At 72.6% G+C, this 113,338-nt stretch carries 101 protein-coding genes, 1 tRNA gene and 3 pseudogenes; 50 read left to right on the top strand and 55 right to left on the bottom strand.

The window, feature by feature from the left end:
• Positions 1-2,378: 2,378 nt before the first annotated feature.
• From DS079_RS06765 to DS079_RS06740, 6 genes are all read right to left on the bottom strand, one after another.
• Positions 2,379-2,870, bottom strand: coding sequence for a hypothetical protein (locus DS079_RS06765; protein WP_126985990.1), 492 nt, complete (start codon positions 2,868-2,870; stop codon positions 2,379-2,381).
• Between the two features lie 11 nt (positions 2,871-2,881).
• Positions 2,882-3,955 (bottom strand): thioredoxin-disulfide reductase, encoded by a 1,074-nt coding sequence (trxB, locus tag DS079_RS06760; RefSeq protein WP_126985988.1) that lies wholly within the window; start codon positions 3,953-3,955, stop codon positions 2,882-2,884.
• Between the two features lie 85 nt (positions 3,956-4,040).
• On the bottom strand, positions 4,041-4,607 hold the full coding sequence (locus tag DS079_RS06755; protein WP_126985986.1) for a hypothetical protein: 567 nt from the start codon (positions 4,605-4,607) through the stop codon (positions 4,041-4,043).
• Complete coding sequence (locus DS079_RS06750) at positions 4,604-7,474, bottom strand: protein kinase family protein (protein ID WP_126985984.1); 2,871 nt, start codon at positions 7,472-7,474, stop codon at positions 4,604-4,606. The genes DS079_RS06755 and DS079_RS06750 overlap by 4 nt, the downstream gene beginning before the upstream one ends.
• A 55-nt stretch (positions 7,475-7,529) precedes the next feature.
• Entirely contained in the window at positions 7,530-9,278 is a 1,749-nt protein-coding gene (gene murJ, locus DS079_RS06745; RefSeq protein ID WP_126985982.1) for a murein biosynthesis integral membrane protein MurJ, read from the bottom strand.
• A complete protein-coding gene (locus DS079_RS06740; protein WP_241237575.1) occupies positions 9,275-11,689 on the bottom strand; it encodes a DUF6049 family protein in 2,415 nt (804 codons plus the stop codon). The genes murJ and DS079_RS06740 overlap by 4 nt, the downstream gene beginning before the upstream one ends.
• 96 nt (positions 11,690-11,785) lie before the next feature.
• Between DS079_RS06740 and DS079_RS06735 the strand changes: the two genes are divergently transcribed.
• From DS079_RS06735 to DS079_RS06720, 4 genes are all read left to right on the top strand, one after another.
• Positions 11,786-13,264 carry a CCA tRNA nucleotidyltransferase gene (locus tag DS079_RS06735; RefSeq protein WP_164736137.1) on the top strand — a complete coding sequence of 493 codons (1,479 nt, stop codon included), beginning with the start codon at positions 11,786-11,788 and terminating at the stop codon, positions 13,262-13,264.
• A gap of 172 nt (positions 13,265-13,436) precedes the next feature.
• Entirely contained in the window at positions 13,437-16,058 is a 2,622-nt protein-coding gene (locus DS079_RS06730) for a transglycosylase domain-containing protein (protein WP_126985980.1), read from the top strand.
• 2 nt (positions 16,059-16,060) lie between these two features.
• Positions 16,061-16,273, top strand: a complete 213-nt coding sequence (locus tag DS079_RS06725; RefSeq protein ID WP_126985978.1) for a hypothetical protein — start codon at positions 16,061-16,063, stop codon at positions 16,271-16,273.
• Positions 16,274-16,454: 181 nt separating this feature from the next.
• Entirely contained in the window at positions 16,455-18,671 is a 2,217-nt protein-coding gene (locus DS079_RS06720; RefSeq protein ID WP_126985976.1) for a catalase, read from the top strand.
• Positions 18,672-18,674: 3 nt separating this feature from the next.
• Here the strand turns inward: DS079_RS06720 and DS079_RS06715 are convergent, their stop codons facing one another.
• Positions 18,675-20,003 (bottom strand): APC family permease, encoded by a 1,329-nt coding sequence (locus DS079_RS06715; RefSeq protein WP_126985974.1) that lies wholly within the window; start codon positions 20,001-20,003, stop codon positions 18,675-18,677.
• 246 nt (positions 20,004-20,249) lie between these two features.
• Between DS079_RS06715 and rpsF the strand changes: the two genes are divergently transcribed.
• The 8 genes from rpsF to DS079_RS06675 all read left to right on the top strand — a co-directional run bounded on the left by rpsF (position 20,250) and on the right by DS079_RS06675 (position 24,389).
• Complete coding sequence (gene rpsF, locus DS079_RS06710; protein WP_010552048.1) at positions 20,250-20,540, top strand: 30S ribosomal protein S6; 291 nt, start codon at positions 20,250-20,252, stop codon at positions 20,538-20,540.
• Between the two features lie 56 nt (positions 20,541-20,596).
• A complete protein-coding gene (locus tag DS079_RS06705; RefSeq protein ID WP_010552049.1) occupies positions 20,597-21,154 on the top strand; it encodes a single-stranded DNA-binding protein in 558 nt (185 codons plus the stop codon).
• Positions 21,155-21,253: 99 nt separating this feature from the next.
• Positions 21,254-21,490: a 30S ribosomal protein S18 gene (gene rpsR / locus DS079_RS06700; RefSeq protein ID WP_010533203.1), complete on the top strand. Its 237-nt coding sequence runs from the start codon at positions 21,254-21,256 to the stop codon at positions 21,488-21,490.
• 17 nt (positions 21,491-21,507) lie between these two features.
• Complete coding sequence (gene rplI / locus DS079_RS06695) at positions 21,508-21,978, top strand: 50S ribosomal protein L9 (RefSeq protein ID WP_010552050.1); 471 nt, start codon at positions 21,508-21,510, stop codon at positions 21,976-21,978.
• A gap of 112 nt (positions 21,979-22,090) precedes the next feature.
• Entirely contained in the window at positions 22,091-22,375 is a 285-nt protein-coding gene (locus tag DS079_RS06690) for a ribosomal L7/L12 family protein (protein ID WP_126985972.1), read from the top strand.
• 100 nt (positions 22,376-22,475) lie between these two features.
• Positions 22,476-22,700, top strand: a complete 225-nt coding sequence (locus DS079_RS06685; RefSeq protein ID WP_126985970.1) for a hypothetical protein — start codon at positions 22,476-22,478, stop codon at positions 22,698-22,700.
• Between the two features lie 42 nt (positions 22,701-22,742).
• A complete protein-coding gene (locus DS079_RS06680) occupies positions 22,743-24,173 on the top strand; it encodes an amino acid permease (protein WP_126985968.1) in 1,431 nt (476 codons plus the stop codon).
• 132 nt (positions 24,174-24,305) lie between these two features.
• A tRNA-Leu gene (locus DS079_RS06675) sits at positions 24,306-24,389 on the top strand.
• 99 nt (positions 24,390-24,488) lie between these two features.
• Here DS079_RS06675 and DS079_RS06670 read toward each other — a convergent pair.
• From DS079_RS06670 to DS079_RS06660, 3 genes are all read right to left on the bottom strand, one after another.
• Complete coding sequence (locus DS079_RS06670; RefSeq protein ID WP_126985966.1) at positions 24,489-26,258, bottom strand: TIGR03767 family metallophosphoesterase; 1,770 nt, start codon at positions 26,256-26,258, stop codon at positions 24,489-24,491.
• Between the two features lie 95 nt (positions 26,259-26,353).
• Positions 26,354-27,730: an NAD-dependent succinate-semialdehyde dehydrogenase gene (locus tag DS079_RS06665; RefSeq protein WP_126985964.1), complete on the bottom strand. Its 1,377-nt coding sequence runs from the start codon at positions 27,728-27,730 to the stop codon at positions 26,354-26,356.
• A gap of 65 nt (positions 27,731-27,795) precedes the next feature.
• Positions 27,796-28,347 (bottom strand): NYN domain-containing protein, encoded by a 552-nt coding sequence (locus DS079_RS06660; RefSeq protein ID WP_126985962.1) that lies wholly within the window; start codon positions 28,345-28,347, stop codon positions 27,796-27,798.
• Between the two features lie 651 nt (positions 28,348-28,998).
• Here DS079_RS06660 and DS079_RS06655 point away from each other — a divergent pair.
• Positions 28,999-30,723, top strand: coding sequence for an HNH endonuclease signature motif containing protein (locus DS079_RS06655; protein ID WP_126985960.1), 1,725 nt, complete (start codon positions 28,999-29,001; stop codon positions 30,721-30,723).
• Between the two features lies 1 nt (position 30,724).
• Here DS079_RS06655 and DS079_RS06650 read toward each other — a convergent pair whose 3' ends face one another.
• Positions 30,725-34,117 carry a phosphodiester glycosidase family protein gene (locus DS079_RS06650; RefSeq protein ID WP_126985958.1) on the bottom strand — a complete coding sequence of 1,131 codons (3,393 nt, stop codon included), beginning with the start codon at positions 34,115-34,117 and terminating at the stop codon, positions 30,725-30,727.
• A gap of 146 nt (positions 34,118-34,263) precedes the next feature.
• Positions 34,264-35,490 (bottom strand): formaldehyde dehydrogenase, glutathione-independent, encoded by a 1,227-nt coding sequence (gene fdhA / locus DS079_RS06645; RefSeq protein ID WP_126985956.1) that lies wholly within the window; start codon positions 35,488-35,490, stop codon positions 34,264-34,266.
• Between the two features lie 116 nt (positions 35,491-35,606).
• Between fdhA and DS079_RS06640 the strand changes: the two genes are divergently transcribed.
• The 10 genes from DS079_RS06640 (at position 35,607) to ppsA (ending at position 45,922) form a co-directional block, all read left to right on the top strand.
• Positions 35,607-37,028, top strand: a complete 1,422-nt coding sequence (locus tag DS079_RS06640) for a protein adenylyltransferase SelO (RefSeq protein ID WP_126985954.1) — start codon at positions 35,607-35,609, stop codon at positions 37,026-37,028.
• An 89-nt stretch (positions 37,029-37,117) separates the two neighbouring features.
• The gene (locus DS079_RS06635) at positions 37,118-37,672 is read left to right on the top strand and encodes a type 1 glutamine amidotransferase domain-containing protein (RefSeq protein WP_126985952.1); all 555 of its coding nucleotides are present in this window, start codon (positions 37,118-37,120) and stop codon (positions 37,670-37,672) included.
• A 10-nt stretch (positions 37,673-37,682) separates the two neighbouring features.
• A complete protein-coding gene (locus DS079_RS06630) occupies positions 37,683-37,973 on the top strand; it encodes a hypothetical protein (protein ID WP_126985949.1) in 291 nt (96 codons plus the stop codon).
• Between the two features lie 273 nt (positions 37,974-38,246).
• Positions 38,247-38,909: an alpha/beta hydrolase gene (locus tag DS079_RS06625; RefSeq protein WP_126985947.1), complete on the top strand. Its 663-nt coding sequence runs from the start codon at positions 38,247-38,249 to the stop codon at positions 38,907-38,909.
• A 183-nt stretch (positions 38,910-39,092) separates the two neighbouring features.
• The gene (locus DS079_RS06620; protein WP_126985945.1) at positions 39,093-40,469 is read left to right on the top strand and encodes a hemolysin family protein; all 1,377 of its coding nucleotides are present in this window, start codon (positions 39,093-39,095) and stop codon (positions 40,467-40,469) included.
• Positions 40,466-41,506 (top strand): hemolysin family protein, encoded by a 1,041-nt coding sequence (locus tag DS079_RS06615; RefSeq protein WP_126985943.1) that lies wholly within the window; start codon positions 40,466-40,468, stop codon positions 41,504-41,506. Before DS079_RS06620 ends, DS079_RS06615 begins: the two co-directional genes overlap by 4 nt.
• Before the next feature lie 22 nt (positions 41,507-41,528).
• Positions 41,529-42,149 carry a class I SAM-dependent methyltransferase gene (locus tag DS079_RS06610; RefSeq protein WP_126985942.1) on the top strand — a complete coding sequence of 207 codons (621 nt, stop codon included), beginning with the start codon at positions 41,529-41,531 and terminating at the stop codon, positions 42,147-42,149.
• On the top strand, positions 42,142-42,393 hold the full coding sequence (locus tag DS079_RS06605) for a hypothetical protein (protein WP_126985940.1): 252 nt from the start codon (positions 42,142-42,144) through the stop codon (positions 42,391-42,393). The genes DS079_RS06610 and DS079_RS06605 overlap by 8 nt, the downstream gene beginning before the upstream one ends.
• A gap of 183 nt (positions 42,394-42,576) precedes the next feature.
• Positions 42,577-43,494, top strand: coding sequence for a pyruvate, water dikinase regulatory protein (locus DS079_RS06600; protein ID WP_126985938.1), 918 nt, complete (start codon positions 42,577-42,579; stop codon positions 43,492-43,494).
• A 25-nt stretch (positions 43,495-43,519) separates the two neighbouring features.
• Positions 43,520-45,922 (top strand): phosphoenolpyruvate synthase, encoded by a 2,403-nt coding sequence (ppsA, locus tag DS079_RS06595; protein WP_126985936.1) that lies wholly within the window; start codon positions 43,520-43,522, stop codon positions 45,920-45,922.
• A gap of 112 nt (positions 45,923-46,034) precedes the next feature.
• Here the strand turns inward: ppsA and DS079_RS06590 are convergent, their stop codons facing one another.
• Together DS079_RS06590 and larC are read right to left on the bottom strand one after the other, a co-directional pair.
• Complete coding sequence (locus DS079_RS06590) at positions 46,035-46,418, bottom strand: cupin domain-containing protein (RefSeq protein ID WP_062946962.1); 384 nt, start codon at positions 46,416-46,418, stop codon at positions 46,035-46,037.
• Positions 46,419-46,722: 304 nt separating this feature from the next.
• Positions 46,723-48,366, bottom strand: a complete 1,644-nt coding sequence (gene larC / locus DS079_RS17600) for a nickel pincer cofactor biosynthesis protein LarC (protein ID WP_126985934.1) — start codon at positions 48,364-48,366, stop codon at positions 46,723-46,725.
• 71 nt (positions 48,367-48,437) lie between these two features.
• Between larC and pabB the strand changes: the two genes are divergently transcribed.
• The 4 genes from pabB (at position 48,438) to DS079_RS06565 (ending at position 53,023) form a co-directional block, all read left to right on the top strand.
• Positions 48,438-50,207, top strand: a complete 1,770-nt coding sequence (gene pabB / locus DS079_RS06580; RefSeq protein WP_126985932.1) for an aminodeoxychorismate synthase component I — start codon at positions 48,438-48,440, stop codon at positions 50,205-50,207.
• 109 nt (positions 50,208-50,316) lie between these two features.
• A complete protein-coding gene (locus DS079_RS06575; protein ID WP_241237574.1) occupies positions 50,317-51,105 on the top strand; it encodes a hypothetical protein in 789 nt (262 codons plus the stop codon).
• Entirely contained in the window at positions 51,105-52,559 is a 1,455-nt protein-coding gene (locus DS079_RS06570) for an alpha/beta hydrolase family protein (RefSeq protein ID WP_126985928.1), read from the top strand. Before DS079_RS06575 ends, DS079_RS06570 begins: the two co-directional genes overlap by 1 nt.
• 65 nt (positions 52,560-52,624) lie before the next feature.
• Entirely contained in the window at positions 52,625-53,023 is a 399-nt protein-coding gene (locus tag DS079_RS06565; RefSeq protein WP_126985926.1) for a hypothetical protein, read from the top strand.
• Positions 53,024-53,032: 9 nt separating this feature from the next.
• On the opposite strand, the gene DS079_RS06560 is transcribed toward DS079_RS06565, so the two are convergent.
• The 4 genes from DS079_RS06560 to DS079_RS06545 all read right to left on the bottom strand — a co-directional run bounded on the left by DS079_RS06560 (position 53,033) and on the right by DS079_RS06545 (position 55,555).
• A complete protein-coding gene (locus tag DS079_RS06560; protein WP_126985924.1) occupies positions 53,033-53,695 on the bottom strand; it encodes a carbonic anhydrase in 663 nt (220 codons plus the stop codon).
• 137 nt (positions 53,696-53,832) lie between these two features.
• Positions 53,833-54,774, bottom strand: a complete 942-nt coding sequence (locus tag DS079_RS06555) for a ribokinase (protein WP_126985922.1) — start codon at positions 54,772-54,774, stop codon at positions 53,833-53,835.
• A 16-nt stretch (positions 54,775-54,790) separates the two neighbouring features.
• Entirely contained in the window at positions 54,791-55,030 is a 240-nt protein-coding gene (locus tag DS079_RS06550; RefSeq protein ID WP_309298676.1) for a TraR/DksA family transcriptional regulator, read from the bottom strand.
• 102 nt (positions 55,031-55,132) lie between these two features.
• Positions 55,133-55,555 carry a VOC family protein gene (locus tag DS079_RS06545; RefSeq protein ID WP_126985918.1) on the bottom strand — a complete coding sequence of 141 codons (423 nt, stop codon included), beginning with the start codon at positions 55,553-55,555 and terminating at the stop codon, positions 55,133-55,135.
• Positions 55,556-55,696: 141 nt separating this feature from the next.
• On the opposite strand from DS079_RS06545, the gene DS079_RS06540 reads away from it, so the two are divergent.
• Positions 55,697-56,941, top strand: a complete 1,245-nt coding sequence (locus DS079_RS06540; protein WP_126985916.1) for an MFS transporter — start codon at positions 55,697-55,699, stop codon at positions 56,939-56,941.
• Positions 56,942-56,975: 34 nt separating this feature from the next.
• On the opposite strand, the gene DS079_RS06535 is transcribed toward DS079_RS06540, so the two are convergent.
• Both DS079_RS06535 and DS079_RS06530 read right to left on the bottom strand, forming a co-directional pair.
• Positions 56,976-57,914, bottom strand: coding sequence for a cation diffusion facilitator family transporter (locus DS079_RS06535; protein ID WP_126985914.1), 939 nt, complete (start codon positions 57,912-57,914; stop codon positions 56,976-56,978).
• Positions 57,911-58,357 (bottom strand): ArsR/SmtB family transcription factor, encoded by a 447-nt coding sequence (locus DS079_RS06530; RefSeq protein ID WP_126985912.1) that lies wholly within the window; start codon positions 58,355-58,357, stop codon positions 57,911-57,913. Before DS079_RS06530 ends, DS079_RS06535 begins: the two co-directional genes overlap by 4 nt.
• A gap of 219 nt (positions 58,358-58,576) precedes the next feature.
• Here DS079_RS06530 and DS079_RS06525 point away from each other — a divergent pair, with 219 nt between their 5' ends.
• Positions 58,577-60,667, top strand: a complete 2,091-nt coding sequence (locus DS079_RS06525; protein ID WP_373877731.1) for a heavy metal translocating P-type ATPase — start codon at positions 58,577-58,579, stop codon at positions 60,665-60,667.
• 13 nt (positions 60,668-60,680) lie between these two features.
• On the opposite strand, the gene DS079_RS06520 is transcribed toward DS079_RS06525, so the two are convergent.
• Both DS079_RS06520 and DS079_RS06515 read right to left on the bottom strand, forming a co-directional pair.
• On the bottom strand, positions 60,681-61,253 hold the full coding sequence (locus tag DS079_RS06520) for a CueP family metal-binding protein (protein ID WP_126985910.1): 573 nt from the start codon (positions 61,251-61,253) through the stop codon (positions 60,681-60,683).
• A gap of 85 nt (positions 61,254-61,338) precedes the next feature.
• The gene (locus DS079_RS06515; RefSeq protein ID WP_126985908.1) at positions 61,339-62,172 is read right to left on the bottom strand and encodes a phosphotransferase; all 834 of its coding nucleotides are present in this window, start codon (positions 62,170-62,172) and stop codon (positions 61,339-61,341) included.
• A gap of 76 nt (positions 62,173-62,248) precedes the next feature.
• On the opposite strand from DS079_RS06515, the gene DS079_RS06510 reads away from it, so the two are divergent.
• The gene (locus DS079_RS06510; protein WP_126985906.1) at positions 62,249-62,782 is read left to right on the top strand and encodes a GNAT family N-acetyltransferase; all 534 of its coding nucleotides are present in this window, start codon (positions 62,249-62,251) and stop codon (positions 62,780-62,782) included.
• On the opposite strand, the gene DS079_RS06505 is transcribed toward DS079_RS06510, so the two are convergent.
• Entirely contained in the window at positions 62,740-62,949 is a 210-nt protein-coding gene (locus DS079_RS06505) for a hypothetical protein (RefSeq protein ID WP_126985903.1), read from the bottom strand. The two genes, DS079_RS06510 and DS079_RS06505, sit on opposite strands and share 43 nt — an antisense overlap.
• Before the next feature lie 490 nt (positions 62,950-63,439).
• The gene (locus DS079_RS06500; protein WP_126985901.1) at positions 63,440-64,612 is read right to left on the bottom strand and encodes an acetyl-CoA C-acetyltransferase; all 1,173 of its coding nucleotides are present in this window, start codon (positions 64,610-64,612) and stop codon (positions 63,440-63,442) included.
• A gap of 104 nt (positions 64,613-64,716) precedes the next feature.
• Here DS079_RS06500 and DS079_RS17700 point away from each other — a divergent pair, with 104 nt between their 5' ends.
• Positions 64,717-65,055, top strand: a complete 339-nt coding sequence (locus DS079_RS17700; RefSeq protein ID WP_338027652.1) for an LCP family glycopolymer transferase — start codon at positions 64,717-64,719, stop codon at positions 65,053-65,055.
• On the opposite strand, the gene DS079_RS06490 is transcribed toward DS079_RS17700, so the two are convergent.
• Positions 65,013-66,404 carry an amino acid permease gene (locus tag DS079_RS06490; protein WP_126985899.1) on the bottom strand — a complete coding sequence of 464 codons (1,392 nt, stop codon included), beginning with the start codon at positions 66,402-66,404 and terminating at the stop codon, positions 65,013-65,015. The two genes, DS079_RS17700 and DS079_RS06490, sit on opposite strands and share 43 nt — an antisense overlap.
• Positions 66,405-66,503: 99 nt before the next feature.
• Between DS079_RS06490 and DS079_RS06485 the strand changes: the two genes are divergently transcribed.
• Entirely contained in the window at positions 66,504-66,887 is a 384-nt protein-coding gene (locus tag DS079_RS06485) for a GNAT family N-acetyltransferase (RefSeq protein WP_126985897.1), read from the top strand.
• Between the two features lie 7 nt (positions 66,888-66,894).
• Here the strand turns inward: DS079_RS06485 and DS079_RS06480 are convergent, their stop codons facing one another.
• Together DS079_RS06480 and DS079_RS06475 are read right to left on the bottom strand one after the other, a co-directional pair.
• On the bottom strand, positions 66,895-68,157 hold the full coding sequence (locus tag DS079_RS06480; RefSeq protein WP_126985895.1) for an MFS transporter: 1,263 nt from the start codon (positions 68,155-68,157) through the stop codon (positions 66,895-66,897).
• Positions 68,157-68,831 carry a GntR family transcriptional regulator gene (locus tag DS079_RS06475; protein WP_126985893.1) on the bottom strand — a complete coding sequence of 225 codons (675 nt, stop codon included), beginning with the start codon at positions 68,829-68,831 and terminating at the stop codon, positions 68,157-68,159. Before DS079_RS06475 ends, DS079_RS06480 begins: the two co-directional genes overlap by 1 nt.
• A 139-nt stretch (positions 68,832-68,970) precedes the next feature.
• Between DS079_RS06475 and DS079_RS06470 the strand changes: the two genes are divergently transcribed.
• From DS079_RS06470 to DS079_RS17595, 3 genes are all read left to right on the top strand, one after another.
• A complete protein-coding gene (locus DS079_RS06470) occupies positions 68,971-69,756 on the top strand; it encodes a class I SAM-dependent methyltransferase (protein ID WP_126985882.1) in 786 nt (261 codons plus the stop codon).
• 3 nt (positions 69,757-69,759) lie between these two features.
• Entirely contained in the window at positions 69,760-70,293 is a 534-nt protein-coding gene (locus DS079_RS06465) for a P-loop nucleotide/nucleoside kinase family protein (protein WP_126985880.1), read from the top strand.
• Positions 70,294-70,510: 217 nt separating this feature from the next.
• Positions 70,511-70,636, top strand: coding sequence for a hypothetical protein (locus DS079_RS17595; protein ID WP_259813519.1), 126 nt, complete (start codon positions 70,511-70,513; stop codon positions 70,634-70,636).
• Positions 70,637-70,765: 129 nt separating this feature from the next.
• Here the strand turns inward: DS079_RS17595 and DS079_RS06460 are convergent, their stop codons facing one another.
• From DS079_RS06460 to DS079_RS06450, 3 genes and pseudogenes are all read right to left on the bottom strand, one after another.
• Positions 70,766-70,945, bottom strand: a complete 180-nt coding sequence (locus DS079_RS06460; protein WP_126985878.1) for a hypothetical protein — start codon at positions 70,943-70,945, stop codon at positions 70,766-70,768.
• Between the two features lie 2 nt (positions 70,946-70,947).
• Positions 70,948-71,310 (bottom strand): annotated as a pseudogene (locus DS079_RS17230) (hypothetical protein); the annotation flags it as partial.
• A 107-nt stretch (positions 71,311-71,417) separates the two neighbouring features.
• Positions 71,418-71,996 carry a GNAT family N-acetyltransferase gene (locus DS079_RS06450; protein WP_126985876.1) on the bottom strand — a complete coding sequence of 193 codons (579 nt, stop codon included), beginning with the start codon at positions 71,994-71,996 and terminating at the stop codon, positions 71,418-71,420.
• A 190-nt stretch (positions 71,997-72,186) separates the two neighbouring features.
• On the opposite strand from DS079_RS06450, the gene DS079_RS06445 reads away from it, so the two are divergent.
• The 3 genes from DS079_RS06445 (at position 72,187) to larB (ending at position 75,282) form a co-directional block, all read left to right on the top strand.
• Positions 72,187-73,539 (top strand): lactate racemase domain-containing protein, encoded by a 1,353-nt coding sequence (locus DS079_RS06445; RefSeq protein ID WP_126985874.1) that lies wholly within the window; start codon positions 72,187-72,189, stop codon positions 73,537-73,539.
• Entirely contained in the window at positions 73,536-74,492 is a 957-nt protein-coding gene (gene larE, locus DS079_RS06440) for an ATP-dependent sacrificial sulfur transferase LarE (protein WP_164736136.1), read from the top strand. Before DS079_RS06445 ends, larE begins: the two co-directional genes overlap by 4 nt.
• Before the next feature lie 106 nt (positions 74,493-74,598).
• On the top strand, positions 74,599-75,282 hold the full coding sequence (gene larB / locus DS079_RS06435; RefSeq protein ID WP_126986221.1) for a nickel pincer cofactor biosynthesis protein LarB: 684 nt from the start codon (positions 74,599-74,601) through the stop codon (positions 75,280-75,282).
• A gap of 27 nt (positions 75,283-75,309) precedes the next feature.
• Here the strand turns inward: larB and DS079_RS06430 are convergent, their stop codons facing one another.
• Positions 75,310-75,678, bottom strand: coding sequence for a type II toxin-antitoxin system death-on-curing family toxin (locus DS079_RS06430; protein WP_126985870.1), 369 nt, complete (start codon positions 75,676-75,678; stop codon positions 75,310-75,312).
• The gene (locus DS079_RS06425; RefSeq protein WP_010552105.1) at positions 75,675-75,878 is read right to left on the bottom strand and encodes a CopG family transcriptional regulator; all 204 of its coding nucleotides are present in this window, start codon (positions 75,876-75,878) and stop codon (positions 75,675-75,677) included. Before DS079_RS06425 ends, DS079_RS06430 begins: the two co-directional genes overlap by 4 nt.
• Before the next feature lie 284 nt (positions 75,879-76,162).
• Between DS079_RS06425 and DS079_RS06420 the strand changes: the two genes are divergently transcribed.
• The 6 genes from DS079_RS06420 (at position 76,163) to DS079_RS06390 (ending at position 81,852) form a co-directional block, all read left to right on the top strand.
• Positions 76,163-76,798, top strand: coding sequence for a TetR/AcrR family transcriptional regulator (locus DS079_RS06420; protein ID WP_126985868.1), 636 nt, complete (start codon positions 76,163-76,165; stop codon positions 76,796-76,798).
• Complete coding sequence (locus DS079_RS17695; RefSeq protein WP_126985866.1) at positions 76,795-77,361, top strand: DMT family transporter; 567 nt, start codon at positions 76,795-76,797, stop codon at positions 77,359-77,361. The genes DS079_RS06420 and DS079_RS17695 overlap by 4 nt, the downstream gene beginning before the upstream one ends.
• Positions 77,358-77,678 carry a DMT family transporter gene (locus tag DS079_RS06410; RefSeq protein WP_126985864.1) on the top strand — a complete coding sequence of 107 codons (321 nt, stop codon included), beginning with the start codon at positions 77,358-77,360 and terminating at the stop codon, positions 77,676-77,678. Before DS079_RS17695 ends, DS079_RS06410 begins: the two co-directional genes overlap by 4 nt.
• 348 nt (positions 77,679-78,026) lie before the next feature.
• Positions 78,027-79,013: a LacI family DNA-binding transcriptional regulator gene (locus DS079_RS06400; protein ID WP_239639386.1), complete on the top strand. Its 987-nt coding sequence runs from the start codon at positions 78,027-78,029 to the stop codon at positions 79,011-79,013.
• Positions 79,014-79,138: 125 nt separating this feature from the next.
• The gene (gene uxaC / locus DS079_RS06395; protein ID WP_126985862.1) at positions 79,139-80,566 is read left to right on the top strand and encodes a glucuronate isomerase; all 1,428 of its coding nucleotides are present in this window, start codon (positions 79,139-79,141) and stop codon (positions 80,564-80,566) included.
• A 14-nt stretch (positions 80,567-80,580) separates the two neighbouring features.
• Complete coding sequence (locus tag DS079_RS06390) at positions 80,581-81,852, top strand: mannitol dehydrogenase family protein (protein WP_126985860.1); 1,272 nt, start codon at positions 80,581-80,583, stop codon at positions 81,850-81,852.
• Positions 81,853-82,062: 210 nt separating this feature from the next.
• On the opposite strand, the gene DS079_RS06385 is transcribed toward DS079_RS06390, so the two are convergent.
• From DS079_RS06385 to DS079_RS06375, 4 genes and pseudogenes are all read right to left on the bottom strand, one after another.
• Positions 82,063-82,881: an AAA family ATPase gene (locus tag DS079_RS06385; protein WP_126985858.1), complete on the bottom strand. Its 819-nt coding sequence runs from the start codon at positions 82,879-82,881 to the stop codon at positions 82,063-82,065.
• Positions 82,878-83,372, bottom strand: a complete 495-nt coding sequence (locus DS079_RS17795; RefSeq protein ID WP_309298675.1) for a Mu transposase C-terminal domain-containing protein — start codon at positions 83,370-83,372, stop codon at positions 82,878-82,880. The genes DS079_RS06385 and DS079_RS17795 overlap by 4 nt, the downstream gene beginning before the upstream one ends.
• Before the next feature lie 208 nt (positions 83,373-83,580).
• Positions 83,581-84,387: a helix-turn-helix domain-containing protein gene (locus DS079_RS17790; RefSeq protein WP_309298674.1), complete on the bottom strand. Its 807-nt coding sequence runs from the start codon at positions 84,385-84,387 to the stop codon at positions 83,581-83,583.
• A pseudogene (locus tag DS079_RS06375) lies at positions 84,272-84,870 on the bottom strand (recombinase family protein). The gene DS079_RS17790 and the pseudogene DS079_RS06375 overlap by 116 nt, the downstream one beginning before the upstream one ends.
• Positions 84,871-85,063: 193 nt before the next feature.
• Here DS079_RS06375 and cmtR point away from each other — a divergent pair.
• Positions 85,064-85,423, top strand: coding sequence for a Cd(II)/Pb(II)-sensing metalloregulatory transcriptional regulator CmtR (gene cmtR, locus DS079_RS06370; RefSeq protein ID WP_006590980.1), 360 nt, complete (start codon positions 85,064-85,066; stop codon positions 85,421-85,423).
• Positions 85,420-86,022: a cadmium resistance transporter gene (locus DS079_RS06365; RefSeq protein WP_126985856.1), complete on the top strand. Its 603-nt coding sequence runs from the start codon at positions 85,420-85,422 to the stop codon at positions 86,020-86,022. The genes cmtR and DS079_RS06365 overlap by 4 nt, the downstream gene beginning before the upstream one ends.
• A gap of 298 nt (positions 86,023-86,320) precedes the next feature.
• On the opposite strand, the gene DS079_RS06360 is transcribed toward DS079_RS06365, so the two are convergent.
• The 5 genes from DS079_RS06360 to DS079_RS06340 form a co-directional block, all read right to left on the bottom strand.
• The gene (locus tag DS079_RS06360) at positions 86,321-87,811 is read right to left on the bottom strand and encodes a gluconokinase (protein ID WP_126985854.1); all 1,491 of its coding nucleotides are present in this window, start codon (positions 87,809-87,811) and stop codon (positions 86,321-86,323) included.
• 309 nt (positions 87,812-88,120) lie between these two features.
• A complete protein-coding gene (locus tag DS079_RS06355) occupies positions 88,121-89,377 on the bottom strand; it encodes a Dyp-type peroxidase (protein ID WP_126985852.1) in 1,257 nt (418 codons plus the stop codon).
• Entirely contained in the window at positions 89,374-90,060 is a 687-nt protein-coding gene (locus DS079_RS06350) for a copper chaperone PCu(A)C (RefSeq protein ID WP_126985850.1), read from the bottom strand. The genes DS079_RS06355 and DS079_RS06350 overlap by 4 nt, the downstream gene beginning before the upstream one ends.
• 135 nt (positions 90,061-90,195) lie before the next feature.
• Entirely contained in the window at positions 90,196-90,783 is a 588-nt protein-coding gene (locus DS079_RS06345; RefSeq protein WP_241237573.1) for a hypothetical protein, read from the bottom strand.
• Positions 90,784-90,960: 177 nt separating this feature from the next.
• Positions 90,961-91,995, bottom strand: coding sequence for a universal stress protein (locus DS079_RS06340; RefSeq protein ID WP_126985846.1), 1,035 nt, complete (start codon positions 91,993-91,995; stop codon positions 90,961-90,963).
• 286 nt (positions 91,996-92,281) lie between these two features.
• Between DS079_RS06340 and DS079_RS06335 the strand changes: the two genes are divergently transcribed.
• Together DS079_RS06335 and DS079_RS06330 are read left to right on the top strand one after the other, a co-directional pair.
• Positions 92,282-93,427: a glycerol dehydrogenase gene (locus DS079_RS06335; protein ID WP_126985844.1), complete on the top strand. Its 1,146-nt coding sequence runs from the start codon at positions 92,282-92,284 to the stop codon at positions 93,425-93,427.
• 155 nt (positions 93,428-93,582) lie between these two features.
• Positions 93,583-93,873, top strand: coding sequence for a DUF1905 domain-containing protein (locus DS079_RS06330; protein ID WP_126985842.1), 291 nt, complete (start codon positions 93,583-93,585; stop codon positions 93,871-93,873).
• 94 nt (positions 93,874-93,967) lie between these two features.
• Here the strand turns inward: DS079_RS06330 and DS079_RS06325 are convergent, their stop codons facing one another.
• Positions 93,968-94,561, bottom strand: a complete 594-nt coding sequence (locus DS079_RS06325; protein ID WP_241237572.1) for an SRPBCC domain-containing protein — start codon at positions 94,559-94,561, stop codon at positions 93,968-93,970.
• A 95-nt stretch (positions 94,562-94,656) separates the two neighbouring features.
• Positions 94,657-95,736, bottom strand: a complete 1,080-nt coding sequence (locus tag DS079_RS06315; RefSeq protein WP_126985840.1) for a LysR family transcriptional regulator — start codon at positions 95,734-95,736, stop codon at positions 94,657-94,659.
• 89 nt (positions 95,737-95,825) lie between these two features.
• On the opposite strand from DS079_RS06315, the gene DS079_RS06310 reads away from it, so the two are divergent.
• The gene (locus DS079_RS06310) at positions 95,826-96,134 is read left to right on the top strand and encodes a hypothetical protein (protein ID WP_126985838.1); all 309 of its coding nucleotides are present in this window, start codon (positions 95,826-95,828) and stop codon (positions 96,132-96,134) included.
• 41 nt (positions 96,135-96,175) lie between these two features.
• On the opposite strand, the gene DS079_RS06305 is transcribed toward DS079_RS06310, so the two are convergent.
• The 8 genes from DS079_RS06305 to DS079_RS06270 form a co-directional block, all read right to left on the bottom strand.
• Positions 96,176-97,171, bottom strand: coding sequence for a universal stress protein (locus tag DS079_RS06305; protein WP_010552121.1), 996 nt, complete (start codon positions 97,169-97,171; stop codon positions 96,176-96,178).
• 222 nt (positions 97,172-97,393) lie between these two features.
• On the bottom strand, positions 97,394-100,957 hold the full coding sequence (locus DS079_RS06300; RefSeq protein WP_126985836.1) for a S41 family peptidase: 3,564 nt from the start codon (positions 100,955-100,957) through the stop codon (positions 97,394-97,396).
• A 64-nt stretch (positions 100,958-101,021) separates the two neighbouring features.
• Entirely contained in the window at positions 101,022-101,966 is a 945-nt protein-coding gene (locus tag DS079_RS06295; RefSeq protein WP_126985834.1) for an S-layer homology domain-containing protein, read from the bottom strand.
• Positions 101,957-102,904 (bottom strand): hypothetical protein, encoded by a 948-nt coding sequence (locus tag DS079_RS06290; protein WP_126985832.1) that lies wholly within the window; start codon positions 102,902-102,904, stop codon positions 101,957-101,959. The genes DS079_RS06295 and DS079_RS06290 overlap by 10 nt, the downstream gene beginning before the upstream one ends.
• 146 nt (positions 102,905-103,050) lie before the next feature.
• Positions 103,051-104,700 (bottom strand): alkaline phosphatase D family protein, encoded by a 1,650-nt coding sequence (locus tag DS079_RS06285; RefSeq protein ID WP_241237571.1) that lies wholly within the window; start codon positions 104,698-104,700, stop codon positions 103,051-103,053.
• Between the two features lie 220 nt (positions 104,701-104,920).
• Positions 104,921-105,928: an exodeoxyribonuclease III gene (locus DS079_RS06280; RefSeq protein WP_126985830.1), complete on the bottom strand. Its 1,008-nt coding sequence runs from the start codon at positions 105,926-105,928 to the stop codon at positions 104,921-104,923.
• Between the two features lie 207 nt (positions 105,929-106,135).
• On the bottom strand, positions 106,136-106,963 hold the full coding sequence (locus tag DS079_RS06275) for an LLM class flavin-dependent oxidoreductase (protein WP_126985828.1): 828 nt from the start codon (positions 106,961-106,963) through the stop codon (positions 106,136-106,138).
• A 37-nt stretch (positions 106,964-107,000) separates the two neighbouring features.
• Entirely contained in the window at positions 107,001-107,390 is a 390-nt protein-coding gene (locus DS079_RS06270) for a heavy metal-responsive transcriptional regulator (RefSeq protein ID WP_010079214.1), read from the bottom strand.
• Positions 107,391-107,497: 107 nt separating this feature from the next.
• Here DS079_RS06270 and merA point away from each other — a divergent pair, with 107 nt between their 5' ends.
• Entirely contained in the window at positions 107,498-108,922 is a 1,425-nt protein-coding gene (gene merA / locus DS079_RS06265; protein WP_126985826.1) for a mercury(II) reductase, read from the top strand.
• 369 nt (positions 108,923-109,291) lie between these two features.
• On the opposite strand, the gene DS079_RS17730 is transcribed toward merA, so the two are convergent.
• From DS079_RS17730 to DS079_RS06240, 4 genes and pseudogenes are all read right to left on the bottom strand, one after another.
• A complete protein-coding gene (locus DS079_RS17730; protein WP_012750775.1) occupies positions 109,292-110,194 on the bottom strand; it encodes a hypothetical protein in 903 nt (300 codons plus the stop codon).
• Between the two features lie 412 nt (positions 110,195-110,606).
• Positions 110,607-111,068: pseudogene (locus DS079_RS17725) on the bottom strand (relaxase/mobilization nuclease domain-containing protein); the annotation flags it as partial.
• Complete coding sequence (locus tag DS079_RS06245; protein ID WP_126985822.1) at positions 111,065-111,655, bottom strand: hypothetical protein; 591 nt, start codon at positions 111,653-111,655, stop codon at positions 111,065-111,067. The gene DS079_RS06245 and the pseudogene DS079_RS17725, both read right to left, overlap by 4 nt.
• On the bottom strand, positions 111,652-113,073 hold the full coding sequence (locus DS079_RS06240; RefSeq protein WP_126985820.1) for a Rep family protein: 1,422 nt from the start codon (positions 113,071-113,073) through the stop codon (positions 111,652-111,654). Before DS079_RS06240 ends, DS079_RS06245 begins: the two co-directional genes overlap by 4 nt.
• Positions 113,074-113,338: the final 265 nt, after the last annotated feature.

The raw sequence follows: 113,338 nt of genomic DNA, 5'->3' as shown, positions 1-113,338 counted from the left end.
AGGCAGAGTTCCGGTGTCGGAAGTGTCGTCAAAACCGTGGTGCGGCGTGGTTTCACGTGAACCCTCACAGGGTCGCCCCCTCCCCGGGGTGTCAACGGTGTTCACTCCATGAACTTCGACCGACGTATGCGCAGCGAGGGAAAGCCCGTCCCTGAGGAGCACAGAACTTTCGGGCCGCCGATGTTTCCCGTGAATCGCACGTGTCCGGGCATGAGCGGTGTCGTCGCGGATTACCGAGTCGGCGGTGTGGTGATCGTGAGTGCGGGGATCCACGTGAAACGAGCCGACGCGCCCGCTCCTCCTGCGCGCGCAGCAGCATCTAGACCGGGCAGAGTAGGACGCGATCACTCTCCCGCTCACCCTGAGTGTCTGGCGGGCCACGCATCAGAAATGCACGGGTAGTGTCCCTGATCCTTGTTTCGCGTGAAACATCGGGTTGGCAGGCGCAGCCGATCGCGACGACTGTGTGGCGAGTCCGTCCGCCTGCATCCGAGCGACTGCCAGGTGCGCCGGTGGACCCCGGCCCTTGAGGTTTCGCATGGAACTGCTGTTCGTGATGGTGATGCTGTATAGCTCCGCTTCCGGCTGCATCAAGCACAAATGTAGCGCCGTGTCTTGGGCTGGAGGCTTCGCGTGCTCATCCCATGTTGCCGGTTGCATTCTTGGGAAGACGAGCTCTCAACCGCCAGTCCTACGACAGCGTTTGCCGTGAAACATGGTGCTGGAACCTCCCAGTGGCGACTCTGAGGGCCCGTCTCGGTGGATGCACGTCGGATCGCGCGAATCCAAGGAGAAGCTGACGATCTCGTGCCGCGACTCGCCTCCAGTGGGGAGTGGAAGCGTTCCCCGTGAAACGCCGATGAGTGCAGAACTCCACATCGTGAGCCCCAGTCCAGAGCTGTGCGTTGCGCTGCCCCCCGGGACTGAGCCTGGTTCACGTCAAACCGTTCTACGGCAGAGCATCGAGGCGGCCCCCCTGCACTCGCAGCAGGCCCATCGGTTTCCCGTGAAACGGCAGGTGGGCTCTGCTGGTCGTCAGTTGCGCTGCGCTGCTTCACCTTCCCCATCCCGTGCTGTCGACCATGGGGCTCCGTCTCACCAGAAGGGCTCTCCCCCTGACGTGGCGGGAGTGGCGTCACGCCGTACATGCTCTGCACGCTGCGCGCTCTCGGCCCTGTTCGTTGCACGTGGAACCGCTGTATGGATCATCCAGCCGAGCGGAGGGACCGCCGGGGCGGTGGCATCTCCAGTACCTCATGACCAACGACTAACGCGTTGCCCACGTGGCGTGGAGGCTTCCTCCGTCGGCCCTGAGCGCATGCGTATTCCGTCCAAGGGAGCGTGTCTCCGGCGAGACGCCGTTTGTCGTGAAACCCCTCTACCAGTGCACGGGCGCGCCCGGGGAATCGCTGAGGGGACAACCCCGCGGGCGGCGGAGGCCTACCTCAACAGATCAGGAGAGTTTCACAGCGAACATGGCGCTGTGATGATCGACGGGCCAGTGGAGCCTGTCCGAGCGAGCCGCACGTGACCTGCTCACTCTCCTCCCACCGCCGACCCCTGTGCTGTTCGAGCCGGCGCGGCTCCTGTGGATCGGGCACAGAGCGTCGCTTCTGGTGCACGGGGAGAGACATCGGCCTCCCGCGCGGAGCGAGTGCGGCACGGAGCCCGGAGCTGTTGTTCGGAGTCTCGATGTCTGCACGAAGGAGGCGGACGCCCACGTGGGCGGCGCGGTACGGCGCGCCTGCTCCCGCCGCTCGCCTTGTGATTCACGTGCACCTTCTATGGTCATGCACAGTGTGCAGAACCCTGTGGACAACCTCTTCGGGCCAACTGTCCAGAATGTGACCTGCGATACAGCAGCTTCCCGTAGCACATCCCCGGGCCGACGTCAGCAGGACTCGGAGATCATCTGAAGCCGCAGGTCAGGGGCACTTCTGTGACGAAGGTCGTGGTCAGAGAGGTTCCACCGTCATCCACACTCAATTGTGGACAACCTTGTGGAAAGACCAGGACAGCTCTGTGGATAACCATGTGAATACCGATGTGGACACACCGTCCATGCACGTCAGCGCGGGCGGTTGCACCTAGGTTGACACGACGTGGAGGACGCCTCGCATGACACGCTCCGTCGGGCGCAGCGCGAGTCCGTCGCGTTGGCCGCGGCGTCGACCTCGCCTGGGCGCAGCCAGATGCGGACACGGCAGCATGTGTCGGGACGTCGCCCCCCGACAGCTCGTCCCGCGCGCGGTCGCGACGACCACGACTGGATCGTGAACACGGCGTGGCTGCTGAGCTCGTCCTGCCCGCGGGCGCGACAGCCCGGTCTCGAGAGACCGGTGCGGCCGCCGGCGATCCCACGGCCGCAGAGGCTCCCCTCAACCGGCTTCGGGTCCGAGCTCCGCGTCCACGACGTGCTTGGGCAGCGCTCCGCTGCGCCGGTGCGTGAGCCGCCACGGGCCGCCCAGGACGAGCTCCTCTCCCCCGGGGGTGAGGCCGTGCAGCTCGCTCTGCTCCCCGTCTACGTCGTCGGTGACGAAGCGGAGCCAGGTGGGCAGGTGCTCGATGTCCCAGCGATCCAGGAAAGCGTCCTCAGGATCCTCGACGAGGAGGCACCGCATGGACGTCCCCCAGCGTCGTGAGAGCTCCCTGAGCAGCGTGGGGGCGGGCCGGGACGGCGCCGCCCAGTCCGCGCTCACCAGCACGAGGACCGGCACCCGCTCCGCGTCCCGCGATGCGTCAGGCGGGCCGTTGCCGTGGGCGCGCTGCTGCGCGGGCAGGACGACGTCCGCCCTCCCCGCGCTCCCCCGGGAGGGGCCGCGAGGAGGGCGGACGGGGGACTCGGGCTCGGGCACTGCCGGCTCGGGCACCGCCGGGACGGTCACTGCGAGACGGCCTCCACCACGGGCTGCTCGGCGTCGGCCGCGGCGTCGATGCCGGCGGCGCGGTCGGCGAGCCAGCGCTCGGCGTCCAGCGCGGCCTGGCAGCCCGTGCCTGCGGCGGTGATGGCCTGGCGGTAGGTGTGGTCCACGACGTCGCCGGCGGCGAAGACGCCGGGCACGGAGGTAAACGTGCTGCGGCCCTGGCAGACGATGTAGCCCTCGTCGTCCAGCTCGAGCTTGCCGCGCACGAGGTCGGTGCGGGGCAGGTGGCCGATCGCCTCGAACACGGCGGAGGTCACGAGGTCGCGCTCCTCGCCGGTGACGGTGTCGCGCAGGGTCACGGACTCGACCTTGTCGCGGCCGTTGATGCGCACGATCTCGCTGTTCCACGCGAAGGTGAGCTTCGGATCGGCCTCGGCGCGGCGCGCCATGATCTTCGAGGCGCGCAGCGCGTCGCGGCGGTGGACGAGGGTGACGGACTTGCCGAAGCGGGTGAGGAAGGTGGCCTCCTCGACGGCGCTGTCGCCGCCGCCGACCACGACGATGTCCTGGTCCTTGAAGAAGAAGCCGTCGCAGGTCGCGCACCAGCTGACGCCCTTGCCGGAGAGGTCCGCCTCTCCGTCGATGCCGAGCTTGCGATAGGCGGAGCCGGTCGTGATGATCAGCGACTTCGCGCGGTACACGGTGCCGTCCTCGAGGGTCACCTTCTTCACGTCGCCGTCGAGCTGCAGATCCACGGCGTCCTCGTAGACGACCTCGGCGCCGAAGCGCTCGGCCTGCTCCTGGAAGGAGGCCATCAGCTCGGGGCCCTGCACGCCCTCGGGGAAGCCGGGGAAGTTCTCGACGTCGGTGGTGGTCATGAGCGCGCCGCCGGCGTCGAGGGCGCCCGCGATGACGATCGGCTTCATCTCGGCGCGCGCCGTGTAGATCGCGGCGGTGTAGCCGGCCGGGCCGGAGCCGACGATGACGACCTCGTGCACGGTGCCGTCGTCGTTCGCGACGGGCTGCACGAGCGGCTGCGCGGCCGGTGCGGGGCCGCCGAGGATGTTGAGGGCCTGGATCGGCTGGGTCATGAGGGTGTCCTTCCGTGGAATGGGGCGGAGGCGGTCGGCGGGAGGACCGCTGTCCAGTATGAGGCCTGCGGAGGGGCCGACGGGGTCAGAGCGGGCCGATCATCACGTGGCCGGCCCAGAGCCGGTCCTGTCCGGGGTCCTCGTCGTTCGCGCCGGTCCCGCAGGTGGGAAGCACGACCGTCGCGGAGATGATGCCGCCGTTCGCGCGCAGGGTGTCGCGGTCCACGGGGCCGTGGACGAGCAGCCAGCCGTTGGTGTCCTCCCCGCCCCATGAGACCTCCTCCATGATCAGGATCGATTCGGTGATGCCCTGCTCCTGCTGACACTGCGCGGCGTCGAAGCTCGTCATCGGCTGGATCGTGCCGGTGTCGACGAGCCGTTGGACCTCGGTGCCGACGCTCGCCTCCGTGACAACGGTCAGACCGGCAGAATTCTTCCCGGTGCCGGAGCCGGAGTCGACGGAGGCCCCGGTCATGTGGGAGGCGCTGGTGGTGGACTGCTCCAGCGCGGTGGCGAGCTGCACGCCGAGCAGGGCCGCGATGATCAGGGCGAGGATCATCATCGGCAGCGGGATGCCGAGCACCGAGCGGATGCGCGGCCTGCCGGTGCCCGCACGTCGTGCGGGCCCCCGGCGCACATCGCGGGGGGTCATCCGACCTGGATCTCCGCGATGCGGGCGCGGTAGCGGCCCTGCTCGTTGCTGTCCGGGGGCAGCTCCGGGATCCACAGCGCGACCTCGTCGGCCTCGACGGGCTCCGGGGTCTCGAGAAGTACCTCGCCGTCGCCGGCGAGCTCGCCGCTGGCGAGCACGTCGCCGAGGGAGCCGTCGTCGTGCACGGCCCGCAGCTCGATCAGCCCGCCGCTGTTGCGCGCGGTGGTGACCTTGACGGTCCTGAGCGTGGACTGCTCGGCGAAGGTCAGGCGCACGCCCGTCCCCTCCTTGAGGCCGCCGTAGTCGGCGCTCTGGTAGTGCTTGGTCGACCAGAAGGTCCCCGGGTCACCGTCGGTCATGCGGTCCTGCTGATCGGCGTTGTCGGGCTCGAGGTCGGTGCCCTGGGTGAACACCTCGACGCCGGTGAGCTCGGGGGCGGGCAGCTCCGGCTCCTCCGTGTCCGTCGGGGTCGGCTCGGCGGGCGCCTCGCCGGTGTCCTCCTCGACGGGGGCGGTGGTCTGGGGCGTGGCGGTCGCCAGCGGGTCGGCGATGATCTCGCGGAGGTCGCGGGTGATGGCGGTGACCGCGAGGACCAGTGCGAACATCACCACGATGACGCCGCCGACGACGATCCACTGCGACTGCAGGGAGCGCTTCTCACGGTCCCGGGGGCCGAGGGCGAAGGTGTCCGGATCGTCGGCGTCGACGGCGACGCCGACCACGTCGCGCAGCAGGGAGCCGCGCGAGTGCGGGATCGTCGTCTCCTCGGGGGTCTTGTCCAGGTAGGAGTTGCGACGGCCCTGGACCACGATCGGCCCGGTCTCGTGCGCGGCGGGTCCTGCGGCGGCGCCGACGGCGGGCATCGCCGCGGTGGGCTCGTCCTCGCCCGCGGTCCCGCTCGGCCCCGCTGCGCTGGACGGCTGGGGAGCGACCGACGGGGTGGGGGCGGCATGGTCCGCCGTCGGCGCGATCGCGCCGGTCCCGGGCTGCTCGGCGCGCCCATCGCTGCCCGCGGGCGAACCGGCGGGGCTCAGCGGCCAGTGCGTCCCCGAGGTGCGCGAGGGGACCTGCTGCGTGGCCTCGGGCTCGGCCGACGGGGACTGTCCTGCCGACGGGGCCTGCTGGGTCGACGGGGACTGCTGGGTCGACGCGGACTGCGCCGCGGCGGCGCCTGCGGCTCCCGCCGCGCCGGCGGCTCCGGCGAGGCCCGCCGCGGCCACCGCACCGGTTCCCGACACGGCGGAGTCCTGCGCCGCGTCGGTCGTCCGAGCGGCCTCCGCCTGGGGCCGACGGAGCTGGGTGATGTCGAGGTGGCCCGGGAAGGGGCTGGTGCCCCGCTTCTCGTCGAGATGCAGGTCCTTCACGAGGGTCGCGGCCGCCGCGGAGTGGTCCTCCCGCGGCGCCGCAGGGGTCTCCCCGGAGGTCTCCGCAGGCGTCTCCTCGCCGGCAGGGGCGTCCTGGCTCGAGGAGGAGCCGTCCTCCGCGGACAGGTCCTCGCCGATCGTGGCTGCGCTCGCAGCGGGAACCGAAGCGGTCTCGCTCGCCGCGGCCTGCGTCTCGTCCACTCGAGCGTCTTCCGACCGCTCGTCGACGACCTGATCCTCGCCTGTGCCCACCGCGGCGTCGTCGACGGGCGGCAGCGCCGCGGTCCTCTCGGCGGCGTCGCCGGGCTCGACGTCGGCGGGCTCGGCGTCGTCAGGGCCGTTCTCGGCCCGGGCAGCATCAGCCGAGGTGGCATCGGCCGACGCGGCGCCGAAGGCGTGATCAGCAGCGTCGGAGCCGGCATCGCCGGTGCCGTCCGCATCCGGGCGGGAGCCGGCGTCGTCACCGGTCACCCCCGCGCCCGCGACCACGGCGGCACCTGTCACCGCGCCGGCCCCGACGGCCGGACCGGCGGCGCCCCGCTCCGCGTCCTCCCGCGTGTCCCGGGCACCGGACTCGCCGCCGACCGCCCCTGGGGTCTCCGCAGCGGCCTCCGAGCCATGACCATCGCTCGGCGTCGCACCGTCGCCCGGCGCAGCTCCGGCCGCCGACACTCCGCCGGCGGCGCCGCGCGGATACGCCTCGAAGGTCACCGGGATGGACTGCCACGGCTCGAGCGCCTCGATCAGCCCGCGGGTGGTCTCGGGGATGTCGTCGGCGGACTCGTTGAGCACCAGGTCGCACAGCAGGTCGAGGTCCGCGGGGATGTCGGTGTCCACCAGCGTCGAGGGCCGCGGCACGGTGCCGGTGCCGTCGTGCTGGGGGGTGCGGCCCGTGAGCGCCCGGTAGAGCAGCGCGACCAGCGCCGCGGTGTCCTGGAAGGAGGCGACCTCCCGGGAGCGGTCCAGACCGGGGTGCGAGGCGGCCTCGACGCCGATGCCGAGGATGTGCACGCCGCCGGAGCGGGCGTCGACGAAGACGCGGTTGGAGTCGAGGAACTGATGGCGCACGCCGCGGCGCCTCGCGGCCTCGAGACCGGTCGCGGCCTCGCCGATGATCGCGCGCGCCGTCTCGGGGTGCATCGGGCCATCGGTCAGCAGCGCCGCGAGCGGCGGGGCGGGAGGCATCGGGTACTCCACGACCGTCGTCGGCCCGTCCTCGGGCGCACCGGTCGAGGTGGTGTCGGACTCCTCCCGGGGGTCGTCGAGCACGACGATCTCCCGGACGGGCAGCAGACGGGGCTCCTCGACGAGATAGGCGCGGCGCACCGCATCGGCCGCCTCGAGCGCGGCCTCGCCGCGGACGATGAACAGCACCACGGACTCGCCGGTCGCGACGGAGCGGGCGCGGCGCCAGACGGCGCCGTCGGCCACACCGGACAGCGGGATCCTGCCCTCGAGGGTCCACCTCGCGTGCAGTGCATCCTGCTCGGGGTTCGTGCTCACGGACCCTCCCTCTCCTCGTCCGGCGGGTCGATGCCCGTCATCTGCGTCGACCATGCTACGAGGTCGCCCCCGCTCCGCGACGGCGCAGCCTCAGGACCAGGCGTCGCGTCGTGCCGACCAGCTGGCGCACCTCCGGCACGCGCAGCACGTGCCCCGCCGCCGTGAACACCACGATCATCACCGCGCCGATCACCATGCCGAGCACCACCGCGAGCGCGCGGTGCTGCCAGATCAGGCCGTCGAGCAGGGCCACGAGGCCCGTGCCGGCCGCCCAGCTCACCGCGCCGGCGGCGATCAGCCTCCCGAGCAGCAGCGCCTCGGCGCGCAGGCTCGGCGGCGCCACCTCGTGCCGTGCCGCGTGCCGGCGCAGCTGCCACAGACCGAACAGCCAGGCCAGCAGGTTGCCGAGGCTGGTGGCGCCGGCCGCGCTCATCGCCGCGTACTGCGGATCCACGAGCGTGAGGATCACCGGCACGGAGATCAGCGTGACCGCGGCGATCGGGATCTGCGCGAGGAACGGGGTGCGCGCGTCCTCGTAGGCGTAGAACAGCCGCTTGATCAGGTACAGGGACGCGAAGGGCATGAGCCCCAGCATGTAGGCCACCAGCACGCTGCCGTTGGCGCGGGCGCCGATCTCGCCGGTGCCGCCGCCGATCACCCACATGATCGGTCCGGACAGCGCGACGAACACCGCGGTGCACAGCACCATCGGCACCGACAGCATCCGGTTGGTGTCCGTGTAGCGGGCCAGCGCCCCGGCATGGTCCTCCGCGGCGGCGCTGCGGGAGATGGACGGGAACGCGGCGGTGACCAGGGTGACCGCGATGATGCCCTGGGGGATCATGAACGCGAGATATGCCCACTCCAGGGTCAGCAGCGCCGGATAGCGGGCCGCGAGCTCGGGCTGCCCCTGCAGCTGCTCGGTCATCCGCACCGCGCCGCCGGTCGCCCAGCGGGACGCCCAGATGCCCAGCTGCCCGAGCCCGAGCATCGCCAGCGACCACAGCCCGATCCGGGAGAGCTTGCCGAGCCCGAGGCCGCGCAGCCCCCACTTCGGGCGCAGGCGCAGGTCGAGCTTCTTGACGTACCAGAACAGGAACACGACCTGCGCCGCGGAGCCGCCGACGTTGATCAGCGCCATCGCGACGATCATCGGGATCGTCCACTGCGCGGGATCGCCGACGGTGCCCCACAGGCCCAGGAACAGCGCCGCCCCGACGATGCCGACGAGGTTGTTGAGCACCGGCGCCCACTGGTACGGGCCGAAGGAGTCGTGGGCGTTGAGCAGCTGCCCGCACATCACGTACAGGGCCGAGAAGAAGATCTGCGGCATCATCCAGTAGCCCAGCTGGACCGCGAGCGCATAGGTCGCCGGCGGCAGCACGCCGCTGGTGAGGGTGAGCAGCAGCGGCACCGCCACCATGCACACGACGGTCACGCCGAGGGACAGCACCGCGACCAGGGTCATCAGGCGCGAGATGTAGTCGCTGCCGCGATCGGGCCGTTTCACGGCGCGCACGATCGCGGGCACCAGGATCGCGTTCAGGGTGCCGCCGCCCACGAGCAGCCAGATGGTGTTGGGCAGGGTGTTCGCGGCGGAGAAGGCGTTGGCCGCCGAGGACATGGAGCCGCCGAGGATCGCGCCGAACAGGAAGTTCCGCACGAAGCCGAGCAGGCGGGAGACCATCGAGCCCGAGGCCATGAGCACGCTCGCCTGCAGCAGCCGCGAGCGGCTGGAGGGGCTGCCGTGGCGGCGGTGGCGGGGAATGTGATGAACCCTGTGGACCCGGCGGGTGGTGCTCATCGGGGGTCCTCCTCGGGGGTGTCGTCGGGGTCGTGGTCAGGGATGTCGTTCGGGTCGGGCGCGGTCCCGGGCCTCTCGTCGGGCCCGTCGGCCGCGTCCCCGTCGCGGTGCCTCCCCCGTTCGGTCCAGGTCCGCTCCGGCACCGAGGTGTCCAGCGTGGTGCGGCCCGTGCGGGCGAGCTCCTCCGGGTCCTCGGGGCCCCGGATCGCGGGGGCGCGGGTGCTGGAGCCGGTGCGGCGGGCGCGGGCGACGCCGACGACGACCAGCAGGCCCATCGCGATGACGAGCAGGAGCGTGGTCCAGTTCTCCCACGACGGGTTCACCGTCAGCGGCACGTCGACGGGGTCGGTCAGCTGCCGGTCGTCCTCGGTGGTGAGGGTGGTGGTGAGGGTGACGGAGCCGTTGGCGACCGCCTCCACGTCCACGCTCGCGTTGGTCTGGCCGTGCGCCGGGACGGTGACCACCGCGGGCTCCCCGACCTGGACCAGGGGCCGGTCGGAGGTGACCGTGACCTTCACCGTGATCGGGGTGTCCAGGCCGTTGGTGATCGTGATGGGCACGGCGGCGGTGTCGGAGACGACGTTGTAGCCGGAGGCGGGGACCACCTGGATCCGGTCCTGCAGGGCGTCGGCCCGCTCGGCGGCGTCCTGCGCCCGGGAGGCCGGGGTCCCGGGGTCCCCGCGCCAGGCGAGGGAGGTCGCGGAGAGGATCTCGCGGCGCGCGGCGTCCAGCGGGGCGTCGTCCTCCATCGCCTCGCCGAGCGCGTCGAGCCGGCGCCAGGTGCCCTCGAGGTCCTCGAGGACCGCCGGGTCCAGCAGCTGCGCCTCGGTCGTCGCCTCGAGCACCCGCCAGCTCCCGTCGGACGGGCCGGAGGGGTGCACGTCCTCGGCCTGCAGCCGGCCGAGGGCGTACGGCTCCCCGCCGTCGGCACCCGGGTCGGTGGTCCAGGCCTGCTGGTCCGCGGTGTCCAGCAGCGTCGAGGTGCGGCCCGACTCGATCCAGGGCGCCTCGGCGAAGGCGTCGAGCACCGCACCGGCGGCCGCGGGGTCCAGGTCCGCCCCGGCCGACGGGGAGATCAGCAGGTGGCGGGGCGCGCGGGAGTACTCGGAGGCGATCGTGGCGGTCTCGGCGAGCAGCCGCTGACGGGTCTGCTCCGCGTCCGAGTCCCCGGTCAGCTGCGAGAACTCCTCGGAGAGCACGGGATCGGGGGCGAGCACGGACAGCTGCGCGCCCTCGGTGCGGGAGGACTCGTACACGCCCACCGAGCTCGGTGTCACCGCGGAGCTGGGGTCGGGGCGCAGCGAGCTGGAGGGCACCACGGCGGCGGTCGCGCCGACCTCGATCGCGTCCTCGAGGGCCTCGGCGTCCGCCTCCGCGCCGGGGACGCCGAGGACCTGGGCGCGGGGCGAGATGCCGCGGGCCTCCCACACCTCGTCGGCCGCGTCCCGGGCGGCGCCCTCGAGCAGCATCGCCCCGGACTCGCGCAGGCTCACCAGGTCGGCGCCCGCGTAGGGGGTGGCGAGCACGGTGCGCTCGCCGACGGCGGTGTCGAGCTCGTCGGCGATCGCGGTGGACGCCGGGTCGGGGCGCAGGGACGGCGCGGCCGAGGAGCCCTCCGCCTCCTCGCCGCCCGCGGCCTCGGGCTCGGGCAGGGTCGGCGGATCCATCAGCGCGGGATCCAGCCACCAGTCGACGTCCTCGCGGGCGGCGAGGGCCCGCAGGGAGGCGAGCCGCCCCTGCTCGGCGGAGGCCGCGTGCTCCTCCGGGGCGAGCACCGCGGAGGCGGCGTCGGCCTCGGACACCGGCAGCAGCGTGGACTGGGTGATGGTCTCCTCGGCGCCGTCGGGCCGCCACACCGCGAAGGTGCGCAGACCCGCGAGCGGCTCGTCGTCCGCGACGGCGGTGAGGGAGACGCGGCGAGTCCCCCAGTAATAGGTCTCCTCCGAGTAACCGAGCTCCTCGGCGGTGGCCTCGACGACGAGGGTGGTGCTCTCCCCGGGCGCGAGGCTCGCGGGCGGGGTCCCGGAGGCGGTGGCCAGCGCCGGTCCCTCGACGTCGGGCCCGGCCTCCGCCTGCCAGCTCGCGAGGGCCTCCCGGTCGGTGACCCGGGAGGTGCGGGTGCGCAGCTCGAGGTCGAGGTCGGTCAGCGGCGCGGAGGAGGCGTTGGTCACCTCGACCTCGGCCCGGAGCGTGCCGCCGGGGGCGAGGGAGGTGGGGGTCAGTGAGACGAGGTCCATGGTCACCGGCGCGTCGTCGTCCGGGACGGACGGGGCCGACGGGCTCTCCACGCGCGCGGCCTGCGCGCCCGGGAGCGCGGTCGCCGGGCCGCTGACCAGCACTGATGAGGCGATGACCAGTGCCGCCAGCAGTGCCGCGAGCACCGGGCGCACGGCAGGTTGGGACGACGGCATGGGGACACTGTAAGCGGCCGCTACCGTAGAGGCGCCGAGGAGGCGCGCCCGCCTCCACGACATCTCCATCCCCTCCTCCCCTGGACAGGACCGCCCGTGACCGAACCTGCCGACGAGACCGCCGAGCGCCTCGCGACCGCCCGCACCCGTGCCGCCTCGATGTTCCGGGCCCTGCCCGAGGAGGTCCACGAGCTGGGGAGGCTGTTCGAGGCCGGCGGCCACGAGCTCGCCCTGGTGGGCGGGCCGGTGCGGGACGCGGTGCTGGGCCGCTCGAGCGCCGACCTCGACTTCACCACCTCCGCCCGGCCCGAGCAGACCGAGGCGATCCTCCGCTCCTGGACGCGGGACGGGGCGATCTGGGACATGGGGCGCGACTTCGGCACCCTCGGCGGGATGCGGGACGGGGTGAAGGTCGAGATCACGACCTATCGCACCGAGTCCTACGACCCGGCCTCGCGCAAGCCGCAGGTCGAGTACGGCGACACCCTCGAGGGCGATCTCTCCCGCCGCGACTTCACCGTCAACGCGATGGCGGTGCGCCTGCCCTCCCTCGAGCTGGTCGACCCCTTCGACGGGCTCGCCGACCTCGCCCGCACCCTGCTGCGCACCCCCGTCGCGCCCGTCCAGTCCTTCGACGACGACCCGCTGCGGATGATGCGGGCGGTCCGCTTCGTCGCCCAGCTCGGCTTCCGGATCGAGGACGCCACGGCCGACGCGATCGAGCAGCTCGCCGAGCGGATCACGATCGTCTCCGCCGAGCGGGTGCGGGAGGAGCTCGTCAAGCTCATGCTCGGCGCCCACCCCCGCGGCGGCCTCGAGCTGATGACCGAGCTGGGCCTTGCCGCGCACGTGCTGCCCGAGCTGCCGGCTCTCCAGCTCGAGATCGACGAGCACCACCACCACAAGGACGTCTACGAGCACACCCTCACCGTGCTCGACCAGGCGATCGACCTCGAGAGCCCCGCCGGCTCGGGCGGGCCGTGCGAGGGCCCCGACCTGGTGCTGCGCCTCGCCGCGCTGATGCACGACGTGGGCAAGCCCGCCACGCGCCGCTTCGAGGACGGCGGCGCGGTGACCTTCCGCTTCCACGAGACCGTCGGCGCGAAGATGACCGCGAAGCGGATGAAGGCCCTGACCTTCGACAAGGACACCACCAAGAAGGTGGCGCGCCTGGTGGAGCTGCATCTGCGCTTCCACGGCTATGTCGACTCGCCGTGGACCGACTCGGCGGTGCGCCGCTACGTCACCGACGCCGGCGACCTGCTCCAGCACCTCCATCGCCTCACCCGCGCCGACGTCACCACCCGCAACCGGCGCAAGGCCCGCACCCTCGCCCGTGCCTACGACGAGCTCGAGGCCCGCATCGACCACCTCGCCGAGCAGGAGGAGATCGGGCGTATCCGTCCCGACCTCGACGGCAACCGGATCATGGAGATCCTCGACCTGACGCCCGGACGCGAGGTGGGCGAGGCGTACAAGCATCTGCTCGAGCTGCGGATGGAGCACGGCCCGCTCGGCCAGGAGCGCGCCGAGCAGGAGCTGCGTGCCTGGTGGGAGGCCCGGACCGAGGGGTAGGGGTCCTCGGCGCGTCGCTCGGGGGCGGTGTGAGCGAGGCCGCACGGCTCGTGCACACCCTGTGTGTTTCGCCGCCGGATCGTTCCGTCGGGACCGGGGGCGTGCTCATACTGGGGAGCTGGACGCTGCGGCGCCCTCATCCGTCCATGCCCCCGAAGGACCAGGAGCAGCCATGAGCGAGTCCCGACGCCCGTCGAGCGGCGGCGGCAACCGCCGCGCCGCGGGTGTGCGCCGCACGCCCTCCGGGAAGTCCGCGAAGGGCGGCGCCGCCCAGGGCAGCAGCCGCAGAGGGTCCTCGAAGAGCACCGGCAGCGCCAAGGGCACCAGCCGCACCTCGTCGAAGGGGACCTCCGGCGCAGGGACAGGCGCCGCCGCCAGCACGTCGGCCGCCCCCGCGAGCTCCGCGAAGCGCCCCACCTCCCGCACCTCCGTGAGCGCCCGCCACGCCGGCGCCGCCCCGAAGGGCGCGGGGAATGGCCGCGGGAAGAAGGTCGCGGCCACGAACTTCCTGAACTACCCCCGCGCCGGGCGGAAGAACCCCTGGCGCTGGATTCCCTCGCTGCGCATGATCGTCGGCGCCATGGCGCTGTTCGTGCTGGCAGGGCTCGGCTTCGCGGTGTGGCTGTACAACGACACCGAGGTGCCCGAGCCCTCCGACTTCGCGCTCGCCCAGACCTCCCGCGTCTACTTCGCCGATGGCGAGACCGAGATGGGCAAGTTCAGCGAGATCAACCGCACCGAGCTCCCGGCCGACGAGATCCCCGACAACGTCAAGCAGGCCGTCGTCGCGAGCGAGGACTCGAGCTTCTACGAGAACCGCGGCGTCTCCCCGCGCGGCATCGTCCGCGCCTTCGTCAACAACCTCCAGGGCGGGGCCCGCCAGGGCGGCTCCACCATCACCATGCAGTACGTGGAGCGGTACTACACCGGCACCGAGACCTCCTACGTCGGCAAGGCGAAGGAGGCGATCATGGCGCTGAAGGCGGACCAGGAGCTCTCCAAGGACGAGATCCTCTCCCGCTACCTCAACACCATCTACTTCGGCCGCGGCGCCTACGGCGTGCAGGAGGCCTCCCAGGCCTACTTCGGCAAGAACGCCTCCGAGCTCACCGACGCGGAGGCCGCGCTGCTGGTCGCCGTGATCCCGAGCCCCTCGACCTACGACCCGGCGAACGATCCGGAGAAGTCCACGCAGCTGTGGGACCGGGTGATCACCCGTCAGGTCGCCGAGGAGCAGATGACCCCCGCCGAGGCGGACGCCCTCGAGTTCCCGACGACGGTCGAGCCGAACTCCGAGAACTCCCTCGGCGGCACCAACGGCTACCTCCTGTCGCAGGTGCGCAACGAGCTGATCTCCGAGGGCTTCACCGAGGACGAGATCAACACCGGCGGCTTCACCATCGTCTCCACGATCGACCCGGCGATCCAGGAGAACACCGTCCAGGCAGTCGAGAACCTGCCCGAGGACCGGCCCGAGAACAACCGCGTGGGCACCGTGACGATGGACCCCTCCACCGGCGCGATCCGCGGCATGTACGGCGGCGCGGACTACGTCACCCAGGCGCAGAACGACGCGACCCAGTCCCGGATGCAGGCCGGCTCGATCTTCAAGACCTTCACCCTGATCGCCGCGCTCGAGGACGGCTACCCGCTGGACTCCCGCTGGGACGGCGACTCGCCGAAGACCTTCCGCGGCGGCTGGACGGTGAAGAACTTCAACGACATCGACTACGGCCGGGTGACCCTCGAGAAGGCGACCACCAGCTCGATCAACACCGCCTACGCGGAGGCGAACCTCGAGGTCGGTCCCGAGCGCACCATGGAGACGGCGATCTCCCTGGGCCTGCCGGAGAAGACCCCGGGCCTGTTCCCCGACGCCTCGAACGTGCTCGGCTCCGCCTCCCCGACGGTCGCGGAGATGGCCGAGGTGTACGGCTCGATCGCCTCCGGCGGCGTGCACCGCGACAGCTACGTCGTGCAGTCCGTGACCCGGCCCGACGGCTCCTCGCGCTACGAGCACGAGACCACGGACACCCAGGGCATGGACGAGGAGGTCGCGATCAACGCGACCGTGGCCCTCCAGGGCCCGCCCACCCAGGGCTCCGCCCGCGACCTGCAGAACGTCATGGGCGGCCGCCCGGTCGCCGGCAAGACCGGCACCTCTGAGAGCTTCCGCTCGGCCTGGTTCGTGGGCTTCACCCCGCAGCTGGTCACCGCCGTGGGCATGTTCCAGCCCTCGGCCGACGGCACCTCCGAGGAGACCCTGACCCCCTTCGGCGGGGAGCAGAACATCACCGGCGGCACCTTCCCCACCCAGATCTGGGGCGACATCATGTCGACCTCCCTGGAGGGCGAGGAGTACCTCGAGTTCCCCGAGGAGGTGCAGCTGGACAACGAGACGCAGGAGCGCAGCTACGTCCCGCCGCCCACGCAGGAGCCCGAGCCGACCCAGGCCCCGGAGCCGACGCAGGAGGAGCCCAGCGAGGAGCCCACCACGGAGGAGCCGACCACCGAGGAGCCGACGACGGAGGAGCCGACGACGGAGGAGCCCGAGCCCACGGAGGAGCCGACGACGGAGGAGCCCGAGCCCACCGAGCAGCCCCCGTCGGAGGAGCCGCCCGCGGACGAGGAGCCTCCCGCGGACCAGCCCACCGAGGAGCCGCCGGCCGACGAGGAGGGCGGCGAGGAGGAGGCCGACGCGGGTCTCCCCGAGGTCGAGGACCTGCTGCCCGGCGAGGGCCAGGGGCTCGGCGGCGGCCGCGAGGGCCGTGACGGCGGCCGAGGAGGGGACTGACCATGGCCACCCGCTGCGAGCAGTGCCGCAACCGGATCCGCGGGACGGTGCACCGCTCGATCACGGGACGCCGGCTGTGCGAGAGCTGCCACACCCGCCTGATGGGGCAGACCGCCGGCTTCATGGCCGGCGGCGGCGTCCCGAACGCGATCTCCACCGGCGGCTGGTTCGCCCGCGCCAAGCGCGCCATGCGCGGGAACCGGTCGAAGGGCTGATCGCGAGGTCGGCCAGGCAGGCGCCTGCTGATCTCCTCGGACCGATCAGCCTGGCCGCACGGACCGATCGTTCTGCGCACTGCCCTGCACGGACGCTCGGGAGACTGTCGTTCCGCCGCGTGCACGCCTACCGTGACGTGCGTCAGCGACGACCCGCGCGAGCCCCCCGAGGAGACACGTCATGACCCCTCCGAAGAAGACCCCCACCCCCGCTCCCGGCCGGCCCGGCAGCCGCCCGCCCCAGCTCGAGGAGCCGACCACGCCGGACGGGCCCCTCCCGCCGAAGCCCGATCAGCAGGGTGCGCAGCCGCGCACGCCCACCGGCGCCGAGCCGGGCCCGGAGCACAGCACGAACGCCCAGCAGGGGGCCTTCCTGACCACCTCGCAGGGAGCGCGCCTGCGCGACACCGACCACTCGCTGAAGGCGGGCAGACGCGGCCCCGTGCTGCTGCAGGACCACCACCTGCGCGAGAAGATCACCCACTTCGACCACGAGCGGATCCCGGAACGAGTGGTCCACGCCCGCGGTGCCGCCGCCCACGGCGTCTTCGAGGGGTACGGCACCGCGGAGCCCGTGTGCCGGGCCGGATTCCTCGCCAAGGGGAAGCGCACCGAGGTTTTCACCCGCTTCTCCACCGTCGTCGGCTCGCGCGGCTCGATGGACACCGCCCGGGACACGCGCGGCTTCGCCACGAAGTTCTACACCGACGAGGGAACCTTCGACCTGGTCGCCAACAACATCCCGGTGTTCTTCATCCAGGACGGCATCAAGTTCCCCGACGTCGTCCACGCCGCCAAGCCCCATCCCGATCGGGAGATCCCCCAGGCCCAGAGCGCGCACGACACCTTCTGGGACTTCGTCTCCCTGCACACCGAGGCCCAGCACCACACCCTGTGGTTCATGGGCGACCGCGGCATCCCGCGGTCCTACCGGATGATGGAGGGCTTCGGGATCCACACCTTCCGGCTCGCGAACGCCGCCGGGGAGACCTCGCTGGTGAAGTTCCATTGGAAGCCGCAGCTCGGCGTGCACTCGCTGACCTGGGAGGAGGCGCAGCTCCTGGGCGGCAACGACCCGGATTTCCATCGCCGCGACCTCGCCGATGCGATCGAGTCCGGCGCCCACCCCAGCTGGGAGCTCGGGATCCAGGTGTTCCCCGACGACGAGGAGCAGAGCTTCGAGGGGATCGACCTGCTGGACCCCACGAAGTTCGTGCCCGAGGAGCTGGCGCCGGTGCAGCCCATCGGCCGGCTCACCCTGGACCGCAACCCCAGCAACTACTTCGCCGAGACCGAGCAGGTGGCCTTCAACCCCGGCCATCTGGTGCCGGGCATCGACGTCACCGACGACCCGCTGCTGCAGGTGCGGCTGTTCTCCTACGTCGACACCCAGCTCACCCGGCTCGGCGGGCCGAACTTCGCGCAGCTGCCGATCAACCGCGCGCACGCCCCGGTCAACGACATGCTCCGGGACGGCTACGGCCAGCAGGGCGACCACGCCGGTGTCGCGCCCTATCAGCCGAACTCCCTGGACGGGGGCTGCCCGTTCATGGCCGGCGAGATGGACGACGCCTTCGAGGACCTGCCGGTCCGCGTGCCCGAGGGCGTGAAGGAGCGGGAGCTCTCGGCCACCTTCGAGGACCACTTCAGCCAGACCCGCCTGTTCTGGCGAAGCATGACGCCGGTCGAGAAGGACCACATCGTCGACGCGTACTCCTTCGAGCTCGGCAAGTGCTACGAGAACACGATCAAGGAGCGCCAGCTGCAGAGCCTGGCGAACATCGACGGCGAGCTCTGCGCGCGGGTCGCCTCGGCCCTCGGCCTGCCCGCCCCGGAGCCGACGGTCCCGGCCGACGGGCCCGAGGAGGGGCCGGCCATCAGCGCACCGCTGTCCCAGCTCGGCGGCAGCTGGCCCGTCGACGGCAGGAAGATCGGCATCGTCGTCGACCCCGAGGCCGACAACGCGGACCTGCCGGCGCTGCACGAGGCGATCGTCGCCGCCTCGATGACCCCGTTGGTCATCGCACCGCGCGGCGGCGAGGTCGCCGGAGTGGCGGTGGCTCGCACGCTCGGCACCGCCGCCTCCGTCGAGGTGGACGCCCTGCTGCTCGCCGGCAACCCGCTCCTCGCCCCGGACTCCCGCCCCTCGGTGGACCCGAAGGCCGGCGCGCCCGGGAACGGCGAGGTCGAGCCGCGGGTGGGCAAGCTGATCGACGAATGCTGGCGCCACGCGAAGGCGATCGGCGCCTGGGGGCCGGGCCGCGAGGCGCTCGAGGCGCGCACCGCCCCCGGCGGCGCAGGGCTCGTCGTCGGCGAGGACGGCGAGAGCGTGCTCGGCGAGATCATCGCCCTGCTCGGGAGCCACCGCGTCTGGGAGCGGTTCCCCGCGGGGGCCTGAGCCTCAGGCGGCGTCGGCGCCGGTGTGCTCACCGGCTCGGCGCCGCCGCCATGCGGCGAGGCCCGCGAGCAGCGCCGCCACGACGAGGAACGGGAGCCCCAGTCGCCACACCGCCCACTCGACCTGCGTCATCAGCAGCAGGCACGAGATCAGGCCCCCGACCGGGAGCACGGCCGGGACGCGGAAGTGGCGGTGCTCCGGCCGGTCGCGGCGCAGCACCAGCACGGCCGCGTTCACGGAGAGGAAGACCACCAGCAGGAGCAGCACCATGGTGCCCGCGAGCACGTCGATGGTCCCGGTGAGGGCGAGGAGGATCGACAGCGCCGTGGTCACGAGGATCGCGACCCACGGGGTGCGGCGTCCGGGCAGGACCCGCGTGAGCACCCGCGGCAGGAGCCCGTCGGACGCCATGCCGTAGGCGAGCCGGGAGCTCATGATGCCCGTCAGCAGCGCCCCGTTCGCCACCGCGATCAGCGCGATCGCGCTGAACACGACCGGCGGCACGATGCCCGCCGCTTCGACCACGAGGGCGAGCGGTGCGGAGGAGCCCGCGAGCTCCTCGGTGGGCACGACGGCGGAGGCGACCACCCCGATCAGCGCATAGACCACACCGGTGACGATCAGCGCCCCGAACAGGGCGCGAGGGTAGGAGCGCGAGGGGTCCTTCGTCTCCTCGGCGATGTTCACGCTGGTCTCGAAGCCGACGTAGGAGTAGAACGCGAGGACGGTGCCGGCCAGCACCGCCGCGACCGGTCCGTTCTCGGGGGTCCCGAGCTCCGTGAGCCGGCCCAGGTCGCCCTCGCCCCGGCCGATCACGATCGCGCCCAGCACGATCACCAGCAGCAGGCCGCCCACCTCGATCAGGGTGGCCACGCGGTTCGCACCCAGCGACTCGGAGATGCCGCGGGTGTTCAGCGCCGCGAGCAGGGCGAGGAACACGACCACCACGAGCACGGCGGGCAGGCTGACGAAGGCGCCGAGATAGTCCCCGGCGAAGCCCAGCGCGAGCGCGCCGACGGACACGATGCCGGCCGAGAGCATGCAGAACCCGACGAGGAACCCCGCGAAGGGGCCGAACGCGCGCGTGGCGTAGTGGGAGGAGCCTCCCGCACGGGGGTACTTGGTCGCGAGCTCGGCGTAGGAGCCGGCGGTCAGCAGGGCCAGCAGCAGCGCCACCACGAGCGGCACCCACAGGGCGCCACCGGCGATGCCTGCGATCTCCCCGGCCAGCACGTACACCCCCGCTCCGAGCACGTCCCCGAGGATGAACAGGAAGAGCCCGGTGGTGGTGACGGTGCGGCGCAGCGTGGGGCGCTCATCGGTGCTGGTCATCCACCCACGGTAGGGCGGGCGCGGTGGTGCGGACGGACCGATCGGTCGTGCCGCGCCGCCCGGCTCCGCTGTCGCACGCCCTGTGATGCGCCGCGCACCGGCCGACACGCCCTGGCCGATGCTCCTGGGCACGGGTAGGCTGTTGCGGTCCGTGACGTGCATCGCCGATGCCCGCGCGGGCGGCATGAACCCTCCTGCCACGGAGAGACCGTGGCCGCAGAGACCACAGGAGGTGGGTACCAGAACATGCGCAAGTACGAAATGGTCGTGATCCTCGACCCGTCCGTCGATGAGCGGACCGTCACCGGAACCTTCGAGAAGCTCGTCCAGGTCGTCCCGACCGAGGGCGGCACCATCGACAACGTCGACGTCTGGGGCAAGCGGAAGTTCGCCTACGAGATCGACAAGAAGTCCGAGGGCATCTACATCGTCCTGCAGTTCACCGCGAAGTCGTCGACCGCGCAGGAGCTGGACCGTCAGCTCGGGCTCAACGAGTCGGTCATGCGCACCAAGCTCATGCGTCTCGACGCCGAGTGACCTGCCGTCTCTGACCCCCGCACGATCCACCACACCCCCGGAGCAGAGGAGCACCCATGGCGAATGACACCGTCATCACGGTGATCGGCAACCTCACCGCGGACCCCGAGCTGCGCTTCACGCAGTCCGGCGTCGCGGTCGCGTCGTTCACCATCGCGTCCACCCCCCGCACCTTCGACCGCCAGTCGAACGAGTGGAAGGACGGCGAGGCGCTGTTCCTCCGCTGCTCCATCTGGCGCGACGCCGCGGAGAACGTGGCCGAGTCGCTCGAGAAGGGCTCCCGCGTGGTCGCACAGGGCCGCCTCAAGCAGCGCTCCTTCACCGACCGCGAGGGCAACAACCGCACCAGCATCGAGCTGGACGTCGACGAGATCGGCCCCTCCCTCCGCTACGCGACCGCGAAGGCCACCAAGGTCCAGCGCGGCGGCGGTGGCGGCGGCCGAGGCGGTTTCGGCGGCGGCCCGCAGGGCGGCGGCCAGGGCGGCTTCGGCGGCCAGGGCGGATACGGCAACCAGGGCGGTCAGGGCGGCTACAGCGCGCCCCAGGGCGCTCCCAACGCCGACCCGTGGGCCGGCGGAGGCAACCAGGGCGGGTACGACGACCCGCCCTTCTGATCGGCGCGCCGGATCCCGGCACCCCGCGCAGAGAACCCCACAGAACAACCCCATCCCGGGTGCATGCCCGGGCTCCCCTCAGAAAGAAGGAGCACCACGATGGCCAAGCCTGTTCTTCGCAAGCCGAAGAAGAAGCAGAACCCGCTGAAGGCCGCCGGTCTCGAGACCGTCGACTACAAGGACGCCGCGCTGCTGCGCAAGTTCATCTCCGACCGCGGAAAGATCCGCGCCCGTCGGGTCACCGGCGTCTCCGTCCAGGAGCAGCGCAAGATCGCGAAGGCCGTGAAGAACGCCCGCGAGATCGCCCTGCTGCCGTACTCGACCTCCGGTCGCTGAGCGAGGAAGGGAAGCACATGACCAGCAAGCTCATCCTCACCAACGAGGTCACCGGCCTCGGTGCCGCCGGCGATGTCGTCGAGGTCAAGGACGGCTACGCCCGCAACTTCCTCCTGCCCCGCGGTCTCGCGACCCCGTGGACCAAGGGCGGTCAGCGTCAGCTCGACCAGATCCGTGCGGCCCGCGGCAAGCGCGCCATCGCGAACATCGAGGAGGCGCAGGCCCTGAAGGCGTCGCTCGAGTCGAAGCCCGTCGTCATCGCCGAGCGCGCCGGCCAGAACGGCCGTCTGTTCGGTGCGGTCTCCTCCAAGGAGGTCGCCGAGGGCGTCAAGGCGATGTTCGACAAGGACATCGACCGTCGCACCGTCGAGTTCGCCACCCCGATCCGCTCGCTCGGCGAGCACAAGGCGACCGTGCGCCTGCACGACGAGATCTTCGCGAACCTCGTCGTCCAGGTCGTCGCCGCCAAGGGTGCCGCCAAGGCCTGATCCGGCCTGATCGACCCCGCAGCGCCCCGCACCCTCACGGTGCGGGGCGCTGCTGCGTTCCCGAGACCTTCGTCGAGGGCCCCTCGGGCCGCCTGCCGGATAGGTTGTCGCCATGTTCGGACGCACCAGGCAGCAGCAGACCATGATCGAGAACCTCCAGGCGCAGAACGCACGGCTCGAGGGCCTCGTCGGCCTGTTCGCCGAGCGGGCCGGCGTCGGCGAGGCGGAGCTCGAGCGGCTCCGCGAGGAGTCGGGCGCTCCGCGCGTGCCGGAGGAGTGCCGCCGGCTCATCGCGGAGGGGAAGGTCATCGAGGCGATCAAGGTGTACCGCGAGCACACCGGCGCGGGCCTCAAGGAGGCCAAGGACGCGATCGACCGCAGCCGCGGCGTCGCCTGAGCGGACTGCGACCATCGTCGGACCGTCACCCGACCATCCCCGCCGCCGGCTCCTCCCATCGCAGGATGTGCCCGTCGCCGGGATCCGGAAGAGTCAGGACATGACGACCTTCCAGAAGCCCGCCCGCCCTCCGACCCGCCGCCCCCGCGGACCCTCCGCGATGTGGCTCGTCGCCCTCGCCGTGCTCCTGCTCTCGGCCGGCTACGGCCTCACCCTCGTCCCCGAGATCGCCGACATCGGCCTTCTCGTCCTCGTCCCGGCCGGCGTGCTGCTGCTCGTCGGACTGAACGCCACCGTGCGCGACGACCTCGACACCGAGGGCTGACAGGTCCCGACCCCGGCCGCAGGTCGGGGCTACCCTCGACGGGTGACCACCCAGACCCCCTCCTCCGACGAGCGCGCCGACGGGCAGCTCGCCCGCTCGCTCGGCCACGGCCAGATGGCGATGATCGCCATGGGCTCCGCGCTCGGCACCGGCCTGTTCCTCGGCTCCGGCGAGGCGATCGGCATCGCCGGCCCCGCCGTGATCATCTCCTTCGCGCTCGGCGCCATGATCGCCGCGACGATCGCGCTCGCGATGGGCGAGATGGCCTCCCGCCACCCCGTGCGTGGCGGCTTCGGCACCCTCGCCGCCCGCTATCTCTCCCCGTTCTGGGGCTATCTCAGCCGCTGGCTGTACTGGATCGTCACCGTCTGCGTGACCGGCGCGGAGCTGGTGGCCTGTGCCGCCTATCTCGCCTACTGGGTGCCCGCGGTGCCGATCTGGGCCGGGATCCTGCTGTTCGCGGCGCTGATCATCGCGATCAACCTCTCCAGCGTCGGCTCCTTCGGCGTGATCGAGTTCTTCCTGTCCTCGATCAAGGTGATCGCGGTGTTCGTGTTCATCCTGATCGGCGCCGTGCTGGTGCTCTTCGGGATGCCCGGCCAGGAGGCGCCCGGCTTCGTCGAGCTCACGGCCGACGGCGGCTTCGCCCCGATGGGCTGGGCCGCGGTGTGGGTCGCCCTGTCGGTGGTGATGTTCTCCTTCGGCGGCATCGAGCTGCTCTCCATCACCGCCGCGGAGGCGAAGGATCCCGCCCGCTCGATCCGCACCGCCGCCCGCACCACGATCGCGCGCCTGGCCTTCTTCTACGTGCTGTGCATCGGGATCGTCGTGTGCCTGGTCCCCTGGCAGCAGGCCGCCGGCACCGGCGAGGACGTCGCCACCTCGCCCTTCGTGATGGTCTTCGACCGGATCGGCATCCCCGGCGCCGCCCACATCACGAACCTGCTGGTGCTGGTCGCGGCGCTGTCGGCCGCGAACGCGAACCTCTACGCCGGCAGCCGGATCCTGCACTCCCTCGCCTCCGACGGGCTCGCGCCGCGCTTCGCCGCGCACGTCACGGCCCGCCGCGTCCCCGCCGTCGGCATCGCCCTGAGCTCGATCGGCCTGATCGGTGCGGCGCTGCTGGCCTTCAGCGGCGTGGGCGGGGTGTTCGGCTACATGATGAGCCTCGTGGTGTTCTCGGTGATCATGGTGTGGGCGCTGATCCTCGCGACCTACATCGCCTTCCGCCGACGCGGCGAGCGGGGCGGCACCTTCCGCATGCCGGGCGGCGTGGTCACCGCGGGGTTCGGCCTGGTGGGCCTCGCCGCCGTCTTCGCGACCGTGTTCGTGCGGCCCAGCATGCAGGTCGCCGCGATGGTCGGCATCCCCGCGGTGATCGTCGCGACCGTCCTGTACGTCGTGGTGGGCCGTCGCCGCATCGATCCGGCCGACATCGACTCCGCCTTCGAGGAGGCCGAGTCGATGCGCTGAGCGCCGAGGCGCTGAACGGTCCCGGAGTGGCGTTCGTTACTGTGCAGGATGTCGGCTTGGGCTCAGGGTTCAGCGGGGGTAATCTAAGGGAACCTTCGGCCTCGGTGCCACGAGACCCGGTGCCGGAGATACGCGCAAGTGGCGGAATTGGTAGACGCGCACGGTTCAGGTCCGTGTGCTGGCAACAGCGTGGGGGTTCAAGTCCCCCCTTGCGCACCGCGAGACATCCCCTCTGACCAGCAGGTCAGAGGGGATTCTTCATGTCCGGGTGCTGCGGCGGGCGGCGCGGCCCGCAGCGGCGGGCCGCGCCCCGTCTCAGTGCCCCGGCGCCGCCAGCAGCAGCTCGACGTTGCGGTCCCGGCCCTCGCCCTCCTGGGCCCGCTCGGCGTGGAGGTCGTTGAAGGACAGCTCCCGGTACAGGCTCGCCAGTCCCTCGCCCTGGTACGGGGCCTTCGCCTCGATCAGGGTGCTGAGCAGCGAGAGCGTCCCGTCGCGGTTGTCGACCACCTCGAGCACCCGCGCCTGCTGCGGGAAGTAGACGTGCGAGGCGGTGGTGATCTTCCAGTAGCGGCGCTCGGCGACGTCGTCGCCGTGCAGCGCGATCGTGTTGGTGTGCGTGTGGCCGTTGACCCAGGCGAGCACGTTCGGGAAGCGGCCCAGCAGGTTCTCCACGTCCCAGCCGGCATGGCGCAGTTCCCCGTTGCCCGGCTCGAGCAGCAGGTTGTTCATCGTGTCCGGGGTGTGGTGGCTGAAGACCACGAAGTACGTGTCCTCGGACTGCGTGCGCTGGAGGCGCCCGATCCCGTCGTAGTACCGGCTGGAGCCCTCCTCGAGGGTCTCCTCGAGCCAGCGGTACTGGGCGTGGCCCAGGGAGCCCTGCGTGAAGCCGGCGCGGTTGGTGGAGTCCAGCGCGATGCCGACCACCCCCGGCGCGATCTCGAAGGTGTAGTAGCCGGTCGACTCCACCGCGTTCTCCTCGGTGAAGCCGTGCCCGGGGGCGCCGACGCGCGGGGTCTGGCCCAGGTGGGCGCGGATGTACTCCTCGGGGGTGAAGGGCTCGCGGCGCTCGTCGGGGGTGATCTCGTACTTGCGCTCGGGGTCGAGGGAGCTGGAGAGCGCCTGGCGCTGCGCCTCGCCGGTGCCGCCGGCCTCCGCGGTGCGCACCTGCGCCTCGAGCTGCCGGTTCGCGGTCTCCGAGGCGAAGCCGGTGAACTTCCACGAGCCGGTGTACATCTCCCGCAGGAAGTCCCAGTCCGTGGGGAGGGTGCCGCTGATCGAGTCGTCGTGATTGCCGAAGACGCTGAACCAGGGGATGTCCAGGCCTGGGCTCGTGTGGGTGGTCATGGCACCGGCGAGCAGCTCGGGCAGCTGCGGGAACCCGGCCTCGGCGTAGCGGTCCTCGACCTCGCCGCCGGGATGCCAGTAGTGGGTCGAGCCGCCCGTCTGCACGCCCTCCCAGGTCCCGTCGGCCCCGGTGTTCGCGGTGATCTCCCCGCCGTTCATGAGGGCGAGGAACCAGTCGAGCTCCACGTGCTCGTGGTTGTCGGTGTTGTCGCCGGTGGTGACCACGCAGTCGAGGTCGCGCCCGGTGTGGGGGCCGCGGCGCAGCTCGTTGACCCGTTCGATGAGGGCGACGGCGCCCTGGGTGGTCAGCGACTCCTGCGGGCGGAACGCCGAGCCGGTGATGTCGTGGAGGAACTCGAAGCGCATCGGGGACTGCGCATCGAGCACGTGCAGGTCCGTGAACTGGACGAACGAGGCGAGCGGCACGCGGGTGTCCGCCCGGGAGGCCTGCGCGGCGTGGTCCAGCGCGTCCTCGCGCACCTCGAAGGCGTAGCCGGGGCCGGCGGTGAGACGACGGTAGGAGTCGTTCTCCCCGGCCTCGGGCACCGCGACGGCCTCGAGGGTGGTGCCGGCGGGGTCCAGGCCCGCGTCCTCTGCGAAGGCGCGCTGGGCGGGGAGGGTCGAGGCGGCGGTGCCGCCGAGCGCGAGGCCCGCCCCGATCAGGAGGGTGCGTCGGCCGAGGGGAGGGAGGGCGAGCGAGGAGTCGTGTCGGCGGGCGGGGGTCCGGGGTGCGTGGAGCATGCGCTCCACCCCAGCACCGGGAAGTGGCCAGCGGGTGACGACAGGCTGAGCACTTGCCGTCGATCGCCGCCGCGGAGTGCGTCCCCCGGCCCCGCTCAGCGCACGGCGGTGCGGCGCAGGCGGACGTTGACGAACTCGCCCATGCCCCAGCGGCCGAGCTCGCGGCCGTAGCCGGAGCGCTTCACCCCGCCGAAGGGCAGCCCGGGCAGCGTCGTCCCGTGCTCGTTGACGTACGCCATCCCCACGTCCAGGCGGTCGGCGACCTCCTGCGCCCGGGCCAGGTCCTCGCTCCAGACGGAGCCGCTCAGCCCGAACGACACGTCGTTCGCCAGCTCCACGGCGTGATCGACGGACTCCGCACCGTAGATGACCGCCACCGGGCCGAAGATCTCCTCGGAGTAGGCGTCCATGTCGGGGGTGACCCCTGTGAGCACGGCGGGCCGCATGAATGCGCCCTCCCGGTCCAGCGCGTCGCCTCCCGTGTGCAGAGTCGCTCCCTGCTCGACGGCGCGGGCGACCTGCTCGACGACGCCGTCGCGCGCGCCGAGCGAGGAGAGCGGACCGACGTCGACGCTCTCGTCCAGCGGGTCCCCGAGCGTCGCGCCCTCGAACTCCTCGACGATCGCCGCGACGAACTCGTCGAGCCGTGCGCTCGGGACGATCATGCGCTTGGGGGAGTTGCAGGCCTGCCCCGCGTTCGACAGCCGTGCGGCGGCCGCCGTGCGGGCGACCCGGTCGATGTCGGCGTCCTCGAGCACGATCAGCGGGTCCGAGCCGCCCAGCTCCAGCACGGACTTCTTGAGGTGCTCCGCCGCGGTCCGGGCGACGGCGGCTCCTGCTCGCTCGCTGCCGGTGAGGGACACGCCGCGCACGCGCGGATCGGCGATCATCTCGGCGATCTGGTCGTGATCGGCGAAGACGTTCACGTAGGCGTCGTCGGGGACCCCGGCGTCGTGCAGGATCCCGGCCATCACCTCGGCGGAGCCGGCGCAGATCTCCGCGTGCTTGAGGATGATCGTGTTGCCGGTCATCAGGTTGGGGGCGACGAAGCGGGCCACCTGGTAGTACGGGAAGTTCCAGGGCATCACGCCGACCAGCGGGCCGATCGGCTCGGTCTGCACGAGCGACTCCTGTGCTCCCTGCGGGTCCAGCAGCTCGTCCTGGAGCAGCTCGGGGCCGTGCGTCGCGTACCACCGGTAGATCGATCCGGCCAGCTCGGCCTCGCCGATCCCCTGCGCCAGGGGCTTGCCCATCTCGGTGGCGATCAGTCGTCCCAGCTCCTCCGAGCGGGAGTCGTAGGCGTCGGCGACGCGCTCGAGGATCTCGGCGCGTCGCTCCGGGGGCGTCCCCCGCCAGTCCGGGAAGGCGGTGTGCGTCCGTCGGAGCACGTCCTCCACGCCCGCGGAGTCCAGCGCAGGGAACTGCTCGTCGGTGCGTCCCGTGGTCGGGTTGGTCGTGGTGTATCCAGCCATGTTCCCCACCCTCAGGGCCCACCCCGAGGTGTGTACAGTCCGACGACCGATCGGTCGTCGGCCAGTCAGAGGATGAACTCCAGCGGGTCGAACTCGTCGATGTCGATGATCCGCACGCGCGGCAGACGGCTCGTGAAGGCGTGCACGTCGTACTCGAGGTCGTGGAACTCGATCCCGGGGATGTCCTGCAGGTCGGTGGCCATGAACTCGCGGAACCCGACCAGCGCCGTGCGCCGGTCCGGGGTCGCCGCGAGGTCCGTCATCTGCGGGACGAAGTCCTTGTCGTGGCTGACCAGCATGACGTCCGCCGGGCGGTCCTGCAGCGCCTCGGCGGTCCGCTGGATCGCGATGTCCACGACCTTGCCCTCGCCGCGCAGCGGGATCGCCTTGTACCCCAGTGCGATCAGGGCCTGCACGAACCCGGAGGGGAGGCTGTCGCCGACGGCGAGGAAGAACAGGCCCCGCACCGGCTGGTGCCAGGCGTGCTCGGCGTGCTGGAGCAGCTTGTTCCAGCGGGGGCGCTCGTCGGACTGGGGTCGTCGGCCGAGCACCGAGACGCCGAGGGTGGCGTCGATGTTCTCACCGTCCACCAGGAGGTACGTGGTGCGTTCGGTCATGGGGATGACACTACTCGGTGCGGGGCGCGCGGTCGCCGGTGCGGGTGGTGCGTGCGGGGTCCCTCCGCACGCGCCGACGTGCGCCGCACGACGTCGTCTTCATCGGGAGAATCAATTCCGACGACTCCTCCCCAGACGCGCTTTTCCACATTCTTGGGGATGCTGTTGACAATTCACGACGGGCGGGGATGGCAAAGATTCCGGTGTTCACGAGGACTGCCTTGTCCTGCACCTGTCCACTCTGGTTTCGTCACCGTTCGGGATTCGTTCGGCGCCCGTTCCCGTCGGGCACGTGCTCCCGCCCCCGCAGCACCCCTGCTCGCGCCCGCCCTCCCGCCCTCGGAACACCCTGCTCCCATCCCTGCCCCTGCTCCCACCCCCACAGCGCGATGCTTTGGTCCCTGCCTCCGCTCCCACCTCCGCAGCGCCCTGCCCCCGCCCCCGAGCGACCGTCGCATCCCACGCCGGCCGAGACCTCTCCTCCCCACAGGTGGGTTATCCACAAATTCATCCCCATTGCGCCTGAGCCCTTATGGAATGTCCGTTTCGACGATATTATGTGAGTTGTCGGGAGTCTTGAAAGAGATTCTCTGTCTCGACAGCGGACGGCACCGAGGCCGTCCCGTCCACGGACCGGGGAAGGGAGGCGTGATGGGTGAACTCGACGAGGGGCCGGAGGCCCCGCTCGAGTCTGCGTGCGGGTCCGAGTCCGACGCCGGCACGGGAACCGGCGCCGGCAGCGTTGCTGACCCGGCGACCGCCGACGAAGCCACCCAGGGCAGCATCGCCACAGCCGGGACACCCGCCGTGACCGACGGCGCGACGCAGTCTCCCGCCCCGCGCTGGAGAGTGCGAGCCCGTCGGCCGCTGGACCAGGAGCAGCTGCTCGCCGAGGTGGAGCCCGGCACGATCGAGGCGTCGCGGGTGCTCGCACTGCATCGCACCATGCAGACGAGGGCGCGGCTCTACGCTCACCAGCTGCGTCAGCTCGCGGTGTTCTTCCGCGAGGACCCCGAGACCGGCGGCATCCCCGAGAACGCTGATATGACCGGCGTGAAGGTCGCCGTGGGCCTGCGCACCTCCGCCGCCCGCGCCTGGTCGATGGTGCTGGACGCGCGCACCTCCGTGGATCTCATGCCGGCGACCTTCGTCCACCTCGCGCGCGGCGACATGCCCGAGGACTTCCACCGCTACCTGCTGCGACAGGTGCGGAGGCTGGACGACGAGCAGAAGGAGGCCGTGGACCGCCACCTCGCCGGGGTGGAGATCCCCGCGGTCTCCAAGGCCACCTTCGAGGCGCAGGTCCGCCTCGCCGTGCGGCTCGCGACCGCGGGCACCGTCCCCGAGCCGCCGCGAGCCTCCCGCTCCGTCGAGCTGCTCGACGTCGACACGAAGGCCGGCACCGCCTCGCTCTACGTCACCGGCCCGATCCCCGAGATCCAGGGTCTCGCGCACCGGCTCGACGTCGCCGCGCGCACCGTCCAGAAGGCGCAGCGCGCCGCCCTGCGCGACGGCGAGGACGGACCGCTGCCCTTCGACATCGACGGCGACCTCGCCGAGCGGGGCCGCGCCCACTCCCTCGCGACCCTGCGCTACGCGATCCTCACCCACTCCGTGCTGGACATCGACCCGGTCCAGGAGACCCGCAGCCCTTACAAGATCCTCGTCACCGTGCCGGTCACGACGCTGCTGGGACTGGAGAACACCCCCGCGATGCTCGACGGGCTCACGCCGATCCCGGCCGAGCTCGCCCGGGACCTCGCCGCCGGGGAGCCGACCTGGCTGCGGATCCTCACTGACCCGATCATCGGGGCGCCGTGCGACGCGGTCGCCGAGACCTACCACCCCACCGCCCAGGCGAGGCTCCAGCTGCGGCTGCGCCATCCGCTCTGCGCGGTGCCGGGATGCGAACGGCCCACCCGCCTCGCCGCGGAGGACGACCACATCGTCGAGTACGACCACGACCACCCCGACGAGGGCGGCCCGACCTCGCTCCAGAACCTGCACCGGCTGTGCTGGAGGCACCACCAGCTCAAGACCGCCGGTCTCCTCGACCCCACCCGCGAGCCCGACGACGCACCCGGCCCGATCACCACCGACTGGGAGATCGACGGCGGCGTCCGCGCCCGCACCGTCGAGCACACCGACCTCGTCACCCCCGTCACCGCAGAGGCCCTCGAGGCCGCGTGGCGGATCCACCAGCGCCTCCACGCCGAGGCGGAGCGGCACGCCGCCGCGGAGAAGTCCAGGCCACGACGAGAACGGGTCGACGAGCAGCGTCGCGAGGCGATGGCCATCGCCCACCCCCACCTGCGCAGCCGACTCCGGGCCCCGGATCCCGACGCGATCGCCGCGCTCGGCGACCCGCCGTTCTAGCTCACCGGCCCTCGCCGGCGACCTTCACCGTCATCCGCGCCGTCTCGCCGTTCACCGTGACCGTCACGGTCGCGGCGCCGCGGCGCAGCCCGGTCATCTCGCCGGTGCGCGGATCGACGCGGACGACGTCACGCCGGTCCGGATGCTCGTCGCCCGCTCCGCCGGTCGCGACATGCACCCCGGTGCCGCCCCACTGGGCGGTGACCGGCCACGCGACCGGCACCTCCCGGCCGTCCTGCGTGAGCGTCGCCGAGACCTCCCCGACCTCGCCCACCGCCAGCTGGTCCCGGCCCTCGACCGCGAGGGAGTCGACCCACGGGCGGGTCTCCGCCGCGAGCCAGTCGACCCGATCCTGCGTGGCGGGATTCCGGCCGACCACCCCCGAGGCCGGATCGATGCCCAGCATCGTCCAGCCCGTGAATCCGCCCGTCGCCGGCGTGCCCGCCGGGGACTTGCCCGAGTTGCCGTTCACCAGCGTGGTCACGCCCTCGACCGCGCCGCCGTGGAACACGCCCGCATGGGCGCTCACCAGCGCGACGGACTTGCCCGTCGTGCGCCGGAACTCGGCGAGCTGCTCCTCGATCGCCCGCGCCTCCCGCTGGTCGGACAGCTGGCTCGACTCGCTCGGCAGCGGATCGTCGGTCGGGTGGTGGAAGAACACGACCGCACCGGTCAGCGCATCGGACTCCGCCACCTCGCCCAGCTGCTCCTCGAGCATCTCGAGCTGGCCCAGGCCGTCCCCGGCGAGCGTGCCGGGGGCGCTGTTCATCGTGATGACCTTCGTCGCTCCGAGATCCTGCGCGGTCGACGTCGGCCCGAACGCCTCCTCGAAGTTCGCGATGTCCCCGCCCATCACCTCGTGGTTGCCGGGCACGTAGACGTACGGGATGTCGCTCGTCCACTCCTCCTCGAGGATCCGCTGGGCCAGGGCGAAGTCCTCCGGCGAGGCCTCGTCGACCAGGTCGCCGTTGATGACCAGCAGGTCCGGGGACGCCTCCCGGATCTCCCGCAGGGTGCGGCGCGCGCCCTCGACGGCGTCCGAGTCCGGCGAGGCGGCGACGAACTGGGCATCGCTCATCACCGCGATCCGCTGCGGACGGTCCGAGACGTCGCCGTTCGCCAGCAGCGCCGCGTCATGGATCCGCGGCTCCTCGGGCAGCTCGGCCTGCGGGGTGGTGGTCGCGCGGAGGTTCGCGACGGTGATGTCGCCCGTGTACTGCGCCTCCGGGCGGGTCTCCATGATCCGCAGGCGCTCGACGGTCAGCGGCTGCGGCAGCCCCTCCGGCACCGTGAAGCGCACGCTCTGCCAGCCCTCGCCGTCCAGGTTCTCGCCGTCGAGGTTCGTCACCGTGCCCTCGCCGTCGCGCACCTGCAGCCGGGGCCAGGCACCGCTGCCGTCGGAGAGCACGTCCATCGTCAGCGCCTGCGTGGAGCCCTCCACCGTCACCGGCTCGTCCGCGACCAGGTAGTAGCCGCGGGTCGCCGAGGAGGTGGTGAAGTCGTAGGTCATGCGCACGCCGGGCGTCGGCTCGCCGTCCTCGCCGGCCGGCCCCTCGGCCGCCTCGAAGGAGCCGGTCGCCCGAGCCGCGTCGTCGCTGAAGGCGGAGAGGTCCGAGAAGTCGAGGACCTGCTGCTCCTCGGTGCCGTGGGTGAGGGGGACCGTGGTCGACAGGCCCGCGGCGCGGAGGGTGAGCGTGCCGGTGGCGGCCTCGCCGGTCGCGCGCACGCCCCAGCTCCCCAGGCCGTCGTCGGTGACCTCGAAGCCGTCGGAGACCGTGGCCTCGACATCCGCCGTCTCGATCCGGGCGCGACGTCCGTCGGCGTCGTAGCCGGTCAGGGCCACGGTGCGGGAGGTCTCTGCGTCCGGGAGGTTCAGCGAGCGCTCCGAGGCCTGCAGGCCGACGGGCTCGCCGAGCACGCGCAGCTCCTGCCGTGCCTCATGGCCTGCGGCGGTGTAGGTGACGGCGCCGCCGCCGGGACCTGTGCCGCGCACGGCGGCGCCGGCCTGGTCGGACTGCTCGAGCTCCACCGCGCCCTCCGCGGTGAAGGCGCCGTCGGCCATCAGCGGGGAGAGGTCGGCGGCGAGACCGGTCGCCTCGGGAGATCGCTGCAGGCCGGGGAAGACGGCGTCCTCGCCCTCGAGGGCGAGGGAGGTCTGCACGTCGGCGAGCTCCTCGGCGGGGGCGTCGGAGTAGAACACCAGCGCATTGGGCACCTCGCGCACGACCCCGTCCGACGGGCTGTTCCAGATCGCCTCGCTCTCGCTGCCGGCGGTGCGGGCGGCCAGCGCCGAGGAGCCGCCGCCGTCGAGGTTGACGGCGTTGTGCGCGCCCATGTCCGAGAGGATCTGCCCCAGCTCCGGCAGGGTCATCCCCGTGGAGGCGGTGCTGCGGCCGTCCAGGACCAGCACGAACAGCTCGCTGCCGTCCCGGCTGACGCCCACGGCGGTGCGGGGATGGGAGGTCGTGACCAGGGAGTCCTCGCCCATGTCCGGCACCTCGCCGTCCTCGAGGATCTGGTGGCTGCCGGCGATGCCGAGGTCGACGTCCTGGTCGGGGCCGATCTCGATGTCGACCTCGTCGCCCACCTCGAGGTCCGCGACCATGCCGGCACCGTCCTCGCGGCCCAGCAGCACCTGTCCGTCCTCGGGGATCTCCGGGTCGCCGGCGGAGTCCTGCACCTCCGTGACCTCGGTGACCGTGCCGTCGACGATGGTCGCCAGGGCGATCTCCTCGGACATCGCCTCGGGCGCGCCGACGGGCCGGTCCAGCGTGTAGTCGCCCCACGCCGCGGTGTACACCCCGATCCCGTCCTCGGGCAGGGAGGGGTTGTTGATCCCCTCGAGCTCGCGGACGGCGCCGTCGGCCGTGGTGAGCTCGCCGGAGGCGGAGAGGGCCTGGATCGCGGCCTTCCCGTCCGCGAGCGTGAGGGCGGGCATCGCCTGGGAGGTGCCCATGCGCACGCCGTCGGAGCTCATCGAGGTGCGCAGCGGCGCATCGGAATGGTTGATGTCGAAGAAGGTGCCGTTGACCGCGGCGACGGCGCGGTCACCGCGCTCGCCGGCGTGCATCACGTCGCTCAGCGGGGAGCGGCCCGTGACGGTGCCGTCGTCGGTGACGTCGACCGAGAGGGTCGACTCCGTGAGGTCGGCGGTGAGGACGCTGCCCTCCTTCCAGCCGCCCTCCTCGAGGCGGGAGAAGGTGGTGAGGTCCAGGCCCGGCGCGACGCGGTAGTCCTGCGAGTCGCGCAGCACCCCGCCCTCGGCGAGCTGCTCGTCGGTGACCTCCGCCGCGGCGGGAGCGGTCGGGAGGACGGGGAGGAGGAGGGCGAAGGCCGCGAGGAGCGCGAGCCAGCGGGTCTGTGTGAGGGCGGGGGTGCGGGGCACGGAGGGCATCGAGGATCCTGCTCGCTGGAGGGGAGGGCCTCGAGCACCGTATGTGACCTGGGGGACACCTGGGTGGTGTCGGGGTGAACGTCGGGTGACCTGACATCGGTGTGAGGTCTGGTCGCCCTCACACCGATGTCAGGCGTCGTGCCAGGTCAGACGGCCTGGACCTTGCCGGTCACGCCGTGCGGGTCGATGACGTACTTCTTGGCGACGCCGGAGTCGAACTCGGCGTAGCCCTTCGGGGCGTCGTCCAGCGAGATCGCGGTGGCGTTGACGGCGTCGGCGATCTGGACACGGTCGTGGAGGATCGCCTCCATGAGCTGGCGGTGGTAGCGCATCACCGGGCACTGGCCGGTGGTGAAGCTGAGCGCCTTCGCCCAGCCGAGCCCGAGTCGCATCGAGAGCGAGCCGACCTTCGCGTTCTCGTCGACGCCGCCCGGATCACCCGTGACGTACAGGCCCGGGATGCCGAGCGCGCCGCCGGCACGGGTGATGTCCATGAGGGTGTTCAGCACCGTCGCCGGAGCCTCGGCCGCGTCCTTGCCGTGCCCGCGGGCCTCGAAGCCCACGGCGTCCACGCCCGCGTCGACCTCCTCGCGGCCGAGGATCCGGGCGATGCCCTCGCGCGGGTCCTCCTTCGAGACGTCGATCGTCTCGCAGCCGAACGTCGCGGCGTTCGCGAGGCGGTCCGCGTTCATGTCGGCCATGATCACGACCGACGCGCCGAGCAGCTGCGCGCCCACGGCGGCGGCGGTGCCGACGGGGCCTGCGCCCGCGATGTACACCGACTTGCCCGGGCGGACGCCCGCGGAGACCGCGCCGTGGAAGCCGGTGGGGAAGATGTCCGAGAGCATGGTCAGATCCAGGATCTTCTCCATGGCCTGGTCCTTGTCCGGGAACCTCAGCAGGTTCCAGTCGGCATAGGGGACCACCACGTACTCGGCCTGGCCGCCCACCCAGCCGCCCATGTCGACATAGCCGTAGGCGCTGCCGGGACGGTCCGGGTTCACGTTCAGACAGATCTCGGTGCGGCCCGTCTTGCACATCTCGCAGCGGCCGCAGGAGATGTTGAAGGGGACCGAGACCAGGTCGCCTTCCTTGATGAACTCCACGCCCGGTCCGGTCTCGACGACCTCGCCGGTGATCTCGTGGCCGAGCACGAGGCCCTCGGGGGCGGTGGTGCGGCCGCGGACCATGTGCTGGTCCGAGCCGCAGATGTTGGTGGTGACGACCTTCAGGATCGCAGCGTGGGGGAGCTTGCGGCCGACGTTCGCGGGGTTCACCCCGGGACCGTCCTTCAGCTCGAAGGTCGGGTAGTCGATGTCGACGACGTCGACCTTCCCCGGGCCCTGGTAGGCGATCGCGCGGTTGCTGGACATGGAGGCCTCCTTGCCTTCACGCGGCCCGCCCTCGCGGGCCGACTCCTCGAAGCCTCCGGGACGACTCGGAGGAGTGTCAATGGTCGCGGCGTAGCCTGGTGGGGAAGAGGTGAGCCGTGCCCGAGATCCATCAGACCTATGCCGCCGAGCTGCCCGAGCTCTCGACGCCGTGGCGGGCCGACGTCCCGCCGCGTCCGGAGCTCGTCTGGCTCGACGAGGAGCTCGCCCGCGAGCTGGGGCTGGATCCCGAGTGGCTGCGGGGCGAGGACGGGATGGCGCTGCTGACCGGGCAGATCGAGGGCACCGTCGCGCAGGCCTACGCCGGCCACCAGTTCGGCACCGCGAACCCGCAGCTCGGCGACGGGCGGGCGGTGCTGCTGGGGGAGATCGTCGACGCCCGGGGCAAAAGACGGGACCTGCATCTGAAGGGGGCGGGCAGGACGCCCTTCGCGCGGGGCGGGGACGGGAAGGCGCCGCTCGGCCCGATGCTGCGCGAGGCCGTGATCGGGCGCTGGCTGCACGCCTGCGGCGTCCCCACCACGCGCGCCCTCGCCGTGCTCACCACCGGGGAGAGGATCGCGCCGCGCCAGGGCGTCACGGACGAGCCCGGGGCGCTGCTGGTGCGGGTCGCCGCGAGCCACCTGCGGGTGGGGACCGTCGAGTACGCCTCCTGGCACCTGGGGCCCGAGGTGACGGGGCGGCTCGTCGACCACGCGATCGCCCGGCACCACCCGTCGGCCGACGGGCCGCTGGGGCTGCTGCAGGCCGTGTCCGAGGCGCAGGCGGAGCTGGTGGCGCAGTGGATGCTGCTCGGCTTCGTGCACGGGGTGATGAACACCGACAACATGGCGCTGTCCGGCGAGGGCATCGACTACGGGCCCTGCGCCGTGCTGGACGTGCACCGCCGCGGCGCCGTGTTCAGCTCGATCGACCGCGGCGGCCGCTACGCCTACGGCAACCAGCCCGGCATCGCGCTGTGGAACCTCTCCCGCTTCGCCGAGGCGCTGCTGCCGGTGATCGATGAGGAGCCGAATACTGCGGTGACCAGGGCGACTGCGGTCCTCGAGAGGTTCGAGAGCAGGTATCTCGACGCGTACGCCGACGGGCTCGCGGCGAAGCTCGGCGTCCGCGGGGAGCGGGGCGAGGTGCGGGAGCTCGGGGAGGAGCTGTTCACCCTCCTCGAGGAGCAGCGGGTGGACCACACGGGGTTCTTCCAGGAGCTCGGCGGGGGCACGGCGGCGGGGCTGTTCGCGGAGCCGGCACCGTTCGAGGACTGGTGGCGGCGCTGGGAAGCGCTGCGGGGCGACGGGGTGTCGGCCGACGAGGCCCGTGCGGCGGTGTGCCGCGCGAACCCCCTGTACGTCCCCCGCAACGTCCACCTCGAGGCGGCGCTGCGGGCCGCGCACCTGGGGGACACGGCACCGGTGCTGAGGACGCTCGACGCCGTGGGCTCGCCCTTCGAGCGGCGAGAGGGGCTCGAGGATCTGGAGGGGCCGGGCGACGGGGGCGATGCCTTCATGACCTTCTGCGGCACCTGAGGGGCACCCCCGAACGGTCGGTCGAGCGGGGGGCTCCGACTGCCGGGCGGTGCTAGCGTCGACGGTGTTCCCGACGGAAGGAGAGCCCCATGGCTGCCCTGGACGATCGACGCATCCTCGTGATGACCACCAACTTCGGCACCGAATCCGACGAGCTGATGAAGCCGATCGCCGCGCTGCGGGAGGCGGGAGCGACCGTGACGGTCGCGGCGACGGAGCCCGGCGTCGTGAAGACGCTCGCCGGTGATCGGGACCCCGGCCCCGAGGTCCCGGTGGATACCACCTACGACCAGGTGAAGGCCTCCGACTTCGACGCCCTCGTGCTCCCAGGCGGCACCCTCAACGGCGACCAGCTGCGCGCCGACGAGACCGTCCAGCACGTCACGCGCGCCTTCGCCGCGGACGCCAAGCCCGTCGCCGCGATCTGCCACGCCCCCTGGCTGCTCGTGGACGCCGGCCTCGCCGCGGGTCGCGACCTCACCTCGGTGCCCACGATCCGCAACGACCTCGTCAACGCCGGCGCGAACTGGACCGATCAGGAGGTCGTCGTCGACGAGGCGGGTGGCTATCGCCTGATCACCTCGCGCACCCCTGATGATCTCGACGCCTTCAACGCCGCGATCATCGACGCGCTCACCGCCTAGGAGGAAGTCCATGACCGAGAGCTTCGATCCGATCGCCGCCGAGCCCGACGAGACGAGCATCGACGACGCCCTGGAGACGGACCGGGTCGTCGCCGAGGGGCGCGACTCCCGCAACGCTGATGGGTACGGCTTCGACGAGGACGTCGCGCGCGGAGCCGACGAGTCCGCTGCCGCCGAGCAGGGCAACCGCGACGAGGACCGCATGGAGGCCGACGTCGACGACGAGCCGCTCGACCAGCTCGCCCGCGAGGACGGGGGACTGGACGAGATCCTCCCCGAGCAGGAACCGCCCCTGCCCTGACCTGCAGCGACGCCGTCCCCGTTTAATCCGTTGCTCGCGGGTGACGACGGGCCTACGGTGTGAGCACACAGGGAAGGAGGTGATCCGAGAAGTGATTTCTTATCGGACATGTGAGGTGGCTCGCCGCTGAGGCGACCGTTCCTACGGACGCGCAGCGAATACCACCGAGCTGCCGGGACCCCCAGGGGTCGGACCTCGTCCTTCCGACCAGCGCACCGCGCGACCTGGGGGTTCTTCCCTGCCCTGACGCCTGCGGGTCGATAGCCTCGTGCCATGACGACCTCGCCCCAGTACGGCCCCGTGGAGCTGATCTCCCCGCACCTCGACCCCAGCGCCGTGGTGCGCGGCGGCGCGCAGGACGCCCCGATCGTGCTGCTGATGCACGGGCTCGGCAGCGACGAGCGCGACCTCGCGAGCCTCGTGCCCTTCCTCCCGCCCGTCTTCGAGTACGTCTCCGTGCGCGGGATCTTCCGGTACGTGCAGGGCTTCGCCTGGTTCGACATGCCCGTGGCCCCGGACCGGCCCGAGGCGATCGAGGCCTCCTCCGCGGCCGTCGAGGAGTGGATCGCCGCGCAGGACCGCCCCGTCGTCGGCGCGATCGGGTTCTCCCAGGGCGGCGCCGTCGCCCTGCAGCTGCTGCGCCGCGATCCGCATGCGCTCCGGTTCGTCGTGAACCTCTCCGGCTTCCCGTTCCCCGCTGCGATGCAGGGCGATACCGCGCTCGCCGAGGTGCGTCCGCCCGCGCTGTGGGGCCACGGCGGGATGGACCCCCTCTACGATCCCGAGCGGGAGCAGGCGGTCCGCGAGTTCATGAGCGCGCACACTGCGCTCGAGGAGGAGCGCCGCCCGCAGCTCGGGCACGCGGTCGACGAGATCGAGCTCCGGGCCGTCGCCGCCTTCCTGCAGCGTCGGGCCGCCGACGCGGACGGGCGCTGAGCGCTCCCCCGCATTCCCTCCCGCCGTCCAGGGGGCGGGCTGTAGCATTCCTGCAATCCACGCCGAGAGACGGCGGGATCCCTAGGAGCACCAGGAGATCATGAGCGCCGCCAGCGACGCCCCCAGTGACAGTCCCAGGCCTTCGGGCCTGCACTCATTCACTTCCCACGGGGGGATCCTTCCATGGATCTGATCGGTCCCCTCGTCTCGCTGGCGATCGGGCTCCTGCTCGTGCTGGCCTGCGGCGCCTTCGTCGCCGCGGAGTTCTCCCTGATCACGGTCAACCGCAATGACGTGGAGGCCGCCGCCGAGAGCGGCGACAAGCGCGCCGGCGGTGTCCTGCGGGGCATGAAGACCCTCTCCACGCAGCTCTCCGGAGCGCAGCTGGGGATCACGGTCACCAACCTCGGCATCGGCTTCCTCGCCGAGCCCGCGATCGCGGCCCTCGTCGGCCCGCCGCTCGTGGACGCCGGGCTCAGCGAGGTCGCGGCCCGCTCCGCGTCCGTCGCCCTCGCCCTGGTCCTCGCCACCGGCATGACCATGATCTTCGGCGAGCTGGTCCCCAAGAACATGGCGATCGCGCAGCCCCTGCGCACCGCGAAGCTGGTCGTCGGCTTCCAGCGCCTGTTCAGCACGATCTTCGGCCTCCCGATCCGCCTGTTCAACGGCAACGCGAACGCGGTCGTGCGTGCGCTCGGCGTCGAGCCGCAGGAGGAGCTGAGCTCCGCCCGCAGCGCCGACGAGCTGTCCGTCCTGGTCAAGCGCTCGGCCGACGAGGGCGCCCTCGCCGAGGAGACCGCCTCGCTGGTGCAGCGCACCCTCGCCTTCGGCGACCGGCGCGCGCACGACGCGATGGTGCCCCGCGGCCGGGTCGACTCCCTGGAGGTCGAACAGACCGTCGCCGACCTGCTGGAGCTCGCCCGCGAGACCGGGCACTCCCGCTTCCCCGTGCAGGACGACGAGAACGAGATCGCGGGCGTCGCGCACATCCGCCACGGCCTCGCCGTCCCCTTCGACGAGCGGCCCACCACGAGGGTCGACGCCGTGATGGGGCCGGCGACGTTCGTGCCCGACACGGTGCCGCTGGACGACCTGATGGACACCCTCCGCGCCGGTGGCCTGCAGATGGCCGTCGTCGTCGACGAGTTCGGCGACCACGCCGGCCTCATCACCCTCGAGGATCTCGTCGAGGAGATCGTCGGCGAGGTCCGCGACGAGCACGACGAGGAGACGGACGACACCCCCGAGCCCGACGGCTCCTGGGATCTCGATGCGCGCATGCGCCCCGACGAGGCGACCGAGCGGCTCGGCGTCACCGTGCCCGAGCACGAGGACTACGACACTCTCGGCGGCCTGGTCACGATGGAGCTCGGCCGGCTGGCAGAGGTCGGGGACGAGATCGTCGTGGACACCGACCCGGTGCCCGGCGAGGAGCCGGCGCGCCTGCGGATCGTCGTCGTCGAGATCGACGGGATGCGGATCGAGACCGTGCACGTGATCGTCGAGGCGGCGCCCGACGAGACGGATGTGCGGGCCGAGGACGAGGAGGTGGCCCGATGAGCGACTACGTCGGCCTGCTGGCCACCCTGGTCCTGCTGCTCCTGAACGCCTTCTTCGTCGGCGCGGAGTTCGCGCTGATCTCCGCGAGGCGCTCCGTCATCGAGCCGAAGGCGCTCGAGGGGAACTGGGCCGCGAAGGTCACGATCTCCGCGATGGAGCAGGTCTCGCTCATGATGGCGGGCGCCCAGATGGGCATCACCGTCTGCTCCCTCGCGCTCGGCGCGATCAGCGAGCCCGCGATCGCGCACCTGCTCGAGGGCCCCTTCGAGGCGATCGGCGTGCCGGGTGCGCTCACCCACCCGATCAGCTTCGTGATCGCGCTGTCCCTGGTCACCTACCTCCACGTCGTCTTCGGCGAGATGGTGCCCAAGAACATCGCGCTCGCCGGCCCCGAGCGGATGGCGCTGATCCTGGCGCCGGTGCTGATGGGCATCGTCACCGTGCTGCGGCCGCTGCTGTGGCTGCTGAACTCCATCGGCAACCTCGTGCTGCGCATGATGGGCATCGAGCCGAAGGACGAGGTCACCAGTGCCTTCACCCGCAACGAGGTCGCGGCGATGGTGAGCGAGTCCCGCGAGGGCGGACTGCTCGAGGACAACGACGAGGCGCTGCTGCTGGGCGCCCTGCGCTTCGAGGCCCGCTCGGTCGCGAACCTGGTCATCCCGCTCGAGCAGGTCTCGACCCTGCCCGAGGGCGCCACCGCCGCCCAGGCGGAGGCCGCGGCCGTCGAGGGCTACTCCCGCTTCCCCGTGAAGGCGGCCGACGGGCGCCTGACCGGCTACGTCCACATCAAGGACCTGCTCGACGCCGTCCAGGCCACGCGCGACGACCCGATCCCCGCGGAGCGGATTCGGGTGCTTCCCCGGATCGGCGGCGACCAGCCGCTGCGCGACGCGCTCGCCGAGATGCAGGGCTCCGGCGCGCACCTCGGCGCCGCGACCGGTCCCGGCGGCGAGGTGATCGGCGTGGTCACCCTCGAGGACATGCTCGAGGAGCTCGTGGGCCAGATCCGGGACGACTCACGCGCGTACGCCTGAGGACGGGCCCGACAATGGGGTCATGACGACCTCTGGCATCGGCCCTGACGAGAACCTGTGGACGGCCGCGGTGCGGCGCAACCCTGAGCATGCGGCCGGCTACGCCGCACGCTGGAAGCGCCTCGCCGCGGCCGGACAGGACCTGGACGGCGAGGCGCGGCTGGTCGACGCCATGGCACCGCGCGGCTCGCGGATCCTCGATGCCGGGTGCGGCACGGGGCGGGTCGGCGGGCGTCTGGCGCGGGCCGGGCATGAGGTCGTCGGTGTGGATCTGGATGCGGATCTGATCGAGGTGGCACGGGCTGAGCAGCCCCGGGGCCGGTGGGAGGTGGGGAACCTCGCGGAGCTGGACCTGATCGATGGCGAGGGGGAGCGCGAGCAGTTCGATCTCGAGGTGTGTGCGGGCAACGTGCTGACCTTCCTCGCGGGGGCGGAGCGCCGGCCGGCGCTCACGGCGCTGGCCGCGCATCTCGCGCCGGAGGGTCGCCTGGTGGTCGGCTTCGGCCTCGACCGCGGCTACGCGGTCGAGGACTTCACGGCCGACGCCGCCGCGGCCGGGCTCGTGCTCGCCCAGCGCTTCTCCACCTGGGATCTCCGCCCGGCCGCGGACGACTTCCTGGTGGGGGTGCTCCAGCATGGGTGAGCCCGCTCCGATCGCGCAGTCGCGCTGGCGGGTGCTGCCCGTCGGCCTCGGACCGGCGCTGCAGCGCCAGGCCCTCCGGGCCTCCCTTCACGTGATGGTGGGCCTCGGGGTGCTCTTCGGGACCGTGGTCGTCGCCGGGATCCTGCTCGCGGCGGTGCTGGGCCTCCGAGAGCAGCGCATGCAGGGCGAGCTGGTGCGGCGCTGGCCGATGCGCGCTCCTGCGACTCCGGCGTCGCAGGAGTGAGCGCCCTCGGTCCTGCACGATCACGCTCGGGTGCGCGCTCACCTCGGCGATCTCGCGCAGTCGGGAGGTGAGCCGCGCCACCTTCGTGGTCGGGCGCACGCGGCGACGGCGCTCGCGGTTACGGTGGCCCCAGCACACCGACGTGTCCCCGGCCCCGGCCGGGCCCACCGCAAGGGGCGCCGAATGAACGCATCGCTTCCGATCCCCCCGCCGCTGCCCGCCGCGGGGCGGACCGCCTCCGCGAGCCCCCGCCCGCGCCCTGCCGCGGAGCGTCCCGCGGCCGATGCGGTCCCCGTCTTCTTCATCTCCGACTCCACCGGCATCAGCGCCGAGACGATGGGCAACGCGCTGCTGCTGCAGTTCCCGTCGGTCCCCTTCGAACGTCGGCTGATCCCCTTCCTCCGCACCGTCGAGGAGGCGCGGGAGGTGCGCGAGGACCTCGACGCGGCGATGGACGGCGAGATCGCGCCGCTGGTGTTCCTCACCGTCGTCGACGAGTCGGTGCGCGAGGAGCTGCTGCGCACCCGCGCACCCGTGATCGACTTCGTCAGCGGCCATCTCGCCCAGCTCGAGGCGCAGCTCGGCGTCACCGGCGACCACGCCCCCGCCCGGCTCCACGGCGTCGGCGACTCCCGCCGCTACAACCGCCGCATGCAGGCGGTCGAGTTCGCGATCGAGCACGACGACGGGCAGTCCGTTCGCGCGATCGAGAAAGCGGATGTCGTCCTCATCGCGCCGTCCCGCTGCGGGAAGACCCCCACCTCGATGTACCTCGCGCTGATGCACGGGATCTTCGTGGCGAACTACCCGCTGGTGGACGAGGACCTGGCCGGCGAGGTGCTGCCCGGCTCGATCTCCGCCGTCGCGGACCGCTGCTTCGGCCTGCTGACCTCTCCCGAGCGGCTGACCGCCGTGCGCTCCGAGCGCCGCGCCTCCTCCCGCTACGCCTCCCTCGAGCAGACCCGCTGGGAGCTGTCGAGGGCCCGCCGCGTGTACGACACGCACGGCATCGACTTCGTCGACTCCTCCAGCAAGTCGGTCGAGGAGATGTCCACCCTGATCCTCCAGTCCCTGGCTCGCCGCGGCACCACCGCCCGGTGAGCGTCCCCACCCCGAAGGAGCAGCAATGACGCAGAGCATCCGTTGGTTCTCCGAGCTCGGCATGGCCGATCTCGAGCAGGTCGGAGGCAAGAACGCCTCCCTGGGCGAGATGGTCTCGAACCTCTCCGCCCTCGGGGTCGCGGTGCCCGACGGCTTCGCGACCACCGCCGACGCCTATCGCGAGTTCCTCGGCGCGACGGGCCTTGCCGAGCGGATCGATCAGCGGCTGCAGGGCCTGGACACCGACGACACGATCGCGCTCGTCGAGGCGGGCCGCGAGATCCGGGCGCTGGTCATCGAGCAGCCCTTCCCCTCCGCCCTCGAGGAGGGGATCCGCGAGGCCTACGAGAAGCTCGCCGCCGGCAGCGGCGAGGAGGCGTCCTTCGCGGTGCGCTCCTCGGCGACCGCCGAGGACCTGCCGGACGCGTCCTTCGCCGGGCAGCAGGAGACCTTCCTGAACGTGCGCGGCATCGACGACGTGCTGCTCGCGATCCGGGAGGTGTTCGCCTCGCTCTACAACGACCGGGCGATCGCCTACCGCGTCCACCACGACTTCGAGCACGCCGCGGTCGCGCTCAGCGCCGGCGTGCAGAAGATGGTCCGCTCCGACATCGGCTCCTCCGGCGTCATGTTCACCGTCGACACCGAGTCCGGCTTCGACCAGGCCGTGTTCATCACCTCCGCCTTCGGGCTCGGCGAGGGCGTGGTCCAGGGCGCGGTGAACCCCGACGAGTTCTACGTCCACAAGCCCGGGCTGCGCGAGGGCCGGCCCGCGATCCTCAAGCGGCAGGTGGGCGAGAAGGCCACCAAGATGATCTACACGACCGACACGGCCGTCGGCCGCACCACCGCCTTCGTCGACGTCGACCCCGCCGAGCGGGTCCGGCTGTCGCTGACCGACGAGCAGGTCACCGAGCTCGCGACCCAGGCGCTGGTCATCGAGGAGCACTACGGGCGGCCGATGGACATCGAGTGGGGACTCGACGGGGCCGACGGGAGGCTCTACATCCTCCAGGCCCGCCCCGAGACCGTGCAGTCCCGCGCCGGGAACACCGTGGAGAAGTACCTGCTGGCCTCCCGAGGCCCCGTCCGGGTGGAGGGCCGTGCGATCGGCGCCCGGATCGGCGCCGGCCCCGTCCGGGTGCTCGACACGATCGACCGCATGCACGAGTTCCAGCCCGGCGAGGTGCTCGTCGCCGACATGACCGACCCCGACTGGGAGCCGATCATGAAGCGCGCCAGCGCCATCGTCACCGACCGCGGCGGCCGCACCTGCCACGCCGCGATCATCGCCCGCGAGCTGGGGATCCCGGCCGTGGTCGGCACCGGCACCGCCTCCCGCGAGCTGGCCGACGGCGACGAGGTCACCGTCTCCGCCGCCGAGGGCGACACCGGCTACGTGTACGAGGGGATCCTCGACTACTCGGTCTCCTCCTCCGAGGTGGACTCGATGCCTGCGCTGCCCACGAAGATCATGATGAACGTCGGCAACCCCGAGCAGGCGTTCTCCTTCTCCCGGCTGCCGAACGCGGGCGTGGGCCTGGCGCGGCTGGAGTTCATCGTGAACCGCCAGATCGGCATCCACCCGCGCGCCCTGCTCGAGCTGGACCGGCTGGAGCAGGACGAGCCGGAGATCGCCGCGCAGGTGACGGAGCGGATCAGCGCCTACGAGGGGCCGCGGGAGTTCTTCGTCCAGCGCGTCGCCGAGGGCGTGGCGACCATCGCCGCGGCCTTCCACCCCGAGCCGGTGATCGTGCGGATGAGCGACTTCAAGTCCAACGAGTACGCGAACCTCCTGGCCGGCACGCTGTTCGAGCCGGAGGAGGAGAACCCGATGATCGGCTACCGCGGCGCCTCGCGGTACCTCTCGGAGGACTTCGCCGACTGCTTCGCGATGGAGTGCGAGGCGCTGCGGTACGTGCGCGAGGACATGGGGCTGACCAACGTCAAGCTCATGATCCCCTTCGTGCGCACCCCCGCCGAGGGCAAGGGCGTGATCGACCTGCTCGCGAGCCACGGGCTGGTGCGCGGAGAGAACGGGCTCGAGGTGATCATGATGTGCGAGATCCCCTCGAACGCCGCGGTGCCGGAGCTGTTCCTCGAGCACTTCGACGGCTTCTCGATCGGCTCGAACGACATGACCCAGCTGACGCTGGGCCTCGACCGCGACTCGGCGCTGGTCGCCGACGCCTTCGACGAGCGGGACCCGGCGGTGAAGTTCATGCTGGGGCGTGCGATCGAGGCGTGCCGGGCGGCGGGGAAGTACGTCGGCATCTGCGGGCAGGGTCCGTCGGACCACCCGGATCTCGCCGAATGGCTGCTCGAGCAGGGCATCGCCTCGATGTCCCTGAACCCGGACACGGTGGTGGACACGTGGCTGCGGCTGGCGAAGCTGAGCGGCGGGCAGGGCGGCGGCGAGGTGGGCTGACTCTCTGACGCGTCGCGAGCTCCCCGGCGATCCGTCGCGCGGGGAGCTCGCGGCATGGTGGGCTAGGAGCGTTGCCGGGCGCGGTCGGGCCCTGCTCCGTCAGGCCGCTCCGTCAGGCTCGGTCCTCGTCCTTCATCACCGGCATCTCGCCGGTGCGGGTGGCGTGGCTGCCGCCGCTGGGCTGCGACGTGACGGTGGTGAGCAGGAAGGCGCAGTCCTCGAGCGCCTCGACGGCGTGGCGGAAGTGGGTGAGCGCGTCGAGGTCGCCGGCGCGCAGCTCCGCCTCCTCCTGACCGGTCACGCGCACGCTGCCGCGCACCACCTGGATCGACGCGGCGGGCGGGGAGTTGTGCTCGGGCAGGCGCACGCCGCGGCGCAGCGCGATGACGCTCTGGCGCAGCGGACCGTCGCTCACCAGGACCTCCGCGTGGCGTCCGTTCTCGGCGGTGCGGGCCATGGTCATGGCCTTGGTGATCGCGTCGGGCAGGGCGGGCATGGGGTCCTCCTCCTCGGGAGTGGCGTCGGTCCCTTCCCAGTATCTCGCGGGGGTCGGGGTGCCGCTGTGGAACGGGGGAAGTCGAGCCGGGCGATCGGCCGGGCGCGGCCCGAGGGCCGCTGGTCGTGACCGTCGGCGGAACGGTGTGCTGGGAGCGAGCAGCGGTGCTGTCGAAGAAATCGGCGTACGTGATGTACGTGATGTACGTGCTTTTCTGCAGCAGCCCTGCTGGTCGCTGTGGTCGCTGCTGTCGTTGGTGCCGTTGTCGTCGCATGGGCGCGGGAGAGCGTCGGCACGGGCCGTGTCAGCTGGTCGAGAGGCCGGAGGCGGCCTCCTTGGCGAGGTCGAGCATGGTGCGCTCGCTGATGCCGAGGACGCGGGCCGCGGCGGCGACGTCGCGGAACTCGGGCTCTCGGCGCACGACGGCGCCGTCCTGGTCGCGGGCGATCTTCACGGCGATGCGCTGGCCGCGCACCTCGACCTCGGTGAACTCGCGGGTGCGGATGATCCGCTCGACCCGGTGCATCCGCACGCCGAGGGTCCCGGTGCGGTCCATGAGCAGGGCCGCGGCGGGGCCCTCGGAGCCCTCGCGGACCAGTGCGTGGATCGTGACGGCGGGGCGGCCGTGCTTCATCGAGATCGGGACGAGCCAGGCGTCCAGAGCGCCCGCGTCCAGCAGCTCCTCGAGGACGCGAGGCCAGAGACGAGGGTCGAGGTCGTCGACGTTCGCCTCGAGCTGGAGGGCGGAGGCGGGGGTGGCGTGGGCGTCGGGCGGGAGATCGTCGGCAGGCAGCTCGTTCGCGGCGAGGGTGCTGGGGGCGGGGGCGAGGTCTGATGCCGCGGGATCGGCCGAGGCGGGATCGGCCGAGTCGGGGTCGGTCGCCCGCGGTGCCGTGGACCGGGGTGCGGTCGTCGGAAGCGCTGCGGAGAGCTGCCCGGCGGCGTGCGGCTCGGCGGTGAACGGGCGGCCGACGAGGACACGGACGACATTCGGGCGGCCCGGGGTGTCCTTGGTGCCGGCGCCGACGCCGAGCGCCTCGGTGGCGATCATCGGCTGGGGGCCGGCAGTCGCGGCGAGGCCGCGAAGGAGGGCGACGCCGGTGGGGGTCGCGAGCTCGCCGATGCCGGGGGCGACACCGGAGGGGACGCGCCGGCCGCCGTGCTCGTGAGGGCCGCCCTGGGCGTGGGCGGGCAGGGCTGCGTCGGAGTCGGGGACGGGGACCGGGTCGTCCGAGTGTGGGTGGGCATGGCCGTGGTCCTGCCCGCGGTCTGCGCCGTGATGCTCGCCGTGGCTGTGCATGTGCGCGTCGGCGTGCGAGTGGCTGAGATCGTGACCGTGTGAGGGCGCGTGCCCGCGCGGGGGGAGGATCTCGCCGGCGACCGTCGGCCAGCCGAGGGCGAGGCGCGCGACCGCGGGGACCGGGACGGGGATGTCGCCGTGCGCGGCGCGGATCCGGCCCGAGCCGACGGCGAGAACGCTGCCCGTCGCCTCCTCGATGCCGAGCTGCCGCCACGCCTCGCACGCCCCGATCACGTCGGCCAGGGAGTCCAGCGCTCCCACCTCGTGGAAGTGGACCTGGTCGGCCGGGACCCCGTGGGTCGCGCCCTCCGCGTCGGCGAGGCGGCCGAAGACGGCGAGGGCGAGGTCGATCGTGCGGCCCGGGACCTCGGCGCGGCCGCGTGCCTGCTCGAGCAGGTCCCGGATCGAGGCCCATGTGCGGTGCGGCGGGTCGTCGACCAGCACCTCCACGTCGACCTTGAGCGCGCGCTGCCCGCCGCGGTCCACGTCGGAGCGGAGGAAGCGCACCGAGTCCGGGACCAGCGCGTCGAGCACCCGCTGGACGCCCGCGAGGTCCGCGCCGGCGTCGACGAGCGCGGCCAGCAGCATGTCGCCGGCGATCCCGGCGGTCGCGTCGACGAAGGCGGTGCGGGGCGTGGCGGGATCCATGACCGGATCGTATCGGCACCGCCTCCTCGGACCACCACGACCACGGCCCGTGGATCGGGCAGAATGCGGGGGTGACCTCTGCTTCCGCACCCGCGCCGCGTGCCCGGCTCGACGACCTCGTCGCGGGCACGACGCTGCAGTTCGGCCACTTCGCGCGGGAGATCCGGGCGGAGCGGCCCGAGGAGGTGCGGCCCGCGCTCGCCGAGATCGAACAGGCCGTCGCCGACGGCACCTGGGCAGTGGTGATGATCGCCTACGAGGCCGCCGCCGGGCTCGACCCCGACGCGCAGGTCCACGCCGGGCAGGACGGTCTGCCGCTGGTGTGGGCGGGGATCGCGGAGGCCCCGGACCCCGACCCCGCCCCGCTCACCCCCGCGGACGGGTACGCGCTCGAGCCCTGGCAGCCCGACTGGACCCGGGCCGAGCACGCCGAGGCGATCGCGGCCGTGCGGGCGGCGATCGCCGAGGGCGACACCTACCAGACGAACCTCACCACCCGGCTCCGCTCGCGCCTCGTCGGAGACCCATACGGCCTCTACGGCGACCTCGCCCACCGTCAGCGCGGCGCCCACCACGCCTATCTCGAGCTCGGGCGCCACACCGTCGTCTCGGCGAGTCCCGAGACCTTCCTGACCTGGGACGGGAACGAGATCACCACCGCGCCGATGAAGGGCACCGCCCCGCGCACAGGCGATCCCGCGACGGACGAGGCGGCGCGGGAGATGCTCGCGACAGGGGAGAAGGACCGCGCCGAGAACGTCATGATCGTGGACCTGCTGCGCAACGACATGGCCCGGATCAGCGAGCCCGGCAGCGTCGAGGTCACCGAGCTGCTCGGCGTCGAGGAGTACCCGACCCTGTTCCAGCTGGTCTCCCGCCTGCGCTCCCGGCCCCTGCCCGGCACCGGCCTCGCGGGCGTGCTCGGCGCGATGTTCCCCTGCGGCTCGATCACCGGCGCCCCGAAGCTCTCCACGATGGAGCTGATCAGGCGCCTCGAGGACACCCCGCGCGGCGTGTACTGCGGCGCGATCGGCGTCGTCTCCCCGGGCTGCGAGGGGGAGCCCCTGCGGGCGAGCCTGTCCGTCGCGATCCGCACCGTCGTCATCGACCACGAGGCCGGCGGTGCTGCCGTCTACGGCGCGGGCGGCGGCGTGACCTGGGGATCCACGGCTGACGGGGAGTACGACGAGCTGCTGGTCAAGGCCGCCGTGCTGCCGACGGGACAGCGGGAGCCCTTCGCGCTGCTGGAGACCTTCGCTGTGAGGGACGGACGTGCGCAGCACCTCGAGCCCCATCTCGAGCGACTGCGCGGCTCGGCCGAGCGCTTCGGGATCGGGATCGACGAGAGGGCGCTGCAGGCCGCGCTCGGGCAGGTCGCCGCGCTCGGGGGCGAGCAGCTGGTGCGGCTGCGGCTGCGGCGCGACGGGAGCGTCTCCGTCGAGCCCCGCCCGCTCACTCCCGCGCCGGAGCCGGTGCGGCTCGTGCTGGACGCGCAGCCCACCGATTTCCCCGTCGGGCTCAGCGCCCACAAGACCACGGTGCGCGATCACTTCGACGCGGCGCGTCAACGGCACCCGGAGGACGATGACGTCATCCTCCGCGGGGCTCACGGACGCCTCGTCGAGACCACCGTCGCGAGCCTCGCCCTGCGCCTGGACGGCACTTGGTGCACCCCGCCGCTCGAGGACGGCTGCCTCGACGGGGTGGGGCGGCGCCTCGCGCTCGAGGCAGGGGAGCTCGTGGAGCGGCAGCTGACGGCCTCCGACCTGGAGAGGGCGCAGGAGATCGCGGTGGTCAGCTCCGCACGCGGGTGGCGTCGGGCGGTGCTGGCGGAGGGCTGACGACGCCTGCCCGCCGCTTGTCCATGGGGAGTCCTCCCCATTCCCACCCCCGTCGGCCGCGCCTAACGTGCGCGGAGGAGTGGTGCGACGACGGGCGAGGGGGACGGTCATGAGGACTCGGGACGAGTCGGGGCAGACGAGGACGCCAGGGGCGGGGCCGCGGGTGGCCGCGCTGCCCGGGCCCTCGCGACTGGTGCGGATCAGCGAGGGGGCCTTCGCCCGGGTGCGTGAGCTCGCGCTCGGTGAGGAGCCCTCCCCTGAGCTCACCGAGGAGCAGGTCGTCGAGCTCGAGCTCGCCGGACTCCTCGTCGACTCCCCGGACGACGAGGACGCGCTCGTCCTCGACCAGCACTGGGAGCAGCTGCTGCGCAGCGGGCTGCGCTCGCCGGTCGGCGCCGAGCTCGTCTGCGTCGACGGGGACCGCGGCTGGACCACCACGCTGCGGATCGCCGGACGATTCGTGCTGGTCATCGACCAGGAGCACGAGGTCAGCGCCGACGAGACGACGATGCGGCTCGGCCGACGCTCGAACGCCGTGCTGCTGGGCCTGGCGACCATCGAGCACCTGGGCGCGCTCGTGCGGTCCCTCGTGCCGCAGCGCCCCGCCTTCACCGACGCGGAGCCCGCCCCCGCCCCGGATCACCTCGCCGACGCCCCGTCGATAGCGCAGGTGCAGATGGTCGTCGTCTCCTCCCCGACCCCGGAGGAGACCACCGTCGGCGGCGGCTCCTGGTACGCGCTCGGGCAGCACGGCGAGCAGCTCGCCGTGCTGGTCCCCGGCGAGGACGGCGCCGAGGTGCGCGAAGCCGCACCCGGCTCCCTCGCCGATGCGCTGTGCGCGAAGGTGATCGGCGCGATCGACCACGTCACCGCCCACGCCGCGGGGAGGGCCGCCTGATGAGCTTCCAGGGCATGGACACCGAGCAGGTCACCGGACAGTCCGAGGCGCTCGCCCGGGCGGCGCAGCGCCTCGAGGGACTGCTCGGCGACCTCGACGGCAGCGTCCGGTCGGTCGCCTGGGTCGGCCCCGACGCCGACGCCTTCCGCGAGCAGTGGGGGAGCACCCATCGCGAGGGCGAGTCGCTCGTCCTGCCCGGGCTCGAGGACCGCTCCCGCGAGCTGCAGCAGCACGTCGAGGAGCAGGACCGGGCCTCCGAGGACGGCGACGGCGGCTGGTTCGGCGACATGATGGACTGGCTGGGGGACACCGCCGGCGACGTCGTCGACGCGATCGGCGACGGCATGGACTGGCTGGGCGACCGCATCTCCGACGGCGCGGACTGGGCCGGCGACCGGATCGGCGAGGGCCTGGACTGGCTCGGGGACCGCGTCCAGGACGGGAAGGACCTGGTCAGCGCTGCGATCGACGCCGTGCGGGACTTCGAATGGCCGCGCTTCACCGAGGTGCTGGTCGACGGGGCCACGGGGCTGGTCCGCGGCGCGAACGGACTGGTCGAACTCGTGACCGGGGTGGACCACCACTGGGGCGACGACGGCACCGGCTACGCGGACGCGCCCGTCCCGGTCACCGGCGAGGAGTCCGGCCTGGTGCCCCCGAGCGACCTCTCCCAGATCATCGCGAACACCCAGCAGACCTACGGCGACAAGGAGACCGGCGAGGTCTCGATGAGCGTGGTCGGCAACCCGCCCACCGGCGTGATCGTCAACATCCCCGGCACGGAGCAGTGGGGGCTGAGCGCCGGGGACAACCCGATGGACCTCACCGGCAATGCGCTGCAGGCGGGCTCCGGCGGCTGGTCCGCCGGCTCCCAGGCGACGGCCGACGCGATCGCGCAGCTCTATGCGGACAACGACATCCCGCCCGGCACCCCGCTGATGCTCAACGGCCATTCGCAGGGCGGCATGATCGCCTCGAGTCTCGCCGCGAACGAGGACTTCGCCTCGCAGTACAACGTCACCAACGTCATGACCTACGGCTCGCCGGTGGACAACTACTCGGTCCCCTCGTCCGTGAACCAGCTGAACATCCAGCACGGGTCGGACCTCGTGCCCCGCATCGACGCCGAGGGCTCGTACATGGGGCCGGTCGTGCCGGGGCCCAAGGGCATCCCGATCCCGCTGCCGGTCCCGAACCCCTCCGAGCTGCTCGCGAACCAGAACATCGGCTCCGGCAGCACCACCACGGTGACGCTCGACAGCCCCGGCTCGAACATCTTCGACGTCGGCACCAACCACAGCGGCGCCGAGTACCAGAACTCCGTCCAGACCCAGCTGCAGGACCCGAACTCGGCGCTCTCCCAGTACAACCGGGACCCGAGCCTCGCACCCTTCCTCACCGGAGATCCCGGCAACGTCCAGCACTACAGCTCTGGCGTGCACCGTGAGAACTGAGGCGTCGCGCGGTGACGGTGGGGGATGATGGGCCGATGAGAGGCGTCGGCCGCAGAGGAGTGCTGGTGGGGATCGTGGGAAGCCTGCTCGCCGCGTGCGGACTCGGCGGGCGCAGCGACGTCGGCGCCGTGCAGGACGCGCTGCGCACCGCCGTCGAGGCGCTGCCCGAGCACCTGGATGGCCTCGTGCAGTTCCAGGACTCCACCAACGCCGGCACCACCATCGGCGGGGTGCTCGTGCTGGCGGGGGAGGACCGGGCCGGCGTCGAGCAGTCGCTGCTCACGGTGCTGGAGACCGTCTCCCGGACCTACCGCGAGCAGCCCGGGGTGCGACGGGCCTTCGTACGGATCGAGGCGCATCCCGAGGGCGACGCCGCGACGAGGGTGCTCGCCGCGGATGTGGTCGAGCCGGCCTCGGGCGCGAACGTCACCACCGACGACCTCGAGGCGCAGCTCGGCGGCTGAACGCTCTGCTCAGCGCGCGACGTCGAGCTGACCGACCCAGGAGATCGGGGAGACCCGGCCCTCCTCGAGCTGGTACTGGCAGCCGACGATCCCGAGCCTGCCCTCGGCGACCGCGTCGGAGATGACGGTGGACTGGCGCATGAGGGCGTTGACCGTCTCGTCGAGGTGGCGACGGCCCACGGCGTCCACGTCGATGAGCGAGGGGTCGACGTAGGGGCTGACCTGCTGGGTCGCGAACCACTCCTGCTGCACGGCCGGGCGGATCTCTTCGAGCTCCTTGCGGATCGCGGGGGTGACCTCGCTGGGGTTCGCGGTGGTCTGGTCAATCGCGGCCTTCACCGCGCCGCAGGAGCCGTGGGCGAGCACCACGATGACGGCGACGCCGAGCTCCGCGACCGCGAACTCCATGGTCGCGACCGTGTTCTCGTTCGCGATCTGGCCGATGTTGCGCACCACGAAGAGATCGCCCAGGCCGCAGTCGAAGAGGATCTCCGCTGCGACGCGCGAGTCGGAGCAGCCCAGGAACGCAGCGTTCGGCGCCTGCGCCCCGGTCAGCTCGGAGCGACGGGCCGCGTTCTGCTGCGGGTGACGCAGCTCCCCGGCCATGAACCTCTCGTTCCCCTCGGCGAGGGCATCCCAGGCCTGCTGGACGGTGACGCGGGGAGTAGTCATGGGGGCGATCCTTCGTGGTGGGGTCCGCCGGGCGGGTCCGCTCGGCGCAGGGGCGCGACCTCGCGGGCTCACGCCCCGCCGCAGGATACTCCCGCGTCCGCTCCGGCTCCGTGGCGTCCGCCGTGAAGGGGGTCGCCTCAGGCCTCTTGCAGCGGCGGGAGCGCGTCGGCCGCGGTGGGATAGCTGGGCTGGGCGCCCTCGCCGGTCGCGGCGAAGGCGCCGACGCGGGAGGCGAGGCGGGCGGCGGTGGCGAGATCGTCGCCGCGGGCGAGACCGAGCGCGAGCGCGCCGATGAAGGCGTCGCCGGAGCCGGTGGTGTCCACGGCCTCGACCGGGGCGGGCGGGATGCGGCGCACGCCGGCCTGGTCGGCGACCAGCGAGCCGTCGGCACCGAGGGTGAGGACGGCCGAGGGGATCCCCGCCGCGCGCAGGGCGGCGACGACGGCGTCGGGATCCTCGGGCGCCTCCTGGCCGGGGACGAGCTGGGCGAGGACGAGCCCGGCCTCGTGCTGGTTCACGACCAGCGGGTCCGAGGCGCGCAGCACTGCCGGATCCAGCTCCATCACCGGTGCGGGGTTGTGGAGGAACCTCCCCGTGACCAGGGCGGGCAGCGCCTCGATGCCGTCCCGCGGGATCTCCCCCTGGCACACGACGATGCGCGCTGCGGAGATGACCTCGGCCGCGGCCCGCACTCGGCCGGCGTCCATGGCATCGTTCGCGCCCGCGATGACGACGATCGAGTTCTCGCCGTCCTCCGCGACCGTCACGATCGCCAGTCCCGTCGGCCCCTCGATCTCCGCGACATGGCCGAGGTCGACTCCGGCCTCACGCAGCGCGGACAGCGCCGCCTCGGCCTGGACGTCGGAGCCGACGGCACCCACCATCGCGACCCGTGCGCCGAGGCGCGCGGCGGCGACGGCCTGGTTCGCGCCCTTGCCGCCGGGGAGCATCTGCCCGCCCGTGCCGTGCAGCGTCTCCCCGGGCCGGGGATGGCGCTGCACCTGCGCGAGGAGGTCGACGTTCACGGAGCCGACGACGACGATCGTGCCGTCGGGCGAGGAGGCGGTCGCAGCGGTCATGACGGGAAGCCTACGGTCAGGCGGCGTGGTCCACGCAGGTCCTCGCGGTCGGCCGGACCTCGAGGCGGGCGCGCGGGATCGGCCGGGCGCACACCTCGCAGATGTCGTAGCTGCCGTCCTCGAGCCGCTGCTCGGCGGCGTCGAGATCGACGAGGTGCTGCTCGGCACCGGCCAGCAGAGCCTCGGTGCGGGAGCGGTCCACGGCGGTGGTCTGCCCCTCGGGGTCGTGCTCGTCGTCGGTCGAGGTCAGCGCCATCCCGTCGAGGATCGCGGCGTGGTCGCGCCGCAGCGCCGCGATCCTCTCCCGGGTGCGAGCCCGCTCGGCCTCGAGCAGGTCACGGAGGTCGTCGGAGAAGGTTCAGCCCTCCGCGCCGGAGATGTTGACCTGCCACACGATGCCGAAGCGGTCGGTGAAGGCGCCGTAGACGTCGCCCCACATCTGCTTCTCGAGCGGCATCGTGATCTCGCCGCCCACGGACAGCTTCTCGTATGCGCCGCGCAGCACCGCCTCGTCATCGCCCATCAGGGAGAGGGTGACGTTGGTGCCGCGGGTGTACTCGCCCATCCCCTCGATCACGTCGGAGGCGTACAGGCGGATCAGGTCGGTGACCTCGAGCGAGCCGTGCATGATCTTCTCGGCGGCGGGATCGCCCTCGGGGACCGCCTGGAACTCCCCGAAGGTGGCGAACTGGGGCGTGGCCCCGAGGGCCTCGCCGTAGAACTCGAACGCCTCGCGGGCGTTGCCGTCGAAGTTGAGGTAGGGATGCAGTGCAGCGGGCATGGCGGACGTCCTCCTCGGCGTCGGCGCCGGCTCGGTGCCGGGCGCTCGGGGAGAGCGTAGGCACAGGGGCCGACAGTCCACCAGGGGCGATGCGACGGACGGCCCGTGACCTGCGGTCGCCCCCTGCGTACGCTCGTCCGCGTGACCTCCTCGCCCACGATCTCCCTGCGCCGACGCCGCTTCGCGCTCTACGCCCTGTTCCTGCTGCCGGGCCTGAGCATGTCCGCGTGGGTCACCCGCACGCCCGCGGTGCGGGACCTGCTGGACGCCTCCACTGCGCAGATGGGGCTGGTGCTCTTCGGCCTCTCGATCGGGTCGATGCTGGGGATCCTCTCCTCCGGACCGCTCGTGATGCGGCTCGGCACCCGTCCCGTGGTCCTCGCGGGGTCGACGCTGGTGGTCGTCGCACTGCCCACGATCGCGCTCGGCGCCTCGATGGGGCAGCCGCTCCTCACCGCCTTCGGCCTCGCGCTGTTCGGCGGCGGGATGGGCGGCGGCGAGGTCGCCATGAATGTCGAGGGCGCCGACGTCGAGAGGCTCGGCGGGCGCTCCTTCCTTCCGTCCCTGCACGGCTGCTTCAGCCTCGGCACGGTGATCGGGGCGGTGCTCGGCATCCTCGCCAACGGCGCGGGCTTCCCGGTGGTGCCCCATCTGGTGGCGACGGCCGCCGTCGGCGCGGGGCTGCTGCTCTGGGCGATGCGCGCGATCCCCACCGGGACCGGGAGGGTCACCGCCGCCGAGCGCGCCGCGCAGGCGGCGACGCCGCGACCGGCGATCTGGAAGGACCTGCGGCTGGTGTGCATCGGCGGAGTCGTGCTCGCGATGGCGCTCGCCGAGGGCACCGCCAATGACTGGCTGCCGCTGATCATGGTCGACGGGCACGGATTCGGCGCGACCATGGGCTCGCTCGTGTTCGCCCTGTTCGCGGCCTCGATGACGATCGGCCGCTTCTCCGGCGGGCCGATCGTGGAGCGCGTCGGCCGCTCCCGCGTGCTCCTGGTCAGCGCCCTGTTCGCTGCGACCGGGCTCGCGCTCATCGCCTACGTGGACAGCCAGGTCGTGGCCGTCGTCGCCGTCGTGCTGTGGGGGCTCGGCGCCTCCCTCGGCTTCCCGCTCGCGCTCTCCGCCGCCGGCGACTCCGGCCCGGACTCCGCCGCGCGCGTCGCCCTCGCCTCGGTGATCGGCTATCTCGCCTTCCTCGTCGGCCCGCCGACGCTCGGGTTCCTCGGCGAGGAGATCGGGCTGCGCGGCGCGCTCGTCGTCCCCCTCGTGGTCGCGCTCCTCGCGGCGGTGCTCAGCCCCGCCACCGCGTCCCGTCGGCCGACGGAGGAGGAGCAGCTGGGGACGGCGGAAGCAGGGGGAGGGTCCGCGGCGTCTGTTCTGTGAGGTGATCGGGCCGTGTTCCTCGGCGGCGCCGCGCTCAGACGTGCAGCGTTCGGGCCGTTTCACGCGCGTGCACGTCGGGGCTCTCCATCTGGATGGTCGCGTGCTCGAAGGCGACGGGGAAGTGGGTGCGCACGCACTCGTGGACCTCCTCGAGGATCTCCATCGCATGCGACGAGCCGAAGCACTCCTCGGCCACCACCACGTGCGCGGAGAGGATCGGCAGGCTGCTGCCGACGTTGGAGGCGTGCAGGTCGTGGACGTCCTGGACGTGCTCGAGGGCCAGCAGGTGCTCGCGCACCTCGTCGAGGTCCACGCCCTCGGGGGTGTACTCCATGAGGATCCGCAGGGTGTCGCGCAGGATCCGCACCGCGCGCGGCACGATCAGCGCCGCGATGAACAGGCCCGCGAGCGCGTCGGCCTGCTGGAAGCCGGTGCAGCGGATGACGAGCGCCGCGACGATCACGCCGAGGGAGCCGAGCGCATCGTTGGCGACCTCGAGGAAGGCGGCCTTCATGTTCAGGCTGGTGTTCTTGCCGCCGGCGAGCACGAGGATCGCCACCAGGTTCACCGCGAGCCCGACCGCGCCGAAGACGAGCAGCTCCGTCGAGGCGATCTCGGGCGGGGAGGCGAGGCGGCGCAGCCCCTCGATCGCGGTGTAGGTGCCGACGACGATCAGCAGCGTCGCCTGGGCCAGCGCCGCGAGCACCTCGATCCGGGCGAAGCCCCAGGTGCGGGCGGGGCTCGCGGGACGCAGCAGCATCGTCGCGGCGATCAGCGCGACCAGCAGCCCGGAGGCGTCCACGAGCGCGTGCGCCGTATCGGTCAGCAGGGCGAGGGAGCCCGTGACCACGCTGCCGACCGCCTGGGCGAGGACGATCAGGGCCGTCAGCCCGAAGGCGATCGCGAGGCGGACACGGCCGGTGGTCGGGGAGGCGTGGCTGTGACCATGGCCGTGAGTGTGCGAGGCGGTCATCGGGGGCCGGCCTCGCCGAGCGGGATGCCGTCGTCGGGCGGGCCGCTCGCGTCGAGCGGGTCGCCTTCGTCGGCCGGGCCGCCGCCGACGCGCGGGTCGTGCAGGTGCTCGTGGACCGTCGGTGCCGCGCCTGCGCCGGACAGCATCGCGGCGGCGAGGGCGAGCAGGGAGCGCAGCCGCTCCGGATCGGTGAGCGAGAACCAGGAGGCGCGGCCCTCGCTGCGGCTGCTGATCAGCCCGCAGTCCCGCAGGCAGGCCAGGTGCTTGCTGACCGTCGACTGGGCCAGGTGCAGGTGGTCGACCAGGTCCCGCACCCGGTGCTCCCCGGTGGAGAGGTGCTGGAGCAGCGCGAGTCGGGTCGGCTCGGCCAGGGCGTGGAAGAGCGCGGCCTGGGACTCGTCCACGTCGAAGAGCGGGGGAGAGGATTCCATCGGCATCGTCATGCGGCGATCATATCGATGAATGGCGATGAATGAGAGGGGTGCGGCACGGGGGCACGTGGCGACTGTCGCGTACGTCATGTGCTTCATGTACGTGATGTACGTGGATTTCTTCGACGACTCCCCGGCTCGGGGACGGACGGTCGGCGTTCGGTGGAGAGTGGTGGGTGATGTCGGGCCCCCACACTTGGCCAATACCCCCTAGGGGTATAGGGTCGCGGTATGAGCACACAGCACGAGGGGCACGGACGGCAGGACTCCCACGTCGCTCTCGGCGTCGAGGGCGGCGATCGGGGCACGCACCAGCACGGCGGGCATCACGGCCATGGCGGGCACGGCGATCACGTCGCGCAGTTCCGTCGGCTGTTCTGGATCATGCTGGTGGTCGCGGTGCCTGTCGTCGGCCTCTCGCCGATGTTCGCGGACCTGATCGGCTACACGATCCCGGACGTGCCGGGCCTTCGCTGGGTCGCGCCGCTGCTCGGCACCGTCATGTACGTGTGGGGCGGAAAGCCGTTCCTCAGCGGCGGGCTCTCCGAGCTCCGCTCCCGCGCCCCGGGGATGATGCTGCTGATCAGTCTCGGCATCACCGTCGCGTTCCTGTCCTCCTGGGGTGCGACCCTGGGCCTGCTCCATCACGAGCTCGAGTTCTGGTGGGAGCTCGCACTGCTGATCGTGATCATGCTGCTCGGGCACTGGATCGAGATGCGCTCCCTCGCGCAGACCTCCTCCGCGCTCGACTCCCTCGCCGCGCTCCTGCCCGATGAGGCCGAGCGGATCGAGGGCGACCAGATCGTCACCGTCGCCCCTGCCGACCTGCGCACCGGCGACCTCGTGCTGGTCCGCCCCGGCGCCTCCATCCCGGCCGACGGCACCGTCGTCGAGGGCCGCGCCGACGTCGACGAGTCGATGATCACCGGCGAGTCCCGGACCGTGGAGCGCACGACGGGGGACCGCGTGGTCGCCGGCACCGTCGCGACCGACTCGAACCTGCGCATCGAGGTCACCGAGACCGGCGAGGGCACCGCGCTCGCCGGCATCCAGCGCCTGGTCTCCGAGGCCCAGAGCTCCTCCTCCCGCGCCCAGCGCATCGCCGACCGGGCCGCCGCCTGGCTGTTCTGGTTCGCGCTCGGCGCCGCGGTCATCACCGCGCTCGTCTGGGCGCTGCTGGGCATGCCCGACGACGCGGTCATCCGCACCGTCACCGTGCTGGTCATCGCCTGCCCGCACGCGCTGGGCCTGGCGATCCCGCTGGTGGTCTCGCTCGCGACCGAGCGAGCGGCTCGCGCCGGCGTGCTCGTCACCGACCGCCTCGCCCTCGAGGGCATGCGCACCGTCGACACCGTCCTGTTCGACAAGACCGGCACCCTCACCCGCGGCGAGCCCGAGCTCTCCGAGATCGCCGTCGCCCCCGGCAGCGGGCTCGACGCGCCGACGCTCCTGGGGCTGGCCGCCGCGGCCGAGTCCGAGAGCGAGCACCCGCTCGCCGGCGCGATCCGCGAGCGCGCCGAGGCCGACGGGGTGAGCGTCCCCGCCGCCTCGGACGTCACCTCCGCCCCGGCGCTCGGCGTGACCGCGCAGGTCGACGGGCACGAGATCCGCGTCGGCGGGCCGCGCCTCCTCGAGGAGACCGGCGCCGCCGAGCTCGAGGAGACTCCCGCCTGGCGCGAGGAGGGCGCGATCGTGCTGCACGTGCTGCGCGACGGCGAGCCCGTCGGCGCCCTCAAGCTCGCCGACGCGGTGCGCCAGGAGTCCCGCGAGGCGATCGACGCGCTCCACGCCCGCGACATCCAGGTCGTCATGATCACCGGCGATGCGCAGAACGTCGCCGAGCACGTCGGCGCCGAGCTCGGCATCGACCGGGTCTTCGCCGGCGTGCGCCCCGAGGACAAGGCGAGCCGCGTCGCCGCGCTGCAGGACGAGGGCAGGAAGGTCGCGATGGTCGGCGACGGCGTCAACGACGCCCCCGCCCTCGCCCGCGCCGACGTCGGCCTCGCGATCGGCGCCGGCACCGACGTCGCGATCGGCTCCGCCGGGGTGGTGCTCGCCTCCTCGGACCCGCGCGCCGTGCTGTCGGTGATCGAGCTGTCGACCGCCGCCTACCGGAAGATGCGGCAGAACCTGTGGTGGGCGGCCGGGTACAACCTGATCTCCGTCCCGCTCGCCGCCGGGGTGCTCGCCCCGATCGGGTTCGTCATGCCGATGAGCGTCGGCGCGCTGCTGATGAGCGCCTCGACCGTCGTGGTCGCACTGAACGCACAGCTGCTGCGCCGCCTGGACCTGCGGCCCGAGGCGGTCGCCGTCCGGCGCTGAGGCGCTGCCTTGCTCAGGCCCCCAGCTGCATCGTGGTGATGCAGGTGGGGGCCTCGGCGTCGGTGCGCAGCGTCGTCGTGGCCTCACCGGCCTCTCCGGCGAGGGTGAGCGTGAGCTCCGCGTCCCGGGGCAGCCACAGGCCCAGGAAGCCGTTCGGCGCGGTGGTGCGCTCCTCGTCGATCAGCACCGCCCCGGAGGCGTCCTCGCCCCGCACCGCGAGCCCCTCCTCCGCCAGCTCGCCGAGGCACGTGGTGAGGCTGTGGAGGAAGCACTCATGGGTGCCGGACACGAACGGCGCGACCGAGACGTACAGCTCCTCCGCGGGCAGCTCGAGGGTCGCCTCCCGCCCGGCGGCGTCGGAGAGGGTGAGCACGTCGGTGCCGACGGAGGCGAGCAGGTCCGAGGGCCGCTTCTCGAGCGGCAGCGCCTCGAGCGCGTCGATCACCTCGCGGGCCGTGCCGGCGGGCAGGTCGTGGGCGGACAGCAGCTCCTCCGCGGCCGTCGGGCCGGCGGAGCAGCCGGCGAGCACCAGCGGGGTCGCGGCGAGGGCGGCGAGCAGGGTGCGACGCGGCAGGGCGACAGTCATCGGAGGATCCTTCGGGACGACGGCGAGGTCCCCCCGACCATACCCGGGCAGGGTATGTGCGAGCTGGGACCGCGGTCCCGCGGCCTCACTCCTCGACGCGCGCCCGCACCTCGGTCAGCCACGCCTCGCCGATCGCGCGGCCGTCCGGGAAGGTGTCCTGCCGGTCGAAGCGCCAGGTCGTCGCGATCGCGAGCGAGAGGGTGCGGCAGTCCTCGAGCAGCGCCGGGTCGTGGCCCGGATAGTGCGCGGCGACCTCGGCGGGGGCGTGGGCGAGGTCGAACTCGACCGGCCCGCGGCAGAAGGTCTCCAGGTCGATGAACCGCGGCCCGGAGGGGGTGTCCAGCACGTTCCCGGGATGCGGCTCGCCGTGCAGGATCTGCTGCGGGCCGCCGGTCGCGGCACGCTCTGCGAGGCGGGCGAGGGTCTCCTGCAGCAGGGACCGGGCCGCGGCGGCGAGCGCCGGGGTGCGCTCCGGGTCCCGCAGCAGGTCCAGGGCGTGCCCCACCCTGTCCGCGAGCGGCGGGACGGGCAGGTCCAGCGCCCGCATCCCGGTGTGCAGCGCCGCGAGCGAGTCCGCGAACTCGGCTGGCGGCATCTCCTCGCGGTCTCGGGCGGGCAGGTGCTCCCACAGCGTGATCGCATGCTCGCCGCGCAGGTGCACCGTCGGCGCGAGGCGCGGGTCGGGAGGGCCGACGGGCGCGCCGACGGCCTGCAGCGCCTCGGCCCGCTCTAGCTCGACCGCGAGATCTCCGGCGCGGTCGCGCGGGGCGATGCGCGCCACCACGTCGGCCGGCCGGAGGCGCAGCGTGAGCGTGTTCGAGGCGTGCAGCACCACCGCCTCCTCGGCGGGCAGGCCGAGGTCCGTGAGCAGCGCAAGGGCGTTCGGCACGCGGGGCTCGTCCAAGGGGGTGATGTCCATGGAGGCACGGTACGGCCAGGGAGTCGGCGTGCAGAGGACTATGCTCTGCGGGTCCACGACGCCTTTGGAGGCCCCGATGCAGATCCTCGACGCGACCGCGCAGCATGCCGGCGGCATCGCCGAGATCTACAACCATGCTGTCGAGCACACCACCGCGATCTGGAACGAGCGCCTCGTCGACGCGGCCGACCGCGCCGAATGGATCGCCGAGCGGCAGGCGGGCGGCTTCCCGGTGCTTGTCGCGCTCGAGGGCGACGGGACCGTGCTCGGCTACGCGACCTACGGGCCGTGGCGTCCGCACGACGGCTATCGCCACACCGTCGAGCACTCTGTCTACGTGCGCGAGGGGCTGCGGGGGCGCGGCACCGGCTCGGCGCTGCTCACCGCCCTGCTCGAGCGCGCCCGCGCGCAGAGGATCCACGTGATGATCGCCGGGATCGACGCGGAGAACGAGGGCTCCGTGCGCCTGCACGAGCGCTTCGGCTTCACCCGCGTGGGAGTGCTCCCGCAGGTGGGGGTGAAGTTCGGGCGCTGGCTCGATCTCGCCTTCCTCCAGCTCGTGCTCGATCAGGCTCCGGCCGCGGCCGACGGGTCCTCCAGCAGCCGCTGACAGGTCGAGCGGCCCAGCTCGGCCACGACCGGGTTTGAGTCCACGTAGTACCAGACGAGCCCGATGGCCTGCACGAACGCCCAGGCCGCCCCGCGCTCCCACTCGAGGTCCGAGCTGCCCAGGCGGTGCCGCAGCCGCAGGGTCGCGGGAGTGCTCGAGGCACGCACGCACCCAGTCCTCGTGCGCGGTGAGGTCTCCGCCGCGTCCCGGGCCTCGGAAGCGTCGGCCGCTGGTCGGGACGGCGCGCAGCGCGGGGAGCAGGTCGGCGAGGTCGTCTGTCGCCGAGTCGGAAGAGGCGAGGGCCTCGGGGTCCGCGACCTCGCCCGGGACCCCAGGTCTGCACCGACAAGGGCATCGGGAGCGCGGCCGACGGCTCCCCGAGCACGACCGGCTCCGGAGCGGGCAGCGGGCAGACGGCCGCGAACTCGCCCATCGCCTCGTGCTCGGCGACGAGGGCTGCTCGAGCAGTCACCGGATCCGACGGCCCGAGCGGGAAGCGGGCGGCGATCCCCTCCCCGATCCGCGCCACGGTGCTGGTCGTCGCGGAGGGCTCGAGCAGCCGGACCGTCCGCGGGTGCGTGCCGGGCGGCAGGCGTGCGACCAGCTGCGCGGCGAGCTCCTGCGAGATCTCGAGCTGGCCCGGGTGCATCGACCCGGTCACCGCAGCAGCACGAGCGCCTCACCCTGCCCGCCCCCGCCACACAGCCCCACCGCGGCGGTGCCGCTGCCCCGCCTCGTCAGCTCGTGCGCCATGTGCACCACGAGCCGGGCCCCGGAGGCGCCGATCGGGTGGCCGAGCGCGATCCCGCCGCCGTGCACGTTGACGATCTCCTCGGAGGCGCCCAGCCCCCGCTGCGAGTGGGCGACCACGGCGCCGAAGGCCTCGTTGATCTCGACGAGGTCGAGATCCGCGACGGTGATCCCCTGCTTCTCGAGCGCCCGGGCGATCGCGTCGGCGGGCTGGGCCTGGAGGGAGCTGTCCGGTCCGGCGGTCTGCCCGTTCGCGCCGATCCGGGCCATGATCTGCCAGCCCTCCGCATCGGCGCGGGCGGACGTGGTGAGCACCAGCGCGGCCGCGCCGTCGGAGATCTGGGAGGAGTTCCCGGCCGTGATCGTGCCGCCCTCGGCGAAGGCGGGGCGCAGGCGGGCCAGCGAGTCCTCGGAGGTGTCCAGGCGGATGCCCTCGTCGGCCGTGACGTCGACGGGCTCCCCGCGGCGCTGCGGCACCGGGACGGGGACGATCTCCTCGGCGAGCAGCTCCGCCGCGGCGGCCGCGCGCTGATGGGACAGCGCCGCGACCCGGTCCTGGTCCTCGCGCGTCATCTCGAAGCGAGGGTTGTGGCGCTCCGTGGACTCGCCCATGCTCACCCCGTCGTAGGCATCAGTGAGGCCGTCGTGGGCCATGTGGTCCAGCGCCTCGACCGCCCCGTACTTCCAGCCGGCGCGGGAGCCCATCAGCAGGTGCGGGGCCTGGGACATGGACTCCATGCCGCCGGCGACCACGACCTCGGCATCGCCGGAGGCGATCATCCGCGCCGCGTCGATCACGGCGGTCAGGCCCGAGAGACACACCTTGTTCACGCTGTGCGCAGGAGTGCCCCAGCCGATCCCGGCGCCGAGCGCGGCCTGCCGGGCGGGGTTCTGGCCGGAGCCGGCCGGGAGCACCTGCCCCATGATCACGGCGTCGACGGTCGCGGGGTCCACTCCGCCGCGCTCGAGCGCGCCCTCGATCGCGAGCGCGCCCAGCTGCGGTGCGGAGAACGAGGACAGTGCCCCCTGGAGTCGGCCCTGCGGCGTGCGGGCCGCGGCGACGACGACGATCTCGGTCATGGGATCCTCCCTGCGGTGACGGCGGTGTCGGTCGCCATTGTGCCGCACGGCATCGACGCGGTCCCGGGCTCACCGGCAGCGGCGGCTTCGCCGGGGGACGCGGCATGCTCAACTCCGCCCTGAACTCCGGCCCGGCCTGCTCGGCCGCCGCGGTGGAGGAGCTGACCGGCGTGCACGGGAAGGGTGCCCTGGCCCTGGCCCGCAACCGCCATGCGGTCGGCGACGGCAGCGACATCGCGCGCCTGGGCCACCAGCAGATGGCGATGTCCGCGGTGGTGGAGGAGGTGAGCAGCTCGCGGGTCCTCGCCCGCCGACCGCGACCAGCCCGCCCTCCCGCTCGGTGGACGGCGCGACCACCCGCACGGCCGACGCCTCGCTCTGCGACGGCTGAACCGGCAGGTCAGCCCTGCGAGCGGCGCCGCCGACGGCCTGCGACGACGTAGAGCACGCTCATGAGCGCCACGAAGCCCACGCCCGTCAGCAGCGCGAGGTGGTACTCGCTGATCCACACCATGATCCCGAAGGTGAACAGGATGAACGCGATCGCGAACGCCTGCCCGTAGGGCCACAGCGGCACGGGGAACGCGAGCGCCGCGCGCTCCTCGCGGCTCATGCCGCGGCGGGAGGCGACCTGCGCGAGCAGGATCATCAGCCACACGAACACGGTCGCGAAGGTCGCCAGCGACGCGACGATCGTGAACACCTCGTCCGGCAGCGCCCAGTTCAGCAGCACGCCCACGACGAGCACGCCGAGCATCGCGAGGGTGGTCAGGACCGGCACGCCGCGCATCGTGCGGGACAGGGCTGCGGGGGCCAGGCGCTGGCGGGCCATGCCGGCGACGACGCGGCCCGCGCCGAACAGGTCCGCGTTGATCGCCGAGAGCGCCGCGGTGATCACCACGACGTTCAACAGAGCCGCCGCCCAGTTCACGCCGAGGGTGTCGAAGATCTGCACGAAGGGGGACTCCTCGCCGGTGATCTGCTGCCACGGGGTGAGCAGCAGGATCACGCCGATCGCGAGGACGTAGAACAGCAGGATCCGCACCGGGACCGTGTTCACGGCCTTCGGGATCGCCCTGGCGGGGTCCTCCGCCTCGGTGCCGGCCACACCGATGATCTCGGTGCCGCCGAAGGCGAAGAGCACCAGGACGAACGCGCTGATCATGCCGCCGGGCCCGTGCGGGAAGAAGCCCCCGTCGGCGGTGAGGTTCGCGAGACCCGTGGGCGTCGAGGGATCGCCGAGCCCGAAGGCGAGGATCGCCGCGCCTCCCGCGATCATCGCGACCACCGCGGCGACCTTCACGATCGTGAAGACGAACTCCAGCTCGCCGAACCAGCGGACGCTCGCGAGATTCGCGGCGCCGACGATGAGCAGAGTCAGCGCCACCCAGATCCACTGGTCGGTGTCCGGGAACCAGAAGCGCATGTAGATCGCGATCGCGGTGAGGTCCGCGAGGCACACGATCAGCATCTCGAAGGCGAACATCCAGCCGGTGATGTACCCGGCCCAGCGGCCCAGGAAGCGACGCGTGTACTCAGCGAAGGAGCCGGAGATCGGCATCCGCACCGCCATCTCACCGAGCGCGCGGAGCATGAAGTACACGACCGCGCCCCCGAGGAGGTACACCAGCAGCACGGAGGGGCCCGCGGCCTGGATCGCGCCGGCCGAGCCGTAGAACAGGCCCGTCCCGATCGCGGAGCCGAGGGCGATGAAGTGCAGGTGTCGCGCCGAGAGGCCGGGACGGCGACGCGTGGTCGCGGGGGTGTCGGTCGGCTGCGTGGACGTGCTCATCGAGGGGTGGCTCCGAGGAGGGGAGGGAGGCGGCGCGGACGCCGCCGACACTTCTTGTGCCTCTGACACGGTACGGGGCGGGGTGGCGCGCGGCCACGTGTGTCCGGCCACGTCCGGCGGAGCGCGGGTCCGGCCGACGGGGGCGCCACCGCGGCGAGTCGGGTGGGGCACGGAGGATGCGCGGTGCGGCAGGACGCGTTCTGGAACCTCGGGTACCGCTTCGCGCCCGAGGCGCAGGGGCGCGGGTTCGCGACCGAGCTGGCCCGTGCTGCGGTTGAGGCCGCCCGCGAGCGCCGCCCGGAGCTGCCGGTGGTCGCCTACCTGCTCGAGAACAACCCGGCCTCCGCCGCAGTCGCACGGAAGGTCGTGCTCGCGCTGCGCCATCGCGGTCCCGACGCCGGCAACCCCGATCCGTCGGCCGTGCGCCTGGTGTTCGCGGACCGCGCGCTGAGCGAGGCGGAGCTCGCCGCGACCATGCGGTGAGGACTGCTCAGGAGGCGGCGACCGAGGCGACCTCGGGGTCGACGAGCTCGTCCTCCACCGCGTCGGCCGTCGGCGTCGGGAGCGGGCGGCGCAGACCCCAGGCGACGGTCGCGAGGCACAGCACGCACACCGCCGCGACGATCACGAGGCCTCCCGTGTAGGGCAGGACCGGGGTGAGCGCCGCGAGGATCGTCGGCAGCAGGAAACCGAGATAGGCGAGGGAGTAGTAGACGCCGGTGATCCCGGCGAGCTCGCGCGGAGAGGCGAGGGACTGGGCGATGACCAGCCCCGCCACCACGCACACCCCGTAGGACGCGCCGAGCAGCGCCGCGACGCCCACCACCAGCACCGGGCGGCGCAGATCCGCGGCGACGGCGGCGAGGATCATCCCCGCGCTCATGCCGCTCAGGCCCACGACCAGCGCGCGGCCGCGGGTGAGGCGGTCGATCAGGCCCACGGTGCCCTGGGCGATCGCGCCGACGCCCAGGGTGAGCACCGTCAGGCCCGTCGCGTAGATCGTCGCGGAGTCCCCGATCTGCGCCTCGACCGTCGCAGGCAGGATGGCGTAGGCGACCCCGGCGGCGGCGAACACCCACGGCGCGGCCGGCAGCACGATCCGCGCGAAGAGGGGATGCCTCACCGAGGGGACCCTCAGGTCATCGCGCAGCGCGCCGCGGGCCCGCAGCTCGCGCGGCAGGCTCTCCGGCGCCGCGAGCAGCGCGATCCCGGCGAGCAGGCACAGCCCGAGATGGACGAGGAAGGGCAGCTGCCCCGGCAGCGGCGCCCACTGGGCGAGCGAGCCCGTCACGCCCGCGCCGAGCGCGAAGCCGAGGGTGAGGATCATCGAGGAGCGTCGTGCCCCGGCGGTCGGCGTCGCACGCGGATCGTGCGGGGCGGAGGAGAGCTCCTTGATCCAGGTCGAGCAGACCGACATGCCCACACCCACGCCGATCCCGGCGAGGACGCGGCCGGCGCACAGCAGCACGAAGCTCGACATGCTCGCCGCGAGCACCACGCTGCCGAGCGCCCCGGCGAGCAGGCCCGCGATCGCGATCGGCCGACGGCCGTGATGGTCCGAGAGCCCCGCGGCCAGCAGCATCCCCGGGACGAGGCCGGCGACGTACATCCCCAGCAGCAGGTTCGCCTGCCAGGGCGCATAGCCGCCGACGGTCTCGTACACGTGCAGCAGCGGCGTGAAGTGGTTGCCGCCCCAGGCGAGGAGGAAGCCCGTCGGGGCGACGGCCAGCCAGGCCGGGATCCGCGCGCGCATCACTCGGACACCACCGAGTAGGCATCGTGGCCGGTATGCAGGTGGCCCTCGATCATCTCGCGGAAGCCGGCGACGTCCCCGCGCGCCACCGCATCGGTGAGCTCGACGTGCTCGCGGTGCAGGGCGGGCAGGTCCGCGGCGGGGGAGAGGACTGCCAGATGCGTGAGGCGGAACAGCCGCGGTCCCAGCGCGCGCAGCACCTCCTCGACCACGCGGTTGCCGTCGTGGGAGGCGAGGGTGAGGTGGAAGGCGTAGTCGTGGACGGCGAAGTCCGCGGGTCGGCCGGTCGCGCCCTCCTGCGCCGCGAGCACCGGCGCGAGCGCCTCGACGAGGGAGGTCCGACGGGTCTCGTCGGGCGCGATGCGGGAGACGGCGTGCCCCTCGAGCATCGCGCGGACAGAGAGCAGCTCCTCCCGCTCCCGGGCGGTCGGGGTCGTGACCTGGGCGCCCTTCTTCGGCAGGAGGCGCACCAGCCCCCAGGTCTCCAGCTGCAGCATCGCCTCGCGCGCCGGGGTGCGGCTCGCGCCGTGCTCCTCGGCGACGTCGACCTCACGCAGCAGGGCGCCCGGCTCGATATCGCCGGTGGCGATCTGTCGGGCCGTCCTCGCGGCGATCTGCGTCGCGATCGGCCGGTTCTCGCGGTCATCTAGCCAGGGGAGGGTGGGGGAACGCATGGAGGCGATCCTAATGCATGCATCAATGGATGCAAATCGGGTTGCCGCGCGGTTCTCCGCTGAGGAGCCGTGATGGGCAGTGCGGCGCCGTTCGCGAGTGTCCCTCGTCCCCGCGGTCGCGGTGCGGTTCACTGGAGGCATGAGGGACTGGACCGCCACCGCCGAGGCCTATGACCGGTCCTTCGCGACCCTCTGCGACGGCGTCTCCGCACGACTGCTCGCCGATCTGCCCGACGGGGAGCTGCTCGACGTCGGCTGCGGCACCGGACGCCTGGCCGCGCGAGCCGAGCATGCGGGACGGACGGTGATGGCGCTGGATGCCGACGAGTCCATGGTCGAGGCCGCCCGTCGTCGCCTGCGCGGGCAGGTGCTCCGCGCCGCGCTGCCCGACCTGCCCCTGCCTGATGCGGGCGAAGGCGCGATCGCGGCGAACTTCGTGATCAACCACGTCGGCCGCCCTCGCGCCGCGCTCGCCGAGCTGCGCCGCGTGCTGCGCCCCGGCGGGCGCCTCGCGATGACGATCTGGCCCGCCGGAGGTGCGAGCTGGAGCGCGCTGCTCGGCGAAGTGTTCGAGGAGGCCGGCGCCGTGCTCCCGCCGCCGGAGCGACTCCCGGCCGACGAGGACTTCGACCGCAGCGCCGACGGGCTCACCGGCCTCGCACGGGAGGCACGGCTGGAGGTCGTGGAGGCCCGCGACCTGCACTGGGACTGGCGGATCCGCCCCGAGGACCTGTGGGCGGGACTCGAGGCGGGCATCGCCACCCCGGGAGCGGTCGTGTGCGCGCAGACGCCGCAGGTCCGCGCGCGCATCCGGGAGGTCCTCGCCGCGCGCACCGGGGATCTCGCGGACTCGGGCGGCATCCTGTCCTTCCCCGTGCGCGCCGCCTGCGCGCTCGCCGCGCGACCCCTGGACGAGGAGGCCTGAGCGATGCCCCCGACCCTGTTCCTCACCGTCGGCCTGCCCGGCACCGGCAAGACCACCGCCGCCCGCCGCATCGAGGCCGAGCACGGCGCGCTGCGGCTCACCAAGGACGAGTGGATGAAGGCGCTCTACGGCAGCGAGAACCCCGAGCAGGCCTCCGACGTCATCGAGGGCCGGCTCGTGGGGATCGCGCTGCGCGCCCTCGAGCTCGGGACGAGCGTCGTCCTCGACTTCGGGCTCTGGGGCAAGGACGAGCGCTCCAGCCTCCGCCGGGCCGCCGCCGACCGCGGCGCCGAGGTCGTGATGCTCTTCTGCGACGTCGATCCCGCCGAGCAGCGACGCCGCCTGGGCCGCCGTCTCGCCGAGGAGCCGCACACCACCTGGCCGATCTCCGAGGCCGAACTCGCCTCCTGGGCCGACATCTTCCAGCGCCCTAGCGAGGAGGAGGTCGACGGCAGCGAGCCGATCCCGGCACCGCCGACGGGGTTCGCGGACTGGGGTGCGTGGCGCGCGGACCGGTGGCCTCCTGCGATCCGCTGAGCCGACAGCGACCGGCCGCTCGCCCCGTCTCGTCACGCCGCGCGGACCAAGGGTGGAAAGCGTAACTTTCCAGGTGGTCGGCGTGGACCGAGCGTCGCTGACCAGCGACGTCACCTGACCTGGCTGCCCGGAGCACCGGAAAGTCATGAGAGGTGCACCGGTGGATGCCCGTGCCGCGCTTTCATGGGACCCGACAACCACCAGGGGAGAGGTCGACATGACGGATCACCAGCAGGCGCGCGCGACCGCCACGAGCACGAGCGCCACGACGCGAGCGCTCGCGGACGGCAGCCCGTTCGGCACCGTCCTGCAGCGCCTGGACGCGCTCGACCAGAGCCGCTGAGGCAGGGCACCACGTCGTCGACGAGCTTCATCACGCCGTCGGCGTAGGCGGCGGAGTCGCGCGAGCGCGGCGCGCCGGGAAGAGCGGTGCACGAGTGGGCAGGGCACCGTGCCGAGTGGCGAGAGAGAGTCAGTCCGGTCGATCCTCGCGCGTCGGCTCCGTCTCTCGCTGCGCCCGTCGTGCGCCGGAGGCGGCGGCCGCCCGGACGACCGCGAAGAGCGCTGCGACGACCACCACCGCGGCGATGACCACCGCGAGCAGCATGATGATCTCCCAGCCCCCGAGTCCCATGAATCCCGTGATCCCCATGGTCAGACAGTACGTGTCAGCGAGTCACCGGGGCAGGAGATGGAAGTTCTCGGCGGTGGCACTGAGGAGGAGCCGGCGTGGCGGATCGGGATACCCGCCGATCGGCAAGCAGGTGATCTCTGGTGCTGCAGGTCAGGAGGTCTGCTCCGCGAAGATCTCCGCGAACCTGCCACCGGTCGCGAGCAGCGCGTCGAACCTGCCCCGGTGAGCAGGCCGAGGCGGCCCGCCCACTCGTCCAGGCCGCCGTCCGCCTCCGACTCCTCGACATGCAGTCGCGGATCCCCGCTCACCTCGACCTCCACCCCGATCTCCTCGCGCTGCTCCCGCCGCAGCGCTGCGGATGCGCTGTCTCCCGGCTCGGCGTGGCCGCCGGGGAAGCCTCACCACTCCGCGCAGTATCGCCGATGCGGTGAGCTGAGGGCGTGGAGCACCCCGCCCGGCCCGAGCGGCGCACCCGCGCAGTCGCGAGGGATCACGGCCGTCCCGTCCCGACGGGGGCTCGCAGCATCGAATGGACGACCGGGCCGTCGGGGATCCGCGTGGTCGCGGTGACGGAGAAGCCGTGGCGAGAGTACAGCTCCACGTTGCGGGGGTCCGAGGTCTCCAGCGTGCAGCTCCCACCGGCCGCATCGACGCGGCGCAGGCCCTCGGCGAGCAGTGCGGAGCCGAGGCCCCGCCCCCGTGCCGAGGGGCGGACTCCGAGGGTCGCAAGCTCCCACGCCTCGGTCGGCCGTGGCGGCAGCTCGGCGGCGAGGAAGACGTCGAGACGGTCGCCCAGCAGGTCGGCGATCCGTGCCTGCGCCGCGTCCGCCGGGGCGGGGGAATGCGGGCGGAGCAGGGCGGCCACCCCGTCCAGGTGCTCACTCACGAGAACGATGCCACTGATCAGGGCGTGCTCGAGGTAGATCGACTGCAGTTCCTCGAGTCGCTCGGCATGGTGGTCCTCGGGGATCGACCACCGTGTCCACGAGTAGTCGTCGAAGGCCGTGGCGAGAGTGTGCGCAGCGGCGGGCAGGTCGGCGGGGCGGGCATCGCGGAGAGAGTTCGGCACTCCGGCACGGTAGCCCAGCTCGTCCGGGGCACGGACGGCCGCTGCGTTCACGACGACTCCCGCATCCGTGCGCGCAGCACGTCGAACTCGCAGCCCGGGGCGTCGGGGTCGAACTCGAAGCGTCGGCCACTCCGTGGCAACAGCCGGGCCGTCCTTGTCCCCGGCCAGGTCACGGCGCATAGTGGGAGCCATGAGCTTGACGACGGCGACCCAGCAGCCCACGATCCACCCGATCCCCGAGGGCCTGGCCGAACGGGCCGCCCTGCTCGGCGGCCCGGGAGGCATCCTCACCGACGAACAGATCGCCGGCTTCGTCGCCGAGCAGCTCGCCGGGCAGGACCTCGACGGCAAGAGCGTCTGCGTGATCATCCCGGACGGCACCCGCTCCGTCCCCCTCCCCAAGGTGCTGCCCGCGATCCACGACGCGCTCGCCGGCCGCGTCTCCTCCGTCACCGTGCTGATCGCGCTCGGCACCCACGCCGCGATGAGCGAGCAGGCCATCGACCAGCTGCTCGGCTCCACCGAGCGCGGCGCGAAGGCCACGTACCCGGAGTGGACGGTCCTGAACCACGCCTGGGACGACCCCTCCCAGATCGCGGACCTCGGCGTCATCCCCGCCGAGCAGATCGCCGAGCTCACCGGCGGGCTGCTCACCGACATCCCCATGAACGTGCAGATCAACAAGCTCTGCGTCGAGTCCGACGTCAACCTCGTCGTCGGCCCCGTCTTCCCCCACGAGGTGGTCGGCTTCTCCGGCGGCAACAAGTACTTCTTCCCCGGCTGCTCGGTGCACGACGTCATCGACATCTCCCACTGGGTGGGCGCGCTGATCACCGCCAGCCGCATCATCGGCACCCTCGGCATCACCCCCGTGCGCCAGCTCATCGACGCCGCGAGCGAGCTCATCCCCTCCGAGAAGCTCGTCTTCACCATGGACGTCGCCGAAGGCGGAGCGGACCTCGGCGCGATCGCCTTCGGCGACCCGCAGGCCGCCTGGGCCGCGATGGCGAAGATCTCCGCGCAGACCCACATCACCTACGTCGAGAAGCCCTACAAGCGGATCGTCGCCCTCGTCCCGGAGATGTACGAGGATATGTGGACCGGCGCGAAGGGCTTCTACAAGTCCGAGCCCGTCTGCGCCGACGGCGGCGACGTGATCATCTACGCCCCGCACATCACCGCGGTCGCCGAGATGCATCCCGGCATCCGAGAGATCGGGTACCACAACATCGAGTACTTCACGAAGCAGTGGGACCGCTTCAAGGACCACCCCTGGGGCGAGCTCGCCCACTCCACCCACGTCACGGGCCTCGGTACCTACGACCCCGAGACCGGGGAGGAGAAGCAGCGTGTGAACCGCTACTTCGCCACCTCCATCTCCAAGGAGGAGACCGAGGCGTACAACGTGCTGTACATGGACCCCGCCTCCCTCGACATCGAGGCGCTGCGCGACGACCCCGACACCCTCGTGATCGACCACGCGGGCGAGGTCCTCTTCCGCCTCGCCTCCGAGTGCGACGGCGCCGCGGAGCAGAGCAAGTGACCTCCGTCCGCCAGCCCGTCCCGCTCACCCTCGGCACCGCCCCGCAGGCCCCCACCTCGCTGTTCGCACCCGGTCATCCCGGCTTCGAGGCCGAGGAGATGACCCCCGATGCGCTCACCGGCGAGGCGCTCGAGCTCGCCGACGCCGTCTCCACCGAGCTCGCGGGCGTGAGGAAGCTCGGCGTCGCCTACTCCGGCGGCGTCGACTCCGCGACCCTGCTCGCGCTCGCCGTGCGCGCGCTCGGCGCCGAGAGCGTCGTCGCGCTGCTGGGCGTCTCCCCGTCCCTCGCCCGCCGCGAGCGGCGCCTCGCCCACCAGGTCGCTCGCGTGATCGGCGCGCAGGTCGTCGAGGTCCCCACCCACGAGGGCGAGAACCCCGACTACCAGAAAAATGACGCTGCTCGGTGTTTTCATTGCAAGGACGAGCTGTTCACCCGCATCGGCGAGGACGTCGTCGGCGAGCAGCGGCTCGACGCCGTCGCCTACGGCGAGAACGCTGACGACGCCACCCGCCACGACCGCCCCGGCGCGGGCGCCGCGACCCGGCACCGGGTGCTGCGGCCGCTGTCCGTCGTCGGGATGACGAAGTCGCAGGTGCGCGAGGTCGCGCGGCAGCTGTCCCTGCCCGTCGCGGACAAGCCCGCCGCTCCCTGCCTCGCCTCCCGCGTCCCCTTCGGGCAGGAGGTCACCCCCGAGAAGCTGCGCCAGATCGACGACCTCGAGGACGCCGTCTACGAGCAGGGCTTCAGCGACTGCCGGGTCCGCCACCACGGCGCCGTCGGACGCATCGAGCTGCCCACCGAGGAGCTGGCCCGCGCGATGGAGCCCGAGATCCGCGAGGCGCTCGTCGCGGCGGGCAAGGAGACCGGCTTCCAGCACGTCACCATCGACCTCGACGGCATCCGCTCGGGCCTGTTCTCCCTGCAGATCGTCGGGAAGGGCGGCCGTGGCTGAGGCCACGGGGCCGGCCGACGGCGCGGGGTCCGCCGGCGACGCGGGGTCCGCCGGCGACGCGGCCCGCACGGCCGACGGATCCGGCGCGGCCGGCGGATCCGGCAGGATCGAGGGCTTCCTCGACCTGGACCTCGACCGAGCCTCCCGCCGCGGTGCGCCCGAGGCCGTGCTCTGCGACGCGAAGAGCGTCGAGCAGGTGCACGAGATCGCCGCGACCTACGCGCGCCTCGCCGCCGAGGGCCGCGAGGACCTCGGACCGGTGCTGTTCACGCGCGCCGACGAGGCCCGCGCCGAGGCCGTGCTCGCCGCCCTGCCGGACGCCTCGCACGATCCGTCGGCCCGCTTCCTCGCCTGGCCCGCCGCGCCGCCCGCGCCGAGCGGCGGCCTCGTGATCGTGGCCTGCGCCGGCACGAGCGATCTGCCCGTCGCGCGCGAGGCCGAGCTCACCGCCCGCCACCTCGGCCGCCCCACCACGCTCATCGCCGACATCGGCATCGCGGGCCTCCACCGCCTGCAGTCCCGCCTGCCCGAGCTGCGGGAGGCGGCCTGTGTGGTCGTCGCCGCCGGGATGGACGGGGCGCTGCCCACCGTGATCGCCGGGCAGATCCCCGCACCCGTGGTCGCGCTGCCCACCTCCGTCGGCTACGGCGTCGCCGCCGGCGGCGTCACTGCGGCGCTCACCATGCTCTCGGCGTGCGCGCCGGGCATCGGCGTGGTCAACATCGACAACGGCTACGGCGCCGGGCACCTCGCCGCGCAGATCGCCCGCTGGGCGCCTGCGCCGGAATGATCCGGCTCTGAGGGAGTGCACGATGGTTCAGCGCCAGGCCGCGAGCGCCTCCGCTGCCTCCTCGAGGGGCATCTGTCCTGTGGATACGGCGATGACCAGCTCATAGGCCGCATCATCGGGCGCGTCGAGGTCGACACCGTTCAGGCCGAAGAAGACCACGATGGCCAGCCATCCGAGGCGCTTGTTGGCGTCGGGGAGCGTGTGGTTGCGGACGATGGACTCGAGGAGCGCCGCGGCCTTCAGATCGAGCCCGTCATAGGCCTCCGCGCCCCAGAGGGTGGTCGTGGGGCGATGCGCTGCGGACTCGAGGAGGCCCAGATCACGCACCGGACCGACCCGGAGGTCGTCGACCAGAGTCAGCAGGTCCTCGAGGGTCAGATAGCGGACCGGGGTCACTGCGCGAGGCGGTCGAGGAGATCGGCGTAGCGGGTGCGTGCACGCAGGGACAGGTCCTGCACCGCCTTTTCGTGGCCTCGTCGTGCCGCCGCCTCGCGGATCGCGCGGACCGTCGCCTCCTGCCGACTGACGCCCTCCTCGCGGGCGAGCTCGGCGAGGATCTTCTCGTCGTCATCGGTGAGTCGCAGAGTCATGGCCATGACTGGATGATACCGCTCTGGTATCACGCAGAGAAGCCTTCGTGCGCCGCCCGGATCGCCCGCAGGCCCTGCGCCGGGGGAGTGAGCGGCCGTGCGTCGAGCAAGCTCCGTGGCCAAGAGTCGTGCTCGGGACGCACGCCGAGGCTGATGACACGGCCCATGTGGTGCCGCGCGGGCAGGCTGCACGCCGCGCGATGCGAGCACTTCGACGCCCGGCGGCGCTTGCGTCACTTGGCCATCCGGTCAGTAAAGTAACGGGCGTTCCCCTCGACCTCGGAGGTCCCATGGCACCCGCGCGCTCCACGCCGCCCTCACGCCCCGCGCACCGCCCCTCAGCCCGCGAGGCGATGCTCGACGCCGCCGAGGCCCACCTCGGCGCCGATGGCACGCTGACCCTGGACTCCGCCGCTCGCGCCGCCGGGGTCACCAAGCCCGGGCTGATGTACCACTTCTCCACCAAGGAGCAGCTGCTCGGCGCGATCCTCGATCGGATGGCGGCGCGCTACGAGCGGGAGCTGCTCGCGCAGGTCGCCGCCCGCCACCCGGGGGCCGCGGACGACCTGGCCGACGCGCCGGCCGACCTGGCAGAGGCGCCCGCGGACCAGCGCCACCTCGCCTATCTCGACTGGGCCTGCACGGCCGCCCTCTCCGCCGCGGACCTGGTGATCTTCGCTGACCCGCACCTGCGCGTGACGCTCACCGAGCGCTGGCAGGAGCAGGTCGAGACCTGGCTGAACGTGCCCGCCGGTGTCGCCGCGGACCGCCGCGCACGGCTGCTCGCCGTGCGGCTCATGGCCGACGGGCTCTGGTTCGACCGCGCCGCCGGCCTGCTCGACGAGGTGGGGGAGGAGGCGGAGCGTCTGCGCTCCCTCGCCACCGCGCTGCTGGAGGAGGCGACGGCCGGAGGGGAGGCGCGATGACGACCTGGCTGCTGCTCGCCGCCGCGATCCTCGCCGAGGTCACGGCGACGCTCTCCCTGCGCGGCGCCCTCGACCTGCCTGCGCTGTACGTCGTCGTGGTCGTCGGCTATGTGCTCACCTTCGCCCTGCTCGCCCAGGTGCTCCGCCGCGGCATGGGCCTCGGCGTCGCCTACGGGCTCTGGGGAGCGATCGGGGTGGTGCTCACCGCCGGCGCGTCGGCCGTGCTGTTCGGGGAGTCGCTGGGCGCCCTGAAGATCAGCGGGATCCTGCTCATCGCGGCCGGGGTCGCCGTCGTCGAGCTCGGCTCGCAGCGGGCCCGCCGCGCCGAGGCCGCCGACGCCGCCGACGCAGGGGCGGGAGAGCGGCCGCGCGGCGGACCCGGCCCGGTGCCGGTCGCCGCCGCCGACACGGCAGAGCCCCCCGCCGAGGAGTGGCTCGCCGGCGCCACCTCCTACGGCTCCCGCGGTGAGGTCGAGCTGCTGCGGGAGCTCGAGGTCCACGCGATCCCCGGCGGATCCGAGGGCGAGCGCGAGGACGGGCGCGAGGGGGCGGAGGCGCGATGAGCTGGCTGCTGCTCCTGGGCGCGATCGGCACCGAGGTCGGGGCGACCCTCTCCCTGCGGATGTCCGCGACGGGCGACCGCCGCTGGTACCTGCCGGTGGTCGGCGGATACCTGGCCGCCTTCGCCCTGCTCTCGGGCGCGCTCGCCGCCGGCATGCCGCTCGGCGTGGCCTACGGGATCTGGAGCGCCGTCGGGATCGTCGCCACCGCCGTGCTCTCCCGAATGCTCTTCCGCGAGCCGCTGACGACGCTGATGCTCGGCGGGATGGGGCTGATCGTCGTGGGCGTCCTGCTCGTCGAGCTCGGCGGGGTGCACTGACCCAGGGGGCACTGGCGGGGCGCGGCTCCCGGCCCGGGGTCTGGGAGACTGGCGCCCATGAGCCGTGACCAGGTCGCGTGACCATCCTCGACATCGCCCCCGTGCGCATCGGCGACCACTGCATGATCGGCCCCGGCACCGTGATCTCCACCGTCGGCCACCCGCTGACCGCCGCGACGCGCCCGCCTCGGGCTCGGCGCGCCGGTCACTCTCAGAGTGACGGGCGGACGGTTGCCGCCGGTTGCCTTCGGCTCGGGATAAGCTCAGCCGAGCACAGCGGGCGGCAGCGCCCGCCAGGACAGCGCCCGGAGGGTGCGGGACGGAGCCGGCCGAGTGGCGGAAGCGCGCGTGACGATCTACGACGTCGCCAAGGAGGCAGGTGTCGCCCCCTCCACCGTCTCGCGCGCCTTCTCCCGCCCCGGCCGGGTCAGCGCCGCGACCCATGCCAAGGTCATGGCGGCCGCGAAGGTCCTGGACTACCGCACCTCCGCCCCGCCCTCGCAGGAGCGCGCCCACCGCCACCAGCGCCTCGGCATCGAGGTCCCGGACCTCACCAACCCCTACTTCGCCGAACTCGTCTCCGGCATGCAGGAGGCCGCCCAGGAGCAGGACTTCCTGCTGCTCCTGCTGGACGCCGTCGAAGACGAGGCGCGCGAGCGCGCGAGCCTCGAGAGCGCCGTCAACGTCGTCGACGGGATCGTGCTCTCGGGCACCCGGCAGTCCGACGCGATGCTCAACCACCTGTCGAAGCGCATCCCCGTCGTCGTGATGAACCGGCGCGTTGCAGGCCTGGATTCCGTCACCCCCGAGTTCGAGCACGGCATGGGCCAGGCGATCGCCCACCTGGCCGAGAACGGCCTGCGCACCGTCACCTACGTCGCCGGGCCCGTGAACTCGTGGTCCGACGGGGAGCGCTGGCGCGCCGTCCGCGTCGCCGCCCGCCGGGACGGGATGCAGATCCAGCGCCACGGCCCCTTCGCCCCCACCATCGCGGGCGGCGAGCAGGCCTTCGAGGAGATGCGCGACTCCCTGCCCCATGCGGTGATCTGCTACAACGACCTGGTCGCCTTCGGCTTCCTGGTCTCCGCCCTGCGCGCCGGCATCCGCGTGCCCGAGGAGCTGTCGGTGATGGGGCACGATGACATCCAGCTCTCCCGGCTCGTCGGCGGCGGGCTCACCACCATCGTCAGCCCCAAGCGCGCCCAGGGCCGTGCCGCCGTCGAGCGCCTCATCCGCCGCATCGAGAACCCTTCCGCCCACCGCACCCCGGTCGAGGGTTCGCTGCCCGTGCGGCTCGTGCCCCGCGGCAGCACCGGACCGCGCGAGACCCCCTGAGGCGGCGCGCCCGACGCGGTCCCCGGCCGCTTGCTGGGGCGCCGATCAGTCTGATGGAGGGCGCTTTCCCCGGCAACCCGTGACAACCGTCCGACGCTCTCGCGAAACGTTGCGAGGATGGCCGCATGAGCAACGACGCCTTCGTCCCGCACCCCGACCGCCTCCTGCCCGCGGACCCCGCCGTCCGCGAGATCGCGCGCAGCCTCTACGAGCTGGAGAAGGACCAGCCGATCGTCTCGCCCCACGGGCACGTCGATCCGCGCCTCCTGCTCGACGACGAGCCGTTCCGCGACCCGACCTCGCTGTTCATCACCCCTGACCACTACGTCAACCGGCTCATGCACGCCCGCGGCGTGGACCTCGCCGACCTCGGCGTGGCCCAGGGCCCGCTGGACGAGAAGGCCTCCCGCAGGGCCTGGCACCTGCTGGCCGAGCACTGGCACGCCTACGCCGGCACCCCCTCCCGCTACTGGATGGAGCACGAGTTCTCCGAGGTCTTCGGCCTGGAGACCGTGCTGAACCCGCGCACGGCCGACGCGATGTACGACGAGATCGCGGACAAGCTCACCCGCCCCGAGTTCCGCCCGCGCGCCCTGTTCGACCAGTTCAAGATCGAGGTCCTGGCGACCACCGACGACCCGGTCGACGACCTCGCCCCGCACGACGCCCTCGCCGCCGACGCCTCCTTCACCGGCCGCGTGATCCCCACCTTCCGGCCCGACAAGTACCTCGAGCCCGCCCGCGCCGACTTCCCCGAGCTGGTCGCCGCCCTCGGCGAGTCCGCCGGCGTCGACACCGGCACCTACGACGGCCACCTCGAGGCGATGCGCACCCGCCGCCTCTACTTCCGCGACCACGGTGCGGTCTCCTCCGACCACGCCCACATCGACCCCGGCACCGAGCGACTCGCGATCGAGGACGCCCGCCGCCTCTACACCGCCGCCCGCGAGGGCACGATCGGGGCCGACGAGGCCGTCGCGCTGCGCCGCCACCTGCTCGCCGACCAGGCCCGGCTGGCCGCCGAGGACGGGCTCGTCATGACCCTCCACCCGGCCGTCTCCCGCAACCACTCCGACGCGATGTTCGAGAAGTTCGGGGCGGACGTCGGCTTCGACATCCCCGTCGCGGTCGACTACGTCCACCACCTCCGCCCCATGCTCAACGACGTGGGCCACGCGGAGAACTTCCGCACCGTGCTGTTCACGATCGACGAGACCGTGTTCTCCCGCGAGATCGCGCCGCTGGCCGGCGTGTACCCCTCGGTCTTCGCCGGGGCGCCGTGGTGGTTCATCGACTCGCCCGACGCGATCCTCCGCTTCCGCCGCGCCGTCTCCGAGACCCTCGGCTACACGCGCACCAGCGGATTCATCGACGACACCCGCGCCTTCTGCTCGATCCCGGCGCGCCACGACATGTCGCGCCGCATCGACGCGACCCACCTGGCAGGCCTCGTCGCCGAGCACCGCATGCGCCTCGAGGACGCCGTCGAGCTCGTCGCCACCCTGCCCACCCAGCAGCCTCGCGAGGTCTTCCGCCTCGGCGAGCCCGCGTGAGAGGAAACGCCCTGATGAACGCACCCGCCCCCTCCGACGTCGGCCGTCTGGTCCACCTCGGCATCGGCAACTTCGCCCGCGCCCACACCCTGCAGGCCACCGCCGTGGCCGGCGGCTGGTCCGTCGTCGCCTTCACCGGACGCTCCGCCGCGATGGCCGATGCGCTGAACGCCCAGGGCGGCAGGTACGGCCTGATCGTGCGCGGCCCCGAGGCCGACGAGGTCAGCGTGCTCGACGTGATCGACGAGGTCCACCCCGCCGCCGACGTCGACGCCCTGGTCGCCCTGCTCGCCGATCCCTTCACCACCGTGGTCACCCTGACCATCACCGAGAAGGGCTACTCCGCCGGCTCCGACCCCGCGACCTCCGCCCCGGCCCGCATCGCGCTCGGCCTCAAGGCCCGCCGCGAGGCCGGCGTCACCGAGCCGATCGCGCTGGTCTCCTGCGACAACCTCACCGGCAACGGCGAGGTGCTCGGTCAGGCCGTCCGCGCCGAGCTCGACGAGGAGACCGCCGCCTGGTTCGAGGACCACGTCGACGTCATCTCCTCCATGGTCGACCGCATCACCCCCTCGGCCGACGACGGCGCCGCGGACACCGTGCGCGAGCAGACCGGCTTCGCCGACGCCGTCCCGGTGGTCACCGAGCCCTTCACCGAGTGGGTCATCGAGGACCGCTTCCGCGGCCGCCGCCCCGAGTGGGAGAAGGCCGGGGTGCAGTTCACCGACGATATCGAGGTGCACGAGCGCCGCAAGCTGCGCCTGCTCAACGGCGCCCACACCCTCATGGCCTACGCCGGCCAGGTCGCAGGCGTCACGCGCGTGGACGAGGCGATCGGCCACCGCGAGGTGCGCGCCCTGGTCGAGCAGCTGTGGAGCGAGGCTCGGGGGACGCTGCCGCTGCCGGCCGACGAGCTCGACGCCTACACCTCCGCCCTCGAGGAGCGCTTCCGCAACCCGCGCCTGGCCGACAACCTGATCCGCATCGCCGCCGACGGCACTGCGAAGCTGCCCGTGCGCGCCCTGCCCGTGATCGCCGAGCTCGGCGGCCCGGACAAGGCCCCCGGCGAGGTCGCGGCCGTCGCCGCCTGGACCGCCTGGGTCACCGACCGGGTGCGCGCCGGGCACGAGGTGCAGGACCCGAAGAGCGCCGAGATCGCCGAGGCTGCAGGGAACCAGGACGCGACCGAGCGGGTCACCGCCCTGCTCGCCCTGCTCGACGTGGCCGCCGGCGACCCGCTGGTCGCGGCCGTCGTCGCCGAGGAGCAGCGCCTGCCCCGGCCCTGAGGCCCGGGTGTTTCGGCTCCGGCCGGACCTGACGCCCCGCGGACCTGTTCCGCGGGGCGTCGTGCTGTCCGTGCGGTGCACCTGAGACCCAGTGCGCCAGGTCCTGGCCGCTGCCGGGCTCTCACTGGCACAAGGGCTTCCCACGCCCCTGCTCTGGTCTGTGACTTCGTCTGCTGAATGGCGGGGTTCTTCGGTCGCTTCGTGGCGGGGTCAGGTGACACCGATGACCAGGGTGCTCTGTGCGGCTTCGATGACGTCGTTGGTGATGGTGTCGAGTTCGTTGATCTTCAGGACCCGCTGGATCTGGGGGAAGAGGCGTTCGAGGAGCCGGAAGTTGCCGCGGGTGATCCGTGCGATGGCTGCGATGGCTTGGGCGTCGGTGAAGTCGTCGGGGTCGAGGGTCTTGCCGAGGGATCGCCAGTGTCGCTCGAGGACGAACAGCAGTTCGTCTTGTCCCAGGGGCCGGTACTGGTGGGCGAAGCCGACTCGGCTGTAGAACTGGGGGTAGTGGCTGAACTGCTTCTCCAGGCCGGGCATGCCGATCAGGATCAGGGCGATGCCGTCGCGGTCGTAGCGATCGCGCAGCAGTTCCAGCGCGGCGGGACGCAGTCGTTCGGCCTCGTCGACGATGATCAGCTCCACGTAGTTCCTGCCGTGTCGCCATCCCCAGGCCTCGGGAGTGGCCGTGCCGGGAGGTACGAGGTGCTGCTCGATGCACATGTTGGTGCGGGTGATGGCTTGGGTCAGCTCGTCCTTCAGGGTCCGCGGGGTGGTCAGCACGCTGGGGGTGTAGAGCACGGTGCGGCTCCGGTTCAAGGCGGCGTAGATCGTGGCGTCGTTGTCGGAGCGCGGCCCCCAGTAGGTCAGCAGGTCATGAGCCTTCTCGTAGTGTGCGTAGCGGCGTGCGGAGAGTGTCTTTCCTACGCCGGCTGATCCGAAGCACAAACCGATGGTGTGCCCGCGGCGCACGGCGTCGGCGAACTCGGTGAAGCGGCGGTGCTCCTTGGTGACGATGAAGCGCTGGCTCACCTGAGGTCCTCCTTGTAGATCTTCAACGCCGACCTCGGCGCCGGAGCCGGTGCTTCGGTGATCCGTGGCGTCTCGGTAGGTGCGGTCACGAGGGCGATGCGTTCGTTGATGCCGGCTCGCAGCGCCCGGCGGCGGGCGTTGCGCGCGGCCTGGATCTCCTTGAGGCTGACTTTCTGGTCGTGGTGCTCTTGGTTGACGGCCTTGCAGACGAATTCGTCGTGATCGAAGACGCGGATCTCGGTGATGTCGCGGGGGTCGTAGCGGATCACGACCGAGCGTCCGACGTAGCCGGCCAGAGTTGGCGAGACGTAGCGCAGGCCCTGGAAGCGGATGCCATCGCGGCGCACGACGCGGGTCTTGGCGACGGTCAACAGCAGTCTGTCGAGGTTTTCCAGGCTCTCGGGCATTCGGGGTAGCCAGCCATCGGCGATCCACGCGCTGCGCGGGGAGGTTCCGAGCTCGCTGTGCGTGCGGTCGTTGTAGGTGGCCACGAACGCCTCCAGGGCGCTATCGAGGGCGGCCAGGGGCAGTTTCGGTGTCGGCAAGGGGTGCCCTTCGGTGATGTGTCCGGGCAGGGTGGCGAGTAGCTCGGTGTTGATGGTGCCGAAGAACCGCTCGATCTTGCCCCGTCCCTGGGGTCGGGCGACGGTGGAGTGGATCAGTCGGATGTGGAGGTCGACGGCGGTGTGGGCGAGCTGGTCACTGGTGAAGTCGCTGCCGTGGTCGACCGGGCAGGCCGCACATCGGCCAGGCCGGGTCGGTCTTGTGCCAGATCGCTTGGCGCAGCGCCAGGGCGGTGTTCATCGCCGACGGTGCGCCCAGGAAGACTGTGTAGCCGTAGACCGCCCGGGAGCAGTCGTCGAGGATCGTTGTCAGCCATGGCCGTGCGGGCTTGCCGTCGGTGCCCACCACCAGGATGTCGAGCATGGTGTGATCGGATTGCCACATCGCGTTGGGCAGCTCTGCTTGCCGGCGTAGCACCAGCTCGTGCTTGTCGCGGTAGGACGCTGCGCCCTCCAGGGCGAGGGTGACCATGCCGGGATCCAGGGTCCGCACGATGTCCCACACCACCGAGTAGGAGGGGACCGGCCACCTCCGGGCGGCGCAGATGCCCGTGACTTTGCGATGGATCGTGGCGATGGCCGGCCGCGGCTTGCTCAGTGCCAGGCCCTCGATCAGGTCGACGAGGTCGGGCGGAAGGCGGCGGGAGCCGGCGTCCTCCCGTGAGGCTGTCTCCAGTCCGGCGTAGCCGTCGGCGCGGTAGCGGGCGTGCCAGCGCTCCAGGGTCCGCAGCCCTACATCGGTCTCGCGAGCTAAGCGCGCGAGGGGCACCTGGTCCTCGACGTGGAGCCTGAGGATTCGCCACCGCGCTCGAGCGTCCACGACGCACCTACTGCAAGGCGTTCTCGCGCCCGCGCTCGGCGCGCTGAAGGGCGCGGTAGACCGTGGAGCGGCCCACGCTGAACAGCTCGGCCAGCTCGCCCACGGTGTGCTCGTCGGCAGCATGTAGCTGGACGAGGTGAGCTTCTTGCCGGGGGGGGTGAGTTTCGGTGACTTCCCGCGCAGCCGGCCCTTGGCCTTGGCGACCTTCATCCCCTCGCGGGTGCGGGCACGGATGAGGTCGGCTTCGAACTCGGCGACCATCGCCAGCACGTTGAACAACAGTTTCCCCATCGGGTCGGTCGGGTCGTACACCGATCCGGCGATGCTCAGCTTCACTTCCCGCGCCGCGAGGTCGTCGGCGATCTGGTGGGCATCACGGACTGAACGCGCCAGCCGATCGAGCTTGGTGACCACGAACGTATCGCCGTTCCGACAGGCAGCCAGCGCCTGCCGCAGGCCCTCACGGTCGGCGTTGCGGCCCGTGAGCCCGTGATCGACGTAGATGCGCTTGGGATCGACGCCGAACGCCGCGAGTCCGTCACGCTGCGCGGTCAGGTCCTGCTCGTCGGTGGAGACTCGGGCATAGCCGACCTTCAAGGGGGATATGCTCCCCAGTGCGTCATATAGCCTCCCTTCACCGGACAGTTCACCGGACGGGTCTTACGGGACAGCCCGCCAGGCGTGCCGTCGTTCCTCTCGATAAGCAGCGGTGGTGTCCGGTGAGGGTTCCCCTTACGGGCATGCGATCTGGGCTGACGCCTGTGACCGAGTGTTCAGTGCGCGCTGTATAGTTCAGTCCATGCTGACTATTGCTTCGCGTCTCGACGTGATGAACCGCCTGGGTCGTGCGCTGGCCGACCCCACTCGATCCCGGATCATCTTGACCCTGCTCGACCATCCCGCTTACCCGGCGGAACTGGCCCGAGATCTGGACCTGACACGCCCGAACGTGTCCAACCACCTGGCATGCCTGCGCGATTGCGGGATCGTCGTCTCCGAGCCCGAGGGTCGTCGGACACGATATGAGATCGCCGATTCGCACCTGGCGCAGGCGCTGACGGCACTGGTCGATGCCACCCTGGCAGTGGACGAAGACGCCCCGTGCATCGATCCCGCCTGCTCGCTTCCCGGATGCGACGCAGCTGGGGAGGGCGCATGATCCTCACCTCGGTCTTGCAGGCGATGGGCCTGTTCGCAGCGACCAACATCGACGACATCATCGTGCTCTCCCTCTTCTTCGCGCGAGGGGCAGGCCAGCGCGGCACTACCGCCCGCATTCTGGCCGGCCAGTACCTCGGATTCGCCGGCATCCTCGGCGCCGCGGTCCTGGTGACCATCGGCGCCGGAGCATTCCTGCCCTCGGCAACCATCCCGTACTTCGGTCTCATCCCTCTGGGCCTCGGCCTCTGGGCCGCATGGCAGGCCTGGCGCGGAGACGATGACGACGATGACGACGAGGCCAAGGTTGCCGGCAAAAAGGTCCGCGTGTGGACAGTCGCAGGCGTCACCCTTGCCAACGGCGGCGACAACATCGGCGTCTACACCCCTGTCTTCCTCAGCGTGGAACCTCTCGCAGTAGTCGCCTACTGCATCGTCTTCCTCGCGCTCGTCGCGGTCCTGGTGGCCCTGGCAAAGTTCGTCGCCACCCGCCCCCCGATCGCCGAAGTGCTCGAACGCTGGGAGCACATCCTCTTCCCCATCGTTCTCATCGGCCTCGGCATCGTGATCCTCGTCAGCGGCGGAGCCTTCGGACTCTGACGTAGCGGCAGCGATCCAAACGGCCCCGACCGGGCGCACCCCTCTCGGTTCAGACCGCGACACCTACCTGCAGCCAGTCCTGCGTGATCGCGGCAACAAGACCGCCACGGAGCGCTGCAAAACCCCGCCACCAAGCGAACGAAGCCACAGCTCTGGTCCACGCCGTGCCCGGGGTGGGTGGTGATGGCGCATGGCGTTCCACTACGCCTATATAGGCATAGTGGAACGCCATGCGCCATCTGCAGACCATGCACCGCGGTCAGCGGATGCAGTGCCGGTGCGAGCGAGCCGCCTCGCCTCAGGCCAGGTCGGCGAGCTTCTCGAAGCGCTCGAGGCGCTCGCGGTAGTAGTCCTGGTGGGCGAGCACCGGCTCGACCCGGGCGAGCACCGGCGCCTCGGCGACGGGGATCTCGGGTGCGGCCTGCTCGAGGGCCATCACGGCCGCGCCGCGCATGGTCGAGCGAGAGACGGCGACGTGGTCGATCGGCATGGCGAGCGCGTCGGAGAGCAGGTGCAGCCAGCCGGGGATCGCCCCGGTCATGCCGCCCGAGAGCACGATCCGCTCGGGCTCACCGCCGGCCTCGCGCATCTGGTCGGCGATGCGCAGGAACGACAGAGCCACGCCCTCCATCGCGCCGAGCAGCATGTCCTTCCAGGTCGTGGAGGCGCCCACGTTCGTGAACATCGCCCGGGAGCTGCCGCGCCACTTGGTGCCGCGCTCGCCGGAGAAGAAGGGGACCACCAGCGGAGTGCCCTGGGAGGGCGGGCCGGAGAACAGGGTCGCGGTGTCGGTCGCGTCGATGTCGAAGGGCATCGCGAGCTCGTTGCGGCACCAGTCCAGCACGCGCCCGCAGTCGCTCATCGCGGAGCCGACGAGGGTGCGACGCTGGTCCACGCGGTATGCCCACAGCCCGGAGGGGAGGGCGGGGATGTCGGTGTCCAGGAGCTGGCGGATCGCACCGGAGGTCGCGGTGGAGATGCCCCAGGTACCGGTCCCGAGCGCGCCGATGCCGAGGTTCGCAGCGAGGCCGTCGCCGATCACGGGCAGCCACACGGCCTCTGCCAGCTGCGGGAACTCGGCGGCCAGCGGGGTGCCGGCGACGGGCAGCGCGTCGTCGGGGTCGATCGCGAGGCCCATCGCGGCCTCGTCCACGCCCACGGCGTCGAGCAGCTCGGGGACGTACTGCCCGGTGCGCCTGTCGATCATGCCGGACCAGGCTGCGGAGGCGGTGCCGAGCGCGGGCGTGCCCAGCAGCTTGAAGGCCACGTACTCGCCGAGCGCCATGAACCGCTCCGTGCGGGCGAAGACCTCGGGGTGCTCCTTGCGCAGCCACAGCAGCCGCGGCGCGGTGTAGGAGGAGTGGAGGCGGGCGCCGGTGCGCTCGTGCAGGTCCTCGACGTCGATCCGGGAGGCGAGCTCGCCCACCTGGGCGTGGCAGCGGGTGTCTGCGTAGGTGATGCACGGGGTCAGCGCGTTGCCGGCCGTGTCGACCGCGATCAGCGAGGAGGCGAAGGTGTCGAAGCCGATCGCGCGCACGTCGCCGGGCAGCTCGCCGTGGCCGAGCACGGCGGAGAGCGCGGTGCGGATCTCCGCCACGATCTGGTCGGCGTCGATCGTGCTGGTGCCGTCGTCGTCGACCGTGAAGGCGTGGATCTCCTTGTGCTGGAGCTTGCCGACCTCGCGGCCCGAGACGTCGTACACGGCGGCGCGGGTGCCGCCCGAACCGATGTCGATCCCGACGACCAGGGGTCCCTGGGCGTCCTCGGCCGGGATGTTGAAGCGGGGCATGGATGATCTCCTGCGGTCGTCGGGGCCTGCGCGTGCGAGCACGACGGTCCGGGTGGTCGTGCCGGGGCGCAGGGGGTTCCGGCCAGCATACGAGGACCTCGCACGAGGCCGACGGGCTCGCCACGGGTTGCCACCTGCCGGCTGTCGATCTCCCGCACTCGCCGCCCTCCTCGTCGGTTCGTCGTGGAGGGCCCGGCAGAAAGGGGACTCCAGCGGCACGGTGAGGAGCTCAGCTCCGCACCGTGCCGCTGGAGTCCCTTCTGTGCAGACGGCGCTCGGTCGCGGCCGGACGGGACGGCGGCGGCTCGGCTACTCCAGCACGGACTGCCCCAGGAACTCGCCCTCGGCGCAGCCGGGCGGGATCGCGAACACGGCCGAGCCGATCGGGGTGGTCCACTGGTTCAGCAGGTCCAGCTCGTCCAGGCGGCGCTGGATCGGCAGGAACTGCGTGAGCGGATCGGCCTGGAAGGACACGAACACCTGCCCCGCCTCGGACAGCAGCCCCGAGCCTGGCGCCGGCGCGTGCTCGTAGTTGTACGGCCGACGGTAGATCTCCTGGTGCTCGCCGTCGTCGACCCCGCGGGCCCGACGCATGTGCGAGAACTCCCCGATCACCGGGAAGCCGTTCGCGGAGACCTTCTCGAAGTCCGGCGGGGTGCTCTCGTCCCCGCCCGACAGCGGCGCGCCGTCGTCCTGTCGGGTGCCGGTCGCGGCGTCCCGCGCCCCGCGGTCGGCCTCGTCCCAGCCGTCGAGGTCCATGCGGATCCGACGCACCACCATCGAGGTGCCGCCCGCGAAGGGGCCGTCCTCGATCCAGACCACCTTCGCGAAGTGCTCGCTGCCGGGGGCGGGGTTCGCGGTGCCGTCGAGCTGGCCGAAGAGGTTCCGCAGGGTGCTGCCGGGCCTCACGACGCCGGGGGAGCGGCGGAAGCCCGTCTGCCCCCACCGGGGAGTCGTGAAGGCGCGGGCGTCCTTCAGCAGCATCCGTGCGGCGTGGGAGACCGTCAGCGGATCGTCGGCCGCGACCTGCAGCAGCAGGTCCCCGCCCGACCACTGCTCCTCGAGCTCGTCGATGCCGAAGGCGGGCAGGGGTGCGAGCCAGTCCGGCGCCGGGCGCTCGGCCCGGGACATCAGCCCCGGGCCGAAGCCGGCGGTGATCGTGAGGGAGGCGGGCTCGGACGAGAGCTCCGGCTCGGTGTCCGCGAGCGCCGGCTCGCCCCGGGTGAGGCGGGCGGCGTCGTCGGTGAGCAGGCGCAGCATCCGCAGCACGCCGTCCCGGTCCACGTCCTCACGCAGGTCCAGGGCCAGCAGCGTGGCCGATGCCGGGGCGGGCGTCTCGATCCCGGCCTGGTGCACGCCGTGGAAGGGGACGGTCGGGCCGCCGTAGGGCGCCCAGTGGGTCGAAGCCTCCTCCGCGGAGTCGGCAGGGGCGGAGGGGGCGCCGAGGGAGCGGCCGAGGCCGACCCCCGCGGCGCCGACGCCGAGCGCCCCGGCGCCGAGGGTGCCGGCCCGCAGCAGGTGGCGCCGGCCGGGGCGGGCGGGGGTGCGGTCGGCGGGGGAGGTCACTCTGCACCGTCCTCTCCGTGCTCGTCGGCACCGTGATCGCCGTGTCCATCGGCGTCGTGGGCGTCCGCGTCGTGCCCGTCGTGCTCGCCGCCGCCGTCGGAGGCGCCGGAGCCGGCCGAGCCCTCGGGCTCGTAGTGCTCCTGCGCGCCGGCGAAGTCCTTCACCGTGGCGGTGACGACCAGCTCGGTGCCGTCCTCGCACTGCAGCGTCAGCTCCACCTCGTCGCCGGGCCGCAGCGGGGCGGCGAGGTCCATGAGCATGAGGTGGTCCCCGCCGGGCTCGAGCACGAGCTCGCCGCCGTCGGGGACGGGGAAGCCGCCCTCCTTCTCCTGCATGCTCATGCCGCCGGAGCCGTCGCCCGTGGTCTCGTGCAGCTCGACCATCCCGGCCGACGGGGTGCTCGCCGCGAGCAGCTGCAGATCGCGGCCGGTGTCGTTGGTGAGGGTGCCGAAGGCGGAGGTCATGCCCTCCTCGGCGGCCTTCACCCACGGGTCGACGAGGGTGAGGCCCTCGGCGCTCGTGCCGCTGCCGTCCGAGGCGGTGCCACCCGTCCCGGAGCCGTCGGAGGGGTCGGAGCTGCAGGCGGCGAGCGGCAGGAGCAGTGCCGCGGCCAGGGCGGCCCGGCGGGTGGGACGGGCGAGGGAGGGCAGGAAGGAATGCTGGGACAGGGAATGCTGAGACATGGAAGGTCCTCTCGAAGGGCCGACGGTCCGCGGCGCAGGGGCGTGCGGGCAGCGGTCGGCGCGGACCCGTGCGGCAGGGCTGCCGGACGGGTGATGGTCGATCGGGGAGGGCCTGAACGGGCGCGTCGTCCCTGCTCAGGCCGCGAGGACCACCGGAGGACCCCGGCGCAGCTGCGGGGCGAGGACGGCACGCTGGGCGTGCAGGAGATGGGGCGCCGCGGGCAGGGGCCGGGCCGGCCGCTCGGGCACCAGCAGCGTGATCAGCAGCAGCAGCGGTGGATGCGCGAGCACCGCGAGGACCGTCAGCGCCAGGCGCGCGCAGCGCATCAGCACCGACTCGCCGTGCTGCAGCAGCACGGCGGTCAGCATCGCGGCGAGCACGTGCAGCAGGAGCATCCGCAGATCGGAATGGCTGCCGTGCAGGGCATGGTCGGCGACCGACGCGACCCCCTCGCCGCCGTCGCTGTGAGCGCCGTGCCCGACGACGCCTCCGGCGCCGTGCCCTGCGTGGGCCGCGCCGTGGCCCAGATGGGAGCCCGGCGGGTCCACGAGGGCCCGCCCCGGGTCACCGGGCGTGCCCGCGCTGAACAGTCCGTGGAACAGCGCCTGGCTGGCCGGCACCGCGACGCCCATCCGGGCCAGGGAGAAGTGCGTGCCCGCCAGCAGCGTGCACACGGCGACCGCGAGCCACCAGGGCACGAGGATCCCGAGCCAGGCCGGCATCGCCCCGCCGCCCGCGAGGTGGCCGCCGAGCGCGACGGCGGTCGCGATCGAGGCGGCGGTCCCTCCGCGCAGCAGGCGCAGCGGGGAGCGCGGACATGCCCCTATCCTGCCCGGTCGGGCCGGGCGGCGCGGCGCGAGATGTCCTCGTCGGCGCGACCGGCCGGCGTCCCGGGCGTACTACGTCGCGTGGGACGGCACCACCATCACCGGCCCCTCGGCGTGCTGGAGCAGGCCGCGGGAGACCGAGCCGAGCAGGGTGCTGGTCACGCGCCCGTGCCCGCGCGTGCCGACGACGGTGAGCTGCGCATCGGCCGACTCCGCGATCAGCAGCCGTACGGGGTCGCCGACCAGGACCTCGCTGGTGATCGTGAGCTCGGGGTGCTCCCTGCGACGCTGCTCCAGGCCCCGTTCGAGCCCGGTCGCGGCCCGTGAGCGATGGGTCTCGACCACGTCGGGGTCGGGGAGCCAGGCCGCATAGGAGCCGCCCCAGTCCTCCAGGGACGGGATCACCATGAGCACGCGCAGCGAGGTGCTGCGGGACAGCGCCGCCTGCGCGGCCACGTCCAGCGCCGCCTCGGCCCGGGCAGAGCCGTCGGTGCCCACGGTCACGGGGGCGTCCTCCTCGATGGGCTCGAAGCGGTGCGCGCCCTCGCCGAGCTCGTAGCCGCGATGCACCACGACGGTGGGACAGTGCGCATGGGCGGGGAGCGCGGCGGATACCGAGCCGAGCAGCCGGCCGAGGAAGCCGCCGCGTCCGCGCGCGCCGACGACGGCCACAGCGGCCTGGGACGAAAGCTTCACGAGCACGCCCGCGGCATCGCCCCACTCGGTGCGCAGGTCGAAGGCGCCGCTGTAGTCGCGCAGGTGCTCCCGCGCCTCGTCGAGCACCTCGCGAGCGGCGTTCAACCGTGCGACCTCGGCCGGGACGACCGGCGTGAGGGCCGCCTCGGCGTAGGCCATGGTCGGCACGGTGTAGGCGGTGACCACGGTGAGCGGCAGATCCTGGCGCAGCGCGGCGCGGGCGGCGTAGTGCAGCGCCTGGACGGCCTGCTCGGAGCCGTCGTAGCCGATCAGCACGCCGAGCGGCCGGTCCCCGTCCGGCGAGGTGCCGGGCGCGTCGGAGGCGACGGACGCCGGGGCGTCGTCGGTCGGTGCGGTGGTCTCGGCGGGGCTGGTCCGGGCGGGCTGGGCGGTGACGTCGTCGTCGGGCATCTCGACCTCCTGGGCCGGGGGCTCCCTGGGCCGACGGGGCCGCCCCCGTGGGTCTCCTCCGCCGGTCCGTCGATCCTAGTCGCGGCCGGGCCCGCCCGCGCGGGGCAGAGGTCCCGCGGCGGGGGCGAGCGTCGCGGTCGGGCATCTTCGGGTCCGCCTCCGGGGAGGGGCGGCCGGACTTCTCGGCCGACGAGAACCCTCGTTGCCGCGCACCCGGGACGGGACGAGGGTGGGGCGCGGGCTCGTGGTCGCGGGCCCGACCGTCGGCCCGAAGGAGCGCCACGCCATGTCCGAGCTCACCGTCCTCGCCAGCCCGAGCCGCTACGTCCAGGGGAAGGGGGCGCTCGACGCGCTCGGCACCCACCTCTCCGCCCTCGGGAGCAGCCCGCTGCTCGTCGCCGACGACACCGTCTGGGGCCTCTTCTCCGAGCAGGTCACCGCCTCCTTCGCCGCGGCGGGCCTGACCGTCGTGCGCGTCGGCTTCGAGCGCTTCGCGACGCCGGATGCCGTCGACGCGCTGGTCGTCGCGATCGCCGCCGGCGGCCATGACGTGGTCGTGGGCCTCGGCGGCGGATCGAGCATCGACGCCGCGAAGGCGGCCGGGCACCTCGCCGGGATCCGCTGGGCGAGCGTGCCCACGGCGGCCTCCTCCGATGCGCCGACCTCCGCGCTCGCGGTGATCTACACGGCCGAGGGCGAGTTCCACGAGTACCGCTTCTTCCCCCGCAACCCGGACCTCGTCCTCATCGACACCCAGGTCGTGGCCGAGGCGCCGGTGCGCTTCCTCGCCGCCGGGATCGGCGACGCGCTGGCCACCTGGCTCGAGGCGCGTGCCACCCGCCGCGGCACCGGCACGGCGATGGCCGGCGGTCGCCCCACCCTCGCCGGCACCGCGCTGGCGGAGCTGAGCTGGGACATCCTGTGGGAGAACGCGCTGCCGGCGCTCGATGCGGTCGCCGCGCGCGTGGTCACCCCCGCCCTGGAGGCCGTGGTCGAGGCGAACACGCTGCTGTCCGGGCTGGGGTTCGAGTCCGGAGGCCTCGCCGCCGCGCACGCGATCCACAACGGGCTGACCGCCGCCCCGCAGACGCACGGGCTCACCCATGGCCAGAAGGTCAACATCGGCTCCCTCGCCCAGCTCGTCCTCGAGGGCGCCCCCGCCCAGGAGATCGAGGACTTCATCGTGTTCACGACGAAGGTGGGCCTGCCGAACACCCTCACCGAGATCGGGCTGACCCCCGAAAACCGGAAGGAGCTCCGCGCGGTCGCCGAGGCCGCGACGGTGGAGGGCGAGACGATCCACTCGATGCCCTTCCCGGTGGCGGCCGACGACGTCCTGGCCGCGCTCACCGCCCTCGAGGGGCTGTCGCGACGCGTGCGCCGGGAGCACGGCCTGCCCGAGCCCGAGCTCTACATCGGCGGAGGCCACTGAACCCGGCTCGTCGAGGTCCCGGGGTGACTGGCACGTCGCCCCCTGGGGCATGACCGCCGGGTCATGTGCAGCTGTGTTCCATGTTTGGAACACAGCTGCACATGACTTCTCGGTAACACCTGGGGACGGGCCGGGGGCGGGTCTACGCTCCCGGCATGGACCTCCGCTTCCGGGCCCCGACGATCGAGTGGCGCGGCCCCGCCCCGTTCGTCTTCGCGCGCGTGCCGGAGGAGGAGGCCGACGCGATCGTCGCGATCTCGAGCAGCGCCAGCTACGGGTGGGGCTGCATCGCGGTCGAGGCGCGGATCGGCGACACCGACTTCACCACCTCGCTGTTCCCTCGGGAGGGCGGCTATCTGGTGCCGGTGAAGGTCGCGGTGCAGCGCGCCGAGGGGGTCGAGGTGGGCGATGAGGTCGAGGTCGCCCTCCACATCGCGGAGCGCTGAGCACGCCGCGCCGTCGGTGCTGTCCCGCCCGACGGCGGGAACCGGCCGTGCGCGGCGTCGGCGAGGTCGAGGCGAGGTCCGGCGGGACGCCGGGTCAGGCGTCCTGGCCGGGGGTGGGGCCGTGCGGGTGGCCGAACTCGTCGGCGTAGCGGGCCCGCAGCTCCTCCCAGCCGTGCTCGAGGGCGTCCATCCCCACGATCCGCTCCTGGTCCAGGCCCTCGAGCCGGGCGTCGAGCACCGCCAGGCACACATGCCACCCTGCCGCGAAGTACTGCGCCTGCTGCGGGTCCGGCAGGGTGACCTGCAGGTCGAGCTGCCCCTCGTCGACCATCCAGCCGAGGGTCGCCTCGCCCCAGCGATGGGTGAGCGCGTGCTCGCCGGCGATCGCGAGCACGTCGGCGGTGACCGGGTCCTCCTCGGGGTTCTCGCGCGAGAGGGCCGGGCCCGGCGAGGTCAGGGCGCGGTCCGGCACGACCGGTGACCAGCGTGCGAGCTGGGCGGGGTCGGTGAGCGCCTCCCATAGCTGCGCGGCGGTGCCGGCGAGGTCGACCTCCATCACCAGGGTGCCGTCGGCGAGCTCGGCGCGCACGGGCAGATCGCGGATGCGGGCGTCGATGTCGAGGTTCCCGGCAGCGGGATTCTCAGCGGTGGCGGGGTTCGCGGTGGTGGCGGGGTCCTCGGCGGTCATGGATCCTCCTCGGTGTCGGTGTCGGTGTCGGTGTCGGTGTCGGTGTCGGTGTCGGTGTCGGTGTCGGTGCCGTGCGGGCCGGGGCGGGCGGAACGTCAGAGCACGGCGGCGGGCATCCCCGCATCGGCGTCGACGGGGCCGTCCGTCGCGCCGGAGGGGGCGGCCGACGTGCCGGTAGGACTGCCCGGCGCGCCCGAGTGGTCGCCCGTCGCGCCGGAGGGGTCGCCCGTCGGGGCCGCGCGGCGAGCGCCCGAGGCCAGGTGCACCGCGCCCGGGATGGTGCGCGCCCTGTGCTCGGCCCGGTCGTGGAGGCGGTCGAGGATGAACTGCGTCGCCGGGCTGCGGGAGACCGCGCAGCGCACCTGTACGCGCAGCCGGCGACGCGGGCCCGGTCCGGCGAGGGGCACCGCGACCACGTCCGGACGGAGGTCCTCCGCGATCAGCGAGGGCTGGACGGTCACGTAGTCCCCGGTCGCGACGAAGCCGAGCACGGTGGGGAAGTCCCGCGGGTTCACCGCGACGGCGGGGCTGAACCCGGCCGCGCGGCAGGCCGCCGCGATGCGCTCGAACCAGGAGGAGTCCAGCGGGTCGTCGGTCGCCCAGGGCTCGTCGGCCAGTTCCTTGAGCGTCACCTCGGAGCGCGACGCGAGCGGGTGGTCGAGGCCGACGATGACGACGTACCCCTCCTCGAGCAGGTCCTGGTACTCCCACTCCTCGGCCCTCTCCAGGGGGAGCCCCTCGCCGACGACGATGTCGAAGCCGTCCGCGCCCGCATCCGCATCGGTGCACTCGCGCACGCGGAAGTCGAGGCCCAGCTCGGGGAAGCGTCGGCGCACGTCGAGGGTGAGCTGCGGGATCCAGGTGGCGGCGAAGGAGCCCGCATATCCCAGCCGGAGCGTGCCGGTGCGCCCAGAGCGCAGGTCCTGCACGGTGCGGTCGAGCGCGGCGAGCGCCTCGAGGGCGGGGCCGGCCTGCTCGGCCAGCGCCCTCCCGTGCGCCGTGACCACGATCCCGCGGCCCGAGCGCTCCACGAGCTCCAGACCCGTCTCCCGGCGCAGGCTGGACAGGTGCTGGCTCACGGCCGACGGGGTGTAGCCCAGCGCCTCCGCGCTCGCGCGGATGCTGCCGGTCTCGACGACGGAGCGGAGGACGCGGAGCTTCAGCGGATCGAGCATGCCGCGAGCCTACCTCTGTTCAGCGCGACTGAACAGAGGGGTGCATATCATCGCTTGTGCTGAAGGGTGTGCGGGCGAAGGATCGAGCCATGACCGCTGCACTCCTCGGACTCCTGTTCATCGTCCTCATCGCCGTCCTCGCCGTCGCCCTCGGATCCCTCACCCGCCTGATCGCCGCCCGGATCGTCACTCCGCGCGAGGAGCACGAGCGCCTCTCCGTCGCCGAGCGGATCGCGCGCGGGAACGCTCTCATCGCCCGCGAGCTCCGGCCCGACCAGACCCAACCCGTCGCCCGCACCGCCGATGCCGCGCCCCGGCGCGTGCCGGAGCCCGGGCCGGAGCCGCGGCAGGACCTCGCCGTGCGCTTCCCGGAGATCGCCGCCCACTCGCTGCGCTGAGCGGGCGGCGTCGGTGCAGAGCCCGTCCGCCGGCGCCCCGCTCAGCGGGGGCGTCGCCGGTCGTGGCCGATCCGCGAGATGTCCAGGTCCGGCACCACCATCACCGGGCCCTGCGCCCGCTCCAGCAGGCCGCGGGAAACCGAGCCGAGCAGGGCGCTCATCATGCGGCCCCGCCCACGGGTCCCCACCACCGTCAGCCGCGCGTCGCGCGAGCGCTCCACCAGCAGAGCGACGGGATCACCGACCTCGACCGAGGCGGTGACCGCCACCTCGGGGTTCCGGTCGCGCAGCGCCCGGGCCTCGCCCTCGAGCAGGGCGAGGAGCTCCTCCCGCTGTCGGTCCAGGAACTGCTGGTCGGGCACCGCGGCGAGCGCGGAGCTGGACCAGGTGTCCAGCGGCGGGATCGCCTGCAGCAGGTGCAGCGGCGCCCCGGCAGCCGCCGCCGCCCGCTGCGCGAGGGTGGTCAGCGTGCTGTCCTCGCTGCCGTCCAGCCCCACCACCACGGGCTCCGTGCCCGGCACCTGGGTGAAGCGTTCGCGACCGGTGGTCTCGGGCACCACGTAGCCGGCGGGGACCACCACCGTCGGGCAGTGCGCATGGGCGGGCAGCGCCTCGGAGACCGAGCCCAGCAGGCGACCCAGGAAGCCGCCCCGGCCGCGAGAGCCGACCACGGCGAGGCGGGCGAGCGCGGAGAGCTCGACGAGCACGCCCGCCGCATCGCCCTGGACGGACTCGAGCGCGACCTCGCCCGGATAGCCCTCCAGGTGCGGGAGGGCGCCCGCGGCGACCTGCCGGGACGCGGCCGCGCGGGCCTCGTCCTCGGGCACCGGCGGCAGCGAGGCCATGTTCGGGTAGACCATCACGGGCACCGTGAACGCGGAGACCACCGTGAGGCGGCAGCCGATCCCCAGCGCCATCGTCGCCGCGTAGTGGAGGGCCTGGATCGCCTGGTCGGAGCCGTCGTAGCCGACGAGCACCCCGACCGGACGGGACTCGGGATCGAAGAGCAGGGGAGTGGAGCTGTCGTCGGCGGGCATCGGGGCCTCCGTTCCGGGGGCGCGGCGCGACCGTCGACGGGATGCCCCCATCGGTCGAGCCCGCCGTCGGTACCTCCGAGGGTACGACCGTCCGGCCTGCGCGGCCAGGGCCGAAGTCCCTGGCCTTGCCCCGGACGCGCCCTGACCTCGTCCCGGACGCACCTCGCCCGACCGCTGATGCGCGCGGCCGGGCGAGACGCGGCGGAGCGACCGCCGGGAGGCTCAGCCCCTCGGCGTGCCGAAGCGCGGGGCGGGCAGCGGCGGCGCGACCGCGGCCGGGGTCTTCTCCAGCAGCGCGAGCGCCTCCGTCACGCCGCGGGCGAGCTGCGGATCCTCGCCCGCCACCCAGGCGCTGGGCGGAAGCGGCACCTCGATGTCGGGCTCCACGCCGTAGTTCTCGATCGCCCAGTCCTCGCCCTCGAACCAGCTGGCGTACTTCGGCTGGGTCACGCCGGTGCCGTCGACCAGGTCGTAGCGGCCGTCGATCCCGATCACGCCGCCCCAGGTGCGGGTGCCGATGATCGGACCGACCTCCAGGGCGCGGGAGACGGCGTTGACGATGTCGCCGTCGGAGCCGGCCTCCTGGTTCGTCACCAGCACCACGGCGCCGCGCGGCGCGAAGGCGGGGTAGGTGCCCGGCCGCTCGTGGCGCGGGTAGTCCCAGGACAGCACCCGACGCGCGATCCGGTCGGTGACCAGCTGCGAGGTGTGGCCGCCGCTGTTGTAGCGCACGTCCACGACCAGGCCCTCCTTCGTGGTCGCCTCGCGCAGGTCGCGGTGCATCTGCGCCCAGCCGGAGGAGACCATGTCGGGGATGTGCAGGTAGCCGAGCCGGCCGCCGGAGAGCTCGGCGACCAGGGCGCGGCGCGACTCGACCCACGCCTGGTAGCGCAGCTCCGAGTCGTCGCCCAGCGGCGTGACCGCCACCCGGTGCTCGGCGCCGTCGCGCCCGAGGACCAGCTCGGTCGCCTTCCCGGCGGAGCCGACGAGCGCCGCCTCGATCCCCTCGGGGCCGACGTCCCGGCCGTCCACGCGCAGCACCGCATCGCCCACGCGCGCATCGACGCCCGGCGCGAGCAGCGGCGAGCGGGCGTCCGGGTCGGAGGAGTCGCCCGGCAGGATCCGAGTGATCACCCAGCGCCCGTCCCGACGTTCGAGGTCCGCGCCGAGATGGGCCGGCAGCATCGGCGGATCGGCCTTGTACACCCCGCCCTGCACGTAGGCGTGCGAGGTGCCGAGCTCGCCCTGGACCTCCCACATCATGTCCTGGAAGTCGTCCTCGGTGACCAGGCGCTCGATGACCGGGTCGTACCAGGAGGTCATCGCGTGCCAGTCCATGCCGTCCATGTCCGCGCGCCAGTACTGCTGGGCCATGATCCGGTAGTTGTCCCAGAGCATGCCGCGCCGCTCCCTGACCGGGTCGACGGTCAGGCGCAGGCGCCCCGTGTCGATGACTATCCGGGCGGGGTCCTCGTCCTCGGCCTTGCGGGTCGCGGGGACCTGCACCCAGTGCTCGCCCTGCCGGATCACCAGGGTCTCGCCGTCGCCGGAGACGGCCAGGTCGGTGACGTCCTCGGCGAGGACGGTGAGCTTGCGGTCCGCGAGCGACCAGTGCTCGAGGGTCGGCGAGGGGGCCTCGCCCTCGACACCGGCTCGGGCCGAGCCCAGCACCCCCTGCTGGGGGTGGCGCAGCCAGACGAAGCCGCCGGTCACGGCGGTGAGATGCGAGTAGTAGCCGGAGACGACGGGGAAGGGCACCAGGCGCGACTCGACCTGCTCGAGGTCGATGCGGGTGGCCGGCGGACGGTGCGCGTCCTCCGCCCCGGCGGCGGAGTGCGAGGTCGCGGGACGGGAGGAGGCCTCGGCCGTGGCGGCGCTCGCCGACGGGCCGGAGGCCGCCCCCGACGGGGTCCCCGATCCCGCCCCGCCCGCCGGACCGCGGCCGGTGCCGTCGTCCGCGGAGCCGGAGGCGCCGTCGGCCGCGGGCTTCTCCGCAGAGGGGCCCCAGCCGTCGGGGTGCGGGCCGAAGGGGTCGGGGGTGGTGCGCTCGAGCGGCAGCAGGAAGGGCCGCTCGGCGTTGACGAACCCGAGGTCGAAGACCATGTCGTCGTAGACCGTCTCGAAGGTGCGCAGGCTCAGCAGCGCCAGGTGCTTGCCGTCGGCGCTGAACGCGGGGGCGGAGTCCTGGAACTTCCCGGAGGTCAGCGCGCGACCCGTCGGCTCCTGGGCCTCGGTGTCCGAGATCATCAGGCGCGAGAGCTGCCAGGAGTTCGGCTCGGCCCACACCAGCCAGCGGCCGTCCGGCGACCAGGCCAGGTCGCTGACCTCGCCGCCGCTGCTGCGGCCGATCTCGCGCACATGGTCCAGACGCGGCGACGCGACCGAGCGGTCGGCGTAGGCCTCCCAGCCGGCGTCCGCGGCCGTCGTAGCGTGGGCGCCCTTCCCGTGCGCCTCCTTGGCGGGGTCCTCGAGGCCGCGCAGGGTCACCAGGCGCACCACGTTGTCGTGGCTGACGATCGCGATGCGGGAGCCGTCGGGCGAGGGGATGGCGTGCAGGATCCGGCCCACCTCGCCCACGGCCAGGCGGATCTCCTCGCCGCCGCCGTCCAGCCGCGCCAGCGCCAGCACGTCGGAGCCGACGCCGCCCTGCTCACGATCCGAGAGGGCCTCCGCATCGGAGACGAACAGGGCGAAGGGGGAGCGGCCGAGCGGCCGCACCTCCCGCAGCCGCAGACCGCAGGCCCCGGCGAGCAGCCGCGCCGGTCCGCCGCGATGGGTGAGGGCGTGCGCGGAGCCGCGCCACTCGACGACGCTCGCGCGCGCGTCGTGCAGCGGCCGCATGGCCAGCAGGTTCTCGCTCGCCGAGGCGGGGCGCGGCAGCTGGGCGGCGCCGACGCCGGAGGCGAGCACCTCGATCTCCCGCGGCGCGGCCTCGAGGGAGTCCATCGCGAACAGGCGCCCGCGCGAGCTGAACACGATCGCGCTTCCGTCGGTCGCGGGCTCGCGCAGGTAGCCCTCCTCCGAGGTGAGGGAGGTGTGGGAGCGCAGGTCCGTGCCGTCGGCGGCGACGGACCACAGGTTCGCCGAGGCGCGATCGGTGAGGGCCGCGCCGGGGCCGGGGGTGTCGGAGGCGAACAGCAGCCGGTCCCCGTACCAGGCGATCCGCAGCTTGGAGGCGAGGATCTCGTCGAGCAGCGGCTCCCAGGTGCGGGCCGCATGCGTCTCGGCGGGCGCGTCCAGCGGCACGTCCTCGCGCGAGAGCCACAGCTTCACGGCCGTGCCGCCCTGGTAGTGCTTCCAGGAGGCCTGGTCGCGGCGCCACGGCGTCGCGACCACCGTGGTGCCGGAGGGATGGATCGCGACCTCGCCGCTGCGGCCCAGCGGCAGCAGCGTGGTGGTGCCCTCGAGGTCGACGGCCCACAGCTGGGCATCACGTGCGACCGGCGCGGCATAGCTGGTGGTCGCGACGATGCGGCCGTCGGGCAGCCAGCCGACGACCTTCGTGGCGGGGCGGCCCCAGAAGGTCAGGCGGCGCGGCGCGGACTCGCCGGCGACGTCCGCGACCCACACCTCCGGCCCGCCCGAGGTGCGGGAGGTGAAGGCGATGTGGGCGCCGTCGGGGGAGAAGCGCGGGTGGGAGACGGGGGCGCCCTCGTCGGTGAGGCGCCAGGCACGGCCTCCCTCGAGCGGGGCGAGCCACACGTCGTTCGCGGCGGTGAAGGTGATCAGCTCGCCCCGGACGTCGGGGTGGCGGAGATAAGCGGCATGAGCAGGCGTCGTCGGCATGGCTTCCACCCTATGCCTCGGGGCCGACGTCGCCGGGTGGGAACTCGCGGCGCGGGCGGGCCGCTCAGCCGAGCGCGCTCGCGATGACGCCGTCGGCGCGGTGCAGCACGGCCGCGAGCTCGGCGCGGGTCACCGCCTGCTCGCCCTGCCAGTGCGTCGATCCGTCGGGAGCCATCCCGGCGCTGGTCAGCCAGGCCGCATCCTGTGACAGCCCTGCGGAGAGGTCCTTCCCCTCGGTCCCGCCGGACCCGTCGGCGCCGCCGGAGGGCCAGACCGCGCCGATCCCCGCGAGGGCGGGACGCAGCAGCGCGGCGAGCATCCCCGAGGCGCCCTCCCGGGTCGCGGGATCCTCGGGATGGACCTTCAGCTCGGCATCGCCCCAGAGCGCGCCGCGGCCGTGCAGCCACAGCAGCGCGGAAGCCTGCTCCGGGTCCTCGCCGAGGTCGACGATGAGCACCGGCACGTCCTCGAGCGGCACCGCCGGGGTGCCTGCGAAGCGGTGCAGGGCCGCGGCGACCTCGCCCCGGGTCACGACCGCCTCCGGCGAGAAGGCGCCACCGGCCGCGGGCAGCACGCCGGTGTCGTCCGCCCAGAGCATCGCCTCGAGCCCGGCATCGCCGTCGGCCACATCGGAGAACGGGTTGCTGGCGGGGCCGAGCACTCGGGGGAGGACGATGCCGGCAGAGACCGCGCCGACCACCGCGGCGGCCGCGGCGCCCGCGAGCAGCAGGGTGCGGCGCGGCGGCACGGACCGGGCGGGGGCGGGGTTGACGGGGTGCTGCTCCGGTGCCGGCGCGATGGTCCGCGGTGCGGCCGGGAAGGGGCCGGGCCGCACCTCCGGCAGGGCCGGTGCGGCGGCGAGGGCAGGCGGCTCCACGGTCGTCGGGGCCTCGACCGGCGCCGGTGCGGGTGCCGTGGGGGTCACGAGCACGGCGCGGGTGGCGGCCGTGGCCGGGGCGCCGGGCCGATCGGGGCGCACGCGAGGCGCCGCAGGTCGTCTCAGAGCCACCGCAGCTCCTGCATCCGTCGCACGATCGCCCAGCTCAGCACCAGGTTCCCCCAGCCGTTGAGGTGGATGCCGTCGGAGGCGATCAGCAGCGGCGGCACCACGGCCCGGGCCAGGGCGTCGTGGGTGGTGCCCTGCTCGAGCAGCTGCAGCGGCGCGAGCGGGGAGCTGGCCAGGCCCTCCTCCCCGGTCAGCAGATGCTGCACGTCCAGGAAGTGATCGCCGTGAGCCTCCGCGAGCCCGGCGTTGACCTCCGCGACCGCCTCTCCCGTCGCAGAGCCGGCCTCGTCGGCCTCGGTGCACCAGTGGCCGAGCACGAGGGTGTCCCCGGGCGCGGCGGCATCGGCCATCCGGGCGGTGTGCTCGAGCACCCCCTCGACGTCGCGGATGTTGTTCTTCCCCATCCACAGCACCTGCCGCGACCCCTCCGCGATCTCGGCGAGCGAGGAGACGAACACGCCGCCGGTGACCGCGTCCGCGGGGTCCGACGGGGTGAAGTACCAGGTCCCCGAGCTGCCGTCGAGGATCCCGTCGACGTCGTCGACCCGGCCCGGCACCCTGATCGGACCGGACGGGGCGAGGTCGGAGTCGAGCGTGACCTCGAGGCGGGAGGTGCCCGGCTCGGGATCGCCCCGGCCGATCAGCGTCGGGGTGTCCAGGCCTCGCTGGAGCAGGGTGTGCCGGGACCAGGACGCGCCCACGCCGAAGGGGTGCACGGGAGCGGGGGCCGCCGCGAGCGCGAGGTGCTCGTGGATGCGCACCGGCACGGCGGTCGCCTCGTCGCCGCCCTCGGAGCTCATCGAGGAGGAGCCCCACAGCGTCAGCGCGGGGGCCTCGGACTCCGGATGCAGCAGGCGGCGCGAGGCCTCGGTGCCGGTCAGGGCGGAGGACGGGGAGAGAGGTGCAGCAGGCGCGGCCGGGGCGGCGGCATGCTGCGGCATCACGGTCCTCCGTGCTGGTCTGTGGGGCGAGCGCCCCACCGGCGCTCACGGCGCCCAGCTTACTCGACGGGAACCTCCGCGGAAGGGGGGCCGGTGCAGATCACCGCGGTCATTCGGCGAGCGGCCGACGGGGTTCGGGCCGCCTCTCACGCCTGGTGCAGCGCCGGCACCCCGGCAGGCACCACGTAGGTGCGGTCCACCTGGATCTCGGCGCCGGGAACGGTCACCGCGTCGAGGGTCTTGTACTCGACCTTCAGCTCCTCGGTCGAGTACTCGGACAGGACGTAGCCGCGCCGGCTCTTGATGTACTTGATGTGCGGGTTCTCGGCGAGCACGTCGTCCTCGCCCCTGGCCTTGTCGCTGCCGTCGCCGCCCGAGGTGACCGCCGTGGTCACCAGCTCGACGCCGAGGGTCGAGGAGTCCGGCTCCCAGAAGTCGGCCTTGAGCTCGTTGGCGAAGTGGACGTGCACGTCGCCGGTGAGCACGACGGGGGTCGCGACCTCGTGCTCGTCCCAGGTGCGCACGATCTGGTCGCGGTCGGCGCGATAGCCGTCCCAGCCGTCCGAGCCGAGCGTCGTCGTGGGCCCGGGGGCGTTGTCACGCTTGGCGAAGAAGACGCTCTGGGCCAGCAGCTGCCAGGTCGTCCCCGCCTCGATCATCCCGTCCTGCAGCCACTGCATCTGGTCCGCGCCGAGGATCGTGCGCTCGGGGTCCTCCTGCTCGGCGCAGTCCGTGAACCACCAGGTCTTCCCGCCGTCGTGGCAGGCCTGGAGGTCGCGGTACTGGCGGGTGTCCAGCACGTGGAAGGTCGCCAGGTCGCCCCAGTGCAGGCGGCGGAACAGCTGGATGGAGGAGCCGACGGGGGCGCTGCTGCGCCGCAGCGGCATGTTCTCGTAGTAGGCCTGCTGGGCGGCGATCCGCCGCGCCATCCAGGCGTCGGTGGGCACGCCGTCCTTCGGGTGCACGCCGGCCCAGTTGTCCTGGATCTCGTGATCGTCCCAGGTCACGATCCATGGCGCGGTCGCGTGCAGCTCCTGCAGGTCAGGATCGGTCTTGTAGGTCGCGTAGCGCAGGCGGTAGTCCTCCAGCGTGGTGCACAGACGGTGGGGGTGCTTGCGGATCGTGGAGGAGCCCGGCCCGCCCTCGTAGATGTAGTCGCCGAGCGCGAAGACGAGATCGGGGCGGTCCTCGGCCGCACGACGGTAGGCGGTGAACCAGCCGCCCTCCCAGTGGGAGCAGGACAGGTGCACCATGCGCAGGTTCCGGCTGCTGCCCGCAGCGGGGGTGGTCAGCGTGCGGCCGGTGCGGGAGACGTGACGGCCGGTGCGGAAGCGGTAGAAGAACTCGGAGTCCGCGGGGAGGTCCTCGAGCTCGACGTGCAGGCTGTGGCCCTCCTCGGGCAGGGCGGTCTCGGTGCCGCGGCGCACGATGTCGCGGAAGCGCTCGTCGCGCGCGAGCTCCCAGCGCACCTCGACGGGCACCGAGGGCATGCCGCCGCGGCCGTCCAGCACGTGCGGGTCCACGGCCAGACGGGTCCACAGCACCACGGAGCTCGAGGTCGGATCGCCCGAGGCGACGCCGAGGGTGAAGGGGTCCTGGCGGCGCCACGCGACGTCGTCGGCGAGGGCCGGCGCCGTGCCGAGCACCCCGGCCGCGGTCAGCGTGGTCAGCGACGCGGCGGTGAAGTGGCGCCGGGTCATCCGGCGCCGACGGGCGAGGTTCGCGCCGCGGTCGGGGGCGACGAAGCGGGTGGGCGTGGCGGGCTCGGCGGGGCGGAGATCGGAGGAGAGATCCATGGTCGTCCTTGTCCGGGAGGGGGAGGGCGACGCCCATGCTGGCCCGGATGGAAAGAATTCGCGAGAGCGGCGGAGGTGGAGATAAGAATGTCCATCCAGTGCTCACCGAAGCGTGCGCGGGGGTTCACCGGCCCGTCATGGTCGCCCCGGCCGGGACCTCGGGCGGTCCTGCGCGGTGCCTCGGCGCCGCACCCGGGACCCGATCCCCTCGGGGAGGCCCTCAGGCCCAGTCGTAGTCGACGACGACGGGGGAGTGGTCCGACAGGCGCATGCCCTCGTGCTCCCGGTCCACGGCCGCGCGCACCGCGGCGCGGGCCAGGCGCGGCGTGGCCAGGTGGTAGTCGATCCGCCAGCCGGCGTCGTTCGCGAAGGACTGCCCGAGCCAGGACCACCACGAGTAGGGGCCGTCCTCGCCGGGGTGCAGGCGGCGCACCACGTCCACGAGCGTGCGCGGGGAGAGCTGCTGTCCGAGCCACTCCCGCTCCTCGGGCAGGAAGCCGTCGGTCTGCTGGTTGCGGCGCCAGGCGGCGAGGTCCTGCCGGGTGTGGGCGATGTTCAGGTCGCCCATCAGCAGGAACTCTCGCCCCTCGGCCGCGGCGGCGCGGCGCGTGCGGGTCAGATAGCGGGCGAAGCCGTCCATGAACTGCATCTTCCGCGCGTACTTCGCGCCCCCGTCGGGCGCCTCCCGCATCCGCTCGGGCCGCTGCAGGTGCGCGGGCAGCCCGCCCTTGGGCAGGTAGAGGCAGGCGATGGTGACCGGGGCGTCCCCGAGGTCCACCTCGAGGTAGCGACCCTCGGCGACGAAGCGCGAGAGTCCGCGGGCGAGCGGCACCCGGTCCTCGGCGGGGATCGGGGTGAGGGCAGGGCCGTCGGCGGCAGCGCCGGAAACGGCCCGCCGCGCGGCGTCGAGCGCCACCACCTCGCCCGACGGCGTCGTGAGTTGGGCGGGCTCCCCGGGCGGGCCGCCGAGCAGCGCCATCCCGGACCAGGTGCGCACCGCCACGGGCGGCCGACGGGTCAGCACCGCGACCCCGTTCCGACCCGGCAGCGTCCCGGTCTCCAGCGCCACGTGGAAGTCGCCGAAAGCCCCCTCGGGGAGCTTCGACGCCTGCGCCCGCACCTCCTGCAGCGCGATCACGTCGCAGCCGCGCGTGGCGAGCCAGTCGCCGAAGCCCCGACGATGAGCGGCGCGGATCCCGTTGACGTTGGCCGAGGCGATGCGGAGCATCCCCGCAGGCTACGCGGTCCCGTCTCCGTCGGTCTCGTCGTCGCGGGCCAGGCTGCGCGGGCGCTCTACAGCACGACGTGGCGATATCGCCACGTCGTGCTGTAGAGCGCCCATCCGCGCCGGGACCGCACGCCGCGCCAGGTCACGTGCCCGCCTGTCCGTCCGCACGACTGGCCGCCGAGTCTGCTCGGGCGCCGGACCGTCGCGTCAGGCGGTGACGGGGTCGCCGACGACGGGCCCCTCGGTGTTGGGCTTCCAGCCGAGCGCCGGCGCGACGTGCGTCGCGAAGTTCTGGAGGATCTCGAGGTTCAGGTCGACGCCGGCCTGGCTCGGGATCGTCAGCAGCAGGGTGTCGGCGGACATCACGGCGGCGTCGGCCTTCAGCTGCTCGATCAGCTGATCGGGCTCCCCCACGTAGGTGCGGCCGAAGGTGGAGCGGGTGCCGTCAATGATCCCGATCTGGTCGCCGCCGCCGCTGCCGCCCGCGCCGAACAGCACCCGGTCGCGGTCGCTGAGGACCGGGAAGACGCTGCGGGAGACCGAGACGCGCGGGACGTGCCTGTGCCCGGCCTCGCGGAACGCCTCGCGGAAGACGTCGATCTGCTCGGCCTGGAGATCGCCGAAGGAGGAGCCGTTCGCCTCGGTGAGCAGGGTCGAGCTCATCATGCTCAGGCCCTGCTGCCCGGTGCGCTCGGCGGTCGCGCGGGAGCCCGAGCCCCACCAGATGTGCCGGATGAGCTCCTCGGACTGCGGCTCGATCGCGAGCGGGGCGTGCGGGGCGGCGTCGGACATGTAGGGCTGCGCCGCCGCGCGGGTCATCGGATGGCCCTGGATGGCCTGCAGGAAGGTCTCGAACTTCGCCGCGGCGATGTCCGCGCCGCGCGGGTCGGTCGAGCCGGTGTAGCCGAAGGACTCCCAGCCGCGGTCCGCCGCCTCGGGCGCGCCGCGGGAGATGCCCAGCGCCACGCGTCCGTCGGCGATGAGGTCGAGGGCCGCGGCCTCCTCGGCGAGGTAGAGCGGGTTCTCGTAGCGCATGTCGGGCTTGTGGCGTTGGTGCGACCGGCTCTGCCGTTTACAGGTACCGGCAGACCTGGTCCGCGCTGCACGAGTCGGGGTCGGGCTGCGCGGCGTCGCGTCTGAGCTCGGTGATGGTGTCGCGCAGCGCGGCGAGCTGGGCGATCTGCTGCTCGATCTCGGCGAGGCGTGCGTCGAGGAGGTCGCGCACGTGCTCGCAGGGAGCAGCGCCGTCGTCGCGGATGTCGAGGATCTGGCGGATCTGGGCGAGGGTGAGGCCCGCGGCCTGGCCGCGGTGGACGAAGTCGATCCGGGCGGCCGTCTCGGGCGCGTAGTCGCGGTATCCGGACGGCGTGCGCTCGGCCGGCGGCAGCAGGCCCTGCTCCTCGTAGAACCGCAGCGTCTTCGCCGTCGTTCCCGCCCGCTCGGCGAGTTCCCCGATGCGCATCGCAGGCCCCCTCTTCTTTCGGCAGAAGTCCTCTTGACCTTCCCCTGCACTGGAAGGTCCAGTATGGCTGAGACAGACCGGAAGACCAAGTGTTGACAGGAGCTGCGATGCCCACGAAGTACGACCTCGCCATCATCGGATCGGGCGGTGGTGCGTTCGCCGCCGCGATCCGCGCGACCACGCTCGGCAAGTCGGTGGTGATGATCGAGCGCGGGACGCTGGGCGGCACCTGCGTGAACACCGGCTGCGTGCCGTCGAAGGCCCTGATCGCCGCGGCCGACGCACGGCACTCCGCGGCCGACGCCGCCGACCGGTTCCCGGGGATCGCGACGACGGCGGGGCCGGTGGACATGCCCGCCCTGATCGCCGGGAAGCAGGCGCTGGTCGAGTCGCTGCGGGGCGAGAAGTACGCCGACGTCGCCGACTCCTACGGGTGGGCCGTCCGCCGCGGCGACGCCGCGTTCGCCGGCACCCCCGACGCTCCGGTCCTCCAGGTCGCCGGGGACGACGGCAGCTCCGAGACGATCGAGGCCGGGCACTTCCTGGTGGCGACCGGCTCTCGGCCGTGGGCCCCGCCGATCGACGGCCTGGACGAGACCGGGTACCTGACCTCGACCACGGCGATGGAGCTGACCGAACTCCCTGAGTCCCTGCTCGTGCTCGGCGGCGGCTACGTCGCCCTGGAGCAGGCGCAGCTGTTCGCCCGGCTCGGCTCCCAGGTCACCGTGCTGGTCCGGTCCCGGCTCGCGTCGAAGGAGGAGCCGGAGGTGTCCAGGACGCTGGAGGAGGTGTTCGCCGACGAGGGCATCCGGGTGGTCCGCCGCGCGCTGCCGACGCGGGTGTCCCGCGACGCCGCGACCGGGCAGGCCGTCGTCACCGCGGACGTCGCCGGGGGGCGGGAGGAGTTCCGCGCCGACCAGGTGCTCGTCGCCCTCGGACGACGACCGGTCACCGACGGGCTCGGCCTCGACAGGGTCGGGGTCGAGACCGGGGACCTCGGCGAGGTGGTCGTCTCCGACCGGATGCAGTCCTCCCACCCGCGGATCTGGGCCGCGGGCGACGTGACCGGCCACCCCGAGTTCGTCTACGTCGCCGCCCACCACGGCACCCTCGTCGCCGAGAACGCGTTCGCCGACGCCGACCGGGCCGTGGACTACGCCCGACTGCCGAGGGTGACGTTCACCGGCCCGGCGATCGGCGCGGTCGGGATGACCGAGAAGGACGTCGTCGCCGCCGGGATCCGCTGCGACTGCCGCGTCCTGCCGCTGCACCACGTGCCCCGCGCACTGGTCAACCGCGACACCCGCGGCTTCGTCAAGATCGTCGTGGACGCCGACACCGGGAAGATTCTCGGCATCACCGCCGTCGCCAAGGACGCCGGCGAGCTCGCCGCCGCCGGGGTCCACGTGCTCGGCAAGACGGTCGCCGAGGTCGCCGACGCCTGGGCCCCCTACCTGACCATGGCCGAGGGCATCCGGATCGCCGCCAAGGCCTTCACCACCGATCCGTCGCTCCTGTCGTGCTGCGCGTGAACGCGCACGCAGACAATCGGGGGGAACGCTCAGCTGGGAGAGGAACAGACGATGAGCGGCGATAAGGACCACGACTCGCATCGCGCGGGCGTGCTTGTCGGTGCTGGGACGGGCTTGCTCCTGTTGGCATGCTGCGCGCTTCCGCTGCTGATCTGCTGCGGCCTGCCTCTCCTCGCCGCGGGCGGAGCCCTCGCAGGTATCGGAGGTTTCCTCGGCAACCCTTGGCTCATCGGTGCCGGGATCGCAGTCGGGGTGGCCGTCACAGCGGCGATCGTCCTCCGGCGACTGCGGCGGCACCGACGTCGCTCGACCGGCTGCTGCGGCAATCGTTCGACTACTGACCGGGGTCAGTAGTTCGAGTGGCTCCAGTCATCGTCGCCAGTTCGGCCACGTCGGCATCCCGCGACCCTTCCAGGTCTCCACGAGGCCAGCAACCCAGCGGACGGACGCGAAGACCCCGTAGCCGGCCGCCGCGAGGCCCGCGGCGATCACGAGCCAGCGCCCGATCCCGAGCCACACGCTACCGTCCACGTCCAGCGCCCACTGAGCGCCTGTGATGAGCCCAGCGATGCCCATCCAGAGCCCGGCGACGACCACCACCACCGGCAGGAGTGCGAGGCACATCGCGGCGGCGGCCGACCAGAGCTGACGGGCCTCCAGCTTCGCCGTGGCAGCGATGATCCGCTCGGCGCGCTCGTTCGATGCGTCGAGGTTTGCCGCGATCGTGGCAGACGCCTCCCCGGCGACCTGTTCGACGGCCTTCACGACTCGCTCCTCGGTGCGCTTTTCGATCCGCTGCACCGCGCCGCCGACCTGGCTGACGAGCTTCTGGTTCGCCGCGGCCTGCGCCTTGAGCCCCTCAATCGCCGATGCCGTAGCCGCGTGATTCCTCTGCGCCTCCGCGACCAAGCTCTGCGACGCGGCGTTCAAGCTCTCGCCGTTGAGACTCTGCGCGAACTCGCCGAGCGTGCTCGCGATCTCGTTCAGCCTGCTCTCGATACTCGCGATCCTCGCGGACGCGTCGCTGGAGGGCGAGGAGGTCGACGCCGAGGCCGTGATCCGCTCCAGCCGCCTCGTCGTCTCCTCGTCCATGACCTTCACGAACCCTGCGAGCTTCTTCTGCTGCTCGGCCAGCCGGTCGAGCCTCGCGTTCTGCGCCTCGACGGCGGCGAGGATCGAGGTCAACGCCTCCATCGTCTCCGGACTGTCGAGCTGCTGCTGCGATCCGCTCTGCGCGTTCTGCTGCTTCAGCCTGTCGAGCGCTGCGCTCATGTTCCTGCTCCTCCTGCTGCTGGTGATAGTCGAAGAACGCCTGCGCGCCCTCCGGGGTGAAGTCCGCCGAGAGTGCGCTCGCGCGCTTGCGGCGCTCGGCGCGTCCGGACTCGCCGCGGCGGTCCTCGATGTAGAGCGTCCAGGTCTCCTGCCCGGCGCGCTTGCCCTTCTTGCTGACGGGGCTGTGCAACCGCATCCGCGGCACCCGCTCCCCGTCATCGCCGAGCTGCTGGTTCTGCTCCTCGATCACCGCTTCGAGACCGGCCTTGTCCACCGCACGGGGATCAGCCAGGGCGGCGCTCATCCGGTCGCCCATCTCGCGGTCGAGCCCGCCCTCGGCGAAGTCCTCGCGGCGCAGCTCCCAGTCCTTCGGTGCGTGCTCCAGACGCTTCACGACCGAGAGACCGTGCTCGCGCATGAGTTCGTCGTTCGCTGACTGAACGCCCCGCTGGTTCCCGGCCTTGCGGTCGTGGAACGTGCGGTAGTCGCTGAGCGCTCTTCCCGTCCGATTGCTGTGGTTGATGACCAAGATGTGGTTGTGCGGCTTCTTCCCGCGTCCGTCCACATGACTGACCACGAGGCAGTCGGAATCTGGGTGCATCTTCTTCGCGAGTTGATAGCCCAGATCGTTCACCCGCTGCACGTCCTCCGGATTCTTCGGGTCGAACTCCTCGTCGCTGAACGACTGCCTGTAGTGCAGCGCCTCGACGTCGCGCTTCGTGTTCTGGGTGAGCGCGCGGGCGCGCGCCGAGAACGCGCCGGGGCCTCCCGGAACATCGCACGTGATCGCGACCCCGCGCTCGTCCTCCTTGCCCCGGATGTAGCGCTCGGTGTCGGCGGCGCTGGCGCTCGGACTGTAATGCGTCGTGCTCATGAGGCCGCCCGATCACCGAGCAGGGCGCGGATCTCGCGGAGCAGCTCGATCAGCTCGGGCACCTCCGCCGACAGCGACACCGGCTCACCCGCGCGAGCACGGCGGTCCAGGTCGTTGACGTTGATCGCCAGCGGGCGCACCTGGGCGGCCAGCTCCCGAGCATCAGCAGACGCCTGCACGCGCTCCTCGACCCCGAGCAGGTGCGCGGCCACGGCGGCGTCCAGCTCCTCGCTCCGAGATGCATGGAGCGCATCGCGCACGACGGCCCGCACCCACGTGCTCGGAGCCAGCCCGAGCCGCTCCGCACGAGTGCGAAGCGCCCCGAGCGTGGCGTCATCGAAGCGCGTATCGAGCCGCCCGCCGCCGCCACGACGACGCTCCGCGCCGCCGTGACTCTGCCGCACAGCCTCCGCATCAGCCCGACCGGTGTTCACCCGGGAGTCGGCCTGCTGCTCCACCTGTACGCCAGAGTGGCAAGCAGTAGCCGTGTCGGACGTTTCGCTGGCGCTCATGTCCTCCCCGGCTGCTTGCGAGGGGCCTCCGGCCCCCTCGACCCCCTGGAAGAGCGCATCGCGTTCGGTGCTCATGCGGCACCTCCGATCAGCGCCAGCGGCACGTCCGGGCTACGCACCGCGAGCCCACCCAGCAGCTCAGCAACCGCGCCCTCCGCATCATGTTCGGCCGAGGTCTCCGGGCCGTAGGTCAGTTCCCGCGACCCGACGTTCTGGTGGTACGCGTTGCCGTACATACCGGGCGTGTGCGCGGCGGTCGGAACGCTGCACTGATGCCACTCGTAGGGCTCGATCTTCCCGATGTGCTGCACGAGGTAGCGGTTGATGTCGTCGGCCCGGAATACCTTCACCACCGACGCCAGGCGACGGATGAACTGGTCCAGCGCCTCGTCCACATTGCCCTTCTGGCGTGCGTAGAAGAAGAATTCCACTGGCTCGATGGTGGCCGTGATGACGATCAGCCGCGGAGCCACCTCGCCCTTGTTCTTGTAGCGTGCCTTCGCGGGCGAGGCGTTGTACGGATCGAGCAGCAGCAACCAGTCGTTCGCGTCCATTGCCGAAGCCCGCAGATCGTCCAGCAGCAGCACCTCCTCGCCCCGCCAGTCATCGAGAGGGTTCCCCGTCGCGGCCCGGTAGACCTGCCACCCCTCGCCGTGGGCGTTCGCCGCGTCGATCGCCGACGTGATGAAGTCCGTGGCGAACCGCGTCTTGCCGATCCCGGCATCCCCATGGACGAACACGACATGCGTCGAGAAGACACCGGCGCGCAGCTTCGCCGCCGCCCGGTACGCGCGGCGCTGACCGTAGGCCGACAGCGCGTCGTCGATCTCCCGCTGATGCCGCGAGTAGATATCGAACAGCTCGTCCGTGAGCATGATCTGGTCGCGAGTGATCTCGCCCTGGAGCACCCGCTCGCGCATGTCCTCGAAGTTCTCGGCGACGACCTTCTTCTTCACGTGGGCGCGGCCCTTGAGCCACGTCTCGCGGCGCTGCGCGTCGATGCCGAGGTAGTCCGGCCCGCGCACCGTGGCGACCTCCGACGGCGCGTACTGGTGCTTGTCGGCGTACTTCACGTGCGTCAGATACGACAGCATGTTGTCGAAGGCGTACCGTCCGCGACCCGGCTTCTCGACGTACTGGGGCTCGACGCCGATGCCGAACGCGAGCCGATCCAGCGGAGCGCTCTTCGCACGACTTGCGAACTTGATCACCGCGTGCAAGTGATCCGGCTTCGGCTCGACCACGAGGGCTTTCTCCGTGTCGCTCCAGACCTCGCGCTCGTCCTTGTCGTGCACGATGCCGTAGGCCTCGGTGACCTCGCAGCCGATAGCCTCGAGCCGCTGCACCACGTAGGCGAGGATCGCCCTGGCTCCCTGCTGGAGCAGCGCGGCTCCGGTCGGATCGTCGGCGGCCCAGGTCCAGTACGACGGATCGAGGTACTGCGTGAGACCGATGCTCGTCGGGTTGTTCTCCTGCTTAGCCACGGCGACCACCCTCGTCGCGGGCGGCGCGGAGGCCCTCAGAGGGAGTGCGGCGCCTAAATGACCCCCTATTGACCCCCAAATGAGACCCCAAATGATCCCGCGGGACCACGCGACGGAGCGAGGGCGGAACAGGCCGCTGACCAGGCATGTTGTTGCAAGGCGCGGCAATCGACAAGCCCTTGCCGCGCCCGTAGGAACGAATGAGGGTCTCGTAACTCTTGGTGTGCGAAGCACGGCTACGGGCAGCCATCACGACGACGGGCAGCCCGCCTTC

It is taken from the genome of Brachybacterium paraconglomeratum, assembly GCF_003994255.1.
In the GTDB taxonomy this organism is placed as follows: Bacteria; Actinomycetota; Actinomycetes; order Actinomycetales; family Dermabacteraceae; genus Brachybacterium; species Brachybacterium conglomeratum.
Note: the sequence above shows the minus strand (reverse complement) of the source record. Positions and strands in the feature narration are given on the sequence as shown.

Bases quoted from the DNA above. Each gene is read 5' to 3' on its own strand.
- DS079_RS06605 (WP_126985940.1), top strand. From the start codon at position 42,142: ATGGGTGAGCCCGCTCCGATCGCGCAGTCGCGCTGGCGGGTGCTGCCC.
- DS079_RS06410 (WP_126985864.1), top strand. From the start codon at position 77,358: ATGAGCTGGCTGCTGCTCCTGGGCGCGATCGGCACCGAGGTCGGGGCG.
- DS079_RS06475 (WP_126985893.1), bottom strand. From the start codon at position 68,831: ATGCGTTCCCCCACCCTCCCCTGGCTAGATGACCGCGAGAACCGGCCG.
- DS079_RS06490 (WP_126985899.1), bottom strand. From the start codon at position 66,404: ATGAGCACGTCCACGCAGCCGACCGACACCCCCGCGACCACGCGTCGC.
- DS079_RS06285 (WP_241237571.1), bottom strand. From the start codon at position 104,700: ATGGATCTCTCCTCCGATCTCCGCCCCGCCGAGCCCGCCACGCCCACC.
- DS079_RS06590 (WP_062946962.1), bottom strand. From the start codon at position 46,418: ATGCCCGCCCTGCCCGACGCGATCACCAAGGCCATGACCATGGCCCGC.
- DS079_RS06600 (WP_126985938.1), top strand. From the start codon at position 42,577: ATGAACGCATCGCTTCCGATCCCCCCGCCGCTGCCCGCCGCGGGGCGG.
- DS079_RS06650 (WP_126985958.1), bottom strand. From the start codon at position 34,117: ATGCCCTCCGTGCCCCGCACCCCCGCCCTCACACAGACCCGCTGGCTC.
- DS079_RS06625 (WP_126985947.1), top strand. From the start codon at position 38,247: ATGACGACCTCGCCCCAGTACGGCCCCGTGGAGCTGATCTCCCCGCAC.
- DS079_RS06300 (WP_126985836.1), bottom strand. From the start codon at position 100,957: ATGCCGACGACGCCTGCTCATGCCGCTTATCTCCGCCACCCCGACGTC.
- DS079_RS06570 (WP_126985928.1), top strand. From the start codon at position 51,105: ATGAGCTTCCAGGGCATGGACACCGAGCAGGTCACCGGACAGTCCGAG.
- DS079_RS06715 (WP_126985974.1), bottom strand. From the start codon at position 20,003: ATGACCAGCACCGATGAGCGCCCCACGCTGCGCCGCACCGTCACCACC.
- DS079_RS06670 (WP_126985966.1), bottom strand. From the start codon at position 26,258: ATGCTCCACGCACCCCGGACCCCCGCCCGCCGACACGACTCCTCGCTC.
- DS079_RS17695 (WP_126985866.1), top strand. From the start codon at position 76,795: ATGACGACCTGGCTGCTGCTCGCCGCCGCGATCCTCGCCGAGGTCACG.
- DS079_RS06545 (WP_126985918.1), bottom strand. From the start codon at position 55,555: ATGCCCGCTGCACTGCATCCCTACCTCAACTTCGACGGCAACGCCCGC.
- DS079_RS06685 (WP_126985970.1), top strand. From the start codon at position 22,476: ATGACGACCTTCCAGAAGCCCGCCCGCCCTCCGACCCGCCGCCCCCGC.
- DS079_RS17790 (WP_309298674.1), bottom strand. From the start codon at position 84,387: ATGCTGCCGACGAGCACACCGTGGGCGAGCTGGCCGAGCTGTTCAGCG.
- DS079_RS06720 (WP_126985976.1), top strand. From the start codon at position 16,455: ATGACCCCTCCGAAGAAGACCCCCACCCCCGCTCCCGGCCGGCCCGGC.
- DS079_RS06425 (WP_010552105.1), bottom strand. From the start codon at position 75,878: ATGGCCATGACTCTGCGACTCACCGATGACGACGAGAAGATCCTCGCC.
- DS079_RS06615 (WP_126985943.1), top strand. From the start codon at position 40,466: ATGAGCGACTACGTCGGCCTGCTGGCCACCCTGGTCCTGCTGCTCCTG.
- DS079_RS06305 (WP_010552121.1), bottom strand. From the start codon at position 97,171: ATGCCCGCCGACGACAGCTCCACTCCCCTGCTCTTCGATCCCGAGTCC.
- rpsF (WP_010552048.1), top strand. From the start codon at position 20,250: ATGCGCAAGTACGAAATGGTCGTGATCCTCGACCCGTCCGTCGATGAG.
- DS079_RS06630 (WP_126985949.1), top strand. From the start codon at position 37,683: ATGACCGAGAGCTTCGATCCGATCGCCGCCGAGCCCGACGAGACGAGC.
- rpsR (WP_010533203.1), top strand. From the start codon at position 21,254: ATGGCCAAGCCTGTTCTTCGCAAGCCGAAGAAGAAGCAGAACCCGCTG.
- larC (WP_126985934.1), bottom strand. From the start codon at position 48,366: ATGGATCCCGCCACGCCCCGCACCGCCTTCGTCGACGCGACCGCCGGG.
- DS079_RS06560 (WP_126985924.1), bottom strand. From the start codon at position 53,695: ATGACTACTCCCCGCGTCACCGTCCAGCAGGCCTGGGATGCCCTCGCC.
- DS079_RS06660 (WP_126985962.1), bottom strand. From the start codon at position 28,347: ATGACCGAACGCACCACGTACCTCCTGGTGGACGGTGAGAACATCGAC.
- DS079_RS06520 (WP_126985910.1), bottom strand. From the start codon at position 61,253: ATGACTGTCGCCCTGCCGCGTCGCACCCTGCTCGCCGCCCTCGCCGCG.
- DS079_RS17730 (WP_012750775.1), bottom strand. From the start codon at position 110,194: ATGAGCGCAGCGCTCGACAGGCTGAAGCAGCAGAACGCGCAGAGCGGA.
- DS079_RS06690 (WP_126985972.1), top strand. From the start codon at position 22,091: ATGTTCGGACGCACCAGGCAGCAGCAGACCATGATCGAGAACCTCCAG.
- DS079_RS06245 (WP_126985822.1), bottom strand. From the start codon at position 111,655: ATGAGCACCGAACGCGATGCGCTCTTCCAGGGGGTCGAGGGGGCCGGA.
- DS079_RS06740 (WP_241237575.1), bottom strand. From the start codon at position 11,689: ATGCCGTCGTCCCAACCTGCCGTGCGCCCGGTGCTCGCGGCACTGCTG.
- DS079_RS06360 (WP_126985854.1), bottom strand. From the start codon at position 87,811: ATGCCCCGCTTCAACATCCCGGCCGAGGACGCCCAGGGACCCCTGGTC.
- DS079_RS06635 (WP_126985952.1), top strand. From the start codon at position 37,118: ATGGCTGCCCTGGACGATCGACGCATCCTCGTGATGACCACCAACTTC.
- DS079_RS06515 (WP_126985908.1), bottom strand. From the start codon at position 62,172: ATGGACATCACCCCCTTGGACGAGCCCCGCGTGCCGAACGCCCTTGCG.
- DS079_RS06325 (WP_241237572.1), bottom strand. From the start codon at position 94,561: ATGACCGCCGAGGACCCCGCCACCACCGCGAACCCCGCCACCGCTGAG.
- DS079_RS17595 (WP_259813519.1), top strand. From the start codon at position 70,511: ATGACGGATCACCAGCAGGCGCGCGCGACCGCCACGAGCACGAGCGCC.
- uxaC (WP_126985862.1), top strand. From the start codon at position 79,139: ATGAGCAACGACGCCTTCGTCCCGCACCCCGACCGCCTCCTGCCCGCG.
- fdhA (WP_126985956.1), bottom strand. From the start codon at position 35,490: ATGTCCAGCAACCGCGCGATCGCCTACCAGGGCCCGGGGAAGGTCGAC.
- DS079_RS06610 (WP_126985942.1), top strand. From the start codon at position 41,529: ATGACGACCTCTGGCATCGGCCCTGACGAGAACCTGTGGACGGCCGCG.
- DS079_RS06280 (WP_126985830.1), bottom strand. From the start codon at position 105,928: ATGCTCCGCATCGCCTCGGCCAACGTCAACGGGATCCGCGCCGCTCAT.
- DS079_RS06465 (WP_126985880.1), top strand. From the start codon at position 69,760: ATGCCCCCGACCCTGTTCCTCACCGTCGGCCTGCCCGGCACCGGCAAG.
- DS079_RS06290 (WP_126985832.1), bottom strand. From the start codon at position 102,904: ATGCCGCAGCATGCCGCCGCCCCGGCCGCGCCTGCTGCACCTCTCTCC.
- DS079_RS06470 (WP_126985882.1), top strand. From the start codon at position 68,971: ATGAGGGACTGGACCGCCACCGCCGAGGCCTATGACCGGTCCTTCGCG.
- DS079_RS06390 (WP_126985860.1), top strand. From the start codon at position 80,581: ATGAACGCACCCGCCCCCTCCGACGTCGGCCGTCTGGTCCACCTCGGC.
- merA (WP_126985826.1), top strand. From the start codon at position 107,498: ATGCCCACGAAGTACGACCTCGCCATCATCGGATCGGGCGGTGGTGCG.
- DS079_RS06460 (WP_126985878.1), bottom strand. From the start codon at position 70,945: ATGGGGATCACGGGATTCATGGGACTCGGGGGCTGGGAGATCATCATG.
- DS079_RS06365 (WP_126985856.1), top strand. From the start codon at position 85,420: ATGATCCTCACCTCGGTCTTGCAGGCGATGGGCCTGTTCGCAGCGACC.
- DS079_RS06480 (WP_126985895.1), bottom strand. From the start codon at position 68,157: ATGCGCGCGCGGATCCCGGCCTGGCTGGCCGTCGCCCCGACGGGCTTC.
- DS079_RS06755 (WP_126985986.1), bottom strand. From the start codon at position 4,607: ATGACCCCCCGCGATGTGCGCCGGGGGCCCGCACGACGTGCGGGCACC.
- DS079_RS06275 (WP_126985828.1), bottom strand. From the start codon at position 106,963: ATGCGCTACGAGAACCCGCTCTACCTCGCCGAGGAGGCCGCGGCCCTC.
- DS079_RS06665 (WP_126985964.1), bottom strand. From the start codon at position 27,730: ATGGCTGGATACACCACGACCAACCCGACCACGGGACGCACCGACGAG.
- DS079_RS06350 (WP_126985850.1), bottom strand. From the start codon at position 90,060: ATGTCTCAGCATTCCCTGTCCCAGCATTCCTTCCTGCCCTCCCTCGCC.
- DS079_RS06530 (WP_126985912.1), bottom strand. From the start codon at position 58,357: ATGACGATGCCGATGGAATCCTCTCCCCCGCTCTTCGACGTGGACGAG.
- DS079_RS06525 (WP_373877731.1), top strand. From the start codon at position 58,577: ATGAGCACACAGCACGAGGGGCACGGACGGCAGGACTCCCACGTCGCT.
- DS079_RS06340 (WP_126985846.1), bottom strand. From the start codon at position 91,995: ATGCCCGACGACGACGTCACCGCCCAGCCCGCCCGGACCAGCCCCGCC.
- DS079_RS06620 (WP_126985945.1), top strand. From the start codon at position 39,093: ATGGATCTGATCGGTCCCCTCGTCTCGCTGGCGATCGGGCTCCTGCTC.
- cmtR (WP_006590980.1), top strand. From the start codon at position 85,064: ATGCTGACTATTGCTTCGCGTCTCGACGTGATGAACCGCCTGGGTCGT.
- DS079_RS06330 (WP_126985842.1), top strand. From the start codon at position 93,583: ATGGACCTCCGCTTCCGGGCCCCGACGATCGAGTGGCGCGGCCCCGCC.
- rplI (WP_010552050.1), top strand. From the start codon at position 21,508: ATGACCAGCAAGCTCATCCTCACCAACGAGGTCACCGGCCTCGGTGCC.
- ppsA (WP_126985936.1), top strand. From the start codon at position 43,520: ATGACGCAGAGCATCCGTTGGTTCTCCGAGCTCGGCATGGCCGATCTC.
- DS079_RS06550 (WP_309298676.1), bottom strand. From the start codon at position 55,030: ATGGCGCTGACCTCGACCGACGACGAGCACGACCCCGAGGGGCAGACC.
- DS079_RS06510 (WP_126985906.1), top strand. From the start codon at position 62,249: ATGCAGATCCTCGACGCGACCGCGCAGCATGCCGGCGGCATCGCCGAG.
- DS079_RS06655 (WP_126985960.1), top strand. From the start codon at position 28,999: ATGGGTGAACTCGACGAGGGGCCGGAGGCCCCGCTCGAGTCTGCGTGC.
- DS079_RS06345 (WP_241237573.1), bottom strand. From the start codon at position 90,783: ATGCCGGCCTGGCTCGGGATCCTCGTGCCCTGGTGGCTCGCGGTCGCC.
- DS079_RS06420 (WP_126985868.1), top strand. From the start codon at position 76,163: ATGGCACCCGCGCGCTCCACGCCGCCCTCACGCCCCGCGCACCGCCCC.
- DS079_RS06575 (WP_241237574.1), top strand. From the start codon at position 50,317: ATGAGGACTCGGGACGAGTCGGGGCAGACGAGGACGCCAGGGGCGGGG.
- DS079_RS17700 (WP_338027652.1), top strand. From the start codon at position 64,717: ATGCTCAACTCCGCCCTGAACTCCGGCCCGGCCTGCTCGGCCGCCGCG.
- DS079_RS06335 (WP_126985844.1), top strand. From the start codon at position 92,282: ATGTCCGAGCTCACCGTCCTCGCCAGCCCGAGCCGCTACGTCCAGGGG.
- murJ (WP_126985982.1), bottom strand. From the start codon at position 9,278: ATGAGCACCACCCGCCGGGTCCACAGGGTTCATCACATTCCCCGCCAC.
- DS079_RS06535 (WP_126985914.1), bottom strand. From the start codon at position 57,914: ATGACCGCCTCGCACACTCACGGCCATGGTCACAGCCACGCCTCCCCG.
- DS079_RS06445 (WP_126985874.1), top strand. From the start codon at position 72,187: ATGAGCTTGACGACGGCGACCCAGCAGCCCACGATCCACCCGATCCCC.
- DS079_RS06310 (WP_126985838.1), top strand. From the start codon at position 95,826: ATGACCGCTGCACTCCTCGGACTCCTGTTCATCGTCCTCATCGCCGTC.
- DS079_RS06725 (WP_126985978.1), top strand. From the start codon at position 16,061: ATGGCCACCCGCTGCGAGCAGTGCCGCAACCGGATCCGCGGGACGGTG.
- trxB (WP_126985988.1), bottom strand. From the start codon at position 3,955: ATGACCCAGCCGATCCAGGCCCTCAACATCCTCGGCGGCCCCGCACCG.
- DS079_RS06730 (WP_126985980.1), top strand. From the start codon at position 13,437: ATGAGCGAGTCCCGACGCCCGTCGAGCGGCGGCGGCAACCGCCGCGCC.
- DS079_RS06270 (WP_010079214.1), bottom strand. From the start codon at position 107,390: ATGCGCATCGGGGAACTCGCCGAGCGGGCGGGAACGACGGCGAAGACG.
- DS079_RS06705 (WP_010552049.1), top strand. From the start codon at position 20,597: ATGGCGAATGACACCGTCATCACGGTGATCGGCAACCTCACCGCGGAC.
- DS079_RS06555 (WP_126985922.1), bottom strand. From the start codon at position 54,774: ATGACCGCTGCGACCGCCTCCTCGCCCGACGGCACGATCGTCGTCGTC.
- DS079_RS06315 (WP_126985840.1), bottom strand. From the start codon at position 95,736: ATGCTCGATCCGCTGAAGCTCCGCGTCCTCCGCTCCGTCGTCGAGACC.
- DS079_RS06500 (WP_126985901.1), bottom strand. From the start codon at position 64,612: ATGACCGAGATCGTCGTCGTCGCCGCGGCCCGCACGCCGCAGGGCCGA.